The following is a 115343-nucleotide window of genomic DNA, read 5'->3' on the forward strand; positions in this document are numbered from 1 at the left end:
GCATTCGTTTTACTCATTATTGAAGCGAACAAAGGTGCTGCAAACGCATAACATAATGTAAATATACTTACAGTCTGCCCCGCTTTCCCTATAGATACATGAAATTCATCCGCAATACTTGGTAAAATCCCTGCCATTACATAAGCGTCTACCCCTAACGCGAACATGCCTATTGTTAATAAAAAGATCTTTCTCAAAGTCATCACCCTTTTGTAATTATTCCAATTTCTATCGTAAAGGGTATAATAAAATTAGTGAAATTAATATTTAGCATAGGAGGCATGAAATAAACTCATGACTATAGCAAGATACGAGGTACTCCAAAAAGTAGTTGAACTAGGAAATTTCACAAGAGCAGCTGAACAACTTAACATGACACAGTCCGCAGTAAGTCATGCTATTTCTAGTTTAGAAAAAGAATTTGGTTATCCTTTATTGCATCGAAATAAACAAGCAAAGATTCAAAAAACTGCTTTTACAAATCGAATCCTTCCTCATATACGACAAATTTTAAACAGCGAATCTATTATTAAACAAGAAATCTCTCTGCAAAACAAGCAATTAGAGGGCACTTTAAAAATAGGTGCATTTACAAGTGCAGCCTCTCAAATATTCCCCAAAATGCTCTCACAGTTTAAAGAGAACTATTCAGAAATTAAAGTGATACTATTTGAAGGCACTTACGTGGAAATTGTCGAGTGGATTCATAACAGCACTGTAGATGTAGGATTTATTATAGAAGAAAATACAAAAAAACAATTCCAATCAATACCTATTACAAAAGATGAAATTGTCTTAGGATTACCGGAAAATCATCCTCTTGTTAAAGAGAAAACAATTGATATAAAGACCCTCGCTAATATGGATTTTATTATGCCAAAGGGCCCCTATCAATCATTAGTTGTAGAAACTTTATCTGCTCATGAAGTATATCCAAACATTATATTAGAAGTATTGAATTGTGAAACGATTGTGAATATGATTTCACAAAACATTGGAATAAGCATGGGACCTGAACTATTTTTTCAATCTCATAAAAACATTGAAATAAAAAAACTAAAGCAAAAAAAATATCGCCAAATTAGCCTTGCATTTAAAGAAAATACACCTATAATAAATGCCTTTTTAATGTGTAATCAGTTATAACAATATACATAAGGCCATAAACAATGTGTTTATGGCCTTATGTATATTCACTTTCTCTTCATTTGTTTTGCTAATAATTGTTTTACCTCGTTATATGATAAACCAGAGTTCTTATTCAGACTCTTCACTTCATCAATATCAGTGCCGACAATTGTATACTTTTTTTCTTTATTCATGCTACACTTCCTTTTTAACAAATGAATTATATACTTTTTTATCAAATAGGATTCGTTTCTGTCAAAATATAAAATATACAGTATGTTCTCTTATCTATTCCCTAAAATGGAGACTCTTACTCTTCATTGCACTCCCTGTTTTTTATAATTCATCAAAATCAACATCAATGAATTAGGTAGTTCTCTTACTCTCAAGAACAGAAGTAAAAAAATGAATTCATTCGCTAAAAATAAACAAAACCTTGAATTAACGACTCTTTACAAGTTTACGTTACTCGAGGTTCCTTTTCACTCACGTTTTGATCATTGGCTTCCTAACATATAAAAGGTGCTATTCTCTTTACTTATGATTGACAATATTGCTGAATTTGCTTTACACATATCCCTCTCATGCTAGTATTTATATTATAATTTTTATACCATTCAACCGTTCTGTCTAATGCCTGTTGAAGAGACCACCTTGGGCTCCAATCCAGTTGGAATTTTGCTTTACTAATGTCAAGGTTCAATAATGAAGCTTCATGAAATTCTTCCTCTTGTACATCTACTATCCCCCAATTACCCGATCCCCAACTCTTTACTAAACGAATTACAACTTCTTCTACTGGGACAATGCAACTTGGTTTTGGCCCAAAGTTCCATGCCCCCGAAAAACGTGTTCCTTCTGTTAAAATTTTTTCAGTTAAAAGCAAATAACCACTTAACGGTTCCAAAACATGTTGCCAAGGGCGCACTGCATGAGGGTTCCTTATTATAATTTTTTGATTCGCTTCCAACGCACGTATACAATCAGGAATGATTCTATCTACAGACCAATCGCCTCCACCAATTACATTGCCTGCTCTAACACTGGCAATAACTTTATGATGGCGCTCATATTTTTTCTCTGGAAAGTAAGAATTTCGATAAGAAGAAATTAAAAGTTCACAACAGCCTTTACTAGAACTATATGGATCATGCCCACCCATAGAATCATTTTCTCGGTAGCCCCAAACCCATTCTTTATTTTCATAGCATTTATCACTAGTAACCATAATACATACTTTAACCGATTCATGTGTTCTAACCGCTTCTAATATATTTAGCGTTCCCATAACATTTACGTCGTACGTATATTTGGGATGATGATATGAATAGTTAACAAGTGATTGTGCTGCCATATGAAATACAATTTCGGGTTTATATTTACTAAAAACATCATTCAATTTATTAAAATCTCTAATATCTCCCCGTAAATCAATTATGTCTCTTTGGAGATCTGTTAGAACAAAATTATCCTTTTTATTTTTAGGGTCCAAAGAATATCCAATAACGGTCGCACCTAGTTCCCTCAACCATATCGATAACCAAGAACCTTTGAAGCCTGTATGTCCTGTAATGAGAACCCTTTTTCCGTGAAATACATTATTAAAATTATGATTTAACAAGCGGTTCACACCTTTAAACTATAAATTTGGATATAAATGCACATTACGTTTATACCATCTAATTGTTCTAATTATTCCTTCTTCAACACTTATTTTCGGTTCCCAGAAAAGAATCTTCTTAACTTTATTAATATTCGGCTTAGGAACCCACCTCTCATTTTCTCTATAAGGAAGCGCACCATAATTTGGTTGTTTATCCGTCTGTAAGTGCCTAAAGAGTAATTCTACATAATACTTTAATTGATGCACCTCACCACTCCCAATATTAAAAATATCATTCTGCACAGAATCATTCTCAATTGCTAGAATACAAGCGTCCACAACATTATCTATATAACAATAATCTCTCAATTGATTACAAAGAGTTAAATCCACATTCCTGCTTTGCAATGTTTGTAAAATGATGTGCGCAAAAAGTTTATTTGGTGCTTCCATTTCTCCAAATATGCCAAAAGGTCTAAGGGTTATTATGTTAATATTATTTTCACGAGCAATTTGATGAGCTATTATTGTAGCCGCCGCTTTACTACTTCCGTATATATCTACAGGAGTTAATACCATGTTTTCATCAATCAATTCACTCTTATCTCCATATTCCGAACTACTTCCTAAATTTATAATTTTTTTACAATCTACTAACTTAGCAGCTTCAATAACATTTATAGTCCCTATAACATTTGTTTCAATTGCACTCATATAGTCTTTATGAGTTGGATTCACACCGTATGCAGCAAAATGAAAAATATAATCCGGATGAAATTTTTTTATTATATTTTGAACTTGTATTTTATTTCGTATATCTGCCTTATACACTTCCACACTACTTAATGCGTTATTAAACCGCCATGAATTTGATGATTCTCTTGTCAAAATGCCTACATTTGCCTGAAGTTTTAATAACCTCTGTATTAAATGGGAACCAATAAATCCATATCCACCAGTAACAAGTATCTTACAATCTTTAAAAAGGATATTCATTATTATTTTCTTACACCCTTTTTTATAGTTTTTATATGAGCTAACGTCATATTTTAAAATTTCAATTATAGTTTAAATTTATCAGGGAAGTATACTGATAATAGTTTTTAACTGAAAATTTATGCGATGCTTCTACATATAATGGGGTGAGGTGCATTATAAGACTATTGTAGAGTATATGGCATGTGTTTCTTATGCTTTCGATGTAAGGAACGTAAATTTCTTTTAAAATTAATGGGGAAATTTTAAGATGTTCATGCTTCCATAAATCAAACTCATTCATATTAAAAATTTGCATGCTACCAAAATGAAAGGCAATTAATTCATCGTTAGTTACAAAAACCTTTTTGTTTTCTATTCTTATTGTATCTTGATTATTTAAAATGATATTCCACGGGGCGGCATTAATCCCTTTTTGATTTATGATTTTAATATTGGAATATAAATTAGGAATATGATTTAAATATTTTTGGTCTCCCCATCTATTAAATTCAACATCATACCTATCTTCGCAATATTCGAGACACTTATCTCTCCACCATTCTAAAATTTCCTTACCATTTTTATCATTTTTAAATCCAATTAAACCGGCTTGATACATACCATGTATATTTTCAAGTTCTGTTGTGCCCCTTTGTGGGCATAGAAAAACGGAATATTTCCACCATTCACGCAAAATTATGTTAGGGTTAGAAAAAAAGTACATATCTGCATCACAATATATAATGTGATCAACTTCGGGAAAATATTGCAATATATGAAGACATAATGGGGCTTTTAACGTCCAGCAATACTCTTTCAAGCTTCTTTGATTCTTTACATTTAGGAATTCTTGACTTTCTATCTCCTTAACGTGAATGAGAATAGCATGTTTTAACTGCAACTTTACTAAAGTTTGGTAAGTTACATCATCCATACAACAAATCCATACATTAAAGTTTTCTGCCTGATTTACTAGTGAATAATAACAGGTTAGCCCTTGAATAATATATTTTTGACTTATAATGAATGAAAAATTCAAGAAATTATTCCACTGATTCATTTGTCTTCTTAAATTTGAATTCTTATATGGGGTCATTGCTTCATTAATGTGTTTACTACTTAAAAGTTTATTTGCATCTTCACCAATTTTAAACTTTAATTCACTAAGAATGGAGTGAATTCGACTTAAATAAGGAGTGTAAATACAATCTAATATATTGTTAGGTATGTCAATTTTCCCTAAAGACCAAAGATCAAATTCATTTTCACTAAAAATTGTAATACATGCAAAATGATAAACAATTAATCGATCTGTCTCAATATATACTTCGTTTACATTTTTAGAAATACTAAAATTATTATTGTAAATACAATTCCATGGGGCTGTGTTTACTCCTAGATTTTTTGATATCTTTACCTTCGGAAAATAAATTGGAATATCATCCAAATATTTCTGATCTCCAAACCTTTCATTGTCAGGATTTGAACTACACCAATCCAAACACTTTTCTTTCCACCATCTTACACTTTTTAATCCGTAAGAATCATTTTTAAAGCCGATTAATCCTGCTTGATATTTACCATATGCTTGTTCTACCCAATCAAGATCCCTCTGCGGACAAAGAAAAACAGAATTCCCTCCCCATTCATCAAATATAACAGCGGGATTAGAGAAAAAATACAAATCACCATCACAGTAAAGAACGGATGGTAATTCAAAATTCACAAGTAAATATTCTATGAAAACAGGCTTCAAAGTCCAACAATACTCATTAACTTTTCTTTCTGCCTTAATACTTTTTAAACGATTATCCTCCACTTCTTCTACTCGTATAAGCATGACTTGATTCAAATTCATTTCCTTTAATATTGAATAAGCAACTGAATCAATACAACAAATCCACAATGTACACTCTTTTGTGTTCTCCATTAAAGATTGTTGTAAAGCAATTACTTTTAAAACATATTCTCTTCCTACTATGACGCAAAGATGCTTGCCTTGTCTAACGTTCTTATTAGAATCTAATTGAATATTTTTATTGACTGTAGAATGTGTGGACCTATTTTTGACAGGAAGTTTTCGAGATAGTTGAAAATTTATTTTTTCTTTAGAGGGAATAAATGGACGAGATACATTCCCTTTTCTATCATTAGAGTTCAATATCTTTTCACTCCTTTAAATTATTTTTTATGAGGATCCCAATTTTCATTGGCATCCTTCAAATCTTTTGGTGTATCCACACTAATCCAAAAACTATTATATTCGTAAACCGCTAGTTCGTTATTTTTTATTAAATTTTGCAATGGTTCTTCCTCAAGAATACACGTATCTTCATCACTTAAGTAATTAAATATCGCTTTATCAAATACAAAAAAACCTCCATTTATTAAACTATCAAGCAAAGGTTTTTCCTTAAATTCTGTGGCAATTCCGTTTTCAACCTGCAATAAACCATACTGACTATTTTTCCTAATGCCAGTCAGTGTTGCAACTTTTCCTTTTTCTTTATGAAATTTTATAAGCTCATTAATATCTATATGTGCTAATCCGTCACCATAAGTTAATAAAAACAGTTCATCTTGCACATGATTTTCAAGCCTTTTCAACCTTGCTCCAGTCATTGTTTCCATTCCTGTATCAATGAACTTTATATTCCACGATTTTTGTTCCTCAAGCAATTGATACTGATTTTTTTGAAGATCTAAAACAAAATCAGACTCTTTCCAATTATAGTTCATGAAATATTCTTTAATTTGTTCCCCTTTATATCCTAACGGCAATATAAATTCCTGATGTCCAAATTTACTATACCAGTTCATAATATGCCAAATGAGAGGCTTTCCCTGTACCCGAACTAGTGGTTTAGGAACATCTTCTAAAATCCCCTGCATCCTTAGTCCTTTCCCCCCACACAAAATTATGACTTTCATAAAATCTCTCCTGACACGATTGATTTATACAGTTATTTTAAAGATATGCAGCCAATGTATAAGCTGTATACACTTATGTACCATAAGGACAAGTTTCACGTTTTCTTTTCATCTGAAACATCTCATGTTTAATTTATTTCATCCCCCTTACCTTTTGGGTAATATCATTACAAATAAAAAACAAAGCATGAATTACTGTTTTTTCATGCTTTGTTCCTGATTTTCACATAGTCCTTTATCCTGACTTAAACTCATGTCCTTGTATAAAAAAGCTTTTTACTAAAATAGTAGGAAAACCTTATGGTCTTATATCATATTCCCGTTTATGAGTGCATTCTGTAAATATGTATCCTACTTTTCCTGTTAAAAAGCCTAATTTCTCAATTTATTGTAGAGAAATTAGGCTTTTTTCATCACTCCATTAAAGCACCCTATAGTTTAATGACTTAATTTACTGATTATATCTTCAATCATTCACTTTGAACTATATAGATATAGTTTTTGTTGCAACTGTTTGTTGAAATGCCTTATCATGCTCAACAATAACCATTGTGGGATTAAATTGTTGAATAAGCTCTTCAATCTGCATACGCGAATAAATATCAATAAAATTTAATGGTTCATCCCATATATATAAATGAGCTTTTTCACATAAACTTTTAGCGATAAGCAGCTTTTTCTTTTGTCCACCAGAATAATGAGATATATCTTTCTCAAATTGAATTCGGTCAAAATCCATCTTACGTAGGATGGATTTAAATAACGTCTCATCAATCTCGTTCTCTTCAATAAAGTCCGATAACGATCCCTTCAAATGAGAAGTATCTTGCCCGACATAGGAAATGATGAGTCCTGAACCTAAATTAACTGAGCCTGTATGCTGTATTAGGTGTCCTAGAATGAGTTTTAGGATACTACTTTTCCCGCTTCCATTCTTTCCATCAAGTACAATTCGGTCCCCTCGTTCAACTATAAAGCTAATTGGTTCATTTACTATTTGGTCAACATACTTAACAGACACATCAGCCAAAACAACCAATTCATTTGACTGAAATTTTAATTGTTCTAATTTTAACAACTCAGTTTTCTCCACATTTTTTAGTAATTTTGACTTTTCTTCAATAGCTTTTTGTTGCCTTGAGTCAAGGCTCTTCGCTCTCTTCATCATCTTGGCCGCTTTATGTCCTACAAAACCCTTATCTAACTTAGATCCTGAATTCCTTGTTCCATTTTTGGAAGCTTCCACTTGATGAGACCAATCTGCTGAACGCTTTGAAGACTGTTTTAATCTCCCTATGTCTTTTTGTAGACGCTCATTTGTAGCCTCTTCGTGCTCCTGCTGTCGATCAAAATTTAACTTCCAAGAAGAATAGTTACCACTTTGAACTTCAATATTTGCTCTATTTATAGATAAGATATGATCAACGCATCCATCTAAAAAGATTCTGTCATGTGAAATTAAAATAAACCCTTTTTTCTTCCTTAGATAATCAGAGACCATCTTTCGTGCATCAGTGTCTAGATGATTTGTTGGCTCATCAATTAATAGAAATTGATCCTCATTCAAAAACAGTGCAGCAAGCAACACCTTTGTCTGTTCCCCATTTGATAATGTTTTAAATGGTCGGTACATAACCTCGGCATCAACATTTAAATAGGATATTTCACGCAGGAATTCCCAATCTTCTGCTTGGGGACAAATTTCTTCAAGAATTTCATGAGTGAACTTGTTCTTATCCGAAACTGGGTAAGGGAAATAATTAAATTCTACCGAAGATGTGATTTTCCCACTATACTCATAATTACCTAATAATAAATTAAAGAATGTCGTTTTACCTCGTCCGTTTCTACCAATAAACCCCAGTTTCCAATCTGTATCTATTTGAAAGTTTACACCTTCAAAAATATTATCAAAGCTACCTGGGTATGAAAAAGTTAAGTCTTGAACCTTTATCATTGACATAATAATTCCTCCTTTATATATCAACCCTTTTCATATAAAGTCGGAATATCCATCAATTTATTAATTCCTCCATATAAGCGTGATGGATATTAGCGACTTATATAGAGCATTACATGTGTAACAATAGTGTCTGAATTACTCATTTTTCTCTCCCCTTTATTTGTTCGGTTACAGTTACAGATTAATAAATATCAACTTACCTATAAGAGAATAAAAAAACCTCCCAATTTGTAATTGGAAGGGTTAGTCTTTCACTTATACTTAATAAGTCCTTATTAATCATTGGAATTATGACAGATAAAGTATGAACTGATTTATAAAAAATGGATAGACTAACCCTATATTTTGTAGTTTGAAGTTATTAATTTCAAATTAAAATATAGATTAGTTAATCATTATTCACTCATCAGTCCTCTCATAATTCTATTTTTAGGGTAACATTCTTTTTTATAGAATGCAATATCACAATTATCTTCATCTCAAATTACTGCTAACTACTTCTTTAGAATCAACAATGTATATTCTTTCTTTCTTTATACTTCCCCTTCCATAAAAACCTTAACCCTAAATTGTGTGACTTTAAAACAAAATTTGATCAAAATGGACTCTTTTCTTTTTGAATGGACAATTCATGTGATAAAAATCCAAATTCCTTTAAAATTCTTCGATCAAAGAGATAAAGCATCGCATCATTTTTATAAACATCGCAACTTTGTTCAAAGCTTCGTGTCTTTCTTACAACCATCGTGACTTTTTTTCAAACCCCAACTTTTCCTTTTACGAGTTCGTGAAAGTTAGCCATGTTTGTTAGTCTCGTTAATTATTATTTAGCAACAATTGGATCCACCGCTTATCACAAGACCTGGACCTTGTTGATCTTCTACATAGTCTAAAGTTAAATTATTAACAATTTCAGCTACCTTTGAATCCATTGCAACCTCAATACCATTTACGATTTGTTTCACATCATTTTCTTGTGCCTTTTCTAAACTAATACCGTAGTTTGGACTACAGCATCCAGCACCTTCAAATGTAAAACGTAGTGTTGACACATTGTTTTCTTTCATAGCATTCTCAATAAACTCTTTTGCTTTATCTGTAATGTTCATTTCTATTTCTCCTCCTCAAAGTAATGTAACTACTTGAAACCTTTTACTTTACTAAAGCTTTAAGCTTCTCATATCCCACAATATCTTCCGATTGCCAAGGAATGATAACACAATTATTTTGTGATTCCTTTTGAACCTCTTGAATCCACTGCACTTCAGACTGTGCCCTTCCTCTTAACACTGGATTGCTTGTATGTGTTGCATAAAAACTTTGATTAATAACCCACCATTTTGGATTAATATCTGCACGTTTTAAGTCTTCTTGTAGACGACTTGCTTCATGTACTGGTGTAGCCTCCGCTAATGTTACGATGACAACACTTGTTTCCTCAGGATTACGAAGACGTGGTAATAAATTTTTCACAGACTGTGGTACTTCACCAGAAGAGCGTACAATTTCCTTATGATACGTTTGTGTCGCATCCAACAACAATAATGTATGGCCTGTTGGCGCTGTATCAATTACCACGATTTCATCATTTGCTTTCTCAACAATGTCAGCTAAAGCACGGAAGACTGCAATTTCCTCTGTACAAGGGGAACGCAAATCTTCTTCTAAATAAGCTAAACCTTCTTCATCTACCATTTCTTTTGCTTGCTCAATGACTTCCTTACGATAATTTTCTACTTCTATCTTCGGATCAATTCGACTAATCGTAATGTTTCCTTGTTCTCCATGCATAACATAATCAATATGAGCTGCCGGATCTGTTGTTGTTAAATGTACATATTTTCCATTTCCGGCCAAACCAACTGCAATTGCTGAAGCTATAGTTGTTTTTCCTACTCCGCCTTTTCCCATTGTAAAAATAACTCTTTTTCCTGTCTTAGAGAGATCTGCAATTAAAGTTTGAAGAGTAGGTACAGCAATCTCTTGTTGTTCTTCATCTAAAATGGAAATATTCTCTATTGGTTGAACCAACTTTCTCATATTCTCTATTCCAGTAACATTAAACGGCACTAATGGAATTTCATAGGTTGGAAGACCTTTCAGTTCTTCTGCCATGTTTTCTAATGCAAGTAATTGTCTTGTAAACAACGCTTTAGAGACAGCATCATTTTGCATATAATTTGTAAGAATACCATTCATCAGTAAGTATTGATTACTAATTCCAATTTCTTTCAACTCTTTAGCTGCTCGTTCTGCTTCTTGCAACGGAGAACTATCAGGACGTGTCACAAGTAATAATGTTGTTTGTTTCGGATTAGATAGTGCTTGAACTGTTTGACTATATAACTCTTTTTTATCTCCAAGACCTGCCAATGGTCCTAAACAAGAAGCCCCATGTGTACTTTCTTCTAGGAATCCACTCCAAGCCGTTGGAAGCTGAAGAAGACGTAACGTATGACCAGTTGGTGCTGTATCAAAAATAATGTGATCGAATTTCGTTGTTAACTCTTTATTTGTAAGTAACGTGGAGAACTCATCAAATGCTGCAATTTCTACTGTACAAGCTCCAGATAATTGCTCTTCCATCGTAGCAATCACCGTATCTGGCAATTTCCCACGGTATGGGCCAACAACCCGTTCTTTATATTCATAAGCGGCTGTTTCTGGATCCAGGTTAGCTACTTGTAGGTTTGGAACATTAAGAATTACTTTCGGCTTGTTGGTTAGTTCGATTTCAAATACATCTTGTAGGTTCGAAGCGGGATCCGTACTAATTAATAAAACTCGTTTTCCCATATCAGCTAACGTAATGGCTGTTGCACAAGCAGTTGATGTTTTCCCTACGCCACCTTTACCAGTAAAGAATAAAAAGGGTGTAAATGTCATACTATGTGGATTAAATAGGTTTGCCATTGCCGTTCACTTCTTTCTTTATTTTTTTACATTAAGATTTAAACGTACCTTTTGCTTCTGACTTAACTCTTCTTCTGTTAAGTTTGTGAGTTGTGCTAACTCTTCAATTGTTAAATGCGTTTTTTCTTTTACTATTTTTCCATCTATTAAAGTAACAGGTAACACTTCTGGCCCTTTTTCCATTAATAACTGACTAATGACACTGTTATTAGCAAAAGCATCTGGTTCACTTGCAAGATTATAACGAGTCACATCAATACCTTTATTCTTCAAATTGTTAACAGCCACTGAAATTCGAATTAATTCAGGATCAACACTCGGTCCACAAACTCCTGTAGAACAGCACATCGCAGGATCAAAAATTTCGATTTTTTTCATCTTTGAGTTCTCCCCTTTTTTTACAAAATGGGCCGAGAAAAATTCTCGGCTATTTATATACGATTTTCAATTATTCACCTGTTTCAGCAAACTTTTTAATACGCGCACCAATTTCATCACGTACACGTTGGAATACAGACCAATCTTGACCTGCTGGGTCATCAAATCCCCAATGAACGCGTTTTACATGTGGAGGTGTTGTCGGGCAAACATCATTCGCATGACCACAAAGCGTTACAACAAGGTCAGCTTTATCTAAAATGTCGCGATCAATAATATCAGATGTTTGGTCAGTAATATCAATAACTACTTCATTCATTGCTTTAATGGCATTTGGATTGACTCCATGTGCTTCAATCCCTGCAGACAGTACATTCCATTTGTCACCTAAATATTTTTTACCCCAAGCTTCAGCCATTTGGCTACGGCAAGAGTTACCTGTACATAAGAAGTAAATTGTTTTTTTGTTTTCCATGATAATTCCACCTTTATTATGAACTTCTAGTTTGATTGTGTTTGGAAGTATTTACGCTGGAACCATAATGCGACATTTACAAGAGCAATCATAACGGGAACTTCGACTAAAGGCCCGATAACTGCTGCAAAAGCTGCACCAGACTGAATTCCAAATACACCTACAGCTACAGCAATCGCCAATTCAAAATTATTACTTCCAGCTGTAAACGCTAATGTTGTCGTTACTCCATAACTTGCACCAATTTTTCTGCCCATAAAGAAAGAAACAAAGAACATAATTACAAAATAAATGAGCAATGGAATTGTAATACGTACAACATCAAGTGGTACACTAACAATGACCTCACCTTTTAAGGAGAACATCACAATAATTGTAAATAATAATGCGATTAATGTAATTGGGCTGATTTTTGGAATGAATACTTTTTCATACCATTCTCGTCCTTTCGTTTTTACAAAAATCAAGCGTGTTAGCATTCCAGCAATGAATGGAATTCCTAGATAAATAAAGACTGATTTTGCAACCTCTACCATTGTGATATCTACAACAGCACCTTCAATTCCTAACCATTCTGGAATGACTGTTACAAACACATACGCATATACCGAGAAAAATAACATTTGGAATATAGAGTTAAAAGCAACTAATCCCGCTGCATACTCTGTATCACCTTTCGCTAAATCATTCCATACGATAACCATTGCAATACAACGAGCTAATCCAATCATAATTAGTCCCACCATATACTCTGGTTTATCTGGTAAGAATATGATTGCTAAAACAAACATCAGAACCGGACCAATAATCCAGTTTTGTACAAGTGATAGTATGAGTACCTTTACATCTTTAAAAACACGCCCCATCTCTTCATAGCGAACTTTAGCAAGTGGAGGATACATCATTAAAATTAATCCAATGGCTAGTGGAATAGACGTTGTCCCTACCTGTAAACGATTCATTCCATCAACGAATCCAGGCGATAGATATCCAACCCCAATCCCTACTGCCATCGCAAGAAAAATCCATAAGGTTAGATATCGATCCAAGAAAGACAGACGTTTTTTCCCCGTGTTGCTCATTCTTCTCACTTCCCTTTCTATTTAATTGCTAACAACCACACCGAAGTGTAGGATTACTCTTCTCAATTTGTTTGATTTTTTCTATTTGGTTTGGTACATGTTCTAGAATATCTTCCAAAAGCATGTATAAATCACTTGACTGATTTAAAGAATAATAAATCCATTGACCTCTACGCTCTTCTTGTACTAAGCTTAAGTCCTTTAGCTTTCGAAGATGTTGACTGATAGAAGGCTGACTCATATCGAATACTTCAAGAAGTTCGCATACACAACACTCACGTTGTTTAAGAATCGATACAATTGTTAGTCTCGTTTTGTCTCCTAAAAGTTTCAACAATTGTGATACTCTTGTTAACTCTATAACTATTTTTTCCATATCCACACCCACCTTTTTATAATTAAATAAGCATATACTTATATGTTGAGCAGAATTTAAACGTTACATTCGTTAAAAGGATTTATTTTTAATTTCCTCTCCTTCGAAATAAGCATATAATTAACTGCTTATATAATCAACTGAAACACTCATTCTTCACAAAATTTTCACAATGATAAATAAGCATTCTACAACTGTACTAACGACATACTTTTTTCCTATCTAACAAAATATAAAAAGTAAATGTTATAGGTCCCGTTAGAAAAACAAAAATTAGCCATATTAGAAAATACTACTAATTTTATTTTTCTGATATTCAAGCGTAACATATGTACACATGAGAATAATCAAAAGATATATACCTACAATGAGCAAATGTACGTTTTAAAAGCACGTTCAAAAAAGAAGATAACCATCTCATATATAGGTGGCTATCTTCTTTTTTGTATATTAGCGGGCCTTCCGTCAGTTGGGATGAAGAATCACTGATGGAAGTTTCACTTTATATGAAAGGATATTATTATTCTCAAATGGATAGTCGCATATGTGAATCCTATTTCAATTTCTGTTCAATCTTGTCATGTATCAATTCGATTTTTTCAGGCAGTACAAATAAATATTCGATCAGGACTTCCAATAATTCTGTTAATAAAACAATCGTTTCATCGTCAATTTCTTGCTTTAGTTCAAGCATTTCATAAAAAGGACTGTCCGGATGAACAAGGTGTCCGATATTTTGAATTGGTTTCGTTAAATCAACATGTTTTGGAAATTTCTCGAATTGCTGGGAAAGAGACTGCCCATTCGTTTTCTCCCCAAGGAAATGTTTGAGGATACCTTCAAGAACTCGTTTTGACATTACTGCAGTAGCAGAATGATCTTTTGACTGACTAATATTTAAGGTAGAGCGATATGATTTGAGCAGATCTATCGGGATTTTTTTGTTGTGTTCGAGTCGATGTAAAGGATCTTTTGAAGCTGAAGGATTATACATATAGATATCTACTTCATTGATTTGATCTGAACAATTATGAAACATAATGACAAACTCTGATGGTTTTTTACATTCAGAACAAAGCCCTTCTGCGAATAATCCGCTTTTTTTCACTTGGTAAAAATTCGCTTTCAACGCAAATTCACTTGATTTACCGCAATTTGGACATTGGCTTTTAATATTTTTTGGCACTTTTAAATATCCATACTGGGTATAAGATAAAATGGCTTCTGGCAATATTCTTTTCATTTAAACCTCCTATGAAACACAATCCTAATTTGTAGCTTACCTGATAACTACTCAGTCACCCCATGAAAATATAAGATAATTGGAGAATTTTAATGAAAAAATATGTTTATCTGTTTTATCACAAGATGTAGTAGTATTGCACATGTCTTTGTTACAGCAAGAAAACAGACCAAAATTTAGCCTGTCAAACTCCTAAGTCAAAGGTATAGTCGAATTTTATAATTGATAATACAAATTTCTTCGTTGATATAAAAAGTATAACTTTTAAAAAGATGTTTGCAAGATGTAATAAATGGAACAGAGGTTATTGATAATGCGCGTATGTAACAAAGCATAAGTGAATATATAAATTCAGTTTAACTTTTCGACATCTAAGTCGCTGCTATGAATACACCATAGAGTTAGTATAGTCATATGGCCACAACTTATTTAAGTCCTTACAATGGGGGTCAAGGAGGAAGTGTCCGTATGACAACCAAGAAATTTAATGAAGAATTTTAAAAAATGGTTGTTGAATTATATCATTCAGGACAACCTGTCAAACAATTAAGCAGTGAGTATGGCGTATCAGAGGTAACCATTTATAAATGGATTAAAATATATTCTCCTATGATGAAGATGAAAAGAGCAAACTCTTTTTTCGATTATGCTCTTTAGTATATAGAGTTACTAAAAAATTATTATCCTCATAAAATTCTGTATCCTTTCACGCAACGTTTTTAAATTCCTCATCAAACCCTACTTACTTTATGAAAGGAAAGGAAATTACCTTTAAATAATCACCTTTTTATATTACTTTGTGCTAGTTTCATGCCAAAGATAATTTCCATAGCAATGTATTAATATTGCATTTGTATTGCCTTTTGCACATTTTGCACATCATTTTTCAATAGCTGATTAAGATCATAGGATGGATAGTAACCTCGTTCATACATATAATTAAAAACTTGCGCATGTAATTGGATAGCACCATTTATTTGACGAGTTAAAACCTCTCTAAGTCGTGGTGTTGCTGTTTCAGTAATGGCTATTGCATAGTTTCGAACGGATGTTTTTGCAAATCCAAGTAAATCCCCAGCATAAAATCCAATGTCTTCACGCTGCTGTGATTGAACCTCAGGAGCATAGGAATAAAACTGCACTAACTCTTTTAAATTGTTTTGTATAACGTTTATTGCTTTAATATATAACGATTGAAGTGCTTGATCAGATATGTTTCTAACTGATTTTTTTAATTTAATAAGACCGTTTGCTTGAAATGCAACTAATTCGTGCAAGTCTAGCGTTTCATGCCAAGCTAAATGATTAGGATAAGCCATAAATAGTCCCCCTTAAAATTCATTCACATTACATTATGCACCAAAGTTTAAAAAGGGCTTATTCTATAATAAATAAATTAGCTTAACTTACATTTTTTTATTTGTTCAATAAAAAATCATGATACAAATTAATAAATTACCCATTCTAACATAACAATGTATAGATGTTCAATTCTAACAACGGTCTTGAACAACTTAGCAATTTGAATTCATTTAATATCCTACTACACTGTATTTTTATTTTTTCTTTATTTTTCCCTTTTTAACTTTTACAGTTATCTCCACACCTTTACAATCTATAAATTGGATTTTTTCTTCCTTATCATTTTCCATAACGATACACCCTTTCTTATTGTGTTATAAACATATTATTCAAAAAAATTTGACGGGAACATTGTACCTTCATTTTATATATACTTTTCAAGTATCATTTAATCGTAATGGTTCGTATCAAGAGAAAAAATAATAACAGGAACCTTCCAATTAAATTCCAACAACATTAATTTATTATAATAAATCCTAAAAACATAAATTATAATCTAGTCATTCACCTATTCTTCAAATAATTAATACGCTATATATCATTGCTCTTGGAGGGAATAAAGTATGATTACACTTTACGATAAAAACTCTCTACAAAGGGACATTACTACTCTTCCAGCTTGGCAACAAAATGCATTCCATTCTTTTATTTTAAAAATGACCGATAAAGGTAGGCCTTTTCCTTGTATCCCTGCACAACATGGTTTTACATTCAATCACCTTAGATATGGATTTATAGATGATCCTAGAACACCAAATGCTAGCGAACAATTCGCAAAGTTACTTAAGACATACACAGAATGTTCTAAAGACACAGGTAAATATGCCTCTCTTATTCTTTTTATTGAAACACCAACAGAGCTTGTTGAAAAAGCTACAATTCAAAACTTTGAACATATTTATTGGTCGCTTCTTAATCAAACTAGCATATTAGACGAGAAAGAATGGCCCAAGCATATCCCTAATGATCCTTTGGAAAACACATGGGAGTTTTGTTTCCATAATGAATCTTATTTTGTTTATTGCGCTACTCCTGCCCATGTTAAGAGACAGAGCAGACATTTCCCCTGTATGATGCTTGCTATAACTCCTCGATGGGTGTTACAAGAAATTATGAAATCTCACAAATATAGTCGAAAACTAAGAAACTTAATACGCCAACGTTTAACTACCTATGACAAAGCTCCCATTCACCCTTCTCTTAAAAGCTATGGCCAGCAAGAAAATTATGAATGGCAACAATATTTTTTGCGTGATGACGAAACAATTCCATCAAAGTGCCCATTTTCCCGAATCATGAATTTTTTACAAAAAAAGTGAATTATAATTATAAATTTCCTAATTAGGTTTATGAATTGCTACATTCGCTTTAAATAGGTAATTACTCAATATTTCGAGCTCCTCTATTTAGTAAGCTGCATGAATTATATGCTTTAATATCAAGACATTTATTATTTAGTTGTACAAACATTGACTACTGAATAGATTAAGTATAGATAAAGATTTAGTGGGAGGAGCTTGTTATAAGTGGGCATATTTTTAAGCTACGTTTTCTTAGGGTTATCATTATCTGCTCCAATCGGGCCGATTAACGCTGCACAATTAGAAAAAGGTATTAGAAGTGGTTTTTTTCACGCATGGATTCTTGGCATAGGTGCCTTAATAGCAGATATTTTCTATATGATACTTATTTATTTAGGTGTCATTCATTTTCTTGAAGAAAATATTATCAAACTCTTCCTATGGTGTTTCGGAGCTTTTGTTTTGATTTATACAGGTATAGAAAGTTTAAGAGGTGCTAATGAAATTAGTATCACAAGATCTCAAAATAATGATTCCATTATTAAAACCTTTTTTTCTGGCTTCTTTATGTCCTTATCTAACCCATTAACCATTTTATTTTGGCTTGGAATTTTCGGATCTATATTAGCCAAGGCTGCTTCCTCTTATAATAAAGAACAGCTTTTGTTATACAGCATAGGTATCATTTTAGGTATACTTTTATGGGATCTTACCATAGCAAGTACTTCTAGTATTTTCCGTAAAATGTTAGATGCGCGCTTGTTATCTATAATTACAGTCATATCTGGAATTTCACTTATTATTTATGGCATATACTTTGGTTTTCAAGCATTTCAAATTATTTTCTAATAAATTGAAAATCTCATCAATGGGGGTTCTTTAGCCTCCACTGATGGAAATCCCACCCAATCGGGCTTTTCCGGGCATTTGTCCCCCCACCAATTTTCTTCGTATCTCTTTAAATTTTGAGGTGGGGGTCTTACTGCCTACAGATAGTGGTATAAATAACCAATCGTGTGTGAACCGTTTAAAGAATAAAGAATTGCTACATATGTAAGCAACTCACATTTAAATTATAAATATACTCTAATATAATTATTACTTTGAAAAAGAAGCCGACTGAATCTACACTGCTGTATAATTCAACATCTTATCATTTCATGCAAATTACACAGTTCCTTTTCTCTTCCATAAAAAATGCATGAAGATTGTCGCCCCTATGATAATAGCTAGGAATAAAAAACTGACCATAAAGCCTAATCGGATTGTTTTTTGAAATATTGTTCCACTTATAGCCAATACAATAACAGTTAGACCTATAATGCTTTTGAGCCGTCCCCATCCTTTAGGATTCATTAACTTCTTAAAAGATAGAAGAATTAAAATCCAAGTATACAACAACATCAAACCAGCCGCTGTTGTTATGTACTCATATATACTTTTTGGAAGCAATAAAGCTGTAATAATTGAAGCTCCTAGCCCAATTACGATAAGTATGAAAGCAGGTAAAGAGATATTCTTCTTCCCTTTTTTGGAAAATACGGCTGGTGCATCTCCTTCTTCAGCTAAATTTATTAATACACTATTTACTGCAAACAAAGAACCAACCAATGTTGAAAATCCAGCTAAAATTAAAATGATATTAAAAATGAAAGGAATATACGGTAAATTATAGTCCTGTAAAGCTATTACAAATGGGCTCTCTTTCATATTAAATTGATTAATTGGAACCATTATTATAGCTAATCCTATAGATAACATATAAACAATTGTCAAAAGGAACAACATTACCTGTCCTGATTTAGTTGCATCCTTAGGCTCCTTAAGCCGCGTTGCCATTAGCCCCATAATTTCAACACCTCCAAATGCATAAAAAGCATAAATCAGAGCTGACCAAGAACCTAGCACACCTTTTGGAAAGAATTCCTTTATATTTTTAGGAAGTTGCGGCCTATGAATTCCGCCATGAATGAATCCAAAGATAATCATAATTGCTATTATTATAAACCCTACAATAGCTATCACCTTGATTATTGCAATCCAATTTTCCAAACGTTCAAAAGCTTTAGTACCAATAAAAATGACCATTAAAGCCGCTATTCCATAAATAGAAATAAATATCCAAAGTGGAATATTAGGAAACCAATATCGCGAAAATATTCCTAATGCACTTAGTTGACTACCCATGATTAATAGTTCGGAAGACCAATATGTCCATCCGTGCGAAAATCCTGCCCAATGTCCAAATGCTTTTCTGGAGTATGTACGAAAAGAACCTTTTTGCGGATCTGCTATTGTCATTTTTGCTAAAGCTTCAAATACAGTATAGGTAGTAAAACCTGCTAAAATAAGCACGAGTACAATTGAAGGTCCAGCTAGTTTAATTGCTATACTTAATCCGAGAAAAAAACCCGTTCCTATTGTACATCCAATGCCAATTAGTGATAGCTGCCACCATGTTAAATCTTTCTGCTCTTTCATTTCATTTTCACTATCATGACAAGCCATTCTTTATCCTCCTTGAACATACCTACTCGTTCTACCCTTACATTTCATAAACATTGTACTCTTTATACAAACTCCTCAATCTCCAACTTTATCCAATGTACTCTTATCTTTATCTAAATATTTTTTTGAAAGTGTTCTAATGACTTCTTCAATATCACGAGCCTTAATGTTATGATTTACTACTAATTCAGTACCTACTGAAATTTCAACTGTATATACCGCTTCATATTTCATTCATTTCACTCCTTACTTTTTTTATTAATCAACAACTCTTTATCTGCTACTCATTCCAACTTTGTAAATTGTATAAAATTAGTTTTGACACATATATAAATTTTCCATGGCTATATCCCCTATTCAAATTTTTTGCCCCGTCCTAATTTAAATGTTGGTTTAAAATAAAATTAAACTCTTTGTTACTATAAAAAAATTCATAGCAAGTAGGTATCTACAAAGATACTTTATCCCTACAATTAATATTCGAGTAAGTCGTCCAATTGAAAACAATTCCAAAATACACTACCTAGTTAGGTATAGTATGTACTGACTAAAAGATCATTATGAATTTGTTGCTACCTTATTTTTCATCAAGCTTAGTCAATCATTTAAAAGAAAGTTACTAATTCAATTATGGAAAATTCGATCTTTTTTATAACTTCTTCTGTTTTATCTGGGCCTCTCCAATAATCATTATTCATAATTCTTCTAATAAGACGATCATCTTATATTTGTCGATATTAATGGGATAAAAGATTACATGATAGAAAACGATTTAATCGCTTATAATCCAGATATTATTTTCTTATTAAGTGACGTTAGAAAACAGGATTTATATATAATTAATGAAATATTTTATGTGGGGAATTTGAAGGATTAGGGGTCAACTTAAGGATAGAAACAAAATGAAATTTAGTTCAAATAAAAAACTCTTAAAACAATTTTTCTCCTTAAAAAGGTTCGCATCGAAATATATCTATATATATCGAATATCATTTTTTAATGTTGAGAGTAAGTTAAAATCAGTTATCAAAAAAGCCTTTCTACAAAATTGTGGAAAGAAGACTAATGTAATCTATTATTTACTAAAAAATATTGTGAAAATTTTTTGAAAAATGATACTTGTCCTAACCATATCTGTTCTATTTCATATAATGATGCTAGTTAGATAATACTAACTACTAATTTAAACCCAATTTGGAGGGATATTGGAATGGATGATTTAAAAAAATGATTTCTTCAACACTTGACGGAAAACAAAATAGCGAAATGTTCGATCTATTAATTTCAAATATTTTAAATAGAAATGGTATAACAGATTCATCTCTAAAAAAATTACCCGTAGAGAAAAAAGAACAAATCAAAAAAATCTTTTCTGAATTACAAAATTAAATTAATAATATTTTAGATTAAAATGTTTTATAAAGATAATTTAACTTTCCTAGCAAGGTTGTAAATAAAATACTTCCCCATCTCTCCCTCCTATTGGGATTTTTGACTCGAAGCTTTGTTAAACTAACTAAACCTTTGTAAACCCATCATATACAAAGAAAGATTTTTCTATTTATTTATAGCGAATGTATTATTAACATCATATAGGAATTTATAACAGTATCCTTATTAAACTAAATGGATAGAGTTTAATAAGGATACTGTTAATTTAAATAATTGCCTATTTAGGGGGAAAATAGGCATTTTATAAACTTCAATTATTATAGGAAGAATCATTGGCTTTCTTTTAATAAAATTGACATGCTTTTTATCATATATTTCGTAACAAAATTGTATTAGTCTGCAACTTTTTTGCAACTCTACAACAATTCATTCTTTTGCTTACTGACTTATTTGTATTTAAACAATGTGATTTATTCTTATCGCTTCTTTTTCCTAACTCGACATTTTATCAAAATAATAACAAAAACTTATTATTTCCTTTTAAGTCTTTTCTAGTCTAATTAATTTTTCCTCAACACATTTTTATCCAGTAAAGAACTTTTTTATTTGTTGACATCTCACTTCTCAAACACAAAATTAATCTTATTATCTTTCCACTCTAACTTCGCGTCAAACGTTTTATCGTTCTTCTTAAAGCCTTTCATTAATTCTGTTTGTTCACCTTTTAGTAGCCTCTTCATGTTCTTTTGCGAAATCGTTTTTCCTAATATTTTCTTTGAAATTGTAAAATCACATTTCGTTGTATTATAGTTCGAGCATCCATAAAAAGTAGATTTATCAATGACATCCCCATCACATTTTTTACATGTCCCTACCTTTTTACCAACTGTAAATTTTGAATTGGAGCGTTCAATCGATTCTACGTGTAATCCCGTAAAATCCCATTTCTCAGACATTTCAATTGCATCTTCAATAATTTTTGCTGAGAGCTTTTTTGTTTGTTCCATAAATGTAGCTGGTGACGCTGTACCTTCTCCTATTTCTGCAAGGCGCTGCTCCCATTTTGCTGTCATTTCTGGTGAAGCTAATATTTTATCACCAATTGCAGTTATGAGTACCTTCCCTTTATCAGTGGCGTACACTTGGTTTTTCTTTACCTCAATATACTTTCGATCTTTCAGCATTGTAATAATACCAGCCCGAGTTGCTTCAGTACCTAAACCTTCTGTCTTTTTCAAGACTTTTTCCAGTTCTTCATTTTCTAAATACTTCCCAGCCGTTTTCATTAACGTAATAAGCTGACCTTCTGTATATCGTTTTGGCGGCTGTGTTTTTCCTTCTTTCACTTTCACCTTAACAACTTTGCCTTGTTCCCTTTCTTGTACAATAGGAAGAATTGCTTCTTCATCTTTATCATCTTGAAAAATGACTTTACGCCATCCTTCTTGAATTTGCTGCTTTCCTTTCGAAACGAATTCAGCACGACCATCAACAAGTGTTGTAATTGTAGTGTAGTCAAAAATCGCAGCTTCATAATGCGCTGCAATTAATCTTCTTACAATCATATCGTAAATTTTTCTTTCATCGCCTGATAATTTATTTGGATTCGTTACTTGTTCTGTTGGAATAATTGCGTAGTGATCTGTAACCTTCTTTTCATTTACATAACGCTTATTATTCATAATAGAAGGAATTGGCGCTGGCAATACATCCTTATATTCTTCAAACTGACTTAATTTCTGTAAAATATCAGGAAACGTAGCAGCCTCGCCTTCTGTTACATAGTTAGAATCCGAACGCGGATACGAGACAATTCCTTTTTGATATAATGCTTGTGTTATATCAAGTGTTTTCTTTGGCGAAAATTTAAATGCTTTATTCGCTGTTGCTTGTAACGATGACAAGTTAAATAAAAACGGCGGCTGAAACTCTTTCCGTTCTGTTTTCATTTCTTTCACTTCAGCCGGTTTATTTTGACAAAATGCAGCAATTTTATTTGCCATATTTGGGTCCTTTAGGCGTGACTCATTATCTTGTTCCCACTTACCTTCATATTTTTTTCCTTCTATACTAAAGGTTGCGAACACTTCCCAAAATGGCTCCGATTTAAAGTTTTCAATTTCTTTCTCACGTTTCACAATTAATGCAAGTGTTGGAGTTTGAACACGCCCCGCAGAGAAAACATCATTCATTCCTTTTTTCTTTAGTAAAATGCTAAAAACACGAGAAGCATTCATCCCAACTACCCAGTCGGCACATGACCGTGTGTATGCTTCGTAATAAGTATTCACCGTATCAGCTTCATCAAGTAAGCTTTTAAACCCTTGATAAATTGCTTGCTTCGTTAAGGAAGAAATCCAAAGGCGTTTCATCGGTTTTTGTACGTTACAAAGATTAATGATATTCCGTACAATTAATTCGCCTTCGCGCCCAGCATCTCCCGCATGAATAATTTCCGTCACTTGCGGATTATGTAACAGCTGTTTCACAACATTAAATTGCTTATACTTTGACTTTGTTACTTCAAACTGAAAGCGTTCTGGAATCATTGGCAACGTATCTAATGACCATTTTTTCCACTCTGCATGATAATGTTCCGGGTTACATAACTGCGTTAAATGACCAATTGCCCATGTACAGTAAGCCCCGTTCGGAAACAATTCATTCGCCTCTACTTCTAAATAGCCATCTTTCCGCCTGTATTTAAATTGAGAAACAAGCGCCAAACCTTGATCTGGTTTCTCGGCAATAATTAATTTCATTTTAAAACTCCCTATCTACATTCCAGTATTGCTTCAATAATATCTCTTTAAATTCCATATAAATTCTTTAAAGCCTTCACAAATTTTCATAAATAATTATAACCTATAATCTTGTATACCCTACTATAGACTTTTAATATTATACGCTCAATTTTAGTACCTTCACAATAAGAACTCATTATATAACATATTACTTAAATTCTAAAACAACATGAAAAAAGACGCCTCACATTAGGCGCCTTCGCTCTTCTTATTTTACAACGATCTGTCTATCCTTCACATTTGGGTTGTGTACTCTCATGAAATCCTCAATCTCTTCAACCGTTCGGATTATGTCCTTTGACAGATTTTCATATCCATTTTCGGTAACAAGAATATCATCTTCAATACGAATTCCAATTGCTTCTTCTTCAATATATAGGCCAGGTTCCACTGTAATGACCATGCCAGCTTCGAGTACTCGATCTTTGTACGAACCTACATCATGAGTATCTAAACCGAGGAAATGGCTCACTCCATGGTAATAATAATTGGAGAGTTCTGAGTCTTCTTGGATTAAACCAATTTTCTTACATTCTTCTGTGAACACCTTTTTCGTATGTTCATTTAACGCAGAGAATTTTAATCCAGGCCTCATAAGCTCAGTTGTTTCCCTCAACGCCTTTAATACAATATTGTAAATCTGTTTTTGGCGATTCGAAAATGTTCCGTTCGCTGGGAATGTAAAGCTAATATCAGCATTGTAGTAATCCTTTTGAGCTCCAAGATCAAGCAGCACTAAGTCACCTTTATTAATTTTAGAATCATTGTCTTCATAATGCAGTACCGTTGCATTTTTCCCACCTGCTAAAATCGTATTAAATGCATGATTCTTAATACCAGCTGATTTTAGTGTAAAATCAAAATGGGCTTCTAATTCATATTCCATCTGATCCTCTTTCGCATGCTTAAGTACATTGTAAATACCTTCTTTTGTAACCATAATTGCTTCTTTTATCTTTTCAATTTCTTCATCTGTTTTAAATACGCGTAATTCAGAAATATTCGGATAAACGTTACCGATTGTAAGGTGTGGATAACGTTCCCTTACCTGTTTGGCGAATGTTAATGTCCGTGTCTCTGTCCCTGCCCACTCACGACGTTCTAAATCTAAATACACGTGCTGAACTTGTTCTGTAAAAAACGTTCTCTCTATTGATGATTCAAAACTGTCTAAGTACACAACCGTTTTTATCCCTGAAATAGCTTCTGCTTCTTCTTTTGAAATTGTTTTGCCTACCCATTTTTCAAGAACCGGATCTGCCTTCTCAATAAAGAGCATTTCTTCTACTGTTTCACCTACTTTTTTTAACACAAAAATAACGTTCGCCTCATCAATACCGGTCATATAATAGAAGTTTCTGTTTGGCACAAATTTATAATGGTAATCAGCCGACTTATGAGGCGCCTGGCCAGCAAATAGAATGGTAACAGATTCATCCGGCAATGTTTCTATTAATCTTTTTCGATTTCCAATAAAAAATGATTGTTTCATAACAATCCCCCTTAAGTTCTATAAATCCCCTCAAAACTGTCTATCCAGTTTATTTCATTGTATTATTGTTATAATTTTCCGTCAAATAAACAAATACATTTCACTCTATGAAAATATCGTTATTTACTCTTGAAAAATGCAGCAATTTCATTTTCATACTTGGCTCTTTTAGCATATGGCTATAATACACAAACAACGTATGGTGAAATTCACAGGTTATCAGTGATATATATCACTACATCAACTTAAATTTATTGATATTTTTAATCTAGATACAACATTTAAATTTTATGGAGGCATTCATATGGAACATATGTTTACTGAGACTTCTGTGATTGGTGATATTGTTACGAAATTTCCAAAAGCAAGCGACCTTTTCAAATCATATAGAATAGATTTTTGTTGTGGAGGTAACAGACCACTTATCGATGCAATTCATGAGAGAAATTTATCAGTAGAAGAGGTTATAACAAACTTAAATACTCTTTATCATGAAACAAAAGTATTAAATGAATCAAAGATTGACTGGACAACCGCCTCTTATAACGAATTAATTGACTATATTGTGAATAAACATCATCACTTTTTAAATGAAGAATTACCACAGTTAAGTCCATATGTAACAAAAGTATTCCGAGTTCATGGAGCAAAACAGCCTCATTTAGCTCAAATTCACAAGCTATTCCATGAACTAAAAACTGAATTAGAACAGCATATAATAAAAGAAGAAACAGAAGATTTTCCGTTGATTTTAGCATTTGAGCGAAATCCAACTGATGAAAATTATATGAAATTAAGCAAAGTGGTAGAACAACTGGAAATTGAGCATAGTCATGCTGGTGATATTATAAAAGAACTTCGTAACATTACGAATGATTTTACTCCTCCAGAAGGAGCTTGTGGTACTTATCGCCTTGTCTATCACCGACTTGCAGCACTTGAATCCGACCTATTCCAGCACATTCATCTAGAAAATAATATTTTGTTCCCACGTGCAATTGCACAGGCTTAGGTGAGTCTATAGATATCAAATTAAGGCTCAAAAAAACATTTTTTGATTTTGAATAAACTCTTAAATAGATTCCGCTTATACGTAAAAAATAGAACATAAGCACTTTTTGCTCATGTTCTATTTCTTATGTACTTTTTCTGTTACGGATAAAAGTTTCACTTTATCACAAATATGATTTTTATCACTGCTTCATTTAAAAATTTGGTATAACTTTATTATATAGATATGATTGGAATTATTAAGGAGTTGTGTATATGAAAGCAAAAATGATAAAAAAACATTTACAGGAAGTCCCTCTCTTTAAAGAACTTTCCGAAGAAGAACTTCAGCCTATTGTAGACATTTCACAATTACGAATGTATAAGGAAAAATCATTTGTATTTATGCAGGGCGACACACTTGATCGCGTATTTTTTATCCACTCTGGTAAAGTCAAAATTCAAAAAACAGATACCACTGGAAAAGAGCAAATTGTTTCAGTACTTCAAGCTGGAGAAATGTTTCCTCATGCTGGCTTTTTCCAAAAAGGCACCTTCCCAGCACATGCTGAAATACTTGAGACTGCACAATTGATCGTTACTCCAATCGCTGATTTCGAGAAAATTTTGATTCAGCATCCTGAATTATGTATTAAAATGTTTAAGGTTCTTGGAGAAAAAATTGTGGATCTTCAGAACCGATTAGAAGAACAAATTCTTCACGATACTTACGAACAAATTATTATGTTATTACTCCGTTTATGTAAGTCCAATGGTGTAGAAATGAATAGTACATACACATTAACAACACAGTTTACGAATCGAGAACTCGCCAATATGATTGGAACATCAAGAGAAACAATTAGTCGCACAATTAATCAGTTAAAAAGAAGGGAATTAATTTCTGTTGATGAAAACGGTTGTTTCATTATTATTCCAGACAAATTAAAAGCAGAAATCTGTGACCCCTACTAAAAACAAATTAAAAAATGCTACCTCAAATAAAGAAGTAGCATTTTTTGTACAATTCGTAAACTATCTTGTAAAAAGCACTATTCCTAATACTTCTATCAAGTACCACAATACGTTCGGTAAGCACAGGCCGATAGTTCAGGTAGCGCCGTATACTCTTCTTGCTTAGGTGAGTACGCGTAAGGATTGGAAAGGACATTAAGAAGGCGCTCCATCACGCTATAATCCTCATGCTTCACTGCAGCTTCTAATGCCTCTTCTACCCTGTGGTTTCGAGGAATAATCGCCGGATTGCTTTTTCGCATCAATATATGTGAGGACTCTTTAGATTCTTCCTGTCTACCGAGTCTTTCCTGCCACCGTTCATGCCACTGGGCAAACTCTGCAGTCTCAAACAAGGCCATGTTCTCAAGCTTATCAACAGTTAACGCCCGGAAGGTATTCGTATAATCCGCTTGATATTTCAGCATGATCGTAAGGAAATCTTCAATAAGGGATTTATCCTGTATTTCTTCATTAAATATCCCCAATTTCGCTCTCATTCCCGCAAGCCAGTTCGCATTATACAAATCGTTAAAATTTAAAATGGCATCCTGAGCCATTTTAATAGCCATTTCATCATCGCTGTGAAGCAATGGTAGTATACTTTCAGCAAATCTCGCAAGATTCCAGCCTGCCATATGCGGCTGGTTACCATAAGCATAACGCCCTTGAATATCAATGGAACTGAATACTGTTGCCGGATCATAAATATCCATAAACGCACAAGGGCCATAATCAATTGTTTCTCCGCTTATAGTCATATTATCAGTATTCATCACCCCATGAATAAAACCAACTAGTTGCCATTTCGCAATCAGCGAAGCTTGACGCTTAATTACTTCCTCAAGTAAGAAAAGATAGGGATTTTCAGCTACATCACCGCCTGGATAATGTCGATCTAATGTATAGTCAGCTAACATTTGGAGTTCTTCAATAGTCCCCCACTGAGCAGCATACTGAAAAGTGCCAACGCGCAGGTGACTTGCAGCCACACGAACGAGAATTGCACCAGGCTGTTCCGTTTCACGGATAATTGACTCACCAGTTGTCACTACTGCCAGACTGCGGGTCGTAGCAATTCCAAGCGCATGCATTGCTTCGCTAATAATATATTCACGTAACATTGGTCCTAATGCTGCTCGTCCATCTCCTCTGCGAGAGTATGGCGTACGGCCAGAACCTTTCAGATGAATATCAAACCTCTCATCTAAAGAATTAATCTGCTCGCCAAGTAGCAAAGCTCTACCGTCCCCTAACCTGTTAAAATGCCCAAATTGATGACCTGCATATGCTTGAGCAAGAGGAAACGCACCTTCAGGAATCCTATTTCCTGCAAGTACTGCTACCCCTTCATCACTTTCTAATTCCTCGGCATTTAATCCCAATGATGTTGCCAACGGGTGATTGAGAATAACCAATTTCGGTGAGCAAACAGGCGCTGGACTAAGACCCGAAAAAAACGATTTCGGTAGACGGGCATAACTGTTATCAAAGTTCCATCCTGTTTCTATTCTTTCTTTCTTCGTCATCGTATCACCGTCTCTTCTTTTATCATTTATACTTAATACAAAATTGAAATAGGATGTTAATTGTATTTCTACACCAATACAAAGCAATCCCCTATAATGTCTACTTCTTCCATTTTATTATACTCTTTCTACAGAAATAAGGAGAAAACAAATCATGTTTTATTCTGCATTACCATACTTTATATATATAAATTTAAATAAGTTTATGTTTTTACAAATAGATTTGGATATTGAAATACATCTCTATAAAAAAACATACAACCTTACCAACAAATACAAGGTTGTATGTTTTTAATATTATTTACATGTATTCAGGTGCAATCCGGTGCCATTTGTATAATTCGTTCTTCTGGTGGGTCTACTTTTATAATCTATTCTCCTTGTACAATCTTAGCACCTTCATATAATTTATCCGCATAATTTTTAAGGTCTTGCCAATTATCCTTCGCTGTATCCAGATCTGCTGTTATCATAAGAGCAAGCAGGTCTGGGCTAATTTGGTCAACACTTTTAAGCAATGATTTATATTTGACCCCGATTACATCCCACTGAGTCTTTATATTTTCAAGAGCAGTAACAGCTGTACCAACTGTTGCAGCCATATGTTCCGTTTTATTTTTGGCATCAGTCAAAATAACTACTTCTGCCTCTGCTCCAGAAATTCTGGACTTTAATTGTTCTATTTCTTGTTGTGCAGATGCGATATTCTTGTCAGTAGTGACAATCAGTGGTATACCAATCGGAGGCATAAATACAGATAAAGCTATATAGCCACCACGTTTATCATAGTTTTCTTTAATTGTATTATTACAATTCTCAATTCGTTGTTGTAGAAGCGGAATACCAGCGTTCGTACTTTCTAGAATATTCTCCAATTGATTGAAATCTTCTTTGAAATTTCTTGTATTTTCTGCTATTTCACCTTGAAAATTTTTCAATTTTTCTAACAGTACATCTAATTTTTGACTATTGTACAAAATACTATTGTACAAATTTTCTAGTTCATATTTTAATTTCTCTGTATCTTTTTGCTCTATAGCAGTTAGTAAAAGCTTATAACTTGCTTGAAACGTATCATTATAACTTACAATATTCTGATGCGTGTACATAATACGAGTTTTAAAATACATGAACCAAAAATCGGCATTCTCTATTGCATCCCGTTGATGCTTAATCATGTTTGCTTGTAAATCACTATTTATAGAACTTATTTTACTTAAATCTGTCAGCTGTTGATTACTGATTGTATTGGCATATGAATCCATTGTAAGGATATTTGCCACCATTTTTCCCATTACTTCTTTAAATTCACCAGGACCAAGGGAATAGTTCTTCAAACTTTCTTGCTGTTGGGACACAGTTTGTTCTGCTGCCAAAGCATGAAGTGGAATTACATTACTCGCTGCCATTCCCGTAATGATTGTTGACAAAATAATTTTCTTATATAAATTCTTATTCATCTTTTTCACCTACTCTTTCACATGCATCACATATTTTATTAAATTCATAAGCTTCTATTCTTTACTTCAAATGAATTATGATTATTGCAAATAAAACAACATATTAAAATAGAGGTTCTCATACTTTCTTATTCTATAATCTTTATTAAGTTTCATAACTATATAGGAAGTCTCCTGCTCAAACTTGAACAGGAGACTCACATTATATGTTCTTCAAAAAGGAAACTCAGTATATTATATTTTTCATTACTTCGGCAATTTCTTGAAGTACTATTATTATTTCAAGAACGAAATCTCACTATTTTGAATATTTTCAGCATACTTTCTAATCTGCTCCCAATGATCCTTCGCTGTATCCAGATCTGCTGTTATATCCATAGCAAGGAATTCTGGGTCAACAGCTTTAGCACTCTTAATCAATGCGTCATATTTTGTTCCCATTCCATCCCACGCAGTCTTTATATTTTCAAGAGAAACAATAGCTTTATCAATTGTATCTGTTAAATTTTTAATATCACTTTGCACTATCGTTAACCTAGCTGACTGTAGTTGCGCCATTGAAATATTTTGTGTTAGCGTTATAATTTCTTCTTGTGCCTTGATTATCTGCTGCTGCGATGAAACTACTCCGTATATCCCGCCTCCTAATATAGGTGCACCAAAGGGCGCAAAAGGTGAAAGAACTAAATATGCACCAGCAGCAGTTGCAACCGACGATGCAATATAAATTTTGTTATTCTCATCGATTACCGCTTTATTTGTTTCGATTTGTTTCTGAAACAGTGGAATTCCAGCTTCTTGACCAGTTAAAATATTTACGATTTCTTCAGCATTCCCTTTTAAATTTTGTGTATCTTTTTCTAATTTGCCGCGAAAGCTTTTTAAATCCTCCACTAATTTGGTCACTTGATCTTTATTCTGTGAAACTTCACCATTCAACTTTGTAAGCAAAGCTGTTAGTTTGACTGGATCATTTTTATATTGTAATAAATAACGAGAATAATTTTGGAATTTTGTATCATAACTGATAATATTTTGATTCGTCGTAACTATCCCTGATTTCAAATTATTTAACCAGTATGTTGCATTTTCTCTAGTAAGATTTTGGTTGGCTTTAATGTCTGTTTTTAACTTATCGCCAACTGAAGGTAAACCATCCAAATTAATATCTGCTTGTTTAAGAATAGTTAAAGCATACAGGTCCATTACCAACATATTGGATTTAGTGTCCTTCATCGCATGATCAAGCCCTGTTGGTCCAAGGTAATAACTAGGGTATTTAAGGTCTTGATTTGCATAAATAGGTGCTGGTTCCTCTGCCGAGGCATATGATGGCATAATGCCACCCGCTACGATTGTTGCTATTAATGTAGATAAAGCCATTACTTTATAAGGTTTTTTCATCACATTTTTCTCTCCTCATATGATATTGTTAAGAATTATAGTTCTTCATTCTACAAATTTCATCCTGTTACTTTTATTTTTGTAACACTCTCTTGATATTCCGTTGTTTGTTTTTTCAATTCATCCGTAAACTGTTTGAGTTCTTTTAATCGTGCTTGTAATGAATTAGAATCTATTTTCGCATCAGTATTAAGACTTGTCCCCGTTTCAGTCACTATGTTATTAAAGGTGTCCCAACTACTTACTAGATTGTCAAAACTCTGAGTTTGCTTTTTAACTGTTCTTGTAAGGTTATTTAATTGCTGCTCAATAAGTGTCATTTGAGTTGCTTGCACTTCAATATTCGCTAAATTTTGTACCAATTGAATTAGTTTCTGTTGCTTCTGAGCAATAGCTTTATTCAGTTCTGTTACTTTATCATTTGTAAGTTGTCCATATTGGTTATAAACTGCTTCCAAATTAGACACGTCTACAGTTTTCTCCTTAACTCCATCTTTCAAAATATTAATAATCGACTTTGTAATATTTAAAGAGCCGTCTAGATTTTCTTTTGGTAGAGCTAGAAGTTTTTCAAAATCTTCTTGAATGCCTGCATTAAGTTGTCCCATTTCCGTTCTTAATTTTTCAATGTCTCCGTTTGAACCCTTATAAGATTCAAACGCTCTGCTAACTTTACTAGAAAAATTATTACTATCTTCAACCAATTCGTTTTTAGAATAGTTTAAGTCTTCTGAAGTTATTTTCATATTATACTGAATTTTTTGCACGTCACCTTGAATTAAATTAAAAATACGTACAAATAATGCTTTTGCTTGCGGATCTTCATTCATTTTTCCAGCTAGTTCAACCAATGTATTGTAATAATTTGTAAATCTTATTCCAAAACTCTGTATGTCTTGATTTACAACGGATAATTTGTGGTTATTTACATCCAGGCAGTCTCGAACATGGTTTCTTATAGTACCTTGATCAGTTGTTATTCCATATATAGTATTTACATCAAGATCTGGTTGCTGTAATATGATTAGCCCATATCCTTGAATTAATGGCGTCTGTGATCCTAATGTCGTAATCGAATTTGATAACCTATCCGTAGCGGGTCCAAGTATACTACTTGGTTGTAAATAAGTTGTCTTACTTTCTGCAAAAGTATTTACAGGTGAGAAACAACTTGTAGATACTGCTGTAACTAATAACCCTGCGACTAACGTTTTTTTCATAGCAATTCCTCCTATCAATTATGATTTTTCAGACAAAGCAGTTAGACTGAATTTTCAAATTTTAACTTATGTAATCCAGCCTTATTACTTTTTATCTTTATAGATTGTTAAATAGATGTTGATAATGGGAATCTGAGTATACATTAAAAATACTTGTACATAATGCCCTACTACAGCCCTATTCCCTAAGAAGTTACATAAAAGACACGTCGAAGTTAAACTTGATTTTGTATCCCATACACTGTAACGATCTTATGTCCTTATTAAAACATTATGTTTTTATCAAGTAAATCATAAAATTTTGTTCATCACCAAATAACAACTCGATATTCAGATAATATAATTTAAAAATAATTATATTAATAAAAAATTAGTAAATTCATTTTTCATGTAATACATTAATTTTCATTTGATATTTCTATTAAATTTATAATTATTACAATTTAATACAGGTTTTTATTCCCATAAAAATGCTTTTGATATAACAAAATACTATTCTTTATAAACGTTCCCTATATTTGGGTATGTAAAATTGCATAAGAATAGGGCGTAATTTACACTGTAATAAGCTATTTTTTTACAGAATAATTATTTATATTATTATTTTGAAAGCAATGAATATATAAACTTACCACTAAAGGAACTAGTTTATTATGAAGAATCCCTCACCATTTTAATAACCCGTTAATACAAAATAAAGCAAAACTATGAAAATACAAAAAACCCCGAACCATAGACTTTTAAGTGTCCACGACTCGAGGTATAGTTCAATTAGAAAAAAAGTTCATTTATAATTTTCAAATCATACAATACTTATTTTAAATCCTCTATCGAAAATGCACCTGGCAGCAATTGTTCAACTGTTACTTCTTTTTCATCACCTTTTTGGTTCGTTAATAACACTGGCATTTTCGAATCGCAAAATTCTGCAATCACTTGTCTGCAAGCTCCGCATGGTGAAATAGGTCCATCGGTATTACCTGTTACAACCAAATAACTGAAATCACGTTCTCCTTCTGACACTGCTTTAAAGATTGCTGTTCTTTCAGCACAATTACATAAACCGTATGATGCATTTTCTATATTACAGCCTGTATAAATTTTACCATCTTTCGTAACGAGTGCCGCTCCAACAGGAAACTTTGAATACGGAATATAAGCTTTCGACAACATTTTATTTGCTTCTTCAATATATTTTTGTTTATTCATATCAATTCCTCCTCAAAGTAAATGTGATTATTCATTATTAATCAGTGATAACAGTATAGATTAATTTTGGAGCTTCAGCCTTTTCTGATATAGAGATATTTTCATAAATTTTTGCTTTTACCTCTTCAACTTCCTCGCGATTTGCATAAATCGTTACTAATGGCTCTCCTTCTTTTACCGCATCGCCAACTTTTTTACGTAACATTAAACCAACAGCTAAGTCTATTTCATCTTCTTTCGTAGCTCGGCCTGCTCCTAGAAGCATCGCAGCAATACCAATTTCATCAGCAACAATGTTAGACACAACTCCTGAAGTTTTAGCAGGTACATCAATTACATATTTCGCTTGTGGTAATTTTTCTGGCTGATCAACAATCGAACTGTCTCCGCCTTGATTGTGTAAAAATTGTTTGAACTTCTCAATTGCTTTACCGTTTTTCATAACTTCTTTCAACATTTCACGTGCTTCTTCTAACGTATTTGCTTTTTTAGCAAGTACAACCATTTGGCTTCCTAATACAAGCACCAATTCTGTTAAGTCTTCTGGACCTTCTCCTTTTAATGTATCAATTGCCTCTTTTACTTCAAGAGCGTTACCAATTGCAAACCCAAGAGGTTGTGACATATCAGAAATAACAGCCATTGTTTGACGGCCAACATTATTCCCGATTCGCACCATTGCATGAGCTAATTCAATCGCATCTTCTTCTGTTTTCATAAATGCACCAGCACCTGTTTTTACATCTAGGACAATTGCATCAGCACCAGCTGCGATTTTTTTACTCATGATGGAACTTGCGATTAATGGAATCGAGTTTACTGTTCCTGTCACGTCACGCAGGGCATATATTTTTTTATCAGCAGGTGTTAAATTTCCAGTTTGTCCAATTACTGCAACTTTATCACGGTTTACGATGTCAATAAATTGTTCTTTCGTAATTTCAACGTGGAAACCTTCTACTGCTTCTAATTTATCAATTGTTCCACCTGTATGTCCTAAACCGCGCCCAGACATTTTCGCAACAGGTACATCTAAAGCTGCCACTAACGGCCCTAAAACTAATGTTGTTGTATCACCAACACCGCCAGTTGAATGTTTATCTACTTTAACCCCTTCAATCTCTGATAAATCAATCGTTTCTCCAGATTCAACCATTGCTATTGTTAAATCTGCACGTTCACGGTCAGACATATCTTTGAAAAAGATAGCCATTGCAAGTGCACTTACTTGATAATCAGGGATTGTTCCATCTGTATATCCTTTAATAAAAAATTGAATTTCTTCTGTTGTTAATTCTTTACCGTCACGTTTTTTCGCAATGATATCTACCATTCTCATTCTGATCACCAATCCTTTTCATTTTTAGTTATTAAAAATTAACCCTGTTAAACGCTTAATATATTAAGCCAACAATAGTCGCTGATAAAAAGCTAACTAATGTTGCCCCAAACAGTAATTTCAAACCAAATCTTGCCACAACATTTCCTTGTTTTTCATGTAAACTTTTAACAGCACCAGCAATAATCCCAATAGAAGAAAAGTTTGCAAATGAAACAAGAAATACTGATAAGATAGCAGTTGTTCTTCCTGTAAAATGGAAATTCCCTTGGGCTAAATTTGTCATCGCTACAAATTCATTCGATACGAGTTTTGTTGCCATAATACTACCGGCGTTAACAGCTTCATCCCATGGAATCCCTACAATAAAGGCAAATGGAGCAAATACATATCCAAGAATTTCTTGGAACGAGATTCCAATTACGCCTTTAAATATAGCGTTAACAAAAGCGATTAAAGCAACGAATCCAATCAGCATAGCAGCTACAGTCATCGCAACTTTAAAACCATCTATAATATATTCCCCTAGCACTTCAAAAAAGGTTTTCTTCTCTTCTTCTTGTACTTCTAAAATGTCTTCTTCTTCAGTAACCTCATACGGATTAACAATAGAGGCAATAATAAACCCACCAAACAGGTTTAACACTAAAGCGGTTACAACATACTCTGGTTTTAAAAGAACCATATAGGATCCCACTATAGACATCGACACCGTTGACATTGCAGACGCGCATAATGTATATAATCTTCTTTCACTCAATAACCCTAACTGTTTCTTAACAGAGATGAATACTTCTGACTGCCCTAAAATCGCTGAAGCTACAGCGTTATAGGATTCAAGTTTTCCCATTCCATTCACTTTACTTAAAACGAGACCAATGTATTTCACAATGAATGGCAATACTTTAATATGTTGTAAAATACCTATTAAAGCTGAGATAAATACAATTGGCATTAATACCCCTAAAAAGAACGAAAACTCATTTTTATTTACCAAACCGCCGAATACAAAATTAACACCATCAGCAGCGTACTTTAATAATTGTCCAAATCCATCTGCGATCCCACTTATTAAGATGTTCCCTGCACCTGTATTTAAAAGCAAAAAACCTAAAATAAACTGCAGGATAATCATCGTTACAATAGGACGGTATTTTATCTTTCTTCTGTTATTACTGGCAAGCCATGCGATACATAAAATAATAACGAGGCCTAAAATACCTATTAAGTACTTCATTACATTCTCCCTCCCTTTCGTATCCGCTTACATATTTTTTAAGTGTTAAAGTAATAGATACACTATGTCTTTCAACAATTTGTGTATCTATTACTTACACCTTTTTATAGATTAATAAGTACTTGAACCGCCAGTTGTGTCATTTAACACAATTGCAACACTAGCACTTGCTCCAATTCTAGAAGCGCCAGCTTTCACCATTTTCTCTGCATCTTCTCTTGTACGAACTCCACCAGATGCTTTCACGCCAACGTTTTCTCCAACTGTTTTACGCATTAATGCGATATCTTCAGCAGTCGCTCCACCAGTTGAGAATCCAGTTGAAGTTTTTACAAAATCAGCACCAGCTTTTACTGACAATTCACAAGCACGTACCTTTTCTTCATCTGTTAATAAGCATGTTTCAATAATAACTTTTACAAGTGCTTTTCCTTTTGCAGCTTGTACAACTTCGTAAATATCTTTTTCAACGAATTCATTATCGCCATCTTTTAAAGCGCCAACGTTGATTACCATATCAACTTCAGTTGCACCTTTTGCAATTACATCTTTTGTTTCAAATACTTTTGTTTCAGTTGTATTCGCACCTAAAGGGAAACCAATTACTGTGCAAACATCTACATCATGCCCTGCTAATTCTTCAGCAGCTAATTTTACCCACGTAGGATTAATACAAACCGAAGCGAAATTATATTTCTTTGCTTCTTCTAAAACTTTCATAACGTCTTCTTTTTTAGTATCTGGTTTCAAAACTGTATGATCAATTAATTTTGCAATGTTCATTTTCTTCACTCCTCATGTCTTTTAACAACTTCATTCTAACTCTATTTTGAACAAATGTAAACACAGTTTTGAAATTTTGTTCACAACTGTAGAAAAAAGATCTCTCAAATGAACTTTGAGAGATCTCCTGCTCTATCCTTTTTGATAATTTAGCAACTCTTTTGCGGTATGCTGATCGATAATCAATACATTCGCATACCCTCCGCTTAACGCACCATCAATTGCCTTTACTTTTCTAAAACCTCCAGCAACAAGAACAGAACGTTTCTTTAGACGTAGTTCATCTAAATCAATTCCAATTGTACGCTTATTAATTTCCTCGCTGCAAATTTTACCATCTGCATCAAAGAAACGTGAACAAATGTCCCCAACAGCTTGCTCTTTTAATAGGCTCATTTCTTGTTTATCTAAATAACCTAACCGAAACAATAAAGCTTCATCTCGAACAGTTCCAACAGTAAAAATCGCAATATTCGCTTGTTTTCCCATTTCAATAATATGGTGGATATGTCGATCCTGTTCTACTAATTCCTTTGTCACTGCATTATCAAATATAACTGGAAGTGGTAAATTTCGCGGTGTCGTTTGAAAAGCATCTGCAAATAAGGCGATTGTCTCATTTGCATATGTATTTACACTTGAATGACTGATGCCCCCTTTTAATTGGACAACCTCCACTCCTTTTACATGCTGTGGTATAATTTTTCTGGCGATTTCATACATTGTCGTTCCCCAGCTCACACCGACAATATCACCATTATCAACATTATTTTCCATATATTCAGCAGCATACTTACTAATATACTCCGTAATGGCCGTGTACTCTGGTACAGGGGAAAATACGACATGCGCTTCTAATAAATTATATTTTTCTTTAAGTAGGTTACCCACATTATCTAAATCAGCAAATGGATCGGCTATATGAATTTGAACAAACCCTTTTTCTTTTGCATATTTTAACAACCTTGAAATAGTCGGCCTTGAAATATTCAATTTATTTGCAATTTCTTGTTGACTATAATCGGATTGGTAATATAACCTTGCAACTTCAACGCTCAATTGTTGTTTTTCTTTATCCATATTCGTTATTTCTAGACCCCTTCCAAACTTATTCTATCTTAATGGCATCATAACATTTCATGTTGTAAAATTCGACTATCTAAATTGGAGATAAAAGTATTTCATTTAATAAATTAATTTTTAGTTATTTAATTTTCAAAATAAAAAACATACAATTGTACCATTTTATACAAAAACGGACTCTCCAATCAAAGAGTCCGTTTTCTATTGCATTAAACACTATGCTCAATTTGTTCCTTCTTCTCTTTTTTCTTATGGCGTTTCCAGTTCACCAACTTCCTAACTGTTCCAATCATACCTGTTGGAAGACCTAATAAGACGATGATATATAATAAACCAAGAAAAATTGTCCATCGTTCAAAGATTGGATACTGTGCAGCAAGCTCTGACAAATAGTATTTCATAGATTCAATTATCCCTGCCCCTATTACCCCTCCTACTAATGTCCCAATGCCACCGATTGTTGTCATTAATAAAGCATTCAGCGTCATGTCAATTGAGAACACGGTCGTATTTACAAAGCGGAGTGTAATAACAAATAATGCACCGCTCACAGATGCTACAATTCCAGCTACAACACTCGCAATTACTTTATAGTGAAGGATTTTATAACCAAGTGCCTCCATACGTTGTTCATTTTGCGAAATCGCTTTCAACACTTTTCCGATTGAAGATTTTGTAAACAGTTGTAGTAATAAATAAAAAAGCAAAAGACTTATTAATGTAATATAGTAAAATGTGAAGCGGTCTCGAAATATATCAGGTACACGGAATGTAAACCCATCTCCCCCATGCGTGACCGTTCTCCACTTTTCAGCGAGCACAAAGAATAGTTGAGAAATCGCCAGTGTTAGCATCGCATAAAAGTGACTTTTTAATCGTAAGGAAAGCATACCAATCATATAACTAATAACTGCTGATAAAGCGACTGCTACTATAATCCCTATTAAAAAACTTGATATCGATGCCTCTTGTCGATCGAATAAGAGTGCGACACAATAAGCACCGATTCCAAAGAACATACAATGTCCAAACGAAACAATTCCCGTGTAACCTAATAGAATATCAAAACTCATCGCGAAGATTGCGAAGATGAATATTTGTGTAAACAAGATTAACATGCTCCTCGAATCGTTTATAAAAGGAAATATGATAAAAAAGAAAAAAACTGCAACTCCAAAATACAAACTAACCCGATTAGATAATGTGTTCATAACAGTCTCACCCCTTTTCACCAACAATTCCTGTTGGCTTAACTAATAAGACAAATAACAGCATTAACATGTTTATCGCAAGTGATAGATCCGGCATATAATACGCTGTAAAAGCCCCTGCCAAGCCAACAATTAAGGATGCAATTACAGAACCTTGCACACTACCTAATCCACCAATGATTACAACGATAAAAGCTAAAATAGCATACTGCATTCCCATTTCGGCAAAAATAACACCCGAATAAGGCGCAAGAAGGAACCCACCTAACGCCGCCATTCCAGCTCCTAATAAAAACACGAAAGAAAAGATGGCCTTCACATTAATTCCAAGTGCTTGAACCATCTCTTTATCCATTACACCAGCACGAATCATGAGCCCAATTTTCGTTTTTCGAAGTAACAATATAAATCCGATGTAAACCAATACACCGATAAAAATAACAAATAAACGATACTTGATTAATATGATCCCATCAAATGTAAAACTTCCTTGTAACCAATTCGGTAATTTAGCTCCTATCGGATTTGGTCCCCAAAATACTTTTATACATTCACTAAGTACAAGCATGCCACCAAGTGTAACTAATAACTGACGAACGTGATTTCCATAAACAGGACGAATAAGAAATCTTTCTAATATCAAGCCAAGAAACATACCGATCACAATCGCACCAATTAATGCAAACATGTAACTGCCTGTTACATGAAACAACCACACTCCAGTAAAAGCGCCCCATGCAAATAGCCCGCCATGAGCGAAATTAAGAACGTCCATCAAACCGAAAATGAGCGTTAAGCCAGATGCTAATAAGAAAATAAGTACCCCTGTCGAAACACCATTTACAAATAAATTAACTAACACATCCACATTTTTCACCTCACCTATATAAAGGTTAAGAAATCCCTAAATATTTATGGCACGTTTCCTTATTTTCCTTCAGCTCACTCATCGGACCATTATGCACAATTTTCCCATTATCCATAATGTAAAAATAATCACCAATTTGACTGGCCATCATAAAGTTTTGTTCGACAAGTAAAACAGTTGTTTTTTCCTTCATTTTTAAAATTGAGATCATCAACTTCTCAATCATAATTGGTGACAAGCCTTTACTAGGCTCATCAATAAGCAGCAAGCCTTCATTATTAATGTAAGCCCTTGCGATAGCGAGCATTTGCTTTTGTCCTCCACTTAATAACCCACTCTTTTTCTTCCAAAATTGTTTTAAGTCTGGAAAAAGATCCAGCATCCATTCCACTTTTTCATCGGTTTCTTCATTTTTTTTCGTTTGAGCAAGAGCAAATGTTTCTTCAACCGTTAAGTCGTAAAATATCCCTTGATTTTCCGGTACATACCCCATACCTTTTCGAGAAATCATATGTGTTGATAGCCCATTTACTTTCTCACCACCGAAATAAACCGCTCCGTTAGAAATTGTGTGAAATCCCATAATAGAGCGTAGCGTTGTCGTTTTCCCTGCTCCGTTTCTTCCAAATAAGACTGTTATTGTCCCTTTCTCTACTTCAAAAGAAACACCTTGTAAAATATGAAACTGATCTAAATACGTTTCGATATTATCCACTTTTAATAGTGTCACTATATAATCCCCCTAAATAGGCAGTCTGAACACGCTCATCCTTCATAATCTCTCCTGGTAACCCTTCAGCTAATAATTCCCCCTGAAATAACACAACGAGATGATCAGATAAATGAAGAACCATATCCATTTTGTGCTCAATTAACACAATCGTTTTTTCATGATCAGCTTTTATATTTTCAATCACTTGTAGAATAGCGGGAACTTCTTCAATAGAAATACCAGCTGTTGGTTCATCTAACAACAGCATGTCTGTTTTAAGTGCTAAAAGCATTGCAAGTTCTAATTTCCGCTTTTCTCCATGAGCTAAATCTTTTGCCGGTACTTCTTCCTTTCCATTCAGCAACACAGCCTCGAGTAAATGGCGCGCTTCTTCTTGTTGCTGCTTATATCGAGATGATCGCGGGAAAAAACGATAATAATCTTTCGCAAAAGACTGTACACCAAGCCGAACATTTTCAAGAACCGTTAATTCTGGAAAAATGTTTGTAAGCTGAAAAGAACGTCCCATACCAAGACGTGTTCGATCTGAAATCGATAGTTTTGTAATGTCACGTTCCTTAAAATAAATCTCTCCTTTCGTCGGAGAAAGTTGACCACTTAATAAATTAAAAAGGGTGGTTTTCCCTGCTCCGTTTGGTCCAATAACGGAAACAAATTTTCCTTTTGGTATCATTAAATTTACGTCTTTAATAACATGATGTTCTCCAAACGAAACTGAAAGGTTCCGAGTCTCTAACAATTTCTCCACACTATGTCCTCCTCACAAAGGATTTCTTTATATATAAATACAAATTGAAAAAGCGACATAAAGTGAAACTTCCATCAGTGGATGTTTCCTTCACCACTCAATCATGTTCTAGCCGTTATTTCCCATGTATCTTCTTTTTCTTTAAATCAGTTATCCATTCCTTTTACAGAATGGATAACTTTCATCAATAGTCTTTATAAAAAGCTGCCTATAATAGATAATTTGTATATCCTATTTATTCTAACTATTCTGATTATTTATTGCGAATTGGTGGTTCTGTTTCTGTCATTTTTAATTCACGCTCTAAAACTGGAATCGGATAATCAATCCCCTCTTGTTTTTTCAATGTAATTGAATAAAGCGTTTGCAAAGCTTGATGATCTTTCGTCCGGAATTTCATTGTCCCTTTTGGTGTTTCAAATTCCATTCCTTCCATTTTCTTAATGAGCGTATCAGCATCCGTATCACCTTTTGTTTTCTTTAAGGCCTCAACGACTGAAATAGCAGCTGACATCCCACCAGCTGTAAACAAGTCTGGAACAGCACCGTTAAATCGTTTTTTATGTTCTTCTACTAACCAATCATTCACTTTATTTTTTGGAAGCGTATTATAATACACTGAAAATCCTTGCATGCCAACTAGCGCATCCATCGTTTTTAATGCTGCAATATCAGGTGCACCCGTCGAAATTTTAATCCCTTGCTGTTCCACATTCATATCTTTTAATTGCTTCCACGGCGAATTTGCACCTGCCCAAACAATAAATAAATACTCAGGTTTTGAGCTTATAATATTTTGGATATTTGCCGTAAAATCAGTAGAATTCGTATCAGCATATTGTTCGTTTACAATGTTTGCACCCAACTTCTTTGCTGCATCTTTAAACGCGGCAATCCCTTCTCTTCCGAATGCATTGTCTTGAGCTAGCGTCGCAATCTTCACATCTTTCTTAGCAATTGATGCTGCACCAGCAATTGCATCTTGAGATGAATTTCGTCCTGTTCTAAAAATATATTTATTCCAGTTCTTCCCTGTAATACTATCTGCTACAGCCGGCTCAACAACCATTATTTTTTTATATTCTTCAGCCAATGGTAAAACTGCTAACGTATCACTTGAACTAGATGAACCAACTAAAAAATCTACTTTATCTTCTTCTAATAGTTTTGTAGCCTTCTTAACAGCTACATCTGCTTTTGTTTCTGTATCTTCTACAACAAACTTAATCTTTTTCCCTTCTACTTTTCCTGTTCCACCTGTTGCATAATCCAGACCGAGCTCAAATCCATTTACCGTTTGTTTTCCATACGATTCAAGCGGTCCAGTTAACGAAGCAAGAACACCTACCTTAACTGTTTCCTCATTACTTGTACTTGCTTTCTTTCCAGAACATCCAGCTGATACAAGCAGTGAGCCAAGTATACAACCTGTACACACTATCTTTAGCCACTTACGTTTTTTCACTGACATCACAATTCCTCCCCTATCATTTACCTTCCTAGAGAATTGAATACACTGAAACGAAACACCCGTAATCATGACATTTATCAACCGCTACGATGAAACAAAATTTCTTGAAGTACCTCTAACTTCTCCAACCATTCCCAAATCCCTTCCAGTTCACTTATAAATATTCACTAGGTAAAGTTTATATCCTAAATTAAAAAGGGAATGACTAAAAAATAGCCCTTCCCTCATTATTAATATATTCATCTAAAAACAACCGTACACAAACCCTTACAATTCAATTTGCTCCAAAATTTCTAGTTCTTTCTTCAGTTTCGCTTTATCTAAATTCTCTCCAATCATTACAAGGTTCGTAGGGAAACCAAAATCCTGTTCCAATAAAGATGGCACACCAAATGAGTATTGCAGTAAAGTTGGGTATTTATCACCATGAAATTTCACAAATCCTTTTACACGATAAATTCCCTCAGGTAAATTAGAAAGCCACTCGTACAATTTGCCCTGATCAATTGATTTTGTAAATGGATAGGTCATAGTTTGAATATGTAAATGCTGTTTCACATGTAACTTTTCATGATTTTGATCACTTGCTAGCTTTATATCTTCGAAATCCTCTAAAGATATATTACAATACTGTGTTTCATATAATTTTGCATGTGTATTTATTAATGCTACTTCCTCAACAATCCGTTTTTTATCTTCGTCTCTAAGTAAATCTGATTTATTGATAAGAATATGACTTCCAAACTTTATTTGTTCGTTTAAAAGTTGTTGTATGCTTTTACTTAATGTTTCCCGATTTAACCACCTGTTTGCATCTATTACAACAATAATGGACTTTACTTCAATATACGGAGCTAAAATAGGTGAGAGACAAGCGTCTAATACTTCAATCGGATGCGCAACGCCAGTTGTTTCTATATAAACCACATCCGGTCGCTCCTCTTGATATAAGGAATGTAGCTGAATTTCTAATTCATCTTTCATCGTACAGCAAATACAGCCTTTTAAAAGTTCTCTTAAAATATTTTCTCGTCCTACAATATCTGTATCTACGGAGTATTCACCTATTTCATTCATTAGTACTGCAACTTTTCGATTTTTCTTCTTTTCCGCTAATAAAAGATTTTGAAGTAGCGTTGATTTCCCGCTCCCTAAAAAACCACCTAAAATATGAATTTCTACTTTGTTCATATGTTTGACTCCCCATTTCTTTGTTACTACTTATACTTGCAGCTACATTTAAAATACCGTTAAAAAGTGTAATTATTAAAACTTAAAAAGATTACATAATGCCGGTAACAGACACAATAACTATACTTTAACATACTAAAAGGCCACTTTTCATAAAGCGACCTTTTTGCTAAAAATTATTGAATCTATTTTTATAGTACGTCATACCCTTGATCTTCAATAGCTTCTTTCATTTTTTCTACATCTACTTTTGCTTCATCATATTCTACATTTACAGTTCCCTCTTGTAACTGTACTTCTACATTTTGTACTCCTTCTAACTCTGTAAGTGCGTTTGTTACTGCCATTTTGCAATGATTACATGTCATTCCTTGTACGTTTAATGTGATAGTCATATTAAATTCCTCCATATTTATATTTTAACGCGTTTCAAGCGAAGTGCGTTCGTCACAACCGATACAGAGCTAAATGCCATCGCTGCTCCGGCTACCCAAGGTTCTAATAATCCAAATGCCGCAACAGGAATACCGATTGCGTTATAGAATAAAGCCCAAAACAAGTTTTGACGAATATTTTTCATCGTCTTACGACTTAACTCAATTGCTTTTGGTATATGTGATAAGTCACCGCCAACTAACGTAACATCTGCAGTTTCAATCGCTACATCTGCACCTGTTCCAATTGCCATACCAATATCAGATTTTGCAAGAGCTGGTGCATCATTAATACCATCACCTACCATCGCTACTCTCTTCCCTTGTTTTTGTAAATCCTCTACAATTTTAGCCTTATCCTCTGGCAATACTTCCGCAAATACATGGTCAATATGAACTTGCTTTGCAATCGCTTCAGCTGTACGTTGATTATCACCTGTTACCATGTATACTTCAATTCCCATTTGCTTCAGTGTTTCAATTGCAGCCGTAGAACTTTCTTTTACCGTATCGGCAACAGCGATTATTCCAGCAAGTTCCCCATCAATTGCGACAAGCATCGCTGTTTTACCTTGAAGCTCTAGTTTTTTCATCATTTCTTCATGCTGTGATATTTCTACTAATTGTTCATTCATCAATTTACGTGTTCCAACAAAAACCTTTTTGTTTTCAATATCCGCTCCAAGGCCATGACCTGGAATTGCTGAAAAGTGCTGTAACTCTTTCACTTGTATCTCATTTTGTTTTCCATACTCAACAATCGCATTGGCTAACGGATGTTCAGAAGCACTTTCCGCTGAAATCGCATAATCCAGCATACCTTCTTGAAATTCTAATACATCGGTAACTTCTGGCTTCCCTTTTGTTACTGTTCCTGTTTTATCCAGCAACACTGCATTGATCTTATGTGTTCCTTCTAGATATTCACCTCCTTTAAAGAGAATACCCTTCTCTGCTCCTTTTCCCGTACCAACCATAATCGAAGTTGGTGTAGCCAAACCTAGTGCACATGGACATGCAATGACAAGAATCGCAATTCCTACTTCCAATGCTTTTGGTAAATCTCCTGGTGTTATAAAGAAATACCATACAATAAAGGCAACTACAGCGATCGCTACAACAATAGGAACAAAAATCCCCGAAATGATATCTGCTAATCTTTGAATAGGTGCTTTAGATCCTTGCGCTTCTTCAACAATTTTAATAATGCCTGCTAATGCTGTGTCTTTTCCAACTTTCTCAGCTTGAATGGTCAGCATTCCATTTGCATTAATCGTCGCTCCAATAACAGAATCTCCTTCTTTTTTATCCACTGGAATAGATTCTCCAGTAATCATAGATTCATCAACAGAAGATACCCCCGAAATCACGATACCATCTACCGGTATTTTTTCGCCGGGTTTTACAATCATGATATCTCCAATCACAACTTCTTCTAACGGCACTCGCACCTCTTGACCATTACGAACAACAAGTGCATCTTTCGCCTGTAAACTTAGCAATTTAGAAATCGCTTCAGTTGTACGTCCTTTTGCCAATGTTTCAAAGTACTTTCCAACTAAGATTAATGTAATCAAAACAGCACTTGTTTCAAAATAAAGATCTGGACTGTAGTTTGCATTTCCTAATGTTTTCAATGCCTCATATAGACTGTAAAAGTAGGCTGCTGATGTTCCTAAGGCAACTAAAACGTCCATATTTGCACTTTTATTTCGAAGCGCGCGATAAGCACCTAAATAGAAATGCCCTCCAATATAAAACTGCACTGGCGTTGCTAATAAAAGTTGAAACCACGGATTCATAAGAATATGCGGCATTGGTAATCCGGTATCGAATGGCAAATGTCCAAGCATTGTATAAAGTAAAGGTAAGGACAAAAGAATTGAAATAATCAGTTGACGCTTTTTCGCCTTAATGATTTCTTCTTTTCTATCTGAACGCTTTTCATTCTCGTTGCGTATTTGCCCCTTATATCCAATTTTCTTTATCTTTTCGACAATACTTTCTGTTGAAACTAAACCTTCATTGTATTCGACAACGGCGCTATTGGTAGCTAAATTAACAGTGGTCTGTGAAACGCCTTCCATTTTATTTAATACTTTTTCAACTCGAGTGGCACAAGCTGCACATGTCATCCCTTCAATATCAAGGGTAACTTTTTCTGCCGATACACCATACCCTAATTTTTCAATTTTCTCTTTTATATTAGAAATTTCTTGCTGCGATAAATCATATTGAATACTCGCCTTTTCCATCGCTAAGTTTACGCTAGCTTCTACCCCATCCATTTTATTCAGTACTTTTTCAATCCGAGTAGCACATGCTGCACATGTCATTCCTGTTATTCCAAGCGTAACATGTTTTTGACTTTCCATCTTATACCCTCCTATTTTGAAAATTGCTTAATTACGTTCATCAATTCTTGGATTGATTCATCTCCATTTCCCTCATGAATTGCCTTTGCAACGCAATGCTTTGTATGACGCTCCAATAAAGAAAAACCTACTTTATTTAATGCCGCATTTATCGCCGAAATTTGAATTAAAATATCAACGCAGTAACGGTTATCCTCAACCATCTTTTGTACACCACGCACTTGCCCTTCTATACGTTTTAAACGTTTCATCACACTTTGGATTTCCTCTTCTGTTCGAGGAACCATTTTTTGATCTATATGATTTCCTTCGCAATGATCCATTCCTATCACCTCATGTATTGTAATACCAATCTTTATATACATTATACGGGTAGGGGGTATATAAAGCAACTGGCTATAAGTATATTTTGGAAATTTTTTTGAACAACATATAGATTTATTTTTTATTAAGCATTCTCATTAGAATCTCTAGATTATTTAATATTCACCATAATTATCCAAACTTATTTCCTCTTTATATAAAAAAGTATTCGCTTTTCTTAGCAGATTCTTTTCCACAAAATTATTACTACATTTCCCTTTTTGTGTCCTTTTTCTACGTATCTATGAGCCTCAGAAATTTGTTCCAATGGATAGCATCTATATAAATCCATTTTAATTTCTCGACATAGAGGTTACTGTTATGTAGACTGTAACACAACCTGTGCTCGCTTTGCCCCCTTTGTTTTAAAACATCGCATGTGGCAGGAAAAGGCACTGACCGCTCCTATGCACAGCCAGATGCTCTCGTCCTCCCCTAAAAATGTTAGCTTGATGGGCATGCCTCAGTACTCCTAATCGTAGTTACCAATTTGATAGATACGTTTTTAATTTCAAATATAACCCATAATTTGGTATTATTTGTATGCGGAATATTTTATTTGTACGAAAGGAGTAATTAGATGTTTTTACAAAAATATAAGGGTTTGATTCTAGGGATACTTGGTGCTGTCCTAGGGATACTATCCTTTGTTTATCTTAAAGATTTAGATTATATATAAGACGTGTCTTAAGTTATTTTCTGTAACATTAATAATCATAGGATGGGTTATTGCCTGTGATTCGAACCATTTCTATAAAAAAGAGGAGAATAACAACGTATAGGTATTACATTTTTATAAAAACCTGTTCGCAAATGGCTAAGCAAACAGGTTTAGCCGTATGGCACCCAAAAGTAAAATATGGGATAAAAAATTAAAAGATGTTGGATCTCATGTAAAGCCATCTTTCTTTTAAGGTATCTCGATTGTACCCCGTATGGAGATGATCGGTGGAAACCAAGTGATCTTTGGTAAGTCCAGTGATAGTAATATAACAGGAATGAAGATGATTGTTCCTACGAAAGATGGAAAAAGTGTATATCAAATAGTAATCACCGTTAGTATTTTAAATAAGGCTGAATTAGAAAAGGTTATGCTTTCCATACTGAAATAGAAAATAGTGTTCTAGTTTTTCTTGACCAGGTCAAAATATGAAAACTATAGAGAGAGGAAATAAAATGAATATAGTGAACTTACGTCCTAAACAGCGGTCTAAGTATCGTATTATACTAGGAACATGGTATTACTCTACAAAGAGGTACATCCAGTGGTTAGCAGACGGAAAAACATATGCAAAAACTTTACAACAAGAAAAGTTACCCTGTACAGCGATTCAGCACCGAACGATACTACTTCGTAAGCTCAAGGATGTAGATATGTGGTATCAACAGAATAAAGTTGTTAATTTAAAAATCGCCATTAAACAGCTAGATGGTATCGTCATTAGACCGGGAGAAACATTCTCTTACTGGCGTTTAATAGGTAAGCCTACTAGGAGAAAAGGGTATGTAGAAGGCATGATATTACACTATGGATCTTTTCAAGCGGGCATTGGAGGGGGACTTTGTCAGCTTTCAAACTTAATATATTGGATGACCTTACATACACCACTGACAGTAACAGAGCGATATCGTCATAGCTTTGATGTCTTTCCTGATTCTAAGCGGACCCAGCCGTTTGGAAGCGGAGCGACTTGTTCCTATAATTATTTAGACCTACAAATTAAAAATGAAACGGACCAACCGTATCAACTTCACCTTTATATCACAGATAAACATTTAGTTGGTGAATGGAGAACAGCCTATCCGCAGCTTTATCAATATGAAGTTTATGAAAAAGAACACTCAATCCAATCTGCATACTGGGGTGGTTATATACGACACAATGTTATTCAACGTAGAGTATATAGCCAACAGAAACAGTTTGTAGAAGATCAATATGTAACGGAGAATCACGCTATAATGATGTACGAACCATTATTAGCTTGTAATAACGAGGAAAATGGAGATTAATATAGCACACCAACAGTTTATCCGGTTCTGGTGCGAAAAATAATGTCATTGTGTACACTGAAATTATGCATAAAAAAGTATGTCACTCTTTCTCGTTAATATAAAAGAATAGTAACGTGCTTTTAACTTCAAGAATAGTCTAAAATCCTTAGCTTGATGGATGTGGGGTATCGTCATATTGCTATCAACTTAAGAAATACACTCTCCCCAAATCGAAAGAAATGAGCTGAATTCTCATAAATAACTGTAGAGATATAAAATTTTTGTTTTAGGAAACAACCAATTTCTTAAGTTGATGGGCATGGGGTATCACCAGCATTTCAGTTAAAATCTCCTAACCAAACAGAGATTTTAGACCAATGTTTACAAGAAGAAGTAAAACAAGCATTAGAAAAATTAAAAGAAAATAAATAGTTTCTTTTTCTATTAACTATTAAGTATACAAAAGCCAATTACGCTCGAACTATACCCTATAAAATAGACAATTGAATAAAGGCTTTAAAACTTAAGTACTTAAAAGATGGTTTCGGTATATACCGGAATCATTTTTTTCATGTCCTTTGATAGCGATGAACATTGTAAACAAAAAGCATAATTCACGGAACAATCACAACCACTATATCAAAACTTTGTTGCTACTATTTTTCATGCATGTAAATAACCATGACAAAACACTCTATTTCTTCTATACTTGATAAACACTTGATTTATGCATTATATACATGAATAACCTAGCACTATTTTTCCTAATGTAATATAATTTGCACAAAGGCAAAATTTATGTTCAAATAAAAGAAATATAGTTTACGTATTTGCATTTACTAAAATAAATAAAACAAATTGCATCAAGTTAACAAGCAAAAGGGGAAACAAAATATGACAGAAAACACAAAAGAACGTGAACATCTTCCGCCTAATAATAGGACAATGCAATCGGCACAGTTAGCTTTAAGCGGTGAAACAAAAGGGTTGAAACGATTATTACCTTTTTTAGGCCCCGCTTTTATCGCGTCTGTTGCTTATATTGATCCAGGGAATTTTGCCACGAATATTGCAGCAGGGTCCCAATACGGTTATTTACTACTTTGGGTTATCCTTGTTTCAAATTTAATGGCAGTGCTAATTCAATCCTTATCAGCCAAATTAGGAATCGCCACTGGGAAAAATCTTCCTGAAGTTGCTCAGGAGCATTTTCCAAAACCTGTTTCCATTGGTTTATGGATACAAGGTGAATTAGTAATTATGGCAACTGATCTTGCTGAGTTTATCGGTGCTGCTTTAGGATTAAATTTATTATTTAATATTCCACTGCTACCCGCTGCACTCATTACAGCAGTAGGTTCATTCATTATTCTAGAGTTTCAACGCAGAGGATTTCGTCCACTAGAAGCAGTCATTACTGGCATGGTCTTTATCGTTGTTATTGCTTTTGGCGTCCAAGTGTTTTACGCAAAGCCAGAACTAAGTCCTCTTCTATCAGGGCTTTTCGTTCCTCACTTTCAAGGTGTAAATAGCATTTTACTGGCAGCAGGAATTTTAGGCGCAACCGTTATGCCACATGCAATTTATTTGCATTCTGCTTTAACACAGAGACGTGTAGTAGGAACAACAGATGCAGAGCGAAAACAAATTTTCCGCTTTGAATTTATCGATATTGTAATCGCAATGGTCATTGCTGGAGCAATTAATGCGAGTATGTTAATTGTAGCAGCTTCCTTATTCTTCAAAAATGGACTACATGTCGAAGATTTAGATGTCGCTTTTCATGAATTTGGCCATCTAGTCGGACCTGCATCAGCAGCTCTTTTTGGAATTGGTTTACTAGCTGCCGGTTTATCCAGTTCTTCCGTTGGTACGATGTCCGGTGATATTATTATGCAAGGATTTATCCGTATGCAAATTCCTTTATATGTGCGACGATTTATTACAATGGTTCCACCGCTTGTTATTATTGCATTAGGTGTGAATCCAACTCATGCCCTCGTAATGAGTCAAGTCGTTTTATCATTTGGAATTGCATTTGCATTAATTCCACTTATTGTCTTTACAAGTAAAAAAAGTATTATGGGTGGTCTTGTCAATCATCGTGTTACAACAGCACTTGCATGGATAATTGCGGTATTAATTATCGCTTTAAATATATTTTTGTTGTATCAAACATTTGTTGGTTAAGAAAAAAGAGAATGTCTACAACTCTAAATGATTAGAGTTGTATGGCATTCTCTTTTTTTGTTTTAGTATGTATAAGGAAAATAATGATTTCAAATTGGTGAAATGACATCGCCCGTCGGTACATCTCTTCCACCTTTTGTGCGAATCCCACCTTTGGGCATAGATCGTCCGTCTATATCGCGAAAATATAATGGTAATCCTTCAGTAAGAAACATACTCGTCTTAGATGGATCTTGCCGTTGATGATGAATGTGTAAATGCGGCTCACTAGAACTTCCAGAGTTACCAACACGAGCAATTACTGCTCCTTCTTCTATGTGTTGTCCTGCCCTCACTTTGACAGATCCCTGTTTTAAGTGAGCAAGAACAAGATATGTTCCTGTCTCATCTAACCGTATATAAATATGATTACCTACCATAGACTTAAAATTCTCATTTCCTGGTGTTAAATCAGCTTCTGAATCTTTTACAGATATCACCACTCCTGAAGCAGGCGCTATTACCTCCACTCCGTATATGCCATAATCCTTTAATTGTGAACTTGTTACTCCTTTTTGTTGAGCAATAATATCATACGCCCAACGTTGATTTGGCTCGATAGCATGGTAATTTGTTTGAAGTCGATCTCCTCCCCACCCTATCCGAACAGTTTCATTAAACGGAAGTCGAATTGTTACTTTCGGTGTAGCCAAATCAACATTTATTGGATAAGCGATTTGTCCAATTCCAACAAACCAGCATGCCGGCCAAGCTGCTGCTGTGGATAGAATAAAAATCGTAACGGTTGTTTTATGTATTTTACTTCTAGAAAACCATTTACCCACTATTACACATAATGTAATTATTACAATAACGAAACCTACTATACTAAAAGCTTGCATTCCCCACCAAGCAAAAACAGAAACAATACCAGTAGCTAAATAAACAGAACACCACCCTACCACTAATACTGTAATAAAAATCATTATTATCCATTTCTTCCACATCGTATTCCCTCCATTTGTCATGTCTCATATTAAGATCGTACAAAATAATAATTACGACATTTGAAAGAAATACTTACAAATCTCTTACAGTTTTATTGAATATTGCGGCAAAATGAGTGTAAATACTGTTTCCTTGTCATCGCTACATGCGGTAATATCACCTTTATGTATATTGGCAATGCTTTTAGCAATAGCAAGTCCCATTCCTTTTCCACCAGTATGAGCACTTCGTGACTTTTCTCCCCGATAAAATTTTTCAAATATATAAGGGATATCTTCTTGTGAAATTTTCTTCCCATAATTTTTAAAGCTTATCCTAACATCCCTATCCTCCTGAAAAATTAGCACATCAATTTTCTTTCCAGATTTCCCATAAAAAATGCTGTTGCTAATTACATTTTGCATTAATCTTACTAGTAAACTGATATCAGCTTCTATTTGTAAATCTTGATTACACTCTATATGAAAGGTCATTCTTACCACTTCTAATTGAGGAATAAAATCAATCATAACTTGTTCTACTAATTGTTTAGCTCCTACTATTTCTTTATGTAACTGAATTTCTCTATAATTAATATGACAATATTCAAGTAAATCATCTACTTGATTTTTCAATTCATGGCTTTTACGTTTTACAACTTCTACATATTGCTGACAGTTCTCTTTGTTCATATCAAGATCACGTTCTATTAAATCAACATAACCAATTAACGATGTTACTGGTGTCCGCAAATCATGAGAAATATTACTAATCATCTCATTTTTCATCTTTTGTGCGGATTTCTCCTTTTCAATTGAACCTTTCAAACTGTTTGTCATTTTATTAATATTTGTTGCAAGTTGTCCTATTTCATCATTCTTCATTGTCTGTATCTGTACATCTAAATTCCCCATGCTAATTTCTTTCACATTTTGATTAATTTCTTCTAATCTCGTTATCATATTCTTTGATAATAGATAGAAAAAGAATGAAATGAAAATAAGAAAAACAACAAAATATAGAAAAGAATACTTCTCCTCTAATTCCGCTGTATTTTCATATACATGATTAATAGCATTTTGAAAGAACACAATACATAAAGTCGCTAATACAATACTGCATATAAAAATGAAAAAAAGCTTCATTCTTAACCCTTGAAATAATTTAGCTTTCAATTTTATATCCTACTCCCCATACATTTTGGATAAATTTTGATTCTTTCGGATTCACTTCTATCTTCCCTCTTAATCTTGCTAGATGGACCATCACAGTATTATTGCTTTCATACGCTGTTTCTCGCCAAACACTTTCATAAATTTCTTCTAGTGTAAATACGCGGTTTGGATGTGTTACCATCAGATGCAAAATCTCATACTCTGTCTTTGTAAGATTAATATGTTCTCCATATAACAGTACCTTTCTAGAAGCTTCATCTATTTCTAATCCCCTTATTTGAATCTTCCTTTCAAGCATGTGTACCGGAGTTTGGTTTAAGTATGTATATCTTCTTAACTGCGCTTTTACTCGTGCTACCAGCTCAATTACACTAAATGGCTTCCCAATATAATCGTCTGCCCCTGTACTTAATCCAATAACTTTATCTACATCCGTTGATTTCGCACTTAAGAACATAACAGGTATATTATAATTTTCTCGTATTCTCCTGCACACTTCAATTCCATCCATCGTTGACATCATAATATCAAGGATTGCCAAATCAATATCATGTTCCAAAAATAACTGTAATGCTCGTTCTCCGTTATAAGCTTTTACAACTTTGTAGCCTTCTTGCTGTAAATACACTTCAATCATTTGAACAATATCCTTATCATCATCCACGACTAATATAGATTGTTGTTTCATACTTCATCCTCTTTTTCGTTTGAAATATTTTCCATAACTTCATAGTATCATGTTCATAACATAAAAACTTCTAAATATTCTAAACTCCAAACAATCTATATCCATTTTGATCAACATATAAGTCACTTCTATGCATGACCAAATGCTCATGCCCACTTAAAAAGGTTTATTTGCTTAAATGCTATAAAAAAATAGCTAAGGCTTATCTAAAGCGCTTAGCTATTTAATCTCTTAATCTATTTCTCTTTTCCACTTATATAAGCATGTTTATACGTATAAACACCGCCAAATTGATGCTTTTCAATACCTTTTACATATTCCTTTTGAAGGTATGCTGAGCCAGTATGGTAAAGCGGTGCAATAGCAGTGTCTTGTAATAAGATTTTTTCTGCTTCTTGCATGGCTTTCCAGCGTTTTTTCTCTTCTAATACAAGATCATTTTTCGCATTATTTATAAGTTCATCATATTGCTTATTAGAATAATTCATTTTATTATTTAGATTATCTGTCGTAAATAATTCTAAATAACTAATCGGATCTTTGTAATCCGGTCCCCATATAAACATCGATATATCATACTGTCCTGTTTGTTCAAGTTGTAATTTTTGTTTAAATAGTTGCGGTTTTATTTTTATTGTTAATCCTTTTAAATTCTTTTCAAGTTCTCCTTTTATATATTCCGCTATCTGCTTTGCTTGGTCCTGTTCAAATGTTAAAAATTCAAGTGTTATCTGTTCTACACCGAGCTCTTTTTTCGCATCTTCCCAAAGTGTCTTTGCCTTTTCAATATTATATACGGCAAGATTACCGTTTTCTTTTCTAAAATCTTTTCCATCTTTTTCATTTTTATAACCTTCTGGTACAAGTCCTTGAGCTGCTGTTGAACCGTTGTTGAGAAAATGATCTACTACTGCTTCTTTATTTAAAGCCATAGAAATCGATTGTCGTAATTTTGTGTTTGCTAGTGCAGAATTCTTTTGATTAAATCGCAGCATAGCTATAGCAGGGTCTTCCGTTGTATGAAAGTCACTTTTCCCTTTATATTTATCAACAAACGAAGAGTTAATTGGTGTACGATCGACACCACCAGTTTCATACAAATTAACAGATGTCGCTGTATCTTTTACAATGTGAAAATTAATTTCTTCTAATTTCACGTTATTTTTATCCCAATATGTATCATTTTTCTTCAACTTAAATTCTTGTTCATGTTTCCATTCCGATAATACAAATGGACCATTGTAAATCATATCTTCTGATTCTAACCCATACTTATTTCCTTTTCCCTCAACAAACGATTTGTGCTGTGGTAAATAAATAGGAAGTGTCAATAAATTAAGGAAGTATGGAGCTGGCTTCTCTAACTGTACCTCTAATGTAACATCGTCAATCGCTTTTACACCAAGTTGATCTACAGCTAAGGCTCCTTTATTTATTGCTTCTGCATTTTTTATGTAAAATAATATGTATGCATATTGTGATGCTGTTTTCGGGCTCACTGAACGCTGCCATGAATAAACAAAATCATTTGCCTTTACAGCATCCCCATTCGACCATTTCGCACCTTTACGCAAATGAAAGATATATGTTTTTCCATCTGTACTTTTTTCAAAAGATTTTGCAACACCAGGCACTGGATTATCTTTCTCATCAAGTACATATAGTCCTTCAAAAATATTTTGCATGACATGCGATGATGTACCGTTCATAGATTTCGCAGTATCTAAAGACGGAATTTCTTCTGATATCGTTACGTTTAATACTTGTTTTTCACTTACTTCCTTCTGTTTACTCGAATTATTACTACAAGCTGAAATCAATAAGGTGGTGGCAAGTATAATTCCCATCAGTAGTCGTTCATGTTGTTTCATAAATCGGCTCCTTTAATTTAATTATAAAGCGCTTTATATTATAACAGAATAATTATCTTAAAAGTGTTACATTTCACCGAATTTTTATTCTTCCAAATATAAACAAGAAGTCTATTCTTTCATTTAATGAAAGGATAGACTTCTCTTATTACTTACATATTCAATCCTTGTTTATAGCGGCTTGCTTCAAAAATAATACGCTCTTCATCTAACGTTTTACATTCACCGTTCCAGACAATATGTTTTCCATTAATAACAACATCTGAAACGTCTTTTCCACTTGCTGCGTATACAAGATGTGACAAGACTTCTTCTGCAGGTTGTAAATGCGGCTTTTTAGATGGATCAATTGTAATAAAATCGGCACACTTGCCTACTTCTAATGACCCTGTTTGACCCATCCCGATTACCTCTGCTCCTACTTTTGTTGCTAATGTGAGAAGTGTTTCAACAGGTAATGTTGTCGCGTCTTTATGAACACCTTTTTGCAATAAAGTCGCAATGCGCATTTCTTCAAACATATCTAAATTGTTATTAGAAGCAACACTATCTGTTGCAATTCCGACTTTTATACCGTTCTCTAACATTGCGCTAACGTCCGCGATACCTGATCCTAATTTTAAATTACTAATCGGATTATGAGCAACGCGCACATCATGTTCCGCTAAGAAAATGCGCTCATTATCATTCAGCACAACACCGTGGGCAATTACTGTCGGTCTTTGGAACAATCCACAATCTGCTACATACTCTACTGGCCGTTTTCCATATTGTGCTTCAATATCTTGAACTTCACGATCTGTTTCAGAAAGATGAATATGGACCATCGTCTTATTTTCCACTGCAATTCGTGCGCACTCTTCTAACATTTCCGTAGAACATGCATACGGACTATGAGGAGCAACCATCGTTGTTAACATACCATCTTTATTGGCATAACGCTTCACATACTTCTCCGCTTCCTGAATTGCCTTCTTTTCATCTTCTTTCGTTCCAAAGCTAAATAATGTTCGAGAAACAGCAGCGCGCATGCCACTTTTACGAACAGCTTCCATAATAGAATCCTGATCTACTCCAATTGGATTAAACATATCAGAAAATGTTGTTGTTCCGCTTTTCACCATTTCTAATAAGCCAAGCTCTGTGCTCGCAACAGCAAGTTCTGGTGTAAATTGACTTTCGAGCGGCCAAATTCTCGTTTCAAGCCATGGCTTTAAAAGCATGTCATCACCTATGCCACGCAAAATGCTCATCAAGACATGCGTATGCGCATTCACCAAACCTGGCAATACCCATTTTCCATGAAGGTTAATGACTTGATCCACTTCTTTTCCGCTTGGTAATTCTCCTGATTGTACTTCTATAATTCGATCATCTTCTACAATGATATATCCATTTTTCAACACTTCATTTTTTTCATTTAAAGTCACGATTGTAGCGCTTACATATGCTGTTTTCAAAAGAATTTCCCCTCTCGACTCTTTTAGAAATAAATATCCTCTTCAAATAAGTTACTACCGTTATAGTAACTTATTTATCGATAAGAGTCAAAAGATAATTAATACAAGATACATTCCTTTATATGGATACGAACCTTTTGTTTTAAAGCATCATATTGTATTTCATTTGTATCTGCAAATGCTTCTTTTCTATTAGAAAGAACGTCCATATATGTAATCTCTTCAAAAAATTGTGATGCTGTAAAATCATACCTTTTACCGTTGATTCTGTTATAAAAATGCCACCCTTCAGAAACTTTCGTTTTCATGATCTCTCCTCCAAAGAAATCATTGATTAGTAATGCTGTTACACCACATTGCCCTTTCGCTGGATTGTCTAGTGTCCATTTTGTGCTTGTCTCTTTTGACCAAGATTGAAACAAAACCTCTCTCATCTGTTCTATTACCATATACATCATACTTAGCATCTCCTAACTGAATTCAAAATATCTAATGAAAATTAATTTACACATCATACCGCAATAGTGGCAATACACGATTTTTAAAAACAGTAGAAGGGGTTTCTCCTATTAATTTCGCTCCCATTTTTACATAATACCCTTTCGCATTTGGATCACTATCAATCGTAAAACTCTTTATATTTAACTCAACTGCTTTTTGAACAACGCTTTCCCAAAGAATTCTTCCATAGCCTTTTCCTTTGTATGTTGGGTGTAGATATAGAAAATCAAGACTGTCTACTTCTTTTCTCAGAAAAGAAAAAAAGCCGATTATTTCTTGGTTTTCTTCTAAAATGTACACATAATTATTCTTCATATATTGTTCTGTAATTGTTAAGTCTTCCTTACACGCCAATATAAATTCTTCACTATAATCCCAAGTTGCTTTTGAGGATAATGCGACGTTACTTAGCTTATTTGCTTCTTTTAAAAATGCTTCCCTAACAATCATTGATTTCTCCCCTTTTGCTCTCGTATAGATACAGAAAATAAATTTCTTTTATTTCCGAATATTCATTGTAACATCATTTTATATTCTCAAAAAACAACCTATGCAATAATCACTTTACTTGTGAGGTACAAAATGTAAAATAACACACTATTTTTTAGTACAAATTTTAAATAATCCACGAGTAAATTCACACAAAAAAAGAACTTGGAAACTCTTCCAAGCTCTTTATAAATTCAACTGTGTTCTTCTTTATCTAACGCCACTTAATAATTATCAACGAACTGAGAGTAATCATAAACATTCAGCAATATGAATAACCTCTTTAATAACAAAATCAATTTCTTTATTGTCTTTAATGATAAATAAATGATCTGCCTCACCTTCTGTTGGATCTGTTACATCTTCTTTTAGGGATTCAGACTGTTGCCGAACAAGCACTTCCTCAAAATTAGAGTACGCACCTCTAAATATATTAGTACTTCGTCCACTTTGAGTAACTCGTTTTTGAAGAATATCATCTGGAATATCAAAATGAACCAAGATACGGACAAACTCATCTTTATGAAACAATCCTTCAAGCAAATACAATCGTCCATTTCAACTTCGATTTGAGTTGCAAATAATAAGATTTAAATCAGTGTGCTCTTTGGCATAATCGACAATTAGCTTCGAGAGAGCATGTTTAAGAATATTAGGTCCTCGTTTTGGTTGTAAACTCTTATAATAAGTGTTTATAAATTCAGCGTGGTTATCTTGGTCCATAACAAATGAGTTATTTAACTTTTTTTCTAGAACTCTTGCAAATGTAGTTTTCCCACTATGCGTTTTACCTACTGTAATAATTACTAACCTTTTCATCACTTCAATCTCCATTGTCTAACACACAGCTAATACCACTCATAATTGTTGAACCTTTTTCTGTTACAAACCGCTACTGTATATGCTTGTCTAACCAAGAAATCACATCTTGGAACACTTCCTGTCTGTTTACCTCATGGAGCATTTCATGCCTTCCATTCTCATACAAACGAATTGTTACATCTATGACACCGCATTTTTTATACATGTCATACACTTCTTGTACACCTTTTCCCATGTTTCCAACTGGATCACGGTCTCCCGAAAAAATATAAATAGGTAAATCTTTTGGTGTTTTCTTATATGCTTCAAGCTTGTTCACAGTTAGCACACCGTTAAATAATTCACGGTAAAAACTCGTTGTACAAATAAACCCACATAATGAGTCTTCTATGTATCTATCAACTTGATTCGTATCAGATGACAACCAATCAAACTTCGTACGGTTTGGCTTAAAATGTGAATTAAAATTACCAAATGATAAAAAGTTCAGCATCGGACTTTTCGCTTTTACACCTCGAAGTTTCATTTCCACGGTTGCTACTTTATGACCAATGACTCCCAAAAGTCCCGGATTCCCTCCCGTTGCTGAAATAAGAAATCCATTATATAATTCACCGCGAATCTGCACAGCACGCCTTGATAAAAAAGAACCCATACTATGTCCTAATAAGAAAAGTGGACAGCTATATTTCTTACGAATTAACTCTGAAACATAAATCACGTCAGAAACAGCTTGATTCCAGCCCACATTCGGCTCAAAATGGCCGTAATCTTCTTCCTGCTTTACTGTTTTTCCATGTCCCCGATGATCATGAGCATATACCCCATATCCAGCATCTAACAATGATTCAATACATTCTATATATGCACCAGCATGTTCCGCCATACCATGTGCAATTTGGACAATCCCACGAGGTTTATTTTCTGGTAACCATTGACGTAAATAAATTTCCGTTCCATCCGACGTCATTACGAATCCTTCTTGTCTATTCATTTTGACTCCCCCAAGCCTATAATCTATTTCACAACAATATGAATCTATCCCCCACAAAATGAACCATGATTCATTTTTCTTCCTATAAATTATATGTAAAAGCTTTCCTTATTACAAATCATGAGATTTTCATTTCTGCCACTTCATTCTTGACGAAACAATTTTAAAGTTATATAGTTACTTACATAAAGTAATTAAATTATCGGAGGTAATAATTATGATGCCATCATTATTTTTAGCACATGGTTCTCCTATGCTAGCCATTCAAGATACAGACTATACAGGTTTTTTACAAACACTTGGTGAAACATACAAACCAAAAGCAATTGTCATTTTTACAGCTCATTGGGAAAGTGAGATTTTAACGATTTCTTCTTCAAACAATGCATATGAAACAATTTATGATTTTGGCGGCTTTCCTTCTGAATTATATGAAATCAAATATTCTGCAAGAGGTTCATCAACCATTGCAACAATGTTAGAAGAGAAATTTAAAAACCGAGGGATTGCCGTTCAAAAAAATATAACACGCGGATTAGATCATGGTTCTTGGACACTCCTACACCGTATGTATCCAAACGCTAATATACCTGTCGTTCAAATCTCAGTAAATCCATTCCTCCCTGCAAGAGAGCAATATGAAATTGGAAAAGCCATTCAGGGACTTGGAAAAGAAGATATTTTAGTCATCGGCAGCGGTGTTACGGTGCACAATTTACGGATGCTAAAATGGGAACAAACTATACCTGAACCATGGGCTGTTGCATTTGACGAATGGCTCATTGATCAAATTCAGAATAACAATACAGAGGCCCTATTCAACTGGGAAGATGAAGCTCCCCATGCACGTTTAGCTGTTCCAAGAGCAGAACATTTTGTTCCTCTATTCATTGCAATGGGAAGTGGCAATGAAAAGCCAAAAATAATTCATCGCAGCTATGAGTTTGGAACTTTAAGTTATCTTTGTTTACAATTTTAATTACTATGTATACAAGTAAAAAACGACATACCCCTTTTCTTTTGAGAGGGGCGAGAGCATCTAGCCGCGCATAGAAACGGTCATGGTCTTTTCTTACCACATGTCATATTAAAACAAAAGGAGTAAGCAAGTAGCGGTCATATTGCATTCTGCGTAGCAGTGACTTATATGGATATTGGCAAAGTGTTTATGAAAGATGTCGATAAAGACGAAAATGTAATTAAAACTTACTCTAAAGCCGAAATAAAACAGATACAACAACCAACGCAACAGCAGAAGCAAAACGGTCTTCGCCAAAACATGAACGGGTACAGTTTAAACGCGTACCCGTTCGGCGCAATGTCCTTTAGTAGTTACAAATGGATTTGGGGAGGTACTATGTTTTATCGCTCTAATACTATATATATATACAAGAAACAGAACGAGTGAGCTGGCTACCAATAATTCATATATGAGAGAAGCACGCATTTGGGGTGCGTTTGACGGCGGTATGTCAATCGTTGTTAATCCAACATTTAATCGGATATGCAAATTATTATAACCCTAAATTCCTCAACTACGACGGCGGGACTATCTATCTCAACGAGGGAATAGTTTATTATGGGTAGCCCCGTATTTCACTAAATCGCTAGGTAACGTGCCAAAATGGACTAAATATGTATAACGGATTTATTATTTAAAAAGTAAAGCTGGTCCTGTAAAGGTTTGTGTTAAGCACAAATCATCTTCATCCATTTTCTCAATTTCTTGATACTCAATCTCATTTCTTTGATAGAATTTTTTCCAGAAAGCCACTGCTCTCGAATTGCTTTTTAATTGGGCCACATAATATGTTCCCATGTGTTGTTTGAAAATCTCTAAAATGGCTTGATCCGCTATTTGTTTTCCTCTATACGACTTTAATAAGAAAAAATCGTTAATACAAAAGTCTGTTTCTGGGGCCGTAAATGGTACTTTCGCTAATAGGATAAAGCCAACATATCTTTCCTCATATTTAATGAAATACGGGATAAGCTCCTCACGAGTACAAATAAGTTCAAAAGCATCAAATTCAAAAAATCCATTTTCATTTGGATGAAGGGTAGGGGAGAATTCAGATAAATCATGTAAGTATAGGGCATAGAAATTCTTTAATTTTTCTAGCTGTTCTGTGGATACAGCTTCTAATGTAACGTTCATTTTAATCCCATCCTTTTTAAAAATAATTTTTTTGCAATGTAAAAATAAAGCATTCCTCCATATTCTTTAAGTGTTTCCACTAAGTTTTGTACGTTCTCTTTAAATTGAAACCCAAGCTTTTCTAATATTTTTCGGTACTCTGCATCTAGACGGTAAATCCGTTGATCAAAGCAAAAAACTTTATCAATTTCTTTTTTATTTTCTAACGGAAACTTCCTTATCAAAGCGAACAAATTTACTCTGCACTTTCATTCCAGCTGTTTCGTATACGCGAGGTGCGCCTGTCATATTCTCAGAATCTACATGTAGATGAACTTTTGTAATCCCTTCTTGGTGTAATTGACCAAATGCATGATGTAATAGTGCTAATCCCAATCCTTGTTTACGCCTAGAACGACTTACACCTAAGTGAGTAATTTCAGCTTTATTGTCAGTGCCCTTTTTACTAAAGATAAAACCAACTACTTCATCTCCATGCATCGCTAGTGACCATAATGTAGGATGGAAGCCCTCTCTTTCGGTACGTTCCAAAAACTCTTCTAGCGTAGAAGGATGCGAATTCCAGTGGTCTGCAAAGGCTTCATTAAAAGCTTGATGCAACCTTTCATCGTCCACACCTGATATGTAATGTCGTACAGTAATATCTTTTGGCCATAATGGTGATGAAACATTTGATTTTAATTCAATTCCCATCCCCCACCAAATACGAGTTGGAATAAAACCAGCTTCTTCTAATATTTTTTCCTCATAGTTATTATTTGCTTGTGTTACAATCATACCGTCCAAGCTAGGTGAATACTCTACGAGCTCCGTAGCACGCTCTTCAAGCTTCGACCATAATGAATATTCAATGTCTTGATTAATATAATCAGGATTTATGAATACAGCAGAAGGAAATTGTCTTTCATTTCCAGTAAGAATTCCGTATCCGATTACATTTTCATCTTCATTTATAACTACATAAGAGCTCTTACTCACATCAATACCTTTCCATGAGTTGATAATATTCTCTTCTGTTGTATCAATTTCACCGTAAATAGCTTGATCATAAGTTCTTCTTGTGTAGTTGCTCTAACAAATAGACCATTCACTAAGTTCCTCATAAACTCCATCTTCCTTCCTGAAAAGACGAATAAATCTGAATATTATCATTATAAAACAAGATACTATTGTCCTTAAAGAGAAATTTCTATTTTCATTTTAATTTTAATAAAATCCCCTTCAAATCTAGCGTTCCACAAATTTGTAACATCATCGAATGATAATAATTCATACCTTTTCCTCCAATCCCCCTCTTGTTCTGAGCGAGCCGCTTCCGCTTTTCTTTATAAGTCGACATGACCTGCTCTCGCTTTTTCCTTTTGTTTTAAACCTCGCATGTGGCAGGAGAAAGCCCCTACCGCTTCTATGCATGGCCAGATGCTCTCGTTCTCCCCTATAAGGAAAGGGGCTTTTATGTCGGTTTTTCAATTTGTATTTATATAGGACATTGCATTTCTCTTCATATTTTGACATTTTACTAAAAAATTCAATATTGCTACTTTTCTTAATATACATTGTCATTTAAAATTATAAGTAGAATTATAGATTTATAAAAAATCAGTATATGAAACTCCCCCATTGTTCTAATGAAACCTCTCGTGTTACCTTAATATCAAAATCACTAATAATTAATATTTAAATATACTTCAAAATTAATGTTGCTAAATATTATTAACTTTATAAGGAAAGGACTACTTATGAAAATTCGCAAAAGAACATTACTAAAACGCACGATAGTATTAGCCGTACTTTTTACCCCGATAGTCTTATTGATCAACTATGCGCTAAGTTCAGAAACGAAAAATGAGCAAAATACAGGGATAAAAAATAAGCAAACAGCACAAGGAAAAGAGCAAACAAAAAAACCGAAAGAAGATCCTGAGATTACTCTTACATTCTCCGGTGATACAATGTTTGATTGGCAATTGCGCCCTGTTATTCAAAGTAAAGGTGCTGATTATCCATTTCAGCATGTAAAACCGGAAATAGAAAAAGCGGACTACTCATTTGTAAATTTAGAATCTGCGTTTACAACTCGCGAGAAAAAATATCCCGGCCAACTGTTTTGGATTAAAAGCGATCCTTCTACACTAAAAGCGATTAAAAATACAGGCTATGATATTGTTAATATTGGAAATAACCATACACTCGATTATTTTCAAGACGGCTTATTGGATACCATTTCACATGTTGAAAAAATGGGATTTCCGTATATCGGTGCAGGAAAAAATGCAAAAGATGCATATACAGCGAAAGAAGTTACAATTAAAGGTAAAAAATTTAAATTCCTCTCTTTCGTTCGTTTTATGCCCGATACTACATGGGTAGCTACAGATAACAAACCTGGTATTGCAAATGGTTACGATTTAAACCTTGTCACAAAAACAATTAAAGAACAAAAGAAAGATGCCGATTATATGATCGTGTATATGCATTGGGGCGTCGAAAAAACAAATCGTCCTGCTGCTTATCAAAAAGAATATGTACAAAAAATAGTAGAAGCAGGTGCAAATGCGATTGTAGGAAGCCATCCTCACTGGTTACAGGGCTTTGAATATTACGACAAAGTTCCTGTTGCATACTCACTTGGAAACTTTCTCTTCCCTGATTATGTAAAAGAACATAGTGCAGAAACTGGAGTTCTAACGATTAAATTTAAAGGAAACGACGTCCGCATGTCATTTAATCCTTATATGATTCGTAATAACCAAATCACGCCGCTTCAAGGTACAGAAAAACAAAATATGTTGCAATATTTACAGTCTATTTCCAACGATGTACAAATTAATCAAAATGGAGATATTATGAATAAACGTGCACAATAATTTTTTTACTAACCTTCCTGACTTTTCTCTTGCGGTGATTCAAAACATATACGATACTATATGAAACATATCAATTTAAGGGGATTAGATACGATGGAAGAAAAACAATATGAACTTGCAACTTTTGCAGGCGGTTGCTTTTGGTGTATGGTCAAACCATTTGATGAATTGCCTGGTATACATAAAGTCCTTTCAGGTTATGCAGGAGGACATGTTGAAAACCCAACATATGAAGAGGTAAAATCAGGGGAGTCTGGACATTTAGAAGTCGTTCAAATTACATTTGATCCTACTATATTCCCTTTTCAAAAGTTATTAGATTTATATTGGCCACAAATCGATCCAACAGATGATGGTGGCCAATTTTTCGACCGAGGTCCATCATACCGTACAGCAATTTTTTATCATAATGAAGGACAAAAAGAACTTGCTGAAAAATCGAAGTTAGCATTAGCAGAAAGCGGTATGTTTAAAGACCCAATTGTAACAGAAATTCGCCCAGCTGCTCCATTCTATGTGGCTGAAAAATATCATCAACATTTTTATAAAAAGAATCCAGAGAAATATGCACAAGAACGGAAAGAATCTGGTCGCGAAGAATTTATTAAGGAAAATTGGCAAAAGAATAATAAATAAACATTTTTTAAGACTGATGAAAAGTTGTTTCATCAGTCTTTTTAGACATTAATAATATATAATTCATGCCATATAAAAAGGATGATAAAAGATCACCCTTTTCTGTACTTATTTTCTCAATCTCTCAATAAAATCATTTAATTTATCCAGTGAAGTCATATTCTGATTACACACTATACTATCTTTACAAATATAGTTTCCCTTTTTAACAAAGGTACCAGGTACATCACCTTTTATTTCAACAAGAAACATTCCCACTTCTTCATGTTTATGGCACAATGAACAAATGCTTTTTTTGTTTATACTTTGAAATGTACCTTGCACACCTACAAGCTTATTATCTTTACGAGCTATTATGAACTTTCTGTTTGATCCTTTATCAATCCAACTTAGATAAGATGTCTCTTTCATATTGATTTCTTCCATTTCAGGCAGTTTAAGCTTTTTAGCCTTAGGAAATAATTTTTTTAATGTTTGCTCGGACATTTCTTGAAACGGTATGACATACGGCGATAACTTGAGCAAAAATGATTCTGCATCCTCTCTATTTTGAATCGTCAAAATCATATCCATTAATTCTTTTTGTTCATCTGTCAGATTTTCAAACAGATGTAGTACTTTTTCTATCGCCAGAGATTTCAGTGCTGCAATAACTCCCTTATCATTCGCAGTTGCATGTCCATTCACTAGAATATAAGCTTGTGATTTTATAAAATTGTATTGATCACTTCTAATAAAGGCTTTCATTTCTATCACTCCATACAAAATTGTTTATCTATTTTATATTTTATACAATGAATTTGCTTTATAAAATGCAGAAAATCATTTAGAAACAAACTTTACATAAAAAAGCACTACGTATTTATATAAAATACACAGTGCCAATGATTGATCTTTATTTATCCCGCTATTCGCGGACAGTGATACTCCCACCTCAAAATTCGACGAAAGCATTGTCCAGCTCCAGTGGCTAGAATGTTCGGTGGCTTCGCTTCACATTCTGAACGAGCCACTTCCGCTTGTTAGGCGGGAGATAAACTGGTGGCATGCGCCCAATTGGTGAGGGCTAATAATCAGTGGGGGATGAAGAAAACCCCACTGATTAAAGTTTCACTTTATTTCGAGTACACTATTTTTTTTATAGTTTCAATGGAGAGAAAATACTCTTCAGCTAGTTGATGAATTGAAGTTCCGTTTTGAAAAGCATGTTTAATTGCTCGATTTCGATCATCAAGTTGCTTTCTTCCTCCAGAGCGCGTGCCCCACTTATGATAAGAACTTTCTTGTTTTGGAATATAAATCGTTTCACCTTGTACATACTTTTGAATTTCTATAATTAACTGTTCCGGTAAAACAGTCGCTGCTTTTACATATTTCATTTCCGCTCGCCCCTTATTTTTTATGTTTCATCTAAATAAGGTGCAAAGCCAAATATAAGAGAAATGATACAAGTCCATTGAGGCGATTGTATGTTTAGATCTCTACCTCATGCAAAGTATCGCCGTTTCCATACCTGGCTTTGCATGAGACGCTGCAGTATCTAGCAATTTCATTGTAATTGCCATATCAACACCCCCTAATATATCTTTTGAATCAACCTTATTATATGATAAATTTTTCCTAATTGCACCTTCATTTCTTTTTAACGATCGTGGTATTAAGAATCGCTTTGTTTATCTGATTTTTCACAAAATTAAAACTTCATACTAAAAATTCGCAAACAAACACACTTTGTAGAAATTCTGTAATAATAAATTTAGTATTTTACTTTATAAAATACTAAGACAAGTTTATAGTAGAAAAAGATGATTCTTAAGCAACCAGAGTAGGAGGAAGTATTTTGTCTACTTCAAAAGTATTAAAAGGCACCGCCCTGCTAAGCGGTGCAACAATGATTTCACGTATTTTAGGTTTTATTTATTTCTTCCCATTCCAAGCTTTAGTCGGGAGTCAAGGAGTTGCTTTATATTCTTATGCGTACTCCTGGTATGGGATTTTACTAAGCTTTTCAACGGCAGGTATTCCAATCGCCGTTTCTAAATTCGTTGCCAAATATAACGCTTTAGGAGATTACAGTACAAGTAAAAAGTTATACAACTCAAGTTTAAAAGTAATGATGTTTATGGGATTCCTTGGTTTCTTAATTTTATTTTTCGGCGCACCTTACGTATCGGAATTAATTATCCGTTCTAAAACACCTGAACCTGGATTTGTCGAAGATGTAACATTAACAATGCGCGCGCTAAGCTTTGCACTTATTATCGTGCCAGCAATGAGCGTTACCCGCGGTTATTTCCAAGGTTTTCAATATATGAAACCAAGTGCTGTTTCACAAGTTGTGGAACAAATTGCACGTGTTATTTTTATTTTAGTTGGAAGCTTTATCGTTTCTAAACTATTAGGCGGATCAGTCGCATCTTCTGTAGCAGTTGCAACATTTGGCGCGGTTATTGGAGCAATTGCCAGTGTTTCCATGCTCATTATGTACTGGAAAAAATACAATGGACTTCGCCCACCAGAAGGAGAAAGAAAAACACGCTCTTCTTCATTATCCTTAACAAAGATTTATATGGAACTGCTTCGATATGCGATTCCAATTGTCTTTGTAGGTATTGCCATTCCACTTTATACATTAGTGGATCAATATACAGTTGCTGATGCACTGCGAGCAATAGGCACACCGCTTGATAAAGCAAACGCTGTGTTCGCTTACATTACAAACTATGCTCAAAAGTTGATTATGATACCAGCATCACTAGCAACAGGGTTTTCACTTTCAATCATCCCGGCAATTACACAGTCATTTACGGGTGGCAAATTAGATGAGCTGCAAAACCAAATTGAAAAGATTTTCACAGTCTTATTATTTTTCACGATTCCAGCATCATTTGGACTTGCGAGCATCGCGTACGATGCATTTCGCATGGTATATTTCGATCACAATACAGCATTAGATGGGTCACAATATTTAATCTCATATGCACCATCTGCTGTTATGAGTGCGATTTTCACCGTATCAGCTGCTATTTTACAAGGCATTGATTATCAGCGTAAAACAATGATTGCTTTCACTGCTGGTATTCTTGTAAAAGTTGTTGTCAACACACCACTTCTATACCTACTCGGTGGACACGGCGCTGTATTAGGAACTATACTTGGTTACCTCGTTTCTGATGTAATCATGTTATACTGCATTGTAAAATATACAAAGTTTAACATCGTAAAAACTGGTAAAACGATATTACTTATTACTATTTACTCGGCTGCAATGTCTGCTGTAGTAGTTGGCGCAAAAGTGTTATTAAAATGGTTAATTCCTGGACAATCATATATAGAGTCGTTATTAATTGTGGTCGTGTGCGGTGCTCTTGGCGGAATTGTTTACTTCGCTTTTGTATTTACAAGTGGACTCGCTTCTGACATTCTCGGTGATCGTATCAATCGACTGCCACTGTTGAAGAAATTAAAACGATAAAAATTAAAGAGGTGTAACTGGAAATATAAGTTACACCTCTTTGTATTAATATGAAATAAATCTTTTCATGTTTACATCTTCTTACGGTCATTTGGCAATAACCATGATGATAACCCAATTAACGGTAACATGCTGCATAGTATCATAATAAAGTTAAGACTGTATATATCTGCTAATTTTCCGAGTATAACTGCTCCTAACGCACCTAGTCCAAATGCAAGCCCAACAATTAATCCAGATACCATACCAACCTTTCCTGGAACAAGCTCCTGTGCATACACAACAATCACACTAAAGCTACTAGAACTAATAAACCCTATGCAAAGAAACAATGGAACAACCCAAACTAGTGAAACGTGCGGCAATAACAGCGCTAAAGGTGCTGAACCAAGCATGGAAAAAACAATAATATTTCGCTTTCCAAACCGATCTGCTAACGGCCCACCAAAGAACGTTCCAAGTACGCCAGCAATCATGAAAGCAAATACGTAAAACTGTGCATTTTTAATAGATAATCCATAATGCTCGATTAAATAAAATTGATAAAAGTTTCCAATCCCTGCTCCATACCATGAGCGAACAAACGTTAAAAATACAAGTAAAACAATAACAAACTTAATTCGGCTACTTATTACTAAACTGTCAGCTTCTAGCGCAGCACGCTTCTTCCTTCTTACAGCCCCGCTCACTAACTCTCCTTTATACCACGTTGAAACAAAGTATAGTAAAATAACTCCAACCATCGCAAAGCCTGTAAACCATACTGCACCAATTTGTCCAAGTGGAACAAATACAAGTGCCGTAAAAATTGGCGCAAGCGAGTTCCCTGTATTTCCCCCTACTTGATAAATGGATTGTGCTAAACCACGCTTTGCTCCTGCTGCCATATAAGCAACACGTGCGCCTTCTGGATGAAAGACTGCGGATCCAAGTCCAATAAATAAAACAGATAAGATAACAATAAAAAAGTTCGGTGCAAACGCAAGTCCAATCATCCCAAGCATGCTTGAAAACATTCCTAGCGGCAGCAAAAACGGGGAAGGCTTCTTATCTGAATACATCCCAAACACCGGTTGCATAATAGATGATGTCATATTGAGAGCAAAGGCAATCCACCCCACCTGCATATAGGATAAATTCATCGACTTTTCTAAAATAGGAAACAACGCCGGTACAACCGCCTGCATCGAATCGTTAAGAAAGTGCCCTAAACTAATCGCAAATAAAATACGGTAAAGCGTTGGTGTATTCATCGCATTCGGCTTTGCTATTGTCTGCATGCTACACGCTCCTCTCCTCTTGTGCTGAAAACAACCTCTGCATATGTTTCACACACTTTTATTTTTCTGACTTTTTAAACAAAACCTATTCTATACCTCTTCTTCCTTTTTTTCCACTTCTGTGCTTACTACATTGCGAAATGAACGTAACTCCTAAAACCTAGTAAAACTTCATTTTCATTAAAATTCAGAAAAAACATTTACCATATACATCCATTCGTGTATCATAATATAAAATAACAAATAAGGAGCGTTTCTTATGAATCCACTGCTATTAGATTTCCCCTCTGAGTTCTATACGGAAAGACTTCTCATAAGGATGCCAAGACCCGGAGATGGAAAAGAAGTATATAACGCTATCAATGAATCTATAGAAGAATTAAAACCTTGGATGCCTTTTGCTCAAAAAGAACAAACAGAACAAGAAGTAGAAACAAATATTAGAGATTCTCACGTAAAATTTTTGGCACGTGAAGATTTACGATTACTCATTTTCCTTAAAGACACAGGAGAGTTTGTTGCCTCTTCAGGGTTACACCGCATTAACTGGGATATTCCGAAATTTGAAATTGGTTATTGGATTCACTCCCGTTTTAGCGGAAAAGGCTACATGACAGAAGCTGTTACAGGAATTGTAGATTTTGCTTTTCATGAATTACGAGCAAATCGAATAGAAATTCGCTGTGACTCAAGAAATGTCAAAAGCCGTGCCATACCAGAAAGGTTAGGTTTTAAATTAGAAGGTATCTTAGAGAATAATAGTGTATCAATAGATGGGACTGAATTAAGAGATACATGTATATATGCAACGAAAAGATCATGAAAAGAAGAGCTACTTTCCAGCAGCTCCTCTTTTCCTATTTCATGTGAATTTTTTAGCGTATTGCATACCTTTTATACTTTTCGAAATCACTCATTTTACATTCCACGGTAATCTTCGTACCTTCATTTTCATAGTCTGTCGATAAAACGTTAGCATGCTCGTTAAAATAAGAAATTAGGTGTCCTTGATCATAAGGAATTAACATTTCACACTTTGTATAATCTTTATAAATTTGTGTGCGAATCATATGCACAAGCTCATCAATACCTACTTTTTGTTTCGCAGACAAATATACCCGATCATCTTGTACTTTTGGAATTTCAATATCAATAACGTCTGCTTTATTATAAGCATAAATTGCCTGGATATTTTCCACGCCGATTTTTTTTAACGTTTGATTTGTAATATCAATAAGATGCTCGTAGTTTGGATTTGCATAATCAACAACGTGAACCAATAAATCAGCCTCCGCTACTTCTTCTAACGTCGAACGGAACGCTTTTACAAGATGATGCGGCAATTTACTAACGAATCCAACGGTATCTGTTAATAAAAATGATTTGTTATCTGGCAATTGAATATTTCGCACAGCTGTTTCAAGCGTCGCAAACAACATATCTTTTTCAAATACTTGCTTCTCTGCAGATCCGTTAAATATTTCAAGCATTGCATTCATCGTTGTTGATTTCCCGGCATTTGTATACCCTACTAATGCAACAACAGGCACTTCATTTTTCTTACGCTGTTTACGCTGCGTTTGACGCTGTGCAACAAGTGCTTCTAACTCTTTATTTAATGCGGCAATTTGCTCTTCAATCTTACGGCGATCAAGCTCTAACTTCTTTTCCCCTACACCTTTGTTTTTCGTACCAACACCACCGCTTTGTCTTCCTAACGATTCACGGAGGCCAATTAAACGAGGCATCATATATTGTAAATGAGCTACTTCAACCTGTAATTGCGCTTCTTTCGTCTTAGCACGCTGCGCAAAAATATCTAAAATTAAAATCGTACGATCAATCACTTTACAATCTAAATCTGCTTCTAAATTTCGAATTTGTGAAGGCGATAACTCATCATTAAAAATGACCAAATTCGCATCCGCTTCTTTCACGAACGCTGACACTTCTTCAATCTTACCCGTTCCAATATAATGAGATGGATTTACACGATGTAAATTTTGCGTCACTTTCCCTATCACTTCTACATCGCAAGCTTCTGCTAAGTTCGCTAACTCCTCCATTGAATATTCGAAATCACTTTCACTATTTAAATTCACTCCGACTAATATTGCTTTTTGTACTAATTGTTCCATATATTTATTCCTCCATTTCGATTACGCGCAAACTAAAAAACACAAGCTGCTGCCTGTGTTTTTCATAAACGGATGAGAGCACAACAAATAAACATAAAAAGCATCGCTTCTCACTTGTTCAATGGTCGTCAAATCCAGCATCATACAACATAAAAATGTTTGTATACATGCATCGCATCATTCTGTTTTAAAGGTAAAACAAAAAAGAGGGCGTATTCGTCCTCCCCTCTTTTCACATATAAGTTCAATAGGGTTCCTTTAAAGAGACAGACCAATCCCGTTTACTCTGTACACAGACAGAGCCTTTGAGCGCTATTCAATTATTGGCACAAAGTATTGAGACGTAATCTGATTAAGATCAAAGGAGACCCCTCCGTTCATTAAAAGTTACATAAATTTTAGCATAGTTATGTAGCTGACACAAGAATAAATTCCATTTACTAACATAAAGAAAATCGCCATTTTTCTAGTTTATTCATCATTTTTGCAACTTCCCTTCATTTGTCCTATCCAATTTTTACAGCAATAATATGAACAACCATTTGAATTCATACACTTTAAATAAATTAAAAAAACTAAAGTTATTAATAATCTGATAAAATTTGTATAAAATAGCAATCTCTTTTAATACAAGAAAATATGGTTTTCTCAAAAGAACATACTAATTATCAATGGTCCACAAAAATCAAGCACAATTACTAAAGACTCCAAAAATAATCAGTAATTTCGAAAGTATATCATGTTTTTCTTGGAAGCATTAGAGTAACATTGTTTCTTTCACTCACAATTATAAAAAACAAAATGATATCTACTACGCTCTACCTTGATAAATCCCAAATTATGTTACGGAGGAATTTGTTTGAAATATAACAGACTAGGACAATCAGGTTTAAAGATTAGTGAAATTAGTTTAGGTAGTTACTTAACATTTGCAAAAAATGGGACAGAAAAAGATGCTTATAAACAAATCCCTGAAGAAGCTCTAATAGAAATTGAGCATGTACTATTAAAATGAGAAAGCTTGCAGATTGTTTAGGTTCTACTTTTAAAATTTACGTTTACTAAAGTGCACACCTTAAAGAATTATCTAGTGTTATATTCATTGATTATTTTTTCAGCAATACCGCTAAACTAAGTGTACAAAAGAATGAACTTACTTCATATCTACTAAAGATTAAGCCATAATTATTTCACAACAACCATTCCTAAAATATAAAGGACGGTCCCACAAAAGTAAGACCGCCCTTTATATTACTATATTTTTTCTTCCACTATTCCCTACATACATATTCTTATCTTTAACAACTTACATTTTCATTTGTTCATCTTCCTCTTGCTTTTCTTCTTTCATTTCATGATAGTATGATGGTAGTTCTATATCGTGTTCTAAGAAATAATCTTCAATTAATGAAATGATCACTTTCAATGTTTTCACACGTGCATACAACTTATCATTACCAGGTATAATATGCCACTTTGCATTTGGTTTGTCTGTTTTTTCAAACATATCTTCCATAGCCTCGACATATTCATTCCACTTTTCACGATTGCGCCAATCTTCATCTGTGATTTTCCATTTCTTAAGAGGATTTTGTTCTCGTTCTTTAAATCGAGCTAACTGTTCATCCTTACTAATATGATAGAAGAACTTTGCTACTATGTAACGATCATCTGTTAATAGTTTTTCAAAATCATTGATTTCACCGTATGCCCTAGTCCACTCTTCCTTTGTAGCAAAACCCTCTACACGTTCAACCAATACACGACCGTACCATGAGCGATCGAAAATTGTGATTTGACCATATTGCGGGATTTTTCGCCAAAATCGCTGCATATAATGATAGCGTTTTTCATGGGGAGCAGGTGCACCAATAGGATTTACTTGCAGGCCGCGCGGGTCAAGATGCTCGGTAATTCGTTTAATTGCACCGCCTTTTCCAGCAGCATCCCAGCCTTCCATAGCCAAAATAACAGCTATTTTTTCATTACGTAAAATCTGCTGCAATGCCAGTAAACGCATTTGATATTTTTCCAGCTTCTTATTATATATTTTTTTTGATTCTATTCTTTCCGTTAAATCTATTTTTGCAAGACGATCTTTTTTCACAATAAAATCCTCCTTTTCAAACAATTAACACTATTTTAACATAATTTTCAGTATTTTGCGTATACATATATCGAATAACAACACGCATTACATATGCTTTAATTATTTACAGCATCTATAAAGAACTTTATTATGTAAAGCATTGTTTTCCTTATGGCTTCAGGTATTCCACCATCACTCTTAATAATTTTGTTACTAGCATACAAAGGATTGTCCTACTTCAAGAAAACAGTCCTTTCGTTTACTATGTTATTTTTCCAATTCGACAACGATATCTTTTAATACAATATTTTCTTCTTGGCTACCGATTTTCTTTAGTATATTAAATTTACTTTCTCCAGTCCCTCCTGCTTCTCCATAATTATCAGCATTGTGATTACTTAACATAATATAAGGAGTTATAATAAGTTTTGTTGCATTCTGATTGATTTTTTGAAATGTTTTACTCCCATTCAAAGTATAAGAACTTTCATCACGTATACTCCCGTTTCCTTCCCCGGCATAACGATTCCCTAAATCATCTTTAATTCTCAAATCAACATATACTTCATCCCATCTATTTTTCATATACTCGGAAACTTCTTGTTTATACGAAACGATAAATGACATCGGTGATATGGATAGCTTCTCAATAGATACCTTTACTCCATCTTGTTCTACACTACTATGAATTAGTTTTTCTTTACTTTTCATTGCACTTAAAGTGAAGTCAAAGTTCCAATTCCCTTTTATTTCTTTTTGTGTATTTGAATTTGTAATACTATCTATTGTCCATTGCATATTTACACTATCTTCTGTAGTACCTTCCAAATTACTAGCAGTTATTAAACCTACATACTTATGTTCATCTACTTTTTTAATCCCATTACTTCCCGATACGCCTCCAGCCCCTTTTATTTTTAGAAAATCCAAAGTAAATGAATTGTCACCTAAATCTTGATCACTTTCAATAGAGTACGTTAAAGATACTTTCTGTCCATCATAAATCGCATTATGTATAGTGAATTTAATTCCGTTACTCTCCTGAGTAAGATTAAGTTCATTCGAGTACTTCTTATACTCATGATAAAGTCCTGGTCCTTCCTCTTTCGTTATTTTAACTTCGTTATGAAGTACAACTCTTTCGTTATCAAAAAATCTAAAAATATCTCTTATAATGGGAATACTTACCGCAGAAGCAGGAAACGTTAATCCCAATGGCAAAGTAATTGATGACCATATTTACGAGTTTGATATGGGAAGCGGCTTTATTGCTTTTCGTAGAAATATCAAATTTTATCCATGTAAAGAAATAGACATTCATCCTCTTATTGATCAACTATCTTTTATTCAAGATAAGAAAAAGTGGGGATATCCATTTAGATATGGACATCTCAAAATAAACAAAGAAGATTTTACGTTAATAACACGAGAAATGGGTATCGAAACCTTTGAATTCCCTACTTGATAAGAATTTAAAAGAAACAAGTCTTCAACATATCGAAGGCTTGTTCCTTAATCAAACAGATATTCATTTTCACATATAGCAAGTATTACGTAAGAAATTGAATATAAGTTGCAGCCTCATACTTTATTTTACAATTTTAAACCCCAGATTTAGTCAATCCCTTTCATTTTCTCTCTTCTCTATATCCATTTTTTTATAGAGTAAAAAGGTTATTCTGTCACTATTTTGTCAATTTACTATTAAAAAAGAATGAATTCATAATAAAAATATCTATTCACCCACTGCCAATTGTGATATTCTGTTCATTGGAAAATTTACAAATTGGTGGTGCATCCATGTTTTCAGCGTTCAAAAGGTTTTTAATTGGTAGACCTCTTAAATCAAATGCATTAGGTGAACAAAAATTAAATAAGTTAAAGGCATTAGCCATTCTTTCATCTGATGCTCTTTCTTCTGTTGCTTATGGAACAGAACAAATTTTAATTGTTCTTGCAACAATTGGATCGGTCGCTTTTTGGTATTCTATTCCAATCGCAATCGGCGTTCTCGTTTTGTTAACGGCACTTATTTTATCGTACAGACAGATCATTTATGCCTATCCACACGGCGGAGGAGCTTACGTTGTTTCCAAAACAAATATAGGTATAAATGCGGGTCTTATTGCCGGGGGATCCTTACTGGTAGATTATATTCTTACCGTAGCTGTAAGTGTATCCGCAGGGACAGATGCAATTACATCCGCATTTCCAGCTTTACATCAGTACACTGTAATAATCGCTGTAATACTTGTTATTTTTATTACCATTCTGAATCTTAGAGGTGTAACAGAATCAGCTTCTGTTCTAGCTTATCCTGTCTATCTCTTCGTATTAGCACTTATCGTATTAATTACTGTTGGAGTCTTTAAAATTGCCACTGGACAAGCGCCGGCATCTTTACATACCCCAATTGGTACGGTAGCACCAGGAATTACATTATTCTTTTTATTAAAAGCATTCTCATCTGGATGTTCTGCATTAACAGGGGTAGAAGCGATTTCAAATGCAATTCCTAACTTTAAGGCACCAGCTGCTAAAAATGCAGCGACTACTTTAGTGATGATGGGAGCAATTCTTGCAGTCTTATTTACTGGTATCACCGTTTTGGCATATTGGTACGGTATTGCTCCAAAACACAATGAAACTGTTGTCTCCCAAATTGCTTCGGATATATTCGGAAGAAATTATGTGTATTATTTTATCCAAGGAACAACTGCACTTATTTTAGTATTAGCTGCTAATACGGGATTCTCCGCATTCCCATTGTTAGCTTTCAACCTAGCATCAGATAAATATATGCCTCGTATGTTTTTAATGCGCGGTGATCGATTAGGCTATTCAAATGGAATTATGACTTTGGGAATCGCTTCTATCATTTTAATTATTGCGTTTCAAGGAAAAACAGAACAATTAATCCCGCTGTACGCAGTTGGTGTGTTCCTTCCTTTCACCTTGTCACAAACGGGAATGATTATAAAATGGTTGCGTGAAAAACCAGCAGGTTGGTTGCCTAAATTACTAACAAATTTAGTAGGTGCACTTATTTCATTATCGGTTTTACTTATTTTCTTTATCACAAAGTTTACACAAGTATGGTCTGTTGTTATATTCCTACCAATTATTGTGTATATCTTTCATTGTATCCATAAACATTACGATTCAGTTGGAGAACAATTACGTATCGATCCAAATGAAATTCCTCACAAAATCGAAGAAAACATTGTCATCGTACCTGTTGCAGGAATTACAAAGGTAGTTGAACAATCCATTAATTACGCTGAGGCCATTGGTGATACTGTCATCGCTGTATACGTAGCCTTCGATAAAGAAAGTGAAATAAAAATGCAGCAAAAATGGAAAGAATGGAAGCCGAATGTTCGTCTTATTACAGTCGTTTCTTCTTATAGAAGCATAATGAGACCTATTACAAAATTAATAGCTATCATCCAAGATAAAGCAGTAGAAAATCATCATTCAGTTACTGTTCTCATTCCACAGTTTATAACAAAGAAAAGTTGGCATAACTTTTTACACAACCAATCAAGTGTTTTATTAAGGATATACCTTTTATATAAAAAGAATGTTATTGTTTCAACTGTTCCGTATCGATTTAAAAAATAGAACAATAGAAACTATTAAAAGTTTCTATTGTTCTATAAAGAAGCGACCCCTAACTATAAATAAGTTAGGGGTCGTGTTTTTGTTTATTTAATTCTTCTATTTCTCCGCCCGTGTTTACACCTTATATGGAGCAGGAGTAGTGTTCTAAGTAAAATCAATGAGTAAGCGTTGTGAGTTTTTCTTATTTCTTAGTTTTCACATCACATTGTTAACATGATTACGGACAAACCTTCTTGTTACCAAATAATTTTTCTTCAATTCTTTCTATCTAACCCACTTATTTTTCATTACTTTGAAATACAGCTTTTCAAATTCCCTAAAATACTTACTGTAAACGCCTAACGTCTCAATATATGTATTAATAACTTCGCTTAAATCAAAATGAACACCATCTTTAGCTAAGTCATAGCTATCATCCAGACTATATAAATCAAAATATTCATCTTCCCAATGCAATCCCCTGTTAACTAAAAGTCTGGTGGTGCATTTAGTTGATTCTTCAATCGTCAGTTCATTTTCTTTTAGTTTTTCATGAATGACGGAAAGAGTTAATTTAACAGTGTATTCTTCAGCAACTGTGCTACTAAACTCAAATAACTTCCCTTCAATATCATCTATCTTTGCTTTAGACATTAAGGATATCTCAATTATTTCATATGGCGGACTGTCACTTGCCTCAATCAATTTATCACACCATTGAATTACTTCAGCTTTACTCCACAATCCACAGCAAAGCCCTAAGCCATAAATACGGGTTAATTTTCGAACTAACTCCAAAGCTTCTCACCTTCAATTCTTCATACGCATCTTTATTTAATTTTAACTCTAAAATATGATAAGTTCATTAAGAATTACAGATTTTAGAGAATCAGAACAACACGTCAATGTTGCTATAAGAAAAAATGAAGTATATAGTAAATTTAAATAGTCCTATTGTATTGTGCCAATAATAGTAAGCCTGTATTTCTAGAATTAATATATATAGGTAACTACAAAAATCACATAATATTTGTGGTTTATAAGAAAAAAATTAAAGTCAGCGAATGCATGTAGAAATATAATATGGGATTTTCAAAAAATTATTTGGAGTGTTGAGATGTGGTATACAAAGAGATCCTAAAAAAAATCCATGATACACCTACTGATTATAAATTTGATAAATTAATTGATTCCGTTATTGATGAAGACTCAATGTTGGATGGTATTCCCCAAGATTATATTGACTTCTTAAAAGAAGTTGGATATGGATCTGTTTCTGATGGATATTTTATGTTTTATGGAGGACTAATCGAAGCTGATGAAATATATGATGCAGATGACAACCCAGAAATAAAAGACATTTTATTATTTGGTGATAACTTTTCTGGTGATGCAATAGGCTTTCAAACTACAAATAACTGGTCAATTGTTGAAATCTGGCATGAGGACTTATCAATTGTACCAAGAGACGAAAAAAGTTTTAGAGAATTAGCTGAAAAAATATTTTTGAGAGAATTATAGATCCGTTTAATGATCACTTTATTTAAAACAGAAAAAGCATTCCACTAATAACTTTGTGAGATGCTTTTTTAATTAACCCAATTTATTCTCTGCCTCTTCTCTCTTTTTATGTCCAACTACAAAGCAAAGACAATTCTTCTATTTAATGCGAAAGAATAACTTTATAATTTTTATATTTTAATCACATCAAATTATAGTGATAGCGGAGATGTATCTACACAAGAAAGCCACACTGATTTATCATTATCAAAAATAAATAAAGGCAATGTGATATCACCGTTTCAGAATCCAAACATGAAACTAGATGGTATCAAAAGGATCTCCTTTTTAATTTCTTTAGTAAATATCTATCCATCTTTTTCTCTATTAGTGCCATTCCATCTACAAAACTTTCTGGCCCTCTACTCTATTTAATGCTCTCTATCATTTCTAGACCATATCACAACAGGAATAAGCAATAAAGCTAAAGCTCCTCCAGCTAATGATAATACTGCATAACTTGAATTAGCTACCACCATGCCGGACATCGCTCCACCAGAAGCCCCTGCCAACGCAATAAAAACGTCCACTTTTCCTTGCGTCTTTGCACGTGTTACAGGTTCTGTTGAATCAACAATTTGAGCCGTTCCACTTATTAAACCGAGATTCCATCCTAATCCTAGTAAAGAAAGGGCAACAACCAGAAGTATTAAAGAATCGCTCGGGGCAATAGCAGCTAACACCCCAGCACTAAGTAGTATAACTCCGGAAGCAATGCTCATTGCCATTCGACCAATCTTATCAACAAGGATTCCTGTAACGAGTGATGGAAGGTACATTGCGCCTACATGAAACCCAATGACAAGACCCACTTCACTTAAGCCATGACCGTGGTGTTTCATATGTAAAGGAGTCATCGTCATAATAGCAACCATGACAACTTGCGTAAGTATCATAACGATTGCCCCAACTGTAATGCCTCTTTTATTTGTTATTAATTTTTTAGCTATCGAATGCTCTTTATATATATGCTTCTGTTTATATATTTCTATCATGTTTGCTACAAGTAATGGATCTGGACGAAGCATAACGAAAAGTACGAGACCCGCTAAAAGAAATGCAGCTGCTGATAATATGAAAGGACCAGCAAGTTCAGGAATACCAATAGAACGAGCAAAACTCCCCATTACACCTACTAAGTTTGGTCCCGCTACCGCACCAAAGGTCGTCATAACCATTGTAATACTAATAGCAGTTGCCCTTTGCTTCTCATTTGCTAAGTCTGTACCGGCATAACGAGCTTGTAAATTTGTGGCTGTACCTGCACCATAAATCAGCAGGGAAGCAAGTAAGAGAATAATACTATTTGTTAAAGCGGAAATTACCACTCCAATAGCCCCAAGCCCTCCTACCATAAATCCTGTCGCGAGCCCTATTCGACGCCCATAACGTTGCGAAAGCCTTCCTACTATGAAAGCGGCTCCTGCCGATCCCATTGTAAATATAGCAGCTGGCAACCCTGCGAATGCATCTGTCCCAAGCATTTGCTGTGCGAGAAGTGCGCCTACCGTAATTCCAGCAGCTAACCCCGCACCACCAAACATTTGTGAAATACTCACGATTACTAACGTCCGTTTATATAACTTTTGTTGTTCTTCTACTGTATACATATGATTCATTATTGAATCATCAGCTTTATCTAGCATTCCCTCACCTTCCTTATAAAAAATCTCCCCTTTTTTAAATGTACTATGATTACTGTTTCATATTCAATAGCATTTCCATTCGTTCTTTTTGTTCTAAAAGAGAAAAACAAAAAACTGCCCAAATCATACGTATAATATATTATAATTTCAATATAATAATATTTAATTTTAATAATAATTTTATTATTTATTTTCATCTTAATTTTCTGTACTATTTCAATCATTTCATCAGGACTTACTTCTTGTCCCTTAATATCAATACGGACTGTTTGTTTTATTCCTTCAATTAGAAAAGGCGCAAATCGCAACTCTTTTCATTATGTTTCTTCTTATTTCATTACATAACATATACCAAACAGAACTCCTACTAAAAATAATATGTCGTTTCCACAACTTAAAACCGTAACTTTCACGATTCTATCTAAATTATTTAGTAATTTTTCTGAAGTAAGAGCTGCAAATTCTCTTTAATAGTAAGCCATTCCTTAGAAATAACACTATAAACACAGGCATCTCTTGTTTGTCCTGTATATAAAGTTCTTTCATTTCGTAAGACGCCCTCCTTTATAGCTCCTAAACGCTCAATGGCTTTCTGTGCCCACTTATTTTGAAGGTCTGTCTTAATTTGAACTCGAACCATCTGTAATGTTTCAAAGGCATGCCTTAATAATAAATATTTACACTCTGTATTAATACTTGTTCTTTGAACACTAGGAGCATAGAATGTATAGCCTAACTCCAATGTTTTATAATCAGCAGATATATCGTATAGGCGAGTGCTACCAACGATACTGTTAGTAAACTGGTCTACAACAACAAACGGAAGTACAGTGCCTTCTTTATAACTTTCTAAAGCTTCTTTCACCATCTCTTCCATATCATGTTGGCTTCTCATTTGTCTTGGCATATACGACCAAAGAGAAGGTGTCTCCTCAATAATTTTATATAATTGTTCGGCATGTTCTAATTGCATGAGCTGAAGTTTTACCCGATTTAGAGTAAGTTCCATACTAGACTCCCCTTTTCTTACATGTTTAGTCTATATCCTTATTCATTATGTACTCTGTTTGTACTTCATTGACAGCTTGCTCAAATGTAGTCTTGTTTTTTAAACTTCTAACAATCTAATTAAATATTCATCTGCTACAACCTATTCTATCAACTGGATATACAACGGTTGTTTACCATTTGGTTGAAAGTCTTTAAATATTTGAATGAGCACCCTTTAAATATTGCCTTAAAAAAGAAAAGAGAAAAAGGGCCACGCGGCGGGCTTTTATACCTGCCTGTGGTTCCATATTATGTTATGAGATGAAAATTCCACTTTTATAGTGTATGTCTATCTTATACAAGAAAACATTACAGACTCCTCTCTTTTCACATAATCAGTGCTATCGGGAGCAGATATTGTCTAATCCGTATTTTAACAATAATCATTTGATACATATTACCTTTTATTTAAAGAAATAGTAAATAAGATAAAATCCTATACTTTGGAGGTTGGAATATGCGAAAGATAACAGTTGTTCTTTTTTATATGGTATGTTTTATATTCAGTAGCAATATATTAACGGAAGCTTCCTCGTTTAGTAATCTTCCTATATCAAAGTCCTCTAAACATTGGCATTTGAAAATTGATAAAGCTGACGATGATCCAAGGCTTTCAAAACCAAAACCAGGCGTAGTAAATACATATAGTCTAGATGTGAAGAACCTAGGAAAAGATGTTTATAATTTAGATGTGGATATATACAGTAACTTTAACGATTCCAAGACTTTGCGGGGAAATATGGACGCGCTTGAGACTGAGAAAGCAGTCACCACTAATGAGTGTCATTTCCCTAATTTTCCTTTGTCAGTAACAGCCAAAGGTATTACGGTTATTGTTACATGGCAAGAGGAGCTACCAAAGACGTTAGAGAATGGTCAAAAAATACATGCAAGAAAATATAAAGAAATATTTGTGTTCGATCAAAAATAAATGATAAAAAGCTCTCTTTAAAATTAGAGAGCTTTTATCATTTATTCAAATATGAATATCATATATGTAAAATTGATATAACGAGTGTTATCGTAAGTTAAAAAACGAATCATTTCTTATCCACCTAATGACAATAAGAAATGCAATTTGTACTAAGCACCAAAAGTTAAACCTTTTTCGAAATGATTCCTCACTCTGGTTTTTCCTTTCGTTATTATCCAGTTTCAATACGACTTCAAATATAATTTTTGAAAACTTACTCAATCATAGTTCTATCCAGTAACGCTGAACAATTTCGCCAGTATCAGGGGAAATTACTTCATTTTCTAAGATACCTCCAACTTTTTGAATGGTTTTGGCAGAGCCGATATTTGCTTTGTCACAAGTTATCAACACTTTCTCCAATCCTAATTTTTTTGCTTCAAATAAAGAAAGCCGAAGTTGCTCAGCGGCGTAACCCTTTCGACGTTCGTTAGGGTGCACGCTATAACCGATATGTCCGCTCTCCATCAGTAATTCTGGCGTTAATCGATGGCGGATATTGATTAATCCGAGTAATTTCCCCTTTTCAATACTCAAAAACTGAGTGGATGGAACTCGATTTGATGGTAAATTTTCTCCTTTTTCTTGAATTTTGACCTTGTCAAGCCATTCATCAATGGAATCAAAGCGTTGTAAGGAACAACTGCCATATGGTTGCTCCCTTGAATTTAGGAATGCCTGCCGATAAGCCATGATTTGTTTGCTATGCTGATGTGTTGGTTTCACTAATTTCATTGTCATCATCTTTCTCCTATATCATTTTTTATTCCAGTTTATAACATTCAGAATAAATTGAATAGAATAAGAGAAGTTTTTTCTTTTTAGTTCCTCAGCACCAAACTTTTTATACAGGTTAATCCATTATATAGCTCGTTCAAGATATTCTTCAATAATATACAATTTAAATTCAAAATCAAAATAAACACCCCGTCTAAATTTAAAACGGGGCAAGAATATTTTTTGAAATCTAAATTTCATTACACAATCATATCAGATCTTTGGGAATCTTAATTTAGAAGGATCTATTTCCTTGCAAAATCTTTCTCTACTTGATGGGTATATACTCTCATCAAAATTTCTCCTTCTGAAACCAACCCTCTAGTAATTCGGTCTCTCTTTCTCTTGATATACCTGCCTTTCGTTCTGTATCCTGCCTCGATTTCTCCCATAGATACACATCACCAATAGTATCCTCAATAGGTCTAAAAGATAGACCAGCGTTAACAGCCTTTTCTATACTGATGAAAAAACTACCTTTCCACGGTTCTATCTCTCCTTCTAATGGGAAATTTTCAGGAATCCATAAAGGCAACTCCGTCCATGGCTTTACTTTATTCTCAATTATAAATTGTTCTTCTATCCATACAAATTCAGCATCGCTATTTGTTACTGCTTTACAACTATTTAATAATTCTTCTATCGTCAATTCATTATTCGGCCCTGTTACATTAAACTTGCCTACTTTTCTGCTTTCTGCCATATTGAATGCCCAGGTTGCCACATCTTTCACGTCAATCAGTTGAACAGGACGGTTTGAACGCCCTGGCACCATTATTTTTCCACCTTGTGCTACACGCTGAACCCAGTACGGGAGTCGATCTGAATAGTCAAATGGCCCAACAAGAAGCCCTGCTCTTATATGCAAAACACGCCCCGGCCAATGTTTTTCTACTTCTTCTTCACATAAAACTTTAAGTGCTCCATAATACTCGTAAGGAGAGATTTCCCCATCCTCAACCGCTTTCAACTTCTCACTAGGCGGCATATGCTGTAAATGATAACCTTCCTTAATATGAAGTGGAATCCAATCTTTGTAAGTGGAAATACTTGATATAAATGTATAATGTTCGATGTTATCTCCAAGTACAGCGGCAATTTTTTTAATTTGATGAGGAGCAAATCCACATGTGTCCATTACAACATCCCATTTTCGATTTGCTAAACATGATACATCACTGTCCCTATTGCCGGTTAGCTGCTCTACTTCAGGAAATATATCTTTATTTATGCCACGATTAAATAAGGTGACTTCATGCCCTCTTTTCAATGCTTCTTCTACTAAAGCTCTTCCTAAAAAACGAGTCCCTCCCAATATAAGGACCTTCATAAAATCCCCCCATTCATTTTAATAACCTATAAAATTAGCATTCACTTTATATAACGATTTTCCTACTGAAAAAGTTACGGGGATGATAGGAAAATTAATGTCAGGGAATTATAACCTTTAATACCACTCTAAAGGGGCTATTTAAAAATGAAAATAATGCTAATTATCTTACTCTCATTAGGAATTTTAAATTCTTCTTCGATACTTATTTTTGCTAACGAGAGCCAAAAAAACAGTCTAATGAAAATTGTTAAGGAGTTTAAACCATCAAACTCGGTACTTGTAAGCCCTGAAAATCCTCCCTCTACACCACCAATTCAACTCTACGACTTCAACCACGATGGGCGGAAAGAAATAATCGTTACTTTTCAATTAAAAGAAAAAGATCAACCTTCTCAGTTTGGAGTAATGGTTTTAAAGAGAGAAAATAATAATTGGCAAAAAATTTGGGAGACAAAAACGCAAGGCGTAGGTTTGGATTTTTCAAGTCTAGTCGATATTACTGGTGATGGTATAAAAGAATATTTATTCGGTGTCACAATTGGTGCAGCAGCAGGAAATAAACTTGAAGTGTTCCAGTGGAATGATAACTCATTTAAAAAGATTGCCGAAGTCCCTTATCATAGGATGGATATTTTGAACGGAAACCAAAAGGTAGGTTTAGCAGTTTGGCAGTGGTATCTTGCTGATAGTTATCTTGTAGATACATTAAAATGGAATGGTAAAACATTGATTTTTAATGAAGGATTATATACTCAATACTATCCTATTATTGAAAAATTCTATACCAATAAAATTTCTGCAATGGATGCCTGGTTTTATTGGTACTGTCTCGCAGATGCTCAAATAAAAGCAAATTTATTAGAAGAAGCCTCTAAATCCATTCACAAAGGGCGTTTATTAGCAAAGCAATTATCGATGCCAGATGTAGTTCAAAATTTTAATGAATTAATTGACAAACTTGAAGATAAGAAAAAACACTTTTCCAACTAAAAACTGAGAGGTGCAATTTGCACCTCTTATCTTTACCCCTACTCATTACATAAAGCAACTATGCTAGAAAACGAGGCTCAAAAAGTTATTAAAAATTTTATTAAAACTCTAGAATCGAACAAAACAGATGATTTATTAAGATATATATTGTTTCTCCTTATAGTCAAGAACAAGTAAAGCAACACTTCATACGTTTAAGCAAGAATTCTTCAAAAACAGACCTTAAACACTTAACAGTTGTTGGAAATAATTTAGCTTTAGTTAAGTTAGAACAAGACTTTTATAGTCATTGTAGCTTTGAAATAAAGTTTAATCATTTTCTATCTGTGTCCCTCCAGAATCGCGCCTGATTGTCAAACAACATAAAAAACATATTTCTTTTTCTGCTTACTGTATATAGATATCATGCATTGAAAAATCAGTATATTATATCCTTTCTATTCTGTAATTAAGCGGTACTTCTTTAAGATATCCAATGTGATGTTTTTAGCTTTTGTACCCGTACTATCAATGTTTGTTACAAAGACATAAGAACGATTGTCTATTTTTATAAATCCAACAAACCAGCCTAATCCTAAATCAGACAATCTTGTCCCCGTTTTTCCGTAAAGTGTGTAGTAATCCCCTTCTTCTTGGATCATCATTCGCTTAACAGTTTTCATTACAGGTCTATCAAACGGAAGCTCTTCTTTATACAACTTCTCCATAAAATCAACTTGTTCAAGAGGACTAATTTTTAAAGTGCTGCTTAACCAGAAATGGTCGATTCCTCCACTAATATCCTCGTTTCCATACGAGATTTTTTGTATCCAATCATTCATACGTTGCTCTCCAATATCCCTAGCCATTTCCTGGTAATACCAAATAGCTGATTCACGCATAGCCGATCCAAGGGTATGGTCATGGTTCCATGTATCAAATTCACGTTTTACGCCATCCCATCGTTTTACATCATACTCATCTCGAACAGCCTTGACTTGTAAACCAATTAAGGCATTAGGGACCTTAAATGTAGATTCCGGAGTTTGTCTTGTGTTAGCTCTTTCCTGATTGTAGACAAAGGTTTCTCCAGTTTTAACATCACGCAATATAAACGTTCCATTATGATCAGAGAAATATTCAGCGACATCTAATTTTTTAACATTAAGTTTTTCTTTAGAAGTAACTTCTTTACTTAATGTTTGAGCTTCAGCTGTAAAACCTATTATCCCTGTAAACAGTATAAAAAAGAACAGATAAATCAATTTTCTCATTTCAGACACCTCATTAAATTATTTGACAGGTATATTCTATTGTTTAGATTCAGAAAATTCAATAACAAACAAGTGAGTGATAGCTATAATGATAAAATCAAAAAATTCATATCTCCCCCTGTTTTTAACATGTATTTACTTAGTGTGAAGTTTATATAATTCATCCTAACAAAAGTTCTCCATCAATAAACCCTTGGATGCCAAGAGAATTTAACTTAGCATAATTTATTCCCTTGATAAATAAGTGTTTGCGCACGCTCAAGTACATTTGATGGTTATATAAAAAGGCAAGGTTTTATGTGACCTCTTATTCACCTAAATGACCCGATTGCTGAATAAGAAACAATCCTGCATATCAATACAGGATTGTTGATTAAACTTTATTATAAACAATCAGACTTTTTTATGATTTATTGAACTTTATTTCAAAGCTACAGTTAGACAGAATCACATAAAAAATAAATATAGAGATACAAAATCAAAAAATGAAACAGTACAACTATTAAGTTAAGCCATTTTACTTGCTAAGCTCTCTTTGAGCTCTCATATAGCTTTCCATGATATTTTGATAACTAGGAAGATGTTTAGTAAGTAAAGCACCAAAGCCTTCAACGTCATTTCGCCAATCACGATGTAATTCTGCTGCAACACTAAACCAGTTCATTAATTGGACTCCTCCATGAGCCATACGCATAAGGGCAGCATCTGCAACTTGTTTACTAAAAGTCCCTGATGCATCAGTTACAACGAATACCTCATATCCTGCGTTTACAGCAGATAGTGCTGGGAACGCAACACAAACATCAGTTACAACCCCTGCGATAATTAGTTGCTTTTTACCTGTTACTTCAATGGCTTTAACGAATTCTTCATTATCCCATGCATTAATTTGTCCAGGCCGAGCTATTTTCGGTGCATCAGGAAAGAGCTCAACCAATTCTTGTATTAGTGGGCCGTTCGGGCCGTTTTCAAAGCTTGTTGTTAAAATGACTGGTAAATCAAAAAACTTAGCGGTATTAGCAAGAGCCAAAACATTGTTCTTAAATTCATCAACACCATAATCACGCACTAGGCTGGAAATAAGACCAGTTTGATGATCCACTAAAAGAACAGCAGCATCATTTTTGGAAAGACGAGAATAGAGATCAGACATTTTATAGTCCTCCTTAAACTAACGTAATAGAAGAAAATTCATATATCGGCAAATTCTTCTTAAATCTCATTCGCTTTTTACAATAATTTCCCTTTTATTGTTAAGTAATTAATTTATTTCTCAACAAAGATAGTCGATATGTATAAGGTTCAAAATGATTTATCCACCACAATTTTTATATTTGTAATACTGGTAGAAAACCCTCTTTTCATAGAAATCTGAACTTCAACTCACACCTCATCCTATTTCTTATGTGCTTATACCAAAGTTAGCTTGTTGTCCTCACAACTTTATACACCAAAAAATTTAAATTTTATATTTTTTTCAAAATCATGTTAAGATAATTATAAAAATTAAGATTAAGAGAGCTGAATTGAAACTAATCTACAAAAAATTATATTTAAGTACACATATTTAAATTAACAATAAAAAGGGAGAATACATATGCAATATTTTATTGGGATCGTACCTCCAGACGAATATAAAGAAAAAATAATTAAAGTTCAACATCAATGGGAGAATAATTTACTTGTCGATGTTGTTGAGCCACACATTACAGTAAAAGCTCAAGGTGGTTTAACCGCTGATTTAGAATGGATTGAAAAATTGAAAAAGGTTTGTGCAAGTTTTTTTGTGTTCAATGTCTCCCTAAATCCACCAAAATTTTTTGGAGAAAGTGTTCTATTCCTAAGTGTTACATCAGAAAAAATTTTTGAATTACATCAAAAAATTGTTAATGCGATTTCTCCTGATAATGAGTTGATAAAAAGATATATGGAACTAGATAATTATGTACCTCATTTAACAATGGGACAAACACATTGGGGGTTATCTAGTAAAGAATTAAAAAATATGGCTACAATAACTGAAAAAGAACTCAGCCCTTATCCTACATTTGAAGTGAACTTCATTAGGATATATCAAGAAAAAGAAACAAACAAATATGTAAACTATCTAGATATCCCTCTTAAAAAGCGTGCTCAAGTGTAAAGTATGAACTGTTTTCTTCATGATCATGAAGAAAACAGTTATTGTAAGTTACTACTGACTATATACTAAATTTCAATACAATTTCCCATATCTCTAGTACAGTAGAATATTTTAACGAAAACAACCATTTACGGCGAAGCTTATAATTTCATTCATAGACAACCTTGAGGGCCTCTATCCTATATGCCGCTGCTAAACTGATCCTCAATAACCAGAATTAAGCCACACAGCATTTTATTTAATCATCTCAACAAATTTCTGAAGAGCAGCCGAAAAAAGTACATCTTTCCTCATAATAAAATAAGTTGGTACATTGGAATATTTCTTAGGTAAATCAGTTATAGTTAAAGACTGCTCATGGTCTTTCAAAATTGATTTGACCATGATGGCTATGCCCATTCCCGCCTTCACACAGCCTATGATCGCTTCAATCGTACCGAATTCTAATACACGCTTCGGATAAATACCTTCTTCTTTTAACCATCTTTCTACAGTATTTCGATAGTGGCAGCCGTTCCCGAAGGCTAACATTGTGACTTTATCAAGCTCTTGTAAAGTATGTAAAGGTTGATGACTAATAACCGTTAGTTCTTCCTCACAGAACAAAATGGAAGTTAAATTTGGGTGATGAACATCTTCAACAATAAAAGCTCCTTCTAGTTTGCGTTCGAGCACAAGTTGAATTAGCTCAGTGCTTGTATGGGTTTCTAACAATAATTCGACCTTAGGATAATTTTCGTAATAACTTTTCAGAAGTGGCGGTAAGCGGACCGCAGCTGTAGAGTTGGTAGATCCAATCTTCAGCGTACCTAAAGGTGTTGAGTGATTACTTTGTACCAATCTGATTGATTGCTCAGTTAAGTCTAGTATTTGCCTAGCATATGTTAACAAAATCTCACCATTAGAATTCAAAGTAACTCCCTTGCCATTGCGGTAAAATAAAGGAACTTGTAACTCATCCTCTAGCTGTTTAATTTTCATCGTTACATTTGATTGAACATAGTTTAGTGATTTTGCTGCTCTCGATATACTTCCTTCTTCAGCTACCTTTATAAATACAGTCAAATCTTTAATATCCACATAACTCACCTCTTAAGATATCATTTTTTTTGATATCTTTTATCTTTATTGTTTATTTTACATGATACCTATATATTCATACAATTAAAGCAAGAGGAGGTTATGATAAAAATGCAGAGACAACAAACTAAAAATGATTCCACTAGTTCTTACAAATGGATTATTTTATTGATTGCAACTATTTCACAAACATTTGCTACGTTTGTTACGTACGGGATTGGTCCTTTAGCTTCTTTATGGCAGCAAGTGCATCACCTATCTCAGTTTCAAACTGGGTTACTTGTATCAGCTGTAAATATTGGACCGATCTTCTCGATGCTGTTTTTCGGAAACTTAATGGATCGATATGGCGAAAGATGGATTGTAGGTGGAGGTTCTATCTTACTTGGAGTGAGTATGTTATTTGCCTATCCAGTCACAAATTACACATATGTAGTTGTTATTTTGCTATTTGTAGGAGTCTGGTATGGAACGGCACAACCTGGAGGTAGTAAGGCTATTGTAAAGTGGTTTCCTCCTCAGCGTAGAGGACTTGCGATGGGTGTCCGTCAAACTGGGATTCCGATTGGAGGTGCTTTAGCTTCTAGTACTCTCCCTTTCTTTTTTTATAATTATGGGTTATCTTCTGTCATCCTTGTGCAAGCGATTGCACCTATTTGTGGCGGCTTATTGTTCATCTTATTTTATCCTGATGATCATTCCCCTATTCAAAAGGCAGAAGCGGTTTCCTTCCTTACAAAATTAAAGAAGGTACAAAGAAACTCTTCTCTCTATCCTGTCTTTCTAACTGGAATAACAATGATGTCCCTACAAATGGTGCTCGTTGCCCATCTAATGAGTTATCTTACAAACGAAGTTCATACGAGTCTTCACCATGCTGGAACATTATTAAGTGTAGTATTGCTAGGTGGAATGATCGGGAGGGTTCTTTTAGCGTGGGCTAGTGATACTGTATGTAAAGGAAATCGTGTCACTCCCTTACAAATAACTATCAGTATCACTGTCTTATTGCTTCTTTGTATGAGCTATTTCATATCTTATATAACTTTTGGGTCACTTATAATCTTATGCTTCTTTCTTGGTTTCTTTGCTATCGGGTGGTTTAGTTTATTTATCATTTTAGTATCAGAAAAATCAGATCCGCAGTTTATCGGTTTAACTGTAAGTTTTGCTTTAACATTAAATCAATTTGCTATTGTACTTGCACCTGCGTTGTTTGGTATACTTGTTGACTATTTACATAGCTATACTGCTCCATTCTGTATCTTAGCTTTTCTCATTGTTTTGAGTGGTATATGGTTAACCATTACCGAATATCGTAACAAACAATTACGTACTCAAAAATTCTTATCAGTTTAATAATTTTATTCTAAACATCTATATTGTAATTATTACATATCCTAGATCATCCTCTTTACTGGCTGATGCGATATGAAAACTTGAAGTACATGCTTGAACAAATGCCGAATGGTGACTTAAATAACCCAAGGATAATAGCAAAACTACTTCCATGGACTCCTTGATTTACCATCTACTTGTTTCGTTCCAAAATCAAAAACACAATAGAAAGATCCCTAGGATAGCTGACTTCACAATTCTATCCTAGGGCCCATGTATGAAATATTACTTACTGCTTACATTCGATTTAGTATTAAAAAATTCACTTCAACCATATTTTTTGCCCTGGAAGATTTTATTTTAAAACTATCTATGTAGCTTTTTCAAATATCTTTAGATGAGTGAAAATCCTTGTCTATAAAGAACCCGCAATTTTCTCATCATCAACTTCATATTTTACTAAACAATCATTTTCCATGACTAGTTCTTTGGCAACTAAGTTACCTGTGACACGGTCAACTATTTTTTTATAAATTTTATTTTGTCTGTATACTTGGCCATCTGCTTTTTTTACAAAACGATGATCTTCTTCAACGATAGAATACTTATATGGAGGATACTGAGATGCCTTAATTTCTCCGTAAATGTATTCTTCGTCAATATGTAGATTAACTTGATAAGAAATGTTTGAATTGTTTTTTAATTTGAGGTCAATAATACCATTCATCAAAGTGGCGCCTGTTCCAAATGGAATCACACGTCCATAGTCAGGGAATGGATCGAAACTATGACGATATCTTTCCACTGTTTCCAATTCTGTATGAAGAAACATCCAGTAGAGAAGATTCCCTAACTGACAGAGACCACCCCCTATTCCCTTTATCGCTTCACCATTCATTAGAATAATACCTTCTTTATATCCAGCCTTTTCACTGGAATTGCCAACAAGATGCCAAAATGAAAATGTTTCTCCCGGTTTAATTACAACCTGATTTATTTTGCAGATAGCTAGCTTTAGATTGGTGATTTTGTTATATTGCAACTGTATATCCGTATCACCTAACTTTCTAATAAGCAAAGATTTATGTTTATAAATCCTGTAAGGTAATGGATTTTGCTCAAATGTTTTTGAAAATATATGGCCTTCAAGATGATCACTTATTTTTTTAAACAGCCTACGTTGTCTGATTCTAATAGGAATTAAAAAAGGAAACCTTTGTGTTAATAATTTTCTTGCCATTAAGAGTTGAGCCCCTTTATATATTATTCATCTAACAAATTAAGTTATATTAATAGTATCATATCGATTGTATTTTTTTAACAATTAACATCTTACAACTTTTCACTTATCATCAGAAAAGTCAGATTCACAAGTCACCGGTTTAACCGTAATTTCCGCTTTAAACCGAACCATTTTCAATACGATATGATCTACAACATGTCTTACCTCAAAAGAATCGAAGTCGTTTTTGTCGAAAAATAATATAGATGCCTTTATGCAATCTAAACTACATGCATATTGTAGAAGAATGATGGAATAGGAGAAGGGATATGGAGCGAGCGTTAGAAATTTCAAAGTTTTGGATTCCAGAACCTAGTTTATCAATTACACCAATTAACCCAAAGATTGCTCTGACTACATATTTTTATAAATGATTAAAGAATTATGCCTGAGAAACTTCCTTTTAATACTTCTTTTTCAAGTTGATTCATACATGTAAACGCCGCAGTAATTTTTGTACGATTTTTTTCATCCAGTTCAAATTGTTCAATAATTACATCACAACAGATCGTATCACCACTAAAAACCGGGCGAAAGAATTCAAAATTCATCTTATGAGCCAATACATTATAATCACCGCCAACTTTCGTAGGGAGTGTTGATGTTAAAAGTCCTTGTACAACAAATCGTCCTTGTTCATCTGGTGTCACATGATGAACACCTTCATCCTTTGATACCTTCGTAAATAATACAACATCTTCTTTTGTAAATGTTCGCTCAAAGGTGATTTTTTCGCCTACTTGTAAACCCATCAATATCCCTCCTCAAAAACATTTCATGATTCACTTAATTTCACTGTTCGAATACACAGTTAACTAATATCAGATTATTCTTATAATTGTTATACAGAGACATGATAAAAGAAGATACGAAATGTTAAAACCACCTTAATAAAGTTTAATCAAAAATATTTTGAGAATTCTTATTTAGCAAGAAACAAAAAGACACTATTTAAAATAAGGGTATCCGAAAAAAAACTAGAGTGTAGCTTGAATTAGATATTTAAATGCTTAAAAGGGGTTTTCCACGCGAAATTATTCGGAAAACCTCTTTTTGATTCAACAATTCAATATTTCTTTTAACATTTTAAAATTTTGTTGCTAAATATTTGGCGAACCCCATGTTATTTCATTAAAGCTACTGATTGCAGAAGACAAATCATATCCATACTCATTCATAAAATTTTTTCAGTTCCTTTAAAATAAAGTTTTCTCGGTGTATCCATCTATTCTGCTCACATTGGTTAACAATTTTTTGATTTTGATTAATTGCATTACTAAGCTTCACCAATGTGTCAGTAATTTAATTTATTCTAGTAAAATGTAGTTTACTACTCCTTAATATAAAAATACTTTGTTTTTACAAATAATACTCAAACATTTTTGCAACCTTTTCTTTCATTTTTTCTTTTATAGATAATTGATTGACGTCAGAGGATGTTACTCGCTTTGAATTTTGTAAGTCTTCATTAATGACTGGCTTTATTTTCGAAATATAGACAGGGTCATGAATATAACAGTTCATTTCTTCATTTAAATGAAACGAGCGCGAATCAAAATTCACGGTCCCAACCATCAATACTTTTTCATCAATCAAAAATACTTTACCGTGTAACACTCCCTTTTTATAACCATATACTTCTATTCCCTGTTTTAATGCTTTTCGGATGTATGGATACGCTGCTTCTTTAACTAACAGTGCATCCGAATGAGGTGAGAACAGAATTTTGACACGGACTCCCCTCTTTCTTGCATCTACTAATGCGTTCCAAATAGTTCTGTCTTTTGGTATAAAATAAGGTGTTAATATAATGATGGAATCTTTTGCTTGTTGAAACAGCATTGCATAATCTTGTCCAAGTTTTTCTCCGCTATAATATGCAGTAAATCGATGCGAGGTTGCTCCCTTTTCCTTTATCGCACTGTGTATCGGAATCGGTTTCTCTGAGTTTTTCTTCCAGTCTAACACAAATTGGTGTTCTAGATCTTCAACTCCTTCTCCTCGTATTTGAAGGTGATAATCTCTCCAGTAACCAAGTTTTTCTTTTTCCCCCAAATACTTCTTGCCGATGTTAAATCCGCCAATATACCCAATCTTTCCATCAATAACTGAAATACGACGGTGATTCCGATGATCCAAAGAAGAAGAAAGATAAGGGAAAGTAGGCTTATTGTAATACGTAAAATGCACTCCTTTTTTAACTAATAATTCTCTTTCCTTTTTCTTTAGTAAAATTCCACCTAGCCTGTCCACTGCATAGTATACTTCTACGCCTTCCTGACTTTTTTGCTTCAATAACTCTAAAAACTGATGACTTACTTTATCATCAGCAATAGAGAAAAAGTTAATATGCACGTAATATTTTGCTTTCTTTATATCTGAGAATAATTGATTGTTTAATTGTTTCCCGTCTGTATACATAGTAATATCACTTTGACGAATAGGGTATTGGCTAGGTTGCTGAACAAATCTCCCACTTTGTTCAGCTGCTGTTCTGTCAAATTCATCCCAAACAAACAAAACAAAACATACGCCGATAAATACAAAGAGGAGTACCAGGAAAGTTTTTCCTATTTTTTTCAACATATCTAATCTCCTTTATTTATATATTATCGTTTTCTTTCTGTTAGTTTTTGTTATTGGGACAAAACTATTCCATATCCATCCGTGAAATTAATCTTTATAATATATAAATAAATTATGTTCTTACATGGTAGATTCTTCTTATGTATATTCTATTCACGTTAAGTTAACATCACACCACTTAACGGTATTCCATGTAGCTAGTAGCTAAAAAAAGCCTCCTTCGAATAATTAACTGTAAAATTTCTCATTCACATAACCCTAAAATTGGAAATCGTACTATGATAACAAAATAGGTATTCTATATTTTGAAGTACATTTACAAGGAGGAAATACTACATGACAGTAAGCACTAAACTTAAACAAACTATCGCTGGATTAAAAAGTGCTCAAGCATGCCTAGAAGGATTTGTTCTTGATACTGATAACCAGCAAGCAAAACAATTATATAAAGGTGCAGCACAACAAACTCAAGAAATTATTGAATCTTTAAACCCTCGTCTTCAGCAAATTGAACAAGAAGAGCCTCAGTACAAGTAATAGTATAATACCTTGCACATAGAATATCGTTCACGTGTAGTATATAAGGAGATTATTTGATGGTTTTTTTACAAATAATGGACAGAGGATATTTGACGCTTACAAAAATATTATAGAAAACGAAAAAGAACACATATTATACATATTTAATATGTGTTCTAGGTCTAATCTCTTTTGTTTTATAGCATATAAATTCTTTGCAAATACTACATATCATTCGCTAACAACGTGATGCTATCCTTATAAAAAATTATTTTAAGATCCCTATTTCCATAGTTTCCATCATCTCTTTAGTTGTAAGAATCGTAGCAAATTCCTCATGCAAGGTAGCCAATGAAATAGCATGAATTTCTTCTGCACTATAGTAAATATCATTTGGTCCTTTCATTCCAAATGCAGCGGTAGCATCTGAAATAAGATATGTATCAAATCCTAAATTACCACTCATTCTAGTAGTAGTTGAAACGCAATGAGGCGTAGTTAATCCAACTATCACAGCCTTTTCAATACCATTCGTACGTAAATATTCTTCCAAGTTTGTCCCTATAAATGCACTATTTACCTTCTTTTGAATAATGACTTCACCCTCAATTGGTTTTACCATATCTTTAAATTTAGAACCCTCATGACTAGGGTGCATAATAGAATGAATATTATCTGATAGATGTTGAATATGAATAACTGGATATTTCTTTTTTCTCCACAATTTTAGTAAACTTTCAATATTTTTTTCTGCTTCTAAATTATTTCGTTTACCCCATTTTTCATGATTAAATGCTTTCTGAACATCTATAATTACTAATGCTGCATTTTCAAATCTATGTAGCATGTATTTCCCCTCCCCTTAGAATGACTTTACCTCATCATTAATTCCTAGTCCTTTAATCCCATTCATTCATTGTTTCAAGCTCTATTCCCTACTACCAATTTCTTTTTGAATCTTTTTAGGTAACTTTTGAAGGACTAGCTCATAGGAATGAATAACTAACTTCTCCCATAACTCTTTAGGGATATCAGCATCTAAATAAATGGAATTCCAGTGTACTTTATTCAAGTAATATCCAGGAATAATACCTTCGTATGTTTCCCTTAAATATTCAGCACGCTCAGGATCACATTTCAATGATAGTATAGGCTTTCCTACTGAATCCCCGCCAAACATAGCAAACATTTTACCTCCCACTTGATAACGATCTGCTTGCCATTCTATTTTGTAATCATGAGTTGCAGCAGGCTGATTTCGACAATAATCTTCTAATATATGCTTCTCCATAACTAGACTCCTTATATAAAAAATTATCACTACTAACCCAAACAGCATTTATCTCAAATCATATGACGACTTGCAATCTGATAAGTAAATAATACAAATGCTTCGTTACAGTTCCAATTAATTAACGCCTTCTGTACTAACTCTCGGTGTTTTTTAGAGATATCTCTAATTGCATTTCCAACCGACTTCCTTACATATTCGCTAGGATCATTCTTTAAATTTGAAAGTAATTGTATTGCAACTTCAGGATTTTCCTTGAAAAATGGTTTTGCTGTCCATACGCGCAATCCTTCTGTAACAGCTCTTCTTACATTTGCATTCTTATCCGACAGCCATTCATTTATAATTGGAAGAGCATTTTCATATCCTGTTTTAGAACAAAACGTATCAAATGCTTTGGCTAATACCTCTTGAGCCCGCCAATCATGATTTTGACTAACTTTATATCTTAAAAAGTCGAGAGCTTCCATGTTATATGGTGAAATTTCTCCTACTAAGAATATAGAAAAATATGTTTGTTTAGAGCTAACCCCTGTCGCATATAACTGTATAACTACTGTTAAGATATATTCTCTATTCTTATCCTCAGAAAATTCACCAGCATATTTTCTTAATGCCGTAATGTTCATATCGTCTAGTTCCAACTACTTTTCCCCTCCCCCTTATGAACACATAGCACATCGGATTATATTAATAATATTATATTAAATGTATTTTTTTAACAATTTATATCTTGCAATTATTTCACTTAGTGTTAGAAAAATCAGATCTACAATTTATCAATTTAACCGCAAATTTTGCTTTAATACTGCAACTTCTACTAATTAATGATTAAGTCCATCCCATACCGCAACTGTATTCAATGAAATTCATTTAATATTACCTAGTGCAAGCCAAAAGGACTAATAATGACTATTAGGCTACAGTTACGGTTCAACTAACAACAAAAAGAGAGCAGACTTTCTGCTCTCTTACGATGCTTTATTATGACAAGAGGATTCCTCGACACTTCCCATGCGCTTCAGTTTATTCCAGCCCACCGCTACTCCTCGAATAGAAGAAACTATAGATTTAATTACAACATAAGTCATAAATTGACGATAAATAAAGCGTTGTAAAATTAACCAGACTAACGGCTTAGGATTTTCCTTTTCTAATCGAAAGGCAAAGAGTGAAGCTAGAAGGTCAATTACAAAGAATGCAAGGTAAAATCCTAAAACTTTCAAAGGATGACTACTAAATATGCCCATAATCATTAATACATCTGCTAATGGAGAAATCGATTGCAGAATGAATTGGAATAACCACATATTTGGCAGTGCAATAAATCCTAATGTTTTATGTTTTACATTAAATAAAGCTTTTCGATGCTTCCATAGACACTGAAGCGTTCCATACGACCAACGATATCGCTGTTTAACAAGACTTTTTACATCTTCAGGCGACTCCGTATACGCATATGCTTTTTCTTCATACACAATTCGATATCCTTGACGTAAAAATGTTAGAGTAAGATCCGTATCTTCCGCAAGTGTATCTTCACTTAAATATCCCGCTTTTTCCACACGTTTTTTATGCCATGCTCCGATAGCACCTGGAACAACAGTAATACAATTTAACTCATCAAAAGCCCTTCGCTCTAAATTAAAGCCTGTAATGTATTCAACATGTTGCCATGTAGTTAACAAATTTCGTCTATTTCCTACTTTAACGTTACCAGAAACTGCAGCTACATTATCATCTTCAAAATGCCTAACCATTAAAGAAATTGCATCTTGAGCAATAACGGTATCAGCATCTAATGAAATAACAATTTCTCCTCGCGATTTTTGGAATCCTAAATTCATTGCGGATGCTTTGCCACCGTTTTCTTTTTGGATTAAATATACTTTAGGATGGTTATGAAATGCTTCTTGAATTACTTTTGACGTACCATCTTTTGATCCATCATCCACAACAATAATTTCATAATCCGGATAATCACTATCCAAAATAGAACGAATCGTCTTAGTAATAACTTTTTCTTCATTATATGCTGCTATCACAACACTAGCAAAAGGTTGATAAGTAGAATTAGTAGACAATCGGGATGTAGCTTTCTTTTTTTGCCTAAATGCAAAATATATTAAAAATAGGAACCGAAAAATACCTAATCCCATAGCAATATAAAAAATAGTCGTGAATATGTGATTCAAATATCCTGAACCTGAAAAAACAACTCGATCATAAAATAGGTATGGCTTATCCTCAACAGAAATAGAGGGCATAACATCATCTCGTTTTTTACCCATTAAATCTGAAATTGTCACAAAGTTATATCCATGTTTTTTTAAGTCTTCAATAATAATCGGTAGCGCCTCTACTGTATGAGTACGATCTCCGCCCGCATCATGGAGGAGAATAACATGCCCTTCACCACTATAAACAGATTTAAGAACACGTTTTACCAGTTCATTTGTTGGTGGTTTAGTCCAGTCTTCAGGATCAACCTTTTCTCCAATCATTGTATAGTTCATATTTTGAGCACGCAAAATAGGTAGTATCTCATTTGGTAAATATGGCTCAGCATCCGCTTCATATGGCGGTCTAAATAAAATCGATGAGTGGCCTGTTGTTTCTTGAATAAGTCGTTGAGCGGCATTTAACTCCACTTTTGTTCGGAATGAAGAAGTATCCGCTATGTTAGGATGTGTGAAAGTATGATTACCTATTTCATGCCCTTCATCGTATATTCTTTTAAGAATACTAGTATTTAATTGAGCATTTTCACCAACTACAAAGAAATCAGCTTTTATTTTATATCTATTTAATATATCTAAGATTTCCGGCGTATATTTAGGATCAGGTCCATCATCAAATGTTAGTACCACTTGTTTCCCCTTTGGTTGTCCATAGCGTTGCACTTGATATGACGATGGAAGTGATTGATACACTTCATCTGTAAGATAATTATCTTTCCCGACTTTAAAATCCCTAAGTCCTGTTTGGCCTTCATGCATAACTTTTAAGATTTCACCTTGCCCGGAATAACTTACTTGATTTAGACTATCGATTTTACGTAATGGACTCAGATCTTTTTGTATTTCTATTGGATTTCTTAATGATTTCCATACAGTAGGATCCTCAGCTCCCAATCTCCAGAATGCAAATCCTTTTGCATCATTTTTCAATGCTACTTTCATTTGATTGTAAAGAGTTACACCATCTAAAAACCAAGCAATATGATCCTGTGTACCTTCTCTATATCGAAAATAAGGATTCCCACTTATCTTATCCCATTGAATTTTTGCATTCGAATCATGTGTCATCTTCATAATATCCGAAAAAGTTAAAGGTTTAGCAGGTTTCTTACTATCCCTTTCCCAATCGTATCCATAGTTCCCGAAAGCAACTATTAGTTTTTCTGCAGGAATATTTAAATGCCTAAGCGTATTCTCAAACCATTTATTTGAAGCGATTGGACCTGAACTCCCAGTTTGATGGTGTTCATCATACATCATCACAATCATACGATCTATTTCTTTTGCTAATGCTCCGTAATCAAAAGTATTATCAGCAGCCGGAACATCTTGCGTCACAAGCAAATGATGTTGATGAAACACAGTAGTAAGTTCTTTCATAAATCTTGTTAATCCATTTCGATCTTCTTCAGGTATTGACTCAAAGTCGATATTAATACCTGCAAATTGATTGGTTTCAATTTGTTTTACTAAATCATTAATAAATTTTGTCTGTACATTAGCCGGCGCACGCAGCAACTTATGAATTAATGCAGCATCCGAACCAGAACCTTTTTGAGTAAAGTTATTGATTAAAGGCATAACTTTCACATGATTTTCTTTCGCTAACTTTACAATCTCAGGTTTAATCTCACTACTAATTGTTAAATCTGCATTTAAGTGATACCACTCTGGTATTAACATAGTTAATGACCGAATATTTTCCTTTAAAGAGGTCGTACTATTTGCATCCCAGTTTACATAAAAACCATATACTTCTTTAGGTTGTTTACTATTAAACTCTGAATCTTGGGAATAATTCTTATTATCTATTTTATTATTAGAGTACTTATATTCTTCATTTTTTAATTCTTTCTGTAATTGCTGATCGTTAAGTTTTTCATTAATAGGTACAATTTTTTTATCTTGATTTATAAAAGGCTCCTTATACGGAAAATTCACATCTGATAAAATACTTCGAAAGAAAAAGTAAAAAACAATAATCATAATAATTATCGTAAGACATAGAAACCAATTAAAAAATATTTTCCTTCTTCCTTTAGCATCGTAAAAAATAACTTTAGATTGTTTTTTCTTTTGCAGCATTGTTTTATCCATCATTTTTTTTGATATACTCCTTTTATTTCCTTCTGATACAAACATAAAATATTTTAATAAGCGGCGACTCCCAACTTAACTAATCACTCATTGGCTTTGCAAATATATATCCTTTTTCTTCTTAAGTAACGATAAATACTACTTACCTAGACTAAGGGGGAATACGATATATAATGCACTAACATGATTCTTTTTTCCCTAATACAATATTCGGACCAATTAAGCATTTTGCGGGGGTTGTTTTTTGAAATTCATACATTCAAACAAATTAGAAAAGTAAAAAAATGATATAATTAGAAATATTAACTGTTAAAGGGGAGGATTTTATGTTTTGCACATCTATTTTCATTGAGGTGATTGCGTTTCATAACAAGGAGGAATAACCATGAAATTAGAAACGAAAAGACTAACCATTATACCGTGTACGGAAGAAACAGTTGAAATTGCTATAAATCAGAAATACGATAACGGACCGCAAATCTCAACTTATTTGAAGAGATTAAAAGAAGATTCCTCTTTATTGTATTGGGGTACTTGGCTTGTTATTCGAAAAACAGACGGTGTTGTTATCGGAGACATAGGTTTTAAGGGAAAACCCGATAAGAATAAAGCAGTAGAAGTTGGATATGGTTTTCTTGAAAACTATTGGAATAATGGTTATGCAACAGAATCTGTAGGAGCCTTAATTCAATGGGCTTTTGAAACATCAAAGGTTGATAGAATAATAGCTGAAACACTACATGACAATCATGGTTCTATTCGTGTATTAGAAAAACTAAACATGAAAAAAATAGATACTACAGAAACAATGATTAATTGGAAAATAGATAAATCCGCGTGATTTCAAGCTTTATTTTCGGATTATAAGTGAAGATGTAAACGCAACTTTATCGGATAGTTAATTTGTAGATGTAGATTGGGAATTGGATATATTACTAAAACATATTGCGACATTTTATTAAAACATCCTACTTTGAATCATTAGCAAATCATATATTATGTTATAGCTTTTAATCTGTTAAACAAGAGCCTAAAATTCATTAAAAATAGACTAACTAATAGATTAATAAAGAGAAAGAGATCAGCAGCAATACATTCTATCAAAAGAAAGTATTTTCAGCTGGTCTCCCCATTTCATGAAATATCGCAAAGTATCTTTTTGTACTACTATACCCTTTTCCAGATTAACTTCCTGTACTAGTAAATGCACTTAGCCCATATTTCCAAAAACGATAAGCAATGAAACATAGAATTATCGCAACGAGTGGTGTACATAAGGAAACCCACTTATATCCCTTATCGAAGAAAAAGGCTGCTGGATAAAAGGATGTAAAACTATAAGGAATAATAAACGTTAAAATAAATGCGATAACTTTATTATAAATAGTAATCGGATACCGTGAAAAATCACTTAAATTGAATACTGCTGATACAACAGGAAGGCTATCTGTCATCCAAAAAGAAAACGTAATAAAAAATAAATTTAATGCAACAAAGATAAGACCGCTTGATATGATCATGATGATGAGTATCAGTACATTTCCAAACGTAATAGCAATATCTAGATTACTAATGGAATAATAAAGAACAACTCCCCCTATAATCAATTGCCCTATTCCATCTTGTTGAACACGCTCCGCTATAATTTGGAACAGAGGGTTAATAGGACGGATAAGTAAACGGTCTAAATTTCCTGTCCGAATATATTGCCATCCAATTGTCCATAAATTATCAAAAAAAATGTGATGGATTGCTCTTCCTGCAAAAGCAATTCCGTAGATTAAGAGAATTTGATAAAAATTCCATCCTTTTAAAGTTTCAATATGATCAAATACTACTTTTATAAAAAAGATAGCGGCAAATTGTTGAATGAAGACTGAAGAAATTCCTATTAGAAAGTCTACTTTATATTCCATCATTACTTTTAAATGTTGCTTAAAATAGACTATGTATAAGAATGAATATCGTTTAAGAGTATGCAACAATACACTCACCCCCCAAATATTGTGATTTTTCGAATTGCTAAAGCCCATAAAACTCTGACGAGTACTGTAATAACAATTAACCAGATGAATTGTGTCGCAATTGCCATATAGGCCTGTGTACCTGATATTGAACCTGTATAAATAGAAACAGGTATATAGACCATAGACTGAAAAGGTAAAAACATACTAATTTCTTGAAACCATTGTGGATAAAGTGATAATGGGACGAGTGCACCGGAACAAAACTGAATAACAGACTCTCGCAACAGTCGAAGCCCCCATATATTCACAGTCCAAAAAGCTAATATACCAATAATAAGATCTAATTGAGTTCCAATTAAAATACCAAAAACTACACTTACCGTAAATAATAGAAAAGACTCTATTGATTGTGGTAGTTGAATCCCTACAAACCAGATGGCAAAAAGCAGCATAGGAAACGTTGTACGCATAGAATTAGAAATTTTTTGTCCTATATCCATCGCTACAAGTTTATCTAACAAATGATAGGGCTTCATAAGTTCCATTGCTATGTCACCTTGTTTAATCATTCTCGCTAAATTGCTCCCTACTCCAGATACGTATTGTTCCAATAATAAAGCAATAACCATATACGTTAGCATATTCATAAGTGAAAGTTCTCCAACAGTCTCTTTATTCTCATAAACAGCAGTCCAAAAATAATATAACGTACATAATTTAACGATAATTGCAAACGTACCTGCCCAATACCACGCCGCATAGGAAGTATCTAGCTTTATCTGCACTTTAAGCATTTCCCAATATTTTCTCAAGGGACTCCTCACCTCCGTGCTGATAAAGATCTTTAATAATCGTCTCCAATTTCGGATTTGAAATCGTTAAGTCTAGTATCTTGTTGTGCCTTGCCAGTTCTGACAGCACAAATTCCGATGAAACATTTTTTGTATGAAAACTTAGTTCTACATGAGATGTATTTTCTGCTTCACTCTTATGAATCACGATGTCATTTTGTAATGATACAGGAATCTCAAACATTGTGTGCTCTTCTAATTCTAAAGATAGAATGCGGTTATAAGAGAAACGATCTTTAAGTTCTTGTAAGTCGCCGTCATAAATAATAGTCCCTTTATCAATAATAATAATCCGCTCACAAAGCTCTTCTATATCCTGCATATCATGTGTAGTTAATACAACTGTTGCATCCAATTTCTTATTCATTTCTTTAATAAAACTACGTATTTTCGCCTTTACATCAATATCTAGACCAATTGTAGGCTCATCTAGGAACACAACAGAAGGTTGATGAAGAAAAGCAGCAGCCAACTCACAACGCATTTTTTGTCCGAGTGATAGCTGGCGAACAGGTAATAGCATTAAATCCCCAAGATCCAGTACATCTTCAAATAAATGCAACATTTCCTGATATTTTGTTTCTGGTATTTCATAAACATGTTTTAATAGTTCAAAAGACTCTCTCACCGGTATATCCCAAGCAAGTTGTGTACGTTGTCCAAAAACTGCTCCAATATTTTTGGCATTTTCCTGTCTGTTTTTGTATGGAATAATTCCATTTACTTTAATTTCACCAGTATCTGGAGTCAAAATTCCACACAGCATCTTAATAGTGGTTGACTTTCCAGCACCGTTGAATCCGATATACCCAACCATTTCCCCTTTTTCAACAGAAAAAGAAATCGGTTTTACCGCCTGTTTATCATAATGCTTACGTTTTATTAAAGCTTTTATTGCACCCATTAAACCTGGCTTCCGCTCTAAAATTTTATAGCTCTTCGTAACATTCTTTACTTCAATCATTTATAAATCTCCTACTTCCCCTTTTCCGAATATTAGCCGTTATACAACTGAAGTATTATAGCAATCAAATAAATTCCTTCATTCTTTTTACACCTGCCTCTCATAAAATATAGAAAAACTGTAGTTTACAAGCTAAAATCTCCAATCTACGAAAACGTTTGCATAAGTAGAAACTAGTATAATTTTACAGGAGCATTTAAATATTATCAACAAATTTAAGTCTATCCGTCATATTAATAATTCCAGTTCAAATTCTATTCAGAATCATGCGTCTTCTCATAATAAAGTGAAACTAACCATCAATACAGTTTTTTCTTCTTCTGATGTAAAGCCCACCCAATCGGGCTTTTATGGGAAAATGTTGTCTGCTAACAAGTACATATATTCCGTGGAAGAAATAAACATATTTATACTCACCTATTTTCTCTCTTTTGCATAAAATTTAATCACACATCATATTTTTAAACCAAACTAAAAAAGTTGGTCTAAGTAAAAATTTAAAGCGTAATGCCGTTTTTTTGTCCAAAGAAAAACAAACCATATTTTAGGTTTTAAAAATAAAAAATATTATATTATCTTTCTTTTCACTTTAAATAAACCAAATTAAACGGGAGAGGGTATGTTATGGATGAATTAGAAACAGCCAAAGTGCAAAATACGGTTGCTGTGTCACCCCAGGATGGCTGGCGGCAACAGAACAGCGATCCTAGTTTGCGAGAAGTGTACAAAAGTATGAGAATACCGAAGAAAGGAAATTCTCTACGAAAGCTTCTTGCATTTATGGGACCAGGTTATCTTGTTGCAGTAGGATACATGGATCCTGGAAACTGGGCTACATCACTGGCTGGAGGTTCTGCTTATAACTATACGTTACTATCTGTCATTTTGATTTCAAACTTTATGGCTATTATTTTGCAGGCACTATCAGCAAAGTTAGGGATTGTAACAGGACGAGACTTAGCGCAAGCATGTCGGGATCATTTCAGTAAACCAGTATCGTTTGTTTTATGGGTGTTATGTGAATTAGCTATTGCAGCTTGTGATTTAGCGGAGGTAATAGGTGCCGCAATCGCATTAAATCTTTTATTTCACATTCCCCTTGTATGGGGTGTATGCATTACTTCATTTGATATCTTACTAATCCTTTTATTGCAAAATAAAGGATTTCGCTATATTGAAGTGATTGTCATTAGTTTAATCGCAACAATTTCCGTTTGTTTTGGTGTAGAACTCTTTATGTCACAACCACAACTGAGTGAGATTGCAAAAGGCTTTATTCCAAGTAAAGAGATTATTCAAAACCCACAAATGCTGTTTATTGCACTTGGAATTTTAGGAGCTACGGTTATGCCGCATAATTTATATTTACATTCTTCTATCGTGCAAACGAGAAATTATGAAGATACACCTAAAGGAAAACGAGAAGCGATTAAGTTTTCAACGATTGACTCTACTATCGCATTAATGTTGGCTTTATTTGTTAATGCATCAATTTTAATATTAGCTGCGTCTGCTTTTTATAAAACAGGGCATACCGAAGTGGCGGAAATTCAAGAAGCGTATCAATTGTTAAATCCGATTCTTGGAAGTGGAATTGCGAGCGTATTATTCGCCGTTGCTTTATTAGCATCAGGACAAAATTCTACGCTAACAGGAACGTTAGCGGGGCAAATTGTAATGGAAGGGTTTTTAAATATTCGTTTACGACCATGGCTTCGCCGCTTAATTACACGTTTAATCGCAATTATACCTGCGGTCATTGTAACGTTACTATATGGAGAAAAAGGAACAACAGATCTTTTAGTATTAAGCCAAGTTATCCTATCTCTTCAACTTTCGTTTGCTGTTATTCCACTTGTTATGTTTACTAGTGACAAAAAGAAAATGGGTGAATTTACAAACTCACTTTGGACCAAAGGAATCGCTTGGTTTATCGCTATTGTTATCGCTATTTTAAATGCCTATCTACTCTTTACTACATTTTCAGGATAAAAATATTCTAAGCATAAACTGTATTAGCCCTATTAATCTAGACATAGAAAAAAACTCCTGTTTGACCAGGAGTTTTCTTCTTTTCTTCTTTTTAAAAGTTTTATATAAAAATCAATTTATTTTCCCTTCAATTGTTTCAATAAGTCTTTAATTTCCGTTAGTTCACTCTCTATATGATGCAGCCGACTTTGCATATCATCAATTTCTTGCTCTGCTTTATAATTAATCGCAAAGTCAATAACAGATTCATGTTTATCACGCGCAGCTTGACGATTTTGACTCATCATAATAACAGGAGCTTGAAATGCTGCTATAAAAGATAAGCATAAGTTCAATAAAATAAATGGTGGAGCATCAAAGTGTTCTCCTTTTGTAATAGACAAACTATTCCACATAATCCAGAAACCAAGAAAACATGCAAACCAAACGATGAATCGCCAGCTACCTCCAAACTGTGCAATTTTATCAGCTAGTCGGTCTGCCCACTTTGTTCGTTGTGTATATGCACTATCAAGTTGATGAAGGATTTCTGACTCGTAACGATCTACAAGTCGGTCAATACGTGTTAAGCTTTCATGGTTTAAATCAATATCAAAACCTTGAATTTTCGTAGCCTCTTTTTTTGTCCTTTAATTTGATTCCAGATTTTTTGTACCATTGTACAAACCTCCTCATTTTATAGAGGAAGTCATCTTTCCAAAATCCCAATAAAGCGGTAACTATTTTTACAAAGTAATCCGCTTCGAATATTCAGTTGTATGACTGCCTCTGATGTCGTTTCTATATCCGACTCTCCTATGCTCGGATTACTCATAAAATAGTTCCACCTCACCTTTTTTAAATTCCTTTCTTATTATATGTTAACTTCTCTCTTCTGACTATGCGTTTATTGTAAACTGTAATTTAATTATCTTACATTGTACATAAAGAAACTGTATTTAAACAACGGTTTATAAATATACACTAACTTATATATTTTCATCACACTGTGTATAAGTTTTCTTATTGTTTGTTAAAAAAATATTAGGAAATAAAAAAACAGACCCTTTTCTAAAAAAGGTCTGCTTTTCTATTAAGTTTTAACTTTTCTTCTCTTTGATTACACAAACTTGAAATCTGTTATGGTCTAAGTCCATCTAAGGAAGTAGTAACATTAATATCAACCGCTCCTTCTACTCCATTTACATTCCCGCTTTCTGTATATTGCCAAGCATTCCAGTTTTTCCAATCGCTTAATGTAGTTGGAGTAGTAGAGTTATATCTAGAAACCCAAAGAGGTACATCGCCAAGTCCGGATATGTTAAAGCCATTTACATACCATGGTCCCGTATAAATCATAACGCGTTTTCCTGTTTTCTGTTTTACGTAATCAATAAAAGTACGTGCCCAATTTGTCACATACGGCCCTGTTATATTACCTGTCGGACTAGATGGTGATTCCAGATCAAGGACAGGCATTAAATCCGTATGATATCGATTTAATACATCAACAAAATGTTTTGCTTCGACAATTGGGTCATTTTGTTCTGGACGAGCAAAGTGATAAGCTCCAACTAAAAGACCTGCTGCAGATGCATTTTGTACATATTGTGCATAGGTTGGATCTGTATATGAAACACCTTCAGTTGCTTTCATATAAGCAGCATTAATACCAGATTGCTTTACTTGATTCCAATCTATATTTCCTTCCCAATGTGAAACGTCAATAAATGTATAAGAAGGTTTCAGTGTTGTCGTTACTTTACTGTCTTCTGCACCTTGCATATATTCTACTTCGATCCAGTGAACATCCCTCAATCCATTTGCCGCATTTGGGTTATCTTGAATATTCATTCTTAATGCTTTTTCATTGTAACCATGATACCCCCATGCATCTACAACTTTTTTCCCATCAACATATACACGAATTCCATCGTCCGCTCCTGTATACAGAAGGTACTCACCAGCTTTCAAGCGCTTAGCTGTAACATAGCGTGCTGAGAAATGGGCTCCTGGTACACCTGTAGCCGGTGAACCTTCAAATCCATTATCATCTTGCAAGCCACCATTTGCTGCTTGTGAAAGAGTCTTCGCTGCAACTGGATATCCAGAAAGAGATTCATTCGGATAGTAATAGGCAAGCCAACTACCAAATGGTACTACATCTGAAAATACAGCTGCTTGTCCACCATCTTGATAATATTGCGTATGAATACTATGAGAACCTGCCGCTACATTTGGTAATAAAACACGATTCGTTTCACCAGCAGCTAATGACCAGCGATTAATGACTAAATTATTATCAAACGAAACCTTTACGCCATCATCTGCAAACGACTGAACAAAATAATCTCCTCCAGACAGTTGCTTATTCTGAACAAAATCACCTTGGAACTGTTGAGAAGGAAAACCAGCAGGCCCTCCATATCCCCAGTTATAATGAACTTCACCGTTTGGATCGAGTTGAGTATATGCAGTTTGCGAAGAGAGTATATTCGCATCAACCCAGCCTAAAATACGATCTCCTTGCTTAATTTTGTTCCAAGTGGTCGAACCTTTTGTAGCACTTTGGACAACTTGTACCATTTGAAATTTGTAATCATTTGTAGACGCTACGTATTTCGCTCCATATTCTCCATATGGTACAGTCCATATACCATCACCGTTTGTAGATGGCTTTATAACTACTGATCGATTTTCATCTTTAATATTAGTTAAATCTGTAAGCGACTTTCCAGCATCCAACCATCCTATTATCTTACCGTTCTTTGCTACTTGATTCCAATTAACGTTTCCGATTGTTGCAGTTTTCACAACTTGAAGCGTTTGATAAGCATAATCATTTGTACTTTGTACATATTGTGCACCAGCAACGCCGTACGGTACTGTCCATATGCCATTGCCATTCGTACTTCCGATAACAACCGAAAAGTTTGCTGGCTTTACTATCCCTGCATTGTCTAATGCATAACTACTAATCCAGCCAATAACTTGGCCATTTAGACTAAACTTATACCATTGTGTCCCTTGGTATGTAGCACTCTCGATTAACTGTAAATCTCGAAAAGTATATTGATTAGTCGATCCCATATAACTTGCACCTGGAAGGCCATATGGCATGCTCCAAATACCATTGTCATTTGTCGATCCCATAACAGCCGCCTGGTTTATAGCTTGTATATTTGTCAAACCACTTAACACACGACCATCGAGCCAACCAATGACTTGATTATTCATGCTAAATTGATACCATGTGACATTTCCAATCGTTAATTTTTGAAGCAGCTTTATGTCTTTTCCTACATAATTATTAGTGGAACCGACATAACTCGCGCCACTTACACCATATGGACTAGACCAAACTCCATTCCCTGCTGTATAGACGATTAACTGATTCTGATTGACATTCGTTGCAACATTTAGGACTTTACTATCAAGGTATCCTCCATCTTTTCCATCTACCTGTACATGATACCAAAGCGTATCCCCAACCTGCACACTACCAACAACATGAACCATCATACCACTATACTTAGTAACGTCTCCAAGGTAACTACCACCTTGTAAGCCATATGGTACGGACCATATGCCATTACCATTCATGTTAGCTTTCATCAAGCCATCAAAATTTACCACTTGTTCATTTGTAACTGTACTAGCTGCTAAAGCAATGTTTGCATTTCCAACAAGTACTGTCTGGGTACCACAAACCGTAACCGCGGTACATACAGATAGCCAAAACTTTTTCACTTCTAGACACCCTCTCCTTAAATTGTAATAATCTTGTAGCTGGAAGAGGTCTATTTTCATGTAATCTTTTAATATATATTTTAATAAATAAGATCCCTAACATTTTTGTCCCTCTCTACTACCCTTACATATTACTATTTTTATAGAATTTTTCATATAGTTTTTTCGACAAATTCCCCTGTTTTTTAACATACATACCCTTAAATAACCTTTTTATTTTTGTTTATTCCTATTTAACAAAAATAAACGGCGCCTTCTATTACATAGCAATTTACTATTTCAATATAATTTTTTGATTGTTTTTGTTTATATTTTTAAAATAGTATTATTTTTCCATTTTCATATATTATTTACTTACACTTCCTTTAGAGAATATTAATGGATTTTATCCTGCTATTTATAGATTGTAGCCCTCAAGACTTTTAGAAGACAACTACTAAAAATCTCTAAAATCACTAATAAATTTGCTAATAAGAAAATCTACCACATATTTATATTTTAACATCTTTATATTCAATTTCAATACAAAGTAATGTGTTTTTTATTGAAACTGAAATAGATTCAACATGAGTACATGAAACCAAGTATTACAATTATTCTCTCCTCCCCTTATATAACATTCGAATCTATTCATCACTTTGTGGGGGTAGTTTTTTAAAATCCATTCAATAAATTCAGAAAAACTTCGAAATATATTGCAAAAACATCTATATAATACACTCCTTTTGTACCTCTTCGCTTCTTACTATCCAGTTGTCCTCACGTAAAACAGAGTAGAAAAATAAGTTTGACTACCTCTATACACATTTTCATCATTTTATTACTTGAATAACAAATCTAATTAGATTATAATCTAATTAGATAAAAATTAAAGCAGGTGATTTCTAAATGCAATTAAACAAAATTGTTGCGTTTCATAAATCGTTAGGTGATCTTACACGTGTTCGTATTATTGCCTTGCTCCAGCAAGGTCATTTGAGCGGACAAGAGATTGCCGGAAAGTTAGGACTTAAACCCCCAACAATTACCCACCATATGACAAAACTCCGAGAAGTTGGACTGATAAAAGAACGTCGTGATAAAAATACGATTTATTTTTCTCTTAATACAAAAATATTGGAGATGAATGCTAAGGCTATTTTTACTGTAGGAACAGGAGGCGATTCAAATATGGAAATGTCGGTTACTGAAAAAGAGCGGTCAGCTATTATCAATAATTTCTTCACAAAAGATGGAAAACTAAAAACCTATCCTGCACAGCGAAAGAAAAAACTTGTGATACTTGCACATATGGTTAAAGGATTAGAATTCGGAAAAGTTTACCCAGAAAAGGAAATCAATGAATATTTAAAGCAATTTCATGAAGATTACGCAACATTAAGACGCGAACTCATTATGTGCCAATATATGTACCGAGAAAATAATCAATATGAGTTAAACCCCGTTGAGTTATGGTGGTTAAAATAAAACAAAACTTACCTCATTGGAAGCTTACTTCCTGTTAATACGGGATAAAGGGCGTTACTTCACGCCCTTATTTTTTTAACTATCTAATTAGATAATTATCAAATTAGGTAGTTATAAAACAAGGAGGATGGCTATGAATATTTCCTTTGTAAATGAAGAAAAACAATATCAGAAGTTATTTTTAGCTGGTATTGTGAATGGTATTGGGGATCGTTTTAGTTCCGTAGCTG

At 33.9% G+C, this 115343-nt stretch carries 99 protein-coding genes and 7 pseudogenes (2 of these 106 running past the window's edge); 28 read left to right on the forward strand and 78 right to left on the reverse strand.

Annotation, left to right across the window (positions count from 1 at the left end):
* Nucleotides 1-197, reverse strand: the 5' end (the start) of a protein-coding gene (locus AB1280_RS08630; protein WP_429755571.1) for an MFS transporter. Its footprint begins 955 nt before the window's first position; the window shows 197 of its 1152 coding nt (coding positions 1-197); its start codon is at nt 195-197; its stop codon lies beyond the left edge, outside the window.
* A 97-nt stretch (nt 198-294) separates the two neighbouring features.
* On the opposite strand from AB1280_RS08630, the gene AB1280_RS08635 reads away from it, so the two are divergent.
* Nucleotides 295-1146, forward strand: a complete 852-nt coding sequence (locus AB1280_RS08635) for a LysR family transcriptional regulator (RefSeq protein WP_429755572.1) — start codon at nt 295-297, stop codon at nt 1144-1146.
* Between the two features lie 47 nt (nt 1147-1193).
* Here AB1280_RS08635 and AB1280_RS08640 read toward each other — a convergent pair whose 3' ends face one another.
* The 13 genes from AB1280_RS08640 to AB1280_RS08700 form a co-directional block, all read right to left on the reverse strand.
* Nucleotides 1194-1322, reverse strand: coding sequence for a hypothetical protein (locus tag AB1280_RS08640; RefSeq protein WP_272190527.1), 129 nt, complete (start codon nt 1320-1322; stop codon nt 1194-1196).
* A gap of 344 nt (nt 1323-1666) precedes the next feature.
* Complete coding sequence (gene rfbG, locus AB1280_RS08645; RefSeq protein WP_429755573.1) at nt 1667-2749, reverse strand: CDP-glucose 4,6-dehydratase; 1083 nt, start codon at nt 2747-2749, stop codon at nt 1667-1669.
* Between the two features lie 18 nt (nt 2750-2767).
* Complete coding sequence (locus AB1280_RS08650; protein ID WP_429755574.1) at nt 2768-3727, reverse strand: NAD-dependent epimerase/dehydratase family protein; 960 nt, start codon at nt 3725-3727, stop codon at nt 2768-2770.
* Between the two features lie 61 nt (nt 3728-3788).
* Nucleotides 3789-5870 (reverse strand): glycosyltransferase, encoded by a 2082-nt coding sequence (locus AB1280_RS08655; protein WP_429755575.1) that lies wholly within the window; start codon nt 5868-5870, stop codon nt 3789-3791.
* A 20-nt stretch (nt 5871-5890) separates the two neighbouring features.
* Nucleotides 5891-6640: a sugar phosphate nucleotidyltransferase gene (locus AB1280_RS08660; protein WP_429755576.1), complete on the reverse strand. Its 750-nt coding sequence runs from the start codon at nt 6638-6640 to the stop codon at nt 5891-5893.
* A gap of 484 nt (nt 6641-7124) precedes the next feature.
* Nucleotides 7125-8603, reverse strand: coding sequence for an Lsa family ABC-F type ribosomal protection protein (locus AB1280_RS08665; protein ID WP_429755577.1), 1479 nt, complete (start codon nt 8601-8603; stop codon nt 7125-7127).
* Nucleotides 8604-9430: 827 nt separating this feature from the next.
* Nucleotides 9431-9712, reverse strand: a complete 282-nt coding sequence (locus AB1280_RS08670) for a HesB/IscA family protein (RefSeq protein WP_429755578.1) — start codon at nt 9710-9712, stop codon at nt 9431-9433.
* 43 nt (nt 9713-9755) lie between these two features.
* The gene (arsA, locus tag AB1280_RS08675; RefSeq protein WP_429755579.1) at nt 9756-11516 is read right to left on the reverse strand and encodes an arsenical pump-driving ATPase; all 1761 of its coding nucleotides are present in this window, start codon (nt 11514-11516) and stop codon (nt 9756-9758) included.
* A gap of 18 nt (nt 11517-11534) precedes the next feature.
* The gene (gene arsD / locus AB1280_RS08680; RefSeq protein WP_429755580.1) at nt 11535-11894 is read right to left on the reverse strand and encodes an arsenite efflux transporter metallochaperone ArsD; all 360 of its coding nucleotides are present in this window, start codon (nt 11892-11894) and stop codon (nt 11535-11537) included.
* 70 nt (nt 11895-11964) lie between these two features.
* Entirely contained in the window at nt 11965-12369 is a 405-nt protein-coding gene (gene arsC / locus AB1280_RS08685; protein WP_429755581.1) for an arsenate reductase (thioredoxin), read from the reverse strand.
* A 26-nt stretch (nt 12370-12395) separates the two neighbouring features.
* Entirely contained in the window at nt 12396-13451 is a 1056-nt protein-coding gene (arsB, locus tag AB1280_RS08690) for an ACR3 family arsenite efflux transporter (RefSeq protein WP_429755582.1), read from the reverse strand.
* Between the two features lie 28 nt (nt 13452-13479).
* Complete coding sequence (locus tag AB1280_RS08695) at nt 13480-13827, reverse strand: ArsR/SmtB family transcription factor (protein WP_429755583.1); 348 nt, start codon at nt 13825-13827, stop codon at nt 13480-13482.
* A gap of 553 nt (nt 13828-14380) precedes the next feature.
* Entirely contained in the window at nt 14381-15070 is a 690-nt protein-coding gene (locus tag AB1280_RS08700; RefSeq protein ID WP_429755584.1) for a hypothetical protein, read from the reverse strand.
* Nucleotides 15071-15574: 504 nt separating this feature from the next.
* On the opposite strand from AB1280_RS08700, the pseudogene AB1280_RS08705 reads away from it, so the two are divergent.
* A pseudogene (locus AB1280_RS08705) lies at nt 15575-15682 on the forward strand (helix-turn-helix domain-containing protein); the annotation flags it as partial.
* Nucleotides 15683-15909: 227 nt separating this feature from the next.
* Here AB1280_RS08705 and AB1280_RS08710 read toward each other — a convergent pair.
* The gene (locus AB1280_RS08710) at nt 15910-16389 is read right to left on the reverse strand and encodes a spore coat protein (RefSeq protein ID WP_429755585.1); all 480 of its coding nucleotides are present in this window, start codon (nt 16387-16389) and stop codon (nt 15910-15912) included.
* Nucleotides 16390-16995: 606 nt separating this feature from the next.
* Between AB1280_RS08710 and AB1280_RS08715 the strand changes: the two genes are divergently transcribed.
* On the forward strand, nt 16996-17751 hold the full coding sequence (locus AB1280_RS08715; RefSeq protein ID WP_429755586.1) for a YqcI/YcgG family protein: 756 nt from the start codon (nt 16996-16998) through the stop codon (nt 17749-17751).
* A 207-nt stretch (nt 17752-17958) separates the two neighbouring features.
* Nucleotides 17959-18582: a LysE family transporter gene (locus AB1280_RS08720; protein WP_429755587.1), complete on the forward strand. Its 624-nt coding sequence runs from the start codon at nt 17959-17961 to the stop codon at nt 18580-18582.
* Nucleotides 18583-18900: 318 nt separating this feature from the next.
* On the opposite strand, the gene AB1280_RS08725 is transcribed toward AB1280_RS08720, so the two are convergent.
* The gene (locus AB1280_RS08725) at nt 18901-20241 is read right to left on the reverse strand and encodes an amino acid permease (RefSeq protein WP_429755588.1); all 1341 of its coding nucleotides are present in this window, start codon (nt 20239-20241) and stop codon (nt 18901-18903) included.
* 75 nt (nt 20242-20316) lie between these two features.
* Nucleotides 20317-20475, reverse strand: coding sequence for a hypothetical protein (locus AB1280_RS08730; protein WP_429755589.1), 159 nt, complete (start codon nt 20473-20475; stop codon nt 20317-20319).
* A gap of 993 nt (nt 20476-21468) precedes the next feature.
* Between AB1280_RS08730 and AB1280_RS08735 the strand changes: the two genes are divergently transcribed.
* Nucleotides 21469-21630, forward strand: a complete 162-nt coding sequence (locus tag AB1280_RS08735; RefSeq protein WP_429755590.1) for a spore coat protein — start codon at nt 21469-21471, stop codon at nt 21628-21630.
* Nucleotides 21631-22250: 620 nt separating this feature from the next.
* Here the strand turns inward: AB1280_RS08735 and AB1280_RS08740 are convergent.
* Both AB1280_RS08740 and AB1280_RS08745 read right to left on the reverse strand, forming a co-directional pair.
* Nucleotides 22251-24395, reverse strand: a complete 2145-nt coding sequence (locus AB1280_RS08740; RefSeq protein WP_429755591.1) for a DNA topoisomerase III — start codon at nt 24393-24395, stop codon at nt 22251-22253.
* 250 nt (nt 24396-24645) lie between these two features.
* Nucleotides 24646-25929 carry an aminopeptidase P family protein gene (locus AB1280_RS08745; RefSeq protein ID WP_429755592.1) on the reverse strand — a complete coding sequence of 428 codons (1284 nt, stop codon included), beginning with the start codon at nt 25927-25929 and terminating at the stop codon, nt 24646-24648.
* Nucleotides 25930-26233: 304 nt separating this feature from the next.
* Between AB1280_RS08745 and ric the strand changes: the two genes are divergently transcribed.
* Together ric and AB1280_RS08755 are read left to right on the forward strand one after the other, a co-directional pair.
* Nucleotides 26234-26941, forward strand: coding sequence for an iron-sulfur cluster repair di-iron protein (gene ric, locus AB1280_RS08750; protein WP_429755593.1), 708 nt, complete (start codon nt 26234-26236; stop codon nt 26939-26941).
* Nucleotides 26942-27195: 254 nt separating this feature from the next.
* Entirely contained in the window at nt 27196-27894 is a 699-nt protein-coding gene (locus tag AB1280_RS08755) for a Crp/Fnr family transcriptional regulator (protein WP_429755594.1), read from the forward strand.
* A gap of 95 nt (nt 27895-27989) precedes the next feature.
* Here AB1280_RS08755 and AB1280_RS08760 read toward each other — a convergent pair whose 3' ends face one another.
* From AB1280_RS08760 to AB1280_RS08850, 19 genes and pseudogenes are all read right to left on the reverse strand, one after another.
* A complete protein-coding gene (locus AB1280_RS08760; RefSeq protein WP_429757313.1) occupies nt 27990-29462 on the reverse strand; it encodes a protein adenylyltransferase SelO in 1473 nt (490 codons plus the stop codon).
* 371 nt (nt 29463-29833) lie between these two features.
* Nucleotides 29834-30922, reverse strand: a complete 1089-nt coding sequence (locus tag AB1280_RS08765) for an HBL/NHE enterotoxin family protein (RefSeq protein WP_429755595.1) — start codon at nt 30920-30922, stop codon at nt 29834-29836.
* A gap of 276 nt (nt 30923-31198) precedes the next feature.
* Nucleotides 31199-32326 carry an HBL/NHE enterotoxin family protein gene (locus tag AB1280_RS08770; RefSeq protein ID WP_429757314.1) on the reverse strand — a complete coding sequence of 376 codons (1128 nt, stop codon included), beginning with the start codon at nt 32324-32326 and terminating at the stop codon, nt 31199-31201.
* A 59-nt stretch (nt 32327-32385) separates the two neighbouring features.
* On the reverse strand, nt 32386-33546 hold the full coding sequence (locus AB1280_RS08775; RefSeq protein WP_429755596.1) for an HBL/NHE enterotoxin family protein: 1161 nt from the start codon (nt 33544-33546) through the stop codon (nt 32386-32388).
* A gap of 813 nt (nt 33547-34359) precedes the next feature.
* A complete protein-coding gene (locus AB1280_RS08780; protein ID WP_429755597.1) occupies nt 34360-34755 on the reverse strand; it encodes a cytidine deaminase in 396 nt (131 codons plus the stop codon).
* A 37-nt stretch (nt 34756-34792) separates the two neighbouring features.
* Nucleotides 34793-36094 (reverse strand): pyrimidine-nucleoside phosphorylase, encoded by a 1302-nt coding sequence (locus AB1280_RS08785; RefSeq protein WP_429755598.1) that lies wholly within the window; start codon nt 36092-36094, stop codon nt 34793-34795.
* A 55-nt stretch (nt 36095-36149) separates the two neighbouring features.
* Complete coding sequence (locus AB1280_RS08790; RefSeq protein WP_272190554.1) at nt 36150-37331, reverse strand: NupC/NupG family nucleoside CNT transporter; 1182 nt, start codon at nt 37329-37331, stop codon at nt 36150-36152.
* Nucleotides 37332-37442: 111 nt separating this feature from the next.
* Nucleotides 37443-38114: a deoxyribose-phosphate aldolase gene (deoC, locus tag AB1280_RS08795; protein WP_272190556.1), complete on the reverse strand. Its 672-nt coding sequence runs from the start codon at nt 38112-38114 to the stop codon at nt 37443-37445.
* A gap of 132 nt (nt 38115-38246) precedes the next feature.
* On the reverse strand, nt 38247-39194 hold the full coding sequence (locus AB1280_RS08800) for a sugar-binding transcriptional regulator (protein WP_429755599.1): 948 nt from the start codon (nt 39192-39194) through the stop codon (nt 38247-38249).
* Nucleotides 39195-39406: 212 nt separating this feature from the next.
* Entirely contained in the window at nt 39407-40315 is a 909-nt protein-coding gene (locus AB1280_RS08805; RefSeq protein WP_429755600.1) for a branched-chain amino acid ABC transporter permease, read from the reverse strand.
* Nucleotides 40316-40415: 100 nt separating this feature from the next.
* Nucleotides 40416-41276: a branched-chain amino acid ABC transporter permease gene (locus AB1280_RS08810; protein ID WP_429755601.1), complete on the reverse strand. Its 861-nt coding sequence runs from the start codon at nt 41274-41276 to the stop codon at nt 40416-40418.
* 25 nt (nt 41277-41301) lie between these two features.
* On the reverse strand, nt 41302-42006 hold the full coding sequence (locus tag AB1280_RS08815) for an ABC transporter ATP-binding protein (protein WP_429755602.1): 705 nt from the start codon (nt 42004-42006) through the stop codon (nt 41302-41304).
* Nucleotides 41984-42757: an ABC transporter ATP-binding protein gene (locus AB1280_RS08820; RefSeq protein ID WP_429755603.1), complete on the reverse strand. Its 774-nt coding sequence runs from the start codon at nt 42755-42757 to the stop codon at nt 41984-41986. The genes AB1280_RS08815 and AB1280_RS08820 overlap by 23 nt, the downstream gene beginning before the upstream one ends.
* Before the next feature lie 253 nt (nt 42758-43010).
* Nucleotides 43011-44228 (reverse strand): substrate-binding domain-containing protein, encoded by a 1218-nt coding sequence (locus tag AB1280_RS08825; RefSeq protein WP_429755604.1) that lies wholly within the window; start codon nt 44226-44228, stop codon nt 43011-43013.
* A 267-nt stretch (nt 44229-44495) separates the two neighbouring features.
* Complete coding sequence (locus AB1280_RS08830) at nt 44496-45419, reverse strand: CobW family GTP-binding protein (RefSeq protein WP_429755605.1); 924 nt, start codon at nt 45417-45419, stop codon at nt 44496-44498.
* Nucleotides 45420-45610: 191 nt separating this feature from the next.
* Nucleotides 45611-45814 carry a copper chaperone CopZ gene (gene copZ, locus AB1280_RS08835; protein ID WP_429755606.1) on the reverse strand — a complete coding sequence of 68 codons (204 nt, stop codon included), beginning with the start codon at nt 45812-45814 and terminating at the stop codon, nt 45611-45613.
* Nucleotides 45815-45831: 17 nt separating this feature from the next.
* On the reverse strand, nt 45832-48228 hold the full coding sequence (locus tag AB1280_RS08840; RefSeq protein WP_429755607.1) for a heavy metal translocating P-type ATPase: 2397 nt from the start codon (nt 48226-48228) through the stop codon (nt 45832-45834).
* Nucleotides 48229-48239: 11 nt separating this feature from the next.
* Nucleotides 48240-48551: a metal-sensing transcriptional repressor gene (locus AB1280_RS08845; protein WP_272190575.1), complete on the reverse strand. Its 312-nt coding sequence runs from the start codon at nt 48549-48551 to the stop codon at nt 48240-48242.
* A 218-nt stretch (nt 48552-48769) separates the two neighbouring features.
* Nucleotides 48770-48871, reverse strand: a pseudogene (locus AB1280_RS08850) (zinc-binding dehydrogenase); the annotation flags it as partial.
* Nucleotides 48872-49171: 300 nt separating this feature from the next.
* On the opposite strand from AB1280_RS08850, the pseudogene AB1280_RS08855 reads away from it, so the two are divergent.
* The 4 genes and pseudogenes from AB1280_RS08855 (at nt 49172) to AB1280_RS08870 (ending at nt 52773) form a co-directional block, all read left to right on the forward strand.
* Nucleotides 49172-49373, forward strand: a pseudogene (locus AB1280_RS08855) (hypothetical protein).
* 153 nt (nt 49374-49526) lie between these two features.
* Nucleotides 49527-49703 (forward strand): hypothetical protein, encoded by a 177-nt coding sequence (locus tag AB1280_RS08860; RefSeq protein WP_429755608.1) that lies wholly within the window; start codon nt 49527-49529, stop codon nt 49701-49703.
* Between the two features lie 64 nt (nt 49704-49767).
* The gene (locus AB1280_RS08865) at nt 49768-50601 is read left to right on the forward strand and encodes a VanW family protein (RefSeq protein WP_429755609.1); all 834 of its coding nucleotides are present in this window, start codon (nt 49768-49770) and stop codon (nt 50599-50601) included.
* Nucleotides 50602-51477: 876 nt separating this feature from the next.
* The gene (locus AB1280_RS08870) at nt 51478-52773 is read left to right on the forward strand and encodes an Nramp family divalent metal transporter (RefSeq protein WP_429755610.1); all 1296 of its coding nucleotides are present in this window, start codon (nt 51478-51480) and stop codon (nt 52771-52773) included.
* Nucleotides 52774-52862: 89 nt separating this feature from the next.
* Here the strand turns inward: AB1280_RS08870 and AB1280_RS08875 are convergent, their stop codons facing one another.
* From AB1280_RS08875 to AB1280_RS08915, 9 genes and pseudogenes are all read right to left on the reverse strand, one after another.
* Nucleotides 52863-53759 carry a M23 family metallopeptidase gene (locus AB1280_RS08875; RefSeq protein WP_429755611.1) on the reverse strand — a complete coding sequence of 299 codons (897 nt, stop codon included), beginning with the start codon at nt 53757-53759 and terminating at the stop codon, nt 52863-52865.
* Between the two features lie 84 nt (nt 53760-53843).
* Complete coding sequence (locus AB1280_RS08880) at nt 53844-54884, reverse strand: sensor histidine kinase (protein WP_429757315.1); 1041 nt, start codon at nt 54882-54884, stop codon at nt 53844-53846.
* 19 nt (nt 54885-54903) lie between these two features.
* Complete coding sequence (locus tag AB1280_RS08885) at nt 54904-55602, reverse strand: response regulator transcription factor (protein ID WP_429755612.1); 699 nt, start codon at nt 55600-55602, stop codon at nt 54904-54906.
* A gap of 236 nt (nt 55603-55838) precedes the next feature.
* A complete protein-coding gene (locus AB1280_RS08890; protein ID WP_429755613.1) occupies nt 55839-57473 on the reverse strand; it encodes a peptide ABC transporter substrate-binding protein in 1635 nt (544 codons plus the stop codon).
* A 152-nt stretch (nt 57474-57625) separates the two neighbouring features.
* Nucleotides 57626-58933 (reverse strand): bifunctional S-methyl-5'-thioadenosine deaminase/S-adenosylhomocysteine deaminase, encoded by a 1308-nt coding sequence (locus tag AB1280_RS08895; RefSeq protein ID WP_429755614.1) that lies wholly within the window; start codon nt 58931-58933, stop codon nt 57626-57628.
* A 98-nt stretch (nt 58934-59031) separates the two neighbouring features.
* Nucleotides 59032-59391 (reverse strand): YunG family protein, encoded by a 360-nt coding sequence (locus AB1280_RS08900; RefSeq protein ID WP_272190593.1) that lies wholly within the window; start codon nt 59389-59391, stop codon nt 59032-59034.
* A gap of 46 nt (nt 59392-59437) precedes the next feature.
* The gene (locus tag AB1280_RS08905) at nt 59438-59884 is read right to left on the reverse strand and encodes a GNAT family N-acetyltransferase (RefSeq protein WP_272190594.1); all 447 of its coding nucleotides are present in this window, start codon (nt 59882-59884) and stop codon (nt 59438-59440) included.
* 291 nt (nt 59885-60175) lie between these two features.
* Nucleotides 60176-60742 (reverse strand): annotated as a pseudogene (locus AB1280_RS08910) (AAA family ATPase).
* Nucleotides 60743-60815: 73 nt separating this feature from the next.
* Nucleotides 60816-61739: an alpha/beta hydrolase gene (locus tag AB1280_RS08915; protein ID WP_272190597.1), complete on the reverse strand. Its 924-nt coding sequence runs from the start codon at nt 61737-61739 to the stop codon at nt 60816-60818.
* Nucleotides 61740-61956: 217 nt separating this feature from the next.
* Here AB1280_RS08915 and AB1280_RS08920 point away from each other — a divergent pair, with 217 nt between their 5' ends.
* Nucleotides 61957-62718, forward strand: coding sequence for a DODA-type extradiol aromatic ring-opening family dioxygenase (locus tag AB1280_RS08920; protein ID WP_429755615.1), 762 nt, complete (start codon nt 61957-61959; stop codon nt 62716-62718).
* A 672-nt stretch (nt 62719-63390) separates the two neighbouring features.
* Here AB1280_RS08920 and AB1280_RS08925 read toward each other — a convergent pair.
* The 3 genes and pseudogenes from AB1280_RS08925 to AB1280_RS08935 all read right to left on the reverse strand — a co-directional run bounded on the left by AB1280_RS08925 (nt 63391) and on the right by AB1280_RS08935 (nt 65236).
* Entirely contained in the window at nt 63391-63897 is a 507-nt protein-coding gene (locus AB1280_RS08925) for a GNAT family N-acetyltransferase (protein WP_272190601.1), read from the reverse strand.
* 210 nt (nt 63898-64107) lie between these two features.
* Nucleotides 64108-65000 (reverse strand): annotated as a pseudogene (locus AB1280_RS08930) (GNAT family N-acetyltransferase); the annotation flags it as partial.
* Nucleotides 65001-65092: 92 nt separating this feature from the next.
* Nucleotides 65093-65236 carry a hypothetical protein gene (locus AB1280_RS08935; protein ID WP_272190602.1) on the reverse strand — a complete coding sequence of 48 codons (144 nt, stop codon included), beginning with the start codon at nt 65234-65236 and terminating at the stop codon, nt 65093-65095.
* 400 nt (nt 65237-65636) lie between these two features.
* Between AB1280_RS08935 and AB1280_RS08940 the strand changes: the two genes are divergently transcribed.
* Nucleotides 65637-66764, forward strand: a complete 1128-nt coding sequence (locus AB1280_RS08940) for a CapA family protein (protein WP_272190604.1) — start codon at nt 65637-65639, stop codon at nt 66762-66764.
* 93 nt (nt 66765-66857) lie between these two features.
* A complete protein-coding gene (gene msrA, locus AB1280_RS08945) occupies nt 66858-67400 on the forward strand; it encodes a peptide-methionine (S)-S-oxide reductase MsrA (protein ID WP_272190605.1) in 543 nt (180 codons plus the stop codon).
* A 108-nt stretch (nt 67401-67508) separates the two neighbouring features.
* Here the strand turns inward: msrA and AB1280_RS08950 are convergent, their stop codons facing one another.
* Together AB1280_RS08950 and AB1280_RS08955 are read right to left on the reverse strand one after the other, a co-directional pair.
* Nucleotides 67509-68147 (reverse strand): FusB/FusC family EF-G-binding protein, encoded by a 639-nt coding sequence (locus AB1280_RS08950; protein ID WP_429755616.1) that lies wholly within the window; start codon nt 68145-68147, stop codon nt 67509-67511.
* A gap of 368 nt (nt 68148-68515) precedes the next feature.
* Nucleotides 68516-68779, reverse strand: a complete 264-nt coding sequence (locus AB1280_RS08955) for a CD3324 family protein (protein ID WP_272190608.1) — start codon at nt 68777-68779, stop codon at nt 68516-68518.
* 461 nt (nt 68780-69240) lie between these two features.
* On the opposite strand from AB1280_RS08955, the gene AB1280_RS08960 reads away from it, so the two are divergent.
* Nucleotides 69241-70875, forward strand: coding sequence for a putative polysaccharide biosynthesis protein (locus AB1280_RS08960; protein ID WP_272190610.1), 1635 nt, complete (start codon nt 69241-69243; stop codon nt 70873-70875).
* A gap of 71 nt (nt 70876-70946) precedes the next feature.
* Here AB1280_RS08960 and AB1280_RS08965 read toward each other — a convergent pair whose 3' ends face one another.
* Complete coding sequence (locus tag AB1280_RS08965) at nt 70947-72155, reverse strand: MFS transporter (RefSeq protein ID WP_272190611.1); 1209 nt, start codon at nt 72153-72155, stop codon at nt 70947-70949.
* A 259-nt stretch (nt 72156-72414) separates the two neighbouring features.
* On the opposite strand from AB1280_RS08965, the gene AB1280_RS08970 reads away from it, so the two are divergent.
* Nucleotides 72415-72978, forward strand: a complete 564-nt coding sequence (locus AB1280_RS08970) for a GNAT family N-acetyltransferase (RefSeq protein WP_429755617.1) — start codon at nt 72415-72417, stop codon at nt 72976-72978.
* 52 nt (nt 72979-73030) lie between these two features.
* On the opposite strand, the gene hflX is transcribed toward AB1280_RS08970, so the two are convergent.
* On the reverse strand, nt 73031-74293 hold the full coding sequence (gene hflX, locus AB1280_RS08975; protein WP_429755618.1) for a GTPase HflX: 1263 nt from the start codon (nt 74291-74293) through the stop codon (nt 73031-73033).
* Between the two features lie 859 nt (nt 74294-75152).
* Between hflX and AB1280_RS08980 the strand changes: the two genes are divergently transcribed.
* Nucleotides 75153-75308, forward strand: coding sequence for a hypothetical protein (locus tag AB1280_RS08980; protein WP_429755619.1), 156 nt, complete (start codon nt 75153-75155; stop codon nt 75306-75308).
* Nucleotides 75309-75599: 291 nt separating this feature from the next.
* On the opposite strand, the gene AB1280_RS08985 is transcribed toward AB1280_RS08980, so the two are convergent.
* Nucleotides 75600-76400 (reverse strand): polyphosphate kinase 2 family protein, encoded by an 801-nt coding sequence (locus AB1280_RS08985; protein ID WP_272190616.1) that lies wholly within the window; start codon nt 76398-76400, stop codon nt 75600-75602.
* A 249-nt stretch (nt 76401-76649) separates the two neighbouring features.
* Nucleotides 76650-77603, reverse strand: a complete 954-nt coding sequence (locus AB1280_RS08990) for a DUF4179 domain-containing protein (RefSeq protein WP_429755620.1) — start codon at nt 77601-77603, stop codon at nt 76650-76652.
* A 579-nt stretch (nt 77604-78182) separates the two neighbouring features.
* Between AB1280_RS08990 and AB1280_RS08995 the strand changes: the two genes are divergently transcribed.
* Nucleotides 78183-80006: an APC family permease gene (locus AB1280_RS08995; protein WP_272190630.1), complete on the forward strand. Its 1824-nt coding sequence runs from the start codon at nt 78183-78185 to the stop codon at nt 80004-80006.
* 264 nt (nt 80007-80270) lie between these two features.
* Here the strand turns inward: AB1280_RS08995 and AB1280_RS09000 are convergent, their stop codons facing one another.
* The gene (locus AB1280_RS09000) at nt 80271-80783 is read right to left on the reverse strand and encodes a protein kinase (protein ID WP_272190621.1); all 513 of its coding nucleotides are present in this window, start codon (nt 80781-80783) and stop codon (nt 80271-80273) included.
* Between the two features lie 321 nt (nt 80784-81104).
* Between AB1280_RS09000 and AB1280_RS09005 the strand changes: the two genes are divergently transcribed.
* Nucleotides 81105-81506: an SMI1/KNR4 family protein gene (locus tag AB1280_RS09005; protein WP_272190622.1), complete on the forward strand. Its 402-nt coding sequence runs from the start codon at nt 81105-81107 to the stop codon at nt 81504-81506.
* Between the two features lie 410 nt (nt 81507-81916).
* On the opposite strand, the gene AB1280_RS09010 is transcribed toward AB1280_RS09005, so the two are convergent.
* Nucleotides 81917-83191 (reverse strand): MFS transporter, encoded by a 1275-nt coding sequence (locus tag AB1280_RS09010; protein WP_429755621.1) that lies wholly within the window; start codon nt 83189-83191, stop codon nt 81917-81919.
* Nucleotides 83192-83621: 430 nt separating this feature from the next.
* Nucleotides 83622-84200, reverse strand: a complete 579-nt coding sequence (locus AB1280_RS09015) for a GNAT family N-acetyltransferase (protein ID WP_272190624.1) — start codon at nt 84198-84200, stop codon at nt 83622-83624.
* A 498-nt stretch (nt 84201-84698) separates the two neighbouring features.
* Between AB1280_RS09015 and AB1280_RS09020 the strand changes: the two genes are divergently transcribed.
* Nucleotides 84699-85172, forward strand: coding sequence for a hypothetical protein (locus AB1280_RS09020; protein ID WP_272190625.1), 474 nt, complete (start codon nt 84699-84701; stop codon nt 85170-85172).
* Nucleotides 85173-85436: 264 nt separating this feature from the next.
* Here AB1280_RS09020 and AB1280_RS09025 read toward each other — a convergent pair whose 3' ends face one another.
* On the reverse strand, nt 85437-85949 hold the full coding sequence (locus tag AB1280_RS09025; RefSeq protein ID WP_429757316.1) for a GNAT family N-acetyltransferase: 513 nt from the start codon (nt 85947-85949) through the stop codon (nt 85437-85439).
* A gap of 334 nt (nt 85950-86283) precedes the next feature.
* The gene (locus AB1280_RS09030; protein WP_429755622.1) at nt 86284-87321 is read right to left on the reverse strand and encodes an SDR family oxidoreductase; all 1038 of its coding nucleotides are present in this window, start codon (nt 87319-87321) and stop codon (nt 86284-86286) included.
* Between the two features lie 147 nt (nt 87322-87468).
* Here AB1280_RS09030 and AB1280_RS09035 point away from each other — a divergent pair, with 147 nt between their 5' ends.
* Nucleotides 87469-88314 carry a hypothetical protein gene (locus tag AB1280_RS09035; RefSeq protein ID WP_429755623.1) on the forward strand — a complete coding sequence of 282 codons (846 nt, stop codon included), beginning with the start codon at nt 87469-87471 and terminating at the stop codon, nt 88312-88314.
* A gap of 437 nt (nt 88315-88751) precedes the next feature.
* Here the strand turns inward: AB1280_RS09035 and blaOXA are convergent, their stop codons facing one another.
* Nucleotides 88752-89567 carry a class D beta-lactamase gene (gene blaOXA, locus AB1280_RS09040; protein WP_272189459.1) on the reverse strand — a complete coding sequence of 272 codons (816 nt, stop codon included), beginning with the start codon at nt 89565-89567 and terminating at the stop codon, nt 88752-88754.
* A 517-nt stretch (nt 89568-90084) separates the two neighbouring features.
* On the reverse strand, nt 90085-90720 hold the full coding sequence (ycaC, locus tag AB1280_RS09045; protein WP_272189458.1) for an isochorismate family cysteine hydrolase YcaC: 636 nt from the start codon (nt 90718-90720) through the stop codon (nt 90085-90087).
* Between the two features lie 444 nt (nt 90721-91164).
* Here ycaC and AB1280_RS09050 point away from each other — a divergent pair, with 444 nt between their 5' ends.
* On the forward strand, nt 91165-91710 hold the full coding sequence (locus AB1280_RS09050; protein ID WP_272189457.1) for a 2'-5' RNA ligase family protein: 546 nt from the start codon (nt 91165-91167) through the stop codon (nt 91708-91710).
* A 234-nt stretch (nt 91711-91944) separates the two neighbouring features.
* Here the strand turns inward: AB1280_RS09050 and AB1280_RS09055 are convergent, their stop codons facing one another.
* Nucleotides 91945-92790 carry a LysR family transcriptional regulator gene (locus AB1280_RS09055; protein WP_429755624.1) on the reverse strand — a complete coding sequence of 282 codons (846 nt, stop codon included), beginning with the start codon at nt 92788-92790 and terminating at the stop codon, nt 91945-91947.
* A 111-nt stretch (nt 92791-92901) separates the two neighbouring features.
* On the opposite strand from AB1280_RS09055, the gene AB1280_RS09060 reads away from it, so the two are divergent.
* Complete coding sequence (locus AB1280_RS09060) at nt 92902-94149, forward strand: MFS transporter (RefSeq protein ID WP_429755625.1); 1248 nt, start codon at nt 92902-92904, stop codon at nt 94147-94149.
* 394 nt (nt 94150-94543) lie between these two features.
* Here AB1280_RS09060 and AB1280_RS09065 read toward each other — a convergent pair whose 3' ends face one another.
* From AB1280_RS09065 to AB1280_RS09075, 3 genes are all read right to left on the reverse strand, one after another.
* A complete protein-coding gene (locus AB1280_RS09065; protein WP_429755626.1) occupies nt 94544-95368 on the reverse strand; it encodes a VanW family protein in 825 nt (274 codons plus the stop codon).
* Nucleotides 95369-95784: 416 nt separating this feature from the next.
* Nucleotides 95785-96162 (reverse strand): enoyl-CoA hydratase, encoded by a 378-nt coding sequence (locus AB1280_RS09070; protein WP_429755627.1) that lies wholly within the window; start codon nt 96160-96162, stop codon nt 95785-95787.
* A 607-nt stretch (nt 96163-96769) separates the two neighbouring features.
* Nucleotides 96770-97996, reverse strand: coding sequence for a phospholipase D-like domain-containing protein (locus tag AB1280_RS09075; RefSeq protein ID WP_429755628.1), 1227 nt, complete (start codon nt 97994-97996; stop codon nt 96770-96772).
* Nucleotides 97997-98332: 336 nt separating this feature from the next.
* Here AB1280_RS09075 and AB1280_RS09080 point away from each other — a divergent pair, with 336 nt between their 5' ends.
* On the forward strand, nt 98333-98533 hold the full coding sequence (locus AB1280_RS09080) for a DUF1657 domain-containing protein (RefSeq protein WP_003198197.1): 201 nt from the start codon (nt 98333-98335) through the stop codon (nt 98531-98533).
* A 250-nt stretch (nt 98534-98783) separates the two neighbouring features.
* Here AB1280_RS09080 and AB1280_RS09085 read toward each other — a convergent pair whose 3' ends face one another.
* From AB1280_RS09085 to AB1280_RS09100, 4 genes are all read right to left on the reverse strand, one after another.
* A complete protein-coding gene (locus AB1280_RS09085) occupies nt 98784-99362 on the reverse strand; it encodes a cysteine hydrolase family protein (RefSeq protein WP_272189448.1) in 579 nt (192 codons plus the stop codon).
* Between the two features lie 81 nt (nt 99363-99443).
* Complete coding sequence (locus AB1280_RS09090) at nt 99444-99806, reverse strand: MmcQ/YjbR family DNA-binding protein (protein ID WP_272189447.1); 363 nt, start codon at nt 99804-99806, stop codon at nt 99444-99446.
* Nucleotides 99807-99859: 53 nt separating this feature from the next.
* On the reverse strand, nt 99860-100450 hold the full coding sequence (locus AB1280_RS09095; RefSeq protein WP_429755629.1) for a DNA alkylation repair protein: 591 nt from the start codon (nt 100448-100450) through the stop codon (nt 99860-99862).
* Nucleotides 100451-100777: 327 nt separating this feature from the next.
* Nucleotides 100778-104143, reverse strand: coding sequence for a glycosyltransferase (locus tag AB1280_RS09100; protein ID WP_429757317.1), 3366 nt, complete (start codon nt 104141-104143; stop codon nt 100778-100780).
* 385 nt (nt 104144-104528) lie between these two features.
* Here AB1280_RS09100 and AB1280_RS09105 point away from each other — a divergent pair, with 385 nt between their 5' ends.
* Nucleotides 104529-104984 (forward strand): GNAT family N-acetyltransferase, encoded by a 456-nt coding sequence (locus AB1280_RS09105; RefSeq protein WP_429755630.1) that lies wholly within the window; start codon nt 104529-104531, stop codon nt 104982-104984.
* Between the two features lie 343 nt (nt 104985-105327).
* Here AB1280_RS09105 and AB1280_RS09110 read toward each other — a convergent pair whose 3' ends face one another.
* The 3 genes from AB1280_RS09110 to AB1280_RS09120 are packed head-to-tail and all read right to left on the reverse strand — an operon-like array spanning nt 105328 to nt 107925.
* Nucleotides 105328-106128: an ABC transporter permease gene (locus tag AB1280_RS09110; protein WP_334313767.1), complete on the reverse strand. Its 801-nt coding sequence runs from the start codon at nt 106126-106128 to the stop codon at nt 105328-105330.
* 5 nt (nt 106129-106133) lie between these two features.
* Nucleotides 106134-106922, reverse strand: a complete 789-nt coding sequence (locus tag AB1280_RS09115) for an ABC transporter permease (RefSeq protein WP_429755631.1) — start codon at nt 106920-106922, stop codon at nt 106134-106136.
* Nucleotides 106897-107925, reverse strand: a complete 1029-nt coding sequence (locus tag AB1280_RS09120) for an ABC transporter ATP-binding protein (RefSeq protein ID WP_429755632.1) — start codon at nt 107923-107925, stop codon at nt 106897-106899. The genes AB1280_RS09115 and AB1280_RS09120 overlap by 26 nt, the downstream gene beginning before the upstream one ends.
* A gap of 624 nt (nt 107926-108549) precedes the next feature.
* Here AB1280_RS09120 and AB1280_RS09125 point away from each other — a divergent pair.
* Nucleotides 108550-109917 (forward strand): Nramp family divalent metal transporter, encoded by a 1368-nt coding sequence (locus tag AB1280_RS09125; RefSeq protein ID WP_272189439.1) that lies wholly within the window; start codon nt 108550-108552, stop codon nt 109915-109917.
* A gap of 116 nt (nt 109918-110033) precedes the next feature.
* Here the strand turns inward: AB1280_RS09125 and AB1280_RS09130 are convergent, their stop codons facing one another.
* The 4 genes and pseudogenes from AB1280_RS09130 to AB1280_RS09145 form a co-directional block, all read right to left on the reverse strand.
* Nucleotides 110034-110312, reverse strand: coding sequence for a DUF1003 domain-containing protein (locus tag AB1280_RS09130; RefSeq protein ID WP_429755633.1), 279 nt, complete (start codon nt 110310-110312; stop codon nt 110034-110036).
* A gap of 293 nt (nt 110313-110605) precedes the next feature.
* Nucleotides 110606-110731: a hypothetical protein gene (locus AB1280_RS09135; RefSeq protein WP_429755634.1), complete on the reverse strand. Its 126-nt coding sequence runs from the start codon at nt 110729-110731 to the stop codon at nt 110606-110608.
* A gap of 311 nt (nt 110732-111042) precedes the next feature.
* Nucleotides 111043-112413: pseudogene (locus tag AB1280_RS09140) on the reverse strand (GH25 family lysozyme); the annotation flags it as partial.
* Nucleotides 112402-113706: pseudogene (locus tag AB1280_RS09145) on the reverse strand (GW domain-containing glycosaminoglycan-binding protein); the annotation flags it as partial. The pseudogenes AB1280_RS09145 and AB1280_RS09140, both read right to left, overlap by 12 nt.
* Before the next feature lie 828 nt (nt 113707-114534).
* Between AB1280_RS09145 and AB1280_RS09150 the strand changes: the two are divergent.
* Both AB1280_RS09150 and AB1280_RS09155 read left to right on the forward strand, forming a co-directional pair.
* On the forward strand, nt 114535-115113 hold the full coding sequence (locus AB1280_RS09150; protein WP_429755635.1) for a metalloregulator ArsR/SmtB family transcription factor: 579 nt from the start codon (nt 114535-114537) through the stop codon (nt 115111-115113).
* A 133-nt stretch (nt 115114-115246) separates the two neighbouring features.
* Nucleotides 115247-115343, forward strand: the beginning of a protein-coding gene (locus AB1280_RS09155) for an MFS transporter (protein ID WP_429755636.1). 1109 nt of this gene lie beyond the right edge of the window; 97 of the gene's 1206 nt are visible here — the first part of the coding sequence; its start codon is at nt 115247-115249; its stop codon lies off the right edge, out of view.

This window comes from Bacillus sp. S10(2024), assembly GCF_050473865.1.
Lineage (GTDB): Bacteria > Bacillota > Bacilli > Bacillales > Bacillaceae_G > Bacillus_A.

Excerpts from the sequence above, each read along its gene's own strand:
- deoC (WP_272190556.1), bottom strand. The coding sequence starts at position 38,114 with ATGAACATTGCAAAATTAATTGATCATACAGTTTTGAAACCAGATACT.
- copZ (WP_429755606.1), bottom strand. The coding sequence starts at position 45,814 with ATGACTATCACATTAAACGTACAAGGAATGACATGTAATCATTGCAAA.
- AB1280_RS08700 (WP_429755584.1), bottom strand. The coding sequence starts at position 15,070 with ATGAAAAGAATATTGCCAGAAGCCATTTTATCTTATACCCAGTATGGA.
- AB1280_RS09020 (WP_272190625.1), top strand. The coding sequence starts at position 84,699 with ATGCGAAAGATAACAGTTGTTCTTTTTTATATGGTATGTTTTATATTC.
- AB1280_RS08840 (WP_429755607.1), bottom strand. The coding sequence starts at position 48,228 with ATGGAAAGTCAAAAACATGTTACGCTTGGAATAACAGGAATGACATGT.
- AB1280_RS08830 (WP_429755605.1), bottom strand. The coding sequence starts at position 45,419 with ATGAACAAAGTAGAAATTCATATTTTAGGTGGTTTTTTAGGGAGCGGG.
- arsB (WP_429755582.1), bottom strand. The coding sequence starts at position 13,451 with ATGAGCAACACGGGGAAAAAACGTCTGTCTTTCTTGGATCGATATCTA.
- arsA (WP_429755579.1), bottom strand. The coding sequence starts at position 11,516 with ATGGCAAACCTATTTAATCCACATAGTATGACATTTACACCCTTTTTA.
- arsD (WP_429755580.1), bottom strand. The coding sequence starts at position 11,894 with ATGAAAAAAATCGAAATTTTTGATCCTGCGATGTGCTGTTCTACAGGA.
- AB1280_RS08825 (WP_429755604.1), bottom strand. The coding sequence starts at position 44,228 with ATGTCAGTGAAAAAACGTAAGTGGCTAAAGATAGTGTGTACAGGTTGT.
- AB1280_RS08765 (WP_429755595.1), bottom strand. The coding sequence starts at position 30,922 with ATGAATAAGAATTTATATAAGAAAATTATTTTGTCAACAATCATTACG.
- AB1280_RS08950 (WP_429755616.1), bottom strand. The coding sequence starts at position 68,147 with ATGAAAGCCTTTATTAGAAGTGATCAATACAATTTTATAAAATCACAA.
- AB1280_RS08665 (WP_429755577.1), bottom strand. The coding sequence starts at position 8,603 with ATGTCAATGATAAAGGTTCAAGACTTAACTTTTTCATACCCAGGTAGC.
- ric (WP_429755593.1), top strand. The coding sequence starts at position 26,234 with ATGGAACATATGTTTACTGAGACTTCTGTGATTGGTGATATTGTTACG.
- AB1280_RS08780 (WP_429755597.1), bottom strand. The coding sequence starts at position 34,755 with ATGAATAAACAAAAATATATTGAAGAAGCAAATAAAATGTTGTCGAAA.
- AB1280_RS09065 (WP_429755626.1), bottom strand. The coding sequence starts at position 95,368 with ATGGCAAGAAAATTATTAACACAAAGGTTTCCTTTTTTAATTCCTATT.
- AB1280_RS08870 (WP_429755610.1), top strand. The coding sequence starts at position 51,478 with ATGACAGAAAACACAAAAGAACGTGAACATCTTCCGCCTAATAATAGG.
- AB1280_RS08915 (WP_272190597.1), bottom strand. The coding sequence starts at position 61,739 with ATGAATAGACAAGAAGGATTCGTAATGACGTCGGATGGAACGGAAATT.
- arsC (WP_429755581.1), bottom strand. The coding sequence starts at position 12,369 with ATGGAAAACAAAAAAACAATTTACTTCTTATGTACAGGTAACTCTTGC.
- AB1280_RS08640 (WP_272190527.1), bottom strand. The coding sequence starts at position 1,322 with ATGAATAAAGAAAAAAAGTATACAATTGTCGGCACTGATATTGATGAA.
- AB1280_RS09105 (WP_429755630.1), top strand. The coding sequence starts at position 104,529 with ATGAAATTAGAAACGAAAAGACTAACCATTATACCGTGTACGGAAGAA.
- AB1280_RS08920 (WP_429755615.1), top strand. The coding sequence starts at position 61,957 with ATGATGCCATCATTATTTTTAGCACATGGTTCTCCTATGCTAGCCATT.
- AB1280_RS09060 (WP_429755625.1), top strand. The coding sequence starts at position 92,902 with ATGCAGAGACAACAAACTAAAAATGATTCCACTAGTTCTTACAAATGG.
- AB1280_RS08740 (WP_429755591.1), bottom strand. The coding sequence starts at position 24,395 with ATGAAATTAATTATTGCCGAGAAACCAGATCAAGGTTTGGCGCTTGTT.
- AB1280_RS09070 (WP_429755627.1), bottom strand. The coding sequence starts at position 96,162 with ATGGGTTTACAAGTAGGCGAAAAAATCACCTTTGAGCGAACATTTACA.
- AB1280_RS09125 (WP_272189439.1), top strand. The coding sequence starts at position 108,550 with ATGGATGAATTAGAAACAGCCAAAGTGCAAAATACGGTTGCTGTGTCA.
- AB1280_RS08890 (WP_429755613.1), bottom strand. The coding sequence starts at position 57,473 with ATGAAACAACATGAACGACTACTGATGGGAATTATACTTGCCACCACC.
- ycaC (WP_272189458.1), bottom strand. The coding sequence starts at position 90,720 with ATGTCTGATCTCTATTCTCGTCTTTCCAAAAATGATGCTGCTGTTCTT.
- hflX (WP_429755618.1), bottom strand. The coding sequence starts at position 74,293 with ATGGAACAATTAGTACAAAAAGCAATATTAGTCGGAGTGAATTTAAAT.
- AB1280_RS08650 (WP_429755574.1), bottom strand. The coding sequence starts at position 3,727 with ATGAATATCCTTTTTAAAGATTGTAAGATACTTGTTACTGGTGGATAT.
- AB1280_RS08865 (WP_429755609.1), top strand. The coding sequence starts at position 49,768 with ATGAATATAGTGAACTTACGTCCTAAACAGCGGTCTAAGTATCGTATT.
- AB1280_RS09150 (WP_429755635.1), top strand. The coding sequence starts at position 114,535 with ATGCAATTAAACAAAATTGTTGCGTTTCATAAATCGTTAGGTGATCTT.
- AB1280_RS09025 (WP_429757316.1), bottom strand. The coding sequence starts at position 85,949 with ATGAAATTAGTGAAACCAACACATCAGCATAGCAAACAAATCATGGCT.
- AB1280_RS09100 (WP_429757317.1), bottom strand. The coding sequence starts at position 104,143 with ATGGATAAAACAATGCTGCAAAAGAAAAAACAATCTAAAGTTATTTTT.
- AB1280_RS08775 (WP_429755596.1), bottom strand. The coding sequence starts at position 33,546 with ATGAAAAAAACGTTAGTCGCAGGGTTATTAGTTACAGCAGTATCTACA.
- AB1280_RS08760 (WP_429757313.1), bottom strand. The coding sequence starts at position 29,462 with ATGACGAAGAAAGAAAGAATAGAAACAGGATGGAACTTTGATAACAGT.
- AB1280_RS08805 (WP_429755600.1), bottom strand. The coding sequence starts at position 40,315 with ATGTTAATCTTGTTTACACAAATATTCATCTTCGCAATCTTCGCGATG.
- AB1280_RS09120 (WP_429755632.1), bottom strand. The coding sequence starts at position 107,925 with ATGATTGAAGTAAAGAATGTTACGAAGAGCTATAAAATTTTAGAGCGG.
- AB1280_RS08970 (WP_429755617.1), top strand. The coding sequence starts at position 72,415 with ATGAATCCACTGCTATTAGATTTCCCCTCTGAGTTCTATACGGAAAGA.
- AB1280_RS08965 (WP_272190611.1), bottom strand. The coding sequence starts at position 72,155 with ATGCAGACAATAGCAAAGCCGAATGCGATGAATACACCAACGCTTTAC.
- AB1280_RS09090 (WP_272189447.1), bottom strand. The coding sequence starts at position 99,806 with ATGGAGAAGCATATATTAGAAGATTATTGTCGAAATCAGCCTGCTGCA.
- AB1280_RS09010 (WP_429755621.1), bottom strand. The coding sequence starts at position 83,191 with ATGCTAGATAAAGCTGATGATTCAATAATGAATCATATGTATACAGTA.
- AB1280_RS08695 (WP_429755583.1), bottom strand. The coding sequence starts at position 13,827 with ATGGAAAAAATAGTTATAGAGTTAACAAGAGTATCACAATTGTTGAAA.
- AB1280_RS08745 (WP_429755592.1), bottom strand. The coding sequence starts at position 25,929 with ATGAAACAATCATTTTTTATTGGAAATCGAAAAAGATTAATAGAAACA.
- AB1280_RS08875 (WP_429755611.1), bottom strand. The coding sequence starts at position 53,759 with ATGTGGAAGAAATGGATAATAATGATTTTTATTACAGTATTAGTGGTA.
- AB1280_RS08925 (WP_272190601.1), bottom strand. The coding sequence starts at position 63,897 with ATGAACGTTACATTAGAAGCTGTATCCACAGAACAGCTAGAAAAATTA.
- AB1280_RS08770 (WP_429757314.1), bottom strand. The coding sequence starts at position 32,326 with ATGAAAAAACCTTATAAAGTAATGGCTTTATCTACATTAATAGCAACA.
- AB1280_RS09075 (WP_429755628.1), bottom strand. The coding sequence starts at position 97,996 with ATGTTGAAAAAAATAGGAAAAACTTTCCTGGTACTCCTCTTTGTATTT.
- AB1280_RS08800 (WP_429755599.1), bottom strand. The coding sequence starts at position 39,194 with ATGGATAAAGAAAAACAACAATTGAGCGTTGAAGTTGCAAGGTTATAT.
- AB1280_RS08935 (WP_272190602.1), bottom strand. The coding sequence starts at position 65,236 with ATGTCGACTTATAAAGAAAAGCGGAAGCGGCTCGCTCAGAACAAGAGG.
- AB1280_RS08725 (WP_429755588.1), bottom strand. The coding sequence starts at position 20,241 with ATGGCTTGTCATGATAGTGAAAATGAAATGAAAGAGCAGAAAGATTTA.
- AB1280_RS09130 (WP_429755633.1), bottom strand. The coding sequence starts at position 110,312 with ATGTGGAATAGTTTGTCTATTACAAAAGGAGAACACTTTGATGCTCCA.
- AB1280_RS08885 (WP_429755612.1), bottom strand. The coding sequence starts at position 55,602 with ATGAAACAACAATCTATATTAGTCGTGGATGATGATAAGGATATTGTT.
- AB1280_RS08860 (WP_429755608.1), top strand. The coding sequence starts at position 49,527 with ATGGAGATGATCGGTGGAAACCAAGTGATCTTTGGTAAGTCCAGTGAT.
- AB1280_RS09035 (WP_429755623.1), top strand. The coding sequence starts at position 87,469 with ATGAAAATAATGCTAATTATCTTACTCTCATTAGGAATTTTAAATTCT.
- AB1280_RS08710 (WP_429755585.1), bottom strand. The coding sequence starts at position 16,389 with ATGGCTTATCCTAATCATTTAGCTTGGCATGAAACGCTAGACTTGCAC.
- AB1280_RS08755 (WP_429755594.1), top strand. The coding sequence starts at position 27,196 with ATGAAAGCAAAAATGATAAAAAAACATTTACAGGAAGTCCCTCTCTTT.
- AB1280_RS09080 (WP_003198197.1), top strand. The coding sequence starts at position 98,333 with ATGACAGTAAGCACTAAACTTAAACAAACTATCGCTGGATTAAAAAGT.
- AB1280_RS08785 (WP_429755598.1), bottom strand. The coding sequence starts at position 36,094 with ATGAGAATGGTAGATATCATTGCGAAAAAACGTGACGGTAAAGAATTA.
- blaOXA (WP_272189459.1), bottom strand. The coding sequence starts at position 89,567 with ATGAGAAAATTGATTTATCTGTTCTTTTTTATACTGTTTACAGGGATA.
- AB1280_RS08880 (WP_429757315.1), bottom strand. The coding sequence starts at position 54,884 with ATGAAGCTTTTTTTCATTTTTATATGCAGTATTGTATTAGCGACTTTA.
- AB1280_RS09085 (WP_272189448.1), bottom strand. The coding sequence starts at position 99,362 with ATGCTACATAGATTTGAAAATGCAGCATTAGTAATTATAGATGTTCAG.
- AB1280_RS09015 (WP_272190624.1), bottom strand. The coding sequence starts at position 84,200 with ATGGAACTTACTCTAAATCGGGTAAAACTTCAGCTCATGCAATTAGAA.
- AB1280_RS08730 (WP_429755589.1), bottom strand. The coding sequence starts at position 20,475 with ATGAAATATGAAGCGGTATATACAGTTGAAATTTCAGTAGGTACTGAA.
- AB1280_RS08955 (WP_272190608.1), bottom strand. The coding sequence starts at position 68,779 with ATGAAATATGTAAAAGCAGCGACTGTTTTACCGGAACAGTTAATTATA.
- msrA (WP_272190605.1), top strand. The coding sequence starts at position 66,858 with ATGGAAGAAAAACAATATGAACTTGCAACTTTTGCAGGCGGTTGCTTT.
- AB1280_RS08940 (WP_272190604.1), top strand. The coding sequence starts at position 65,637 with ATGAAAATTCGCAAAAGAACATTACTAAAACGCACGATAGTATTAGCC.
- AB1280_RS08995 (WP_272190630.1), top strand. The coding sequence starts at position 78,183 with ATGTTTTCAGCGTTCAAAAGGTTTTTAATTGGTAGACCTCTTAAATCA.
- AB1280_RS08635 (WP_429755572.1), top strand. The coding sequence starts at position 295 with ATGACTATAGCAAGATACGAGGTACTCCAAAAAGTAGTTGAACTAGGA.
- AB1280_RS08735 (WP_429755590.1), top strand. The coding sequence starts at position 21,469 with ATGATTTCTTCAACACTTGACGGAAAACAAAATAGCGAAATGTTCGAT.
- AB1280_RS08905 (WP_272190594.1), bottom strand. The coding sequence starts at position 59,884 with ATGATTGTTAGGGAAGCATTTTTAAAAGAAGCAAATAAGCTAAGTAAC.
- AB1280_RS08790 (WP_272190554.1), bottom strand. The coding sequence starts at position 37,331 with ATGAAGTACTTAATAGGTATTTTAGGCCTCGTTATTATTTTATGTATC.
- AB1280_RS09050 (WP_272189457.1), top strand. The coding sequence starts at position 91,165 with ATGCAATATTTTATTGGGATCGTACCTCCAGACGAATATAAAGAAAAA.
- AB1280_RS08715 (WP_429755586.1), top strand. The coding sequence starts at position 16,996 with ATGATTACACTTTACGATAAAAACTCTCTACAAAGGGACATTACTACT.
- AB1280_RS08845 (WP_272190575.1), bottom strand. The coding sequence starts at position 48,551 with ATGGATCATTGCGAAGGAAATCATATAGATCAAAAAATGGTTCCTCGA.
- AB1280_RS08670 (WP_429755578.1), bottom strand. The coding sequence starts at position 9,712 with ATGAACATTACAGATAAAGCAAAAGAGTTTATTGAGAATGCTATGAAA.
- AB1280_RS09135 (WP_429755634.1), bottom strand. The coding sequence starts at position 110,731 with ATGAGTAATCCGAGCATAGGAGAGTCGGATATAGAAACGACATCAGAG.
- AB1280_RS08660 (WP_429755576.1), bottom strand. The coding sequence starts at position 6,640 with ATGAAAGTCATAATTTTGTGTGGGGGGAAAGGACTAAGGATGCAGGGG.
- AB1280_RS09030 (WP_429755622.1), bottom strand. The coding sequence starts at position 87,321 with ATGAAGGTCCTTATATTGGGAGGGACTCGTTTTTTAGGAAGAGCTTTA.
- AB1280_RS08900 (WP_272190593.1), bottom strand. The coding sequence starts at position 59,391 with ATGATGTATATGGTAATAGAACAGATGAGAGAGGTTTTGTTTCAATCT.